The organism is Pseudoalteromonas sp. CO342X, assembly GCF_004208915.1.
In the GTDB taxonomy this organism is placed as follows: domain Bacteria; phylum Pseudomonadota; class Gammaproteobacteria; order Enterobacterales; family Alteromonadaceae; genus Pseudoalteromonas; species Pseudoalteromonas maricaloris.
Genome location: NZ_SGPH01000036.1, coordinates 1 through 115343 on the forward strand (window position 1 = coordinate 1; position 115343 = coordinate 115343).

The window sequence follows — 115343 nt, forward strand, 5'->3', positions numbered from 1 at the left end:
GCATTATAGGGCGATCCGATTTTAGTGCAACCCTTTTTTTAAAGAAAATTGCGAAAAAACGTTTGTTCGAGCAAAAATAAAGCGAAACGTCCATAAACCGCACTAAATGATGATAAAATGGACCTTCATAATGTCATTTTATGGCTGCTTTATACAGTTAACCCATTATCTGACGCTAGCACCTCTATATAGTTACCATATCGTAGCCCCGTTTCTCCTTAGATGTTTACGTGATTGGCTCATCTACACTCACCATCATCGTTAACTAAGCGACCCTTGTAACCAGAGGAGTTTATTCACCAAGTTTTAGTTAATCTGCACATTTAAATATACCTAATCAAAAGCTTGAACTTAGATAGTTCTTGATGGGAGGTTAATTTTGTAGAGTCTGAGTATTATGGTGTGGGTCTATTTGCTTATGTTCATCTGCATCTTTACGAAAATAAGCTGTGGTTTAAATCTAAGACTAGAGATTGTACTGTGCGGGTTATGAAAAAGAAAAAGCCGAGCTATGCTCGGCTTTTTTTGTGTCTTTAATAAGACTAATTACTCTGCAGACTGCGCGTCTTCTTGAACTTCTTCAGTCGCTGGGCGATCTAGTAGTTCAATGTAAGCCATTGGCGCATTGTCACCTGTACGGAAGCCACACTTAAGAATACGAGTGTAACCACCTGGACGATCCGCGAAACGAGGACCGATCTCAGTGAACAATTTACCAACTACTTCTTTATCACGCGTGCGAGCAAACGCTAAACGACGGTTTGCTACGCTGTCAGTCTTAGCCAGTGTGATTAAAGGTTCAATTACACGGCGCAGCTCTTTTGCTTTAGGCAAAGTAGTTTTGATGATTTCGTGCTTCACCAAAGAACCAGCCATGTTGCTAAACATCGCTTTGCGATGGCTGCTGTTACGGTTTAATTGACGACCACTCTTACGATGGCGCATGACCCTATCCTTCTAACTAAACTAATATAGTAACTTAGATTACTCAGCTAGACTTGCAGGTGGCCAATTTTCTAGGCGCATACCTAGAGATAGACCACGTGAAGCTAGCACGTCTTTAATTTCAGTTAGAGACTTCTTACCAAGGTTTGGTGTTTTCAGAAGCTCAACTTCAGTACGCTGTACTAAGTCACCGATATATTGAATTTGCTCGGCTTTCAGACAGTTTGCAGAACGTACAGTTAGTTCTAAGTCATCAACTGGACGAAGTAGAATCGGATCGAACTCCGGCTTCTCTTCTTTCTCTTCTGGCTCAGAAACATCACGTAGGTCTACGAATGCATCTAATTGCTCAGCAAGGATAGTTGACGCACGGCGGATCGCTTCTTCAGGATCTAAAGTGCCGTTCGTTTCCATATCGATGATTAGTTTATCTAAGTCTGTACGCTGCTCAACACGAGCTGACTCAACCGAGTACGCAATACGCTCAACCGGGCTGAATGATGCATCTAGCAACAAACGGCCGATTGGGCGCTCATCGTCATCAGAGGATAAACGACTAGACGCCGGTACATAACCGCGACCACGCTCAACACGAATGCGCATGCTGATTTCGCTATTGTCAGCCGTTAAGTGACAAATGACATGCTCAGGGTTGGCGATAGTCACATCTCCGTCGTGCTGGATATCAGCCGCAGTCACAGGGCCTACACCAGACTTAGTCAGGGTAAGGAAAACTTCATCTTTACCTTCTAGAGATACCGCTAGACCTTTAAGGTTTAACAGAATTTCAATGATGTCTTCTTGTACGCCTTCTTTCGCGCTGTACTCGTGCAATACGCCGTCAATTTCAACTTCTGTCACAGCACAACCAGGCATAGATGAAAGAAGTATACGACGTAGAGCATTACCTAGTGTGTGGCCAAAACCACGCTCTAGAGGCTCTAAAACTACTTTAGAACGCGTTGAGCTTACAGCGTCGATATCGACTAATCTTGGTTTTAGGAATTCGGTTACAGAACCCTGCATTTTATCCTCTCTTAACTCTTAACTTTACTTCGAGTAAAGTTCGACGATTAGTTGTTCGTTAATGTCCGCAGACAGATCAGAACGCTCTGGTAGACGCTTGAAAGTGCCTTCCATTTTCTTACCGTCAACTTCAATCCAAGTTGGCTTTTCACGTTGCTCAGCCAACTCTAGAGCAGCGATGATACGCGCTTGCTTTTTAGACTTCTCGCGAATTACTACTACATCTTCAGGAGTAACTACGAAAGAAGGGATATTAACAACACGACCATTAACCATAACCGCTTTGTGGCTTACTAGCTGACGCGCTTCAGCACGTGTGCTTGCAAAACCCATGCGATATACAACATTGTCTAGACGTTGCTCTAGAAGCTGTAACAAGTTTTCACCTGTGTTACCTTTAAGGCGAGCAGCTTCTTTGTAGTAGTTACGGAATTGCTTTTCTAGTACACCGTAGATACGACGAACTTTTTGCTTTTCACGTAGCTGTAAACCGTAATCAGATAGACGACCTTTACGTGCGCCGTGCTGACCAGGTGCTGTTTCTAGTTTACACTTAGAGTCAATTGCTCTTACGCCGCTTTTAAGGAACAGGTCAGTACCTTCACGACGACTCAGCTTGAGCTTAGGGCCCAAATATCTTGCCATGTTCTTTCTCCTAACCTATTGTTATACGCGACGTTTCTTCGGTGGACGACAACCATTGTGTGGAATTGGCGTCACGTCAGTGATGTTAGTGATACGGTAACCAGCAGCATTCAATGCACGAACAGCAGACTCACGGCCTGGACCTGGACCTTTGATGAATACTTCTAGGTTCTTAAGACCGTACTCTTGTGCAGCAACACCTGCACGCTCCGCAGCAACCTGTGCAGCGAATGGAGTAGACTTACGAGAACCACGGAAACCTGAACCACCCGCAGTCGCCCAAGAAAGAGCATTACCTTGACGGTCAGTGATGGTCACAATCGTGTTGTTGAAAGATGCATGAACGTGAGCCATGCCGTCAACAACCTGCTTTTTGACCTTTTTACGACGAATTGGTGCTTTTGCCATAACTTACCCCACCTTATTTCTTGATAGGCTTGCGAGGACCCTTACGAGTACGCGCGTTAGTCTTAGTACGCTGACCACGTAGTGGTAGCGAACGACGGTGACGTAAGCCACGGAAACAACCAAGGTCCATAAGACGCTTGATGTTTAGTGTAACTTCACGACGAAGATCACCTTCAACAGTGTACTTGCCAACTTCTTCACGAAGGATGTCAAGTGTTTCGTCATTTAACTCGCCGATTTTAGTAGTTTCAGCGATACCTGTCGCAGCTAAGATCGCCTTAGCGCGAGTTTTACCTACACCATAGATGCTTGTTAAACCGATAACAGCATGCTTATGATCAGGAACGTTAATGCCTGCGATACGGGCCACTAACATATCTCCTATAAATAAACTTGATTATCATCTTGCTGGAAAGCCCGTATAGGATACCCAACCGACATTCAAGTTTTACCAAAGAAACAGGCTAAGTAAAGTTACTCAGCCTGCACGACTTAATTTGCTTAGCCTTGCCTTTGCTTGTGCTTTGGCTCACTGCAGATCACACGTACAACACCTGCACGCTTGATTACTTTGCAGTTACGGCAAATTTTCTTAACGGAAGCACGTACTTTCATTACTCAACTCCGTAAACTGACCTTAACGGCCGTAGCCTTTAAGGTTCGCTTTTTTCAGCACAGAATCATATTGATGTGACATCATATGAGTCTGTACTTGTGCCATAAAGTCCATGATGACAACAACGATAATCAGAATCGATGTACCGCCGAAGTAGAATGGCGTTTGCCATGCCATAGTCATAAACTCGGGCACCAGACAGATAAAGGTTATATACAAAGCACCTGCCAATGTCAGGCGTGTCATCACTTTATCAATGTATTTAGATGTCTGCTCACCTGGACGAATGCCTGGAATAAAAGCGCCAGATTTTTTCAGGTTATCTGCTGTCTCACGCGGGTTAAACACCAACGCAGTGTAGAAGAAGCAGAAGAAGATAATAGCCGCAGCTAATACCATCGCATACAGTGGTTGACCTGGAGTCAATACTGCTGAGATAGCTTGTAGCACATCAGCGACCGGACCTTCACCTTGGCCAAACCAGCTTGCTATTGTACCAGGGAACAAAATGATACTGCTAGCAAAGATTGGTGGAATAACACCCGCCATGTTAACTTTTAGTGGTAAGTGCGTGCTTTGAGCAGCAAATACCTGACGACCTTGTTGACGCTTCGCATAGTTTACAACGATACGACGTTGACCACGTTCGAAGAACACAACTAGGTAAGTTACGGCGAATACGATTACCGCAATCAATAACAATGCTAAAATATGCAGATCACCTTGGCGCGCCATTTCTGCTGTCGAACCAATTGCAGACGGCAGGTTAGCTACAATACCAACAAATATTAGAACTGAGATACCGTTACCGATACCACGCTCAGTGATTTGTTCGCCCAACCACATAAGGAACATAGTTCCTGTGACTAAGCTCACTACAGCTGTGAAATAAAAGCCGAAGCCTGGATTCACAACTAGGCCTTCCATCATGTTAGGTAGACCAGTAGCGATACCTATCGATTGGAATGTAGCAAGCACAAGCGTACCATAACGCGTATACTGGCTGATTTTCTTACGCCCTTGCTCACCTTCTTTCTTAAGCTCTATCATCGCAGGATGTATGTGCGTTAATAGCTGCATAATAATCGAAGCCGAGATGTACGGCATAATACCTAGCGCCAATACCGATGCACGCTCAAGCGCACCACCGCTGAACATGTTGAACATCTCAACAATGGTGCCCTTTTGTTGCTCGAAGAATTCGGCAAGTACAGCGGCGTCAATCCCAGGGATTGGCACAAAAGAGCCCAGACGGTAAATAATGATAGCACCCAATACGAATAGTAATCGGCGCTTCAGTTCCGCAAGCCCACTTTGTGCACTTTGCATATCTTGACCTGGTTTAGCCATAGCGTACTTCCTTAGTCTTCTACCTTGCCTCCGGCAGCTTCGATAGCTTCGCGTGCACCTTTAGACACTTTCATGCCTTTAACAGTAACAGCGCGTGAAACTTCGCCAGATTTTACAACTTTTACGAACTGGATGTTCTTTTTAACGATACCAGCTGCCTGTAACGCGTTTAGATCTACCACATCGCCTTCAACTTTAGCGATTTCGAATAGATTCACTTCTTTAGACACAAGAGACTTGCGTGAAGTGAAACCAAACTTAGGTAGACGACGTTGCATAGGCATTTGACCGCCTTCGAAACCAACGCGTACTTTACCGCCAGAGCGTGACTTTTGACCTTTGTGACCACGGCCACCAGTCTTACCAAGACCAGAACCGATACCACGGCCAAGACGCTTACCAGCTGTTTTTGAACCTGCAGCAGGTGAAAGTGTATTCAAGTTCATCGAATTACCCCTCAACCTTAACCATGTAAGAAACTTGGTTGATCATACCGCGAACTGCTGGCGTATCTTCTAGCTCAACAGTGTGGTTGATACGACGTAAACCAAGGCCACGTAATGTAGCTTTATGCTTCGGTAAACGACCGATTGAGCTACGTACTTGAGTTACTTTTACTGTGTTTGCCATGGTGTCTTACCCCAAGATTTCGTCAACGCTAAGACCACGCTTCGCAGCAATACCTTCTGGAGAATTCATATTCTCTAGCGCTGCGATAGTTGCGCGAACGATGTTGATCGGGTTAGTTGAACCGTATGCTTTAGATAGTACGTTCTGTACGCCAGTTACTTCTAGTACTGCACGCATCGCACCACCTGCAATGATACCTGTACCTTCAGATGCAGGCTGCATGTAAACTTTAGAACCCGCGTGGCGACCCTTGATTGGGTGCTGTAGCGTGTTACCTTTAAGTTCAACAGTGATCATGTTACGACGTGCTTTTTCCATTGCTTTTTGAATAGCAGCAGGAACTTCACGTGCTTTACCATAACCAAAACCTACTTTACCAGCGCCATCACCAACTACTGTTAGTGCAGTGAAGCTAAAGATACGACCACCTTTAACCACTTTAGACACACGGTTTACCGCGATTAGCTTTTCAGCCAATTCAGGCTGTTGTGCTTTTGCTTCTACGTTAGCCATTGTCTACTCCTAGAATTGCAGACCGGCTTCGCGCGCAGCATCAGCTAGCGCCTTCACACGGCCGTGATATTTAAAGCCACTGCGATCAAAAGCGATTTTTTCAACGCCTTTGTCAGCTACGCGCTCAGCGATTGCTTTACCAACTGCTTGAGCCGCTTCGATGTTGCCTGTGCCTTTAACTGTTTCAACAATTGCTTTTTCAACAGTAGAAGCAGCAGCCAGTACATTACCCTCAGCATTGATTACTTGAGCGTAAATGTGACGTGGCGTGCGGTGGATAACAAGACGTGTTGTGCCTTGTTCGATAATATTTCTACGAGTGCGCTTAGCACGACGTAGACGAGCTGTTTTCTTATCCATCGTCTTACCTTACTTCTTCTTAGCCTCTTTACGACGCACGTGCTCATCAGCGTAACGTACACCTTTACCTTTATAAGGCTCTGGTTCACGGTATGAGCGGATGTTAGCAGCTGTTTGACCAACTAACTGCTTGTCTGCGCCTTTAACAACAATTTCAGTCTGGCTTGGAGCTTCGATAGTGATACCTGTTGGGATCTCGAAGTTCACTGGGTGAGAAAAGCCAAGGGTTAAATCTAATGAATTGCCCTTAACTGCCGCACGGTAACCAACACCTACTAGCTGTAGTTTCTTCTCATAACCATCGTTAACACCAACAATCATGTTGTTGATTAGCGCACGTGCAGTACCAGCTTGAGCCCAAGCATTAGCAACTTCACGAGGAGCTGTAGTGATAACGTTGTCGTTTAGTGAAACTTCAACCGCATCGTTGATTGTGCGAGTTAATTCACCGTTCTTGCCTTTAACTTTGATGTCCTGGCCGTTAATTGTAACTTCAACACCGGCAGGAACATTGATTGGAGCCTTCGCTATACGAGACATAGTTCCCCTCCGATTAAGCTACAAAGCCAATGATTTCACCACCAACGCCAGCGGTACGCGCAGCGCGGTCTGTCATCAGGCCTTTAGAAGTTGATACGATAGCGATACCTAGACCACCCATTACCTTAGGTAATTCATCACGTCTCTTATAGATACGTAGACCAGGGCGGCTAACACGCTGGATGTTTTCGATTACAGCTTTGCCTTCGAAGTACTTAAGTTCGATAGTCAATTCTGCTTTTACGTCACCAGATACTGCGAAGTCAGTGATATAACCTTCGTCTTTAAGTACCTTAGCTACAGCTACTTTCAGCTTTGAAGTTGGCATTGAAACAGATACCTTCTTCGCAGACTGACCGTTACGGATACGTGTGAACAAATCCGCAATTGGATCTTGCAAGCTCATGTCTTACTCCCGTGATTCTATTACCAGCTAGCCTTTTTAAGGCCAGGAATTTCACCGCGCATCGCTGCTTCGCGAACTTTAATACGGCTTAAGCCGAACTTGCGAAGGTAACCATGAGGGCGGCCCGTGATGTTACAACGATTACGTTGACGTGAAGGGCTAGAATCGCGTGGTAAAGACTGTAGCTTTAACACTGCATCCCAACGCTCATCATCAGATGCATTAACATCGCTGATGATAGCTTTTAACGCAGCACGCTTTTCAGCATACTGAGTAACTAATTTAGCACGTTTTACGTCACGTGCTTTCATTGAATTCTTTGCCATAACCCTACCCTTACTTTTTGAATGGGAAGTTGAACGCTTCTAACAACGCACGGCCTTCGTCATCTGTTTTCGCAGAAGTAGTGATTGTGATATCCATACCGCGAACGCGGTCTACTTTATCATAATCGATTTCTGGGAAGATGATTTGTTCACGTACGCCCATAGAGTAGTTACCGCGACCGTCAAAAGACTTTGCGCTAACACCGCGGAAGTCACGAATACGTGGCATCGCGATAGAGACTAAACGCTCTAGGAAATCCCACATACGCTCGCCGCGTAGGGTTACTTTACAGCCAATTGGGTAACCTTCACGGATCTTAAAGCCAGCAACTGATTTGCGTGCTTTAGTCACTAGAGGCTTCTGACCAGAGATTGATTCTAGGTCTGCTACTGCGTTTTCTAGAATTTTCTTGTCAGCTAGGGCTTCGCCCACACCCATGTTAAGTGTGATCTTTTCGATCTGAGGGACTTGCATGACAGAGCTGTAACCGAACTTCTCTTGAAGCTCTTTTACCACTTTGTCTTTGTACACTTCATGCAGTTTCGCCATCGTCTACTCCAACTATTAAATAGTTTTACCGGTAGACTTGAAGAAACGGACTTTTTTACCGTCTTCAAATCTAAAACCTACACGATCCGCTTTGCCAGTTTCGGCATTGAAAATCGCTACGTTTGATACGTCGACTGACGCTTCTTTCTCAACAACACCGCCAGCTTGCTGTAGTTGTGGTACAGGCTTCTGGTGTTTCTTGATGATGTTAACGCCTTCAACAAATACTCGGCCAGTTTCAGTAACAACTGAAAGCACTTTACCGCGCTTACCTTTGTCTTTACCGGCTAGTACGATTACTTCGTCATCACGACGGATTTTTGCTGCCATGATCGACTCCTTATAGTACTTCTGGTGCTAGTGAAACGATCTTCATGAACTTTTCAGTACGAAGTTCACGAGTCACAGGGCCGAAGATACGAGTACCAATAGGCTGTAAGTTATCATTTAAGATAACAGCCGCATTGCTATCGAAACGGATTAAAGAGCCGTCTGGACGACGTACGCCTTTTTTAGTACGCACTACTACTGCGTTTTTAACATCACCTTTCTTCACTTTGCCGCGAGGAATCGCTTCTTTAACAGAAACTTTAATGATGTCGCCAACCGCTGCGTAGCGACGGTGCGAACCACCAAGGACTTTTATACACTGCACTTTGCGAGCGCCGCTGTTATCAGCAACGTCCAGCTGAGTTTGCATTTGGATCATCTTAATGACCTCCGGTGTAGTTACAACTCGCCTAGATTTCGTTCAAAATCAAGGCATTTAGGTTAAATTCCACTCAAAAAACTGTGATTATGTCTTTCAAGGGCGGGCAATTGTATCAGCAATGTCGCATCAAAGATAGTTCAATTTTTAATTAATTTAACGCGTTAACATGACGTACCGATTACAGTTTGAGGATATGGCGGCAAGCAATCGAGAATTCAACCACTTGCGCAAATATTGAACAAAGTTTACAGCGGAAATTTTATTTCGATTATTGTTTAGGCATATCGCTTAGTAGGCTGCAAACAAGTATTTCTTATCCTTTTCTCACAAACAAGCTCAAGCTTTGAGCAAGCAACCATATAGAGCGACGAGAGAATTTTAGAAACCGTCAAGTCGAGATAAATCTCGACCTACGACTTTCTTTTACTTTTGATGTAATCACCCACACTGTTTACGGTGTCTAACCAATAACCGTTTTTAGGGTCCTGTGAGAAGTCGAGATAAATCTCGACCTACGGCTCTCTTTTACTTTTGATGTAATCACCCACATTGCTTACTGTGTCTAACCAATAACCATTTTTTGGGTCCTGTAAGTAAGGAATAAGCTGGTCTAACATTTTGGTGTCGACGGTGTACATGCCTTTTTCACCCACCTCATGTCCAGCAAGAATTATCCAACTGTTATTTGCCCTAAGGTGCTCCAGTAACCCTTTTAGCTCCCCAAAACTAACACCGTCCATTCTCACACCGGTGAGCTGCGCAAAGTCAGTATAAGTTGGGTGGTTAGCGGTTTCATCTAACCACGTGCGGCCACTGTCAAAATGCTTCGCAATCACCGGCACATAACTTTTTACTTCAGCGCCGCGACCAACAAAGGTATTACCGCAAGGGTATGCAAAGCTTCTAGGTGTTACGCCCAAATGCTTTTCAATATATTTTGTGGTGCTTACTACATCGCGTTCTATGTAGGCCAAATCAACTTGTTCCAGCCCTTTGTCCTTTTCCCTCAGCCAGGCAAAGTTACCCGTACATAAGTGTTCACTGGTGTGATTACCTATTTCATGCCCCTGCTTCACCGCGGCTTGCCACAATACGAGTCTATCCTTTACCTGCGGTGGCATAACATAAAATGTACCTTTCACCTTGTGGCGATTGAGTAGCGGCACTCCCACATCAACTTGGCTTGGCCTTGCATCATCAAACGTAAGGCTTATTGCGTTACGAGCATTATTGGGGTAATTAAAGGTTTGGTTGCTATCAGCCGCTATACTAGACGTATTCACGAGCAGAGCGCTTGCCATCATGGCAGCCAAACTGAAGTGAGAAACTAAATTAGAAGATAACTTTGCCATTTGTTTGTCCTTATTGTTATTTATCCTTATAACCTATATGAGGCTGTGAGTATGACAAAGTGTTAAATTTTCAACTTGTTATTTGCGACTAAGCCCAACGCAAATGGTACTAATTTAGTATTTTTAGCGATACACTAACCCCAATAATAAAAGAGAAAGACAGCGCTGTGTTGAAGTTAGAAGAATACTATCAGGACGTGATCTTGCTCGCCGAAGGCGGTATGAGCAAAGTGTACCTTGCTACCGACAAAAAATTAGGCCGCCGAGTAGCGGTAAAGGTGATATCACTAACTCAGCACACGCAATCAGATGCACTCAACGAAGCCCGCCTGTTAGCGCGTTTTAACCATCCAAACATAGTACAAATTTATGATGTATTTGAAAGCGCTGGGCAAATGGCTTTGGAAATGGAATATGTGCAAGGTGCAACTTTACAGCACTACACAAAAACACACGTATTAACTACCGAGCAAAAAGTCGAGCTGCTAAGTCATATAGCCGATGGTCTGGCCTCAGCTCATGGCCAGAACATTCTTCATTTAGACTTAAAACCTGGCAATATATTGGTTAATGAACAGAGCATAGCCAAAATTGCCGATTTTGGTATTTCACAATTAGAAGACAACCAAGCCTCTCGCCCACATACCAGTTACGGTAGTCTCACAGCAATGTCACCAGAGCAACTTCGTGATGAAACGCTAGACAGTCGCAGTGACTTATTCTCATTTGGACTAATAGCCTATCAACTGTTAGCTGGACATCATCCTTATTTCGAACAAGCTGACGATGGCAGTGACAAGTCTATTGCTGAACAGATCAAGTTCCAACCGTTAAAAGCAAGTGCTAAACGTATTTTAGATATTCCCCCTGCACTGGCACAGCTCATTGATCGCCTATTGCAATATGACAAAAGCGCTCGTCCAAGCAGCGCGAATGAAGTCAGTCAGCAGCTAAAGCAAATTTTACACACCTTTAGCTACGATAACAGCGAAGCGACACTGTCACTTGAACAAATAGAGCTACGAGATCGAGCCAGAGAGAAAGCCAAATCACGTAAAAAGCAACTAGGTATTACAGCGCTTTTCACCTTTTTAGTTTGCTTAGCCGTTGGTGGATACTGGTACTGGCAGGAAACCAAGCCAAAGATCTATATTGCAGCGCTACCGATAAAATTCACAAACTCTTTTCAACTACTTGAAGCACATCAACAAAACATCGAGTTAGCAATTAACGACGCACTTAAACAACATTTTTTAAGTAATGATGATTACGTCTTCATTTCAGACAGTGAAGTAGAGCAAACACAGAAATTTATTGGAGTTGAAGCACCATTAAAGGCATTGGGGCGAGCGCTAAATAGTAATGAACTCATTACGATAAAACTAGACTGTAATATTCAAAGCTGTGACATCGTTATCGACTTAGTTGATGCGTCTAATGGAGCCTTGATTAATAGTGCGCGAATAATGACCTCGAGTGAAAACTACAGCCATGTTTTTGCTATTACGGACTCGGCCCTCACTTCATTAACCGGAGGCTCAACTGATTTAGCCACTGGCAATAAAACATTACTGAATAACTACGCCACACTGCATGATGCTAGCTTAGTACAAGGGGCGGACCGCGCTGCGATATTAAAAGAGTTAACAACGCTGATTGATACTGCGCCGGACTTCCTGCCGCTGTATTCACTTTACTCTGAACTCGCGACTCAGTTGTATGAAGATAGCTCAAATGATCAAATACTTCTAAACTGGGAACAAGTATTACAGCAAGCCCCCAAGAGATTAAAAGCAAGTACAATTATTCAAGCTTCCTATCTCGAGTTTTATGCGTTTGCAAAAGACAAAATCCGTGCCAAAGGAACCTTTTTAGCAATTCAGAATTCAGCCAAGGACGAGTATCAAAAGCATGCTCTGATCAGCATCTACTATCATTTAATAAACGATTACACTTCGGCACTTCATCACACTGAGCTTGCCTATGAACTTAGGCCAACCTTAAAAGTCATCCGCAATGCAGCCTTGTTCAATATGAAGCTTGGCCAATATGAAGAAGCCTTGCCATACTTACGAGCAGCCAGCCACTACGGCCCAGATAATCTGAAAACACTGAAGGCCATTGCCGATATCTCTCTTCTACTTGGTAAGCTCCATGACGCAGAAAAATCTTATCAAGCTCTAGTTGAGCGCTCATATACAAGTACGGCTACCTTTAATAATTATGCCATTGTATTGATGCTATTAGGTGATTTAGAAGGGGCACTAGAGTTTGCTGAACGAGCCTCTCAGTTGGCGCCCAGCAATGTAGAAATCTTACTTAACTACGCAGACATTTATTCACTAATGGATGAGAAGGCGAAAGCCAGTGAAGTGTATCTGCAAATTTTAGCCAGTGATCCAGCAAGCCAAGTTGAAGTCGTGCGCATCCAAGCTTTAGCACATCTAGGTAAGCACCAAGAGGCATTAATAGCAATTGATGAATATTTGGCTGAGTATCCCGATTCAGCTGAAGCTTTTTACGTAAAATCGTTAATTCAAACGCTGATAGAAGAAAAGTATTCCGCGATGGCTTCACTGAAAAAAAGCATTGATTTAGGCTGGAGCCCGTCTTTTTATCGCCTGTCATGGTTCAAGACACTATGTCACTCGCCATCACTTGAATTAAGAATTGGCACAGAACATTTTACCTATCTGTGCCAAGTGCAAATTACGAATTAACCTGGAACATCTGGGTTGTCAATTATCACCCTTGGATCTTGAGAAAAATAACGCACGACACCATTTGCGGAATTGCATTGAGCAACAAGTCTGAACTCAATATTCGAGTTGTTATTCTCTACGAGTGTAACAACCCTCGCATCAGGATTAGCTGAAAGCGCTTTGATATCATCTTCACTTAGCGTATTCGCAACATTCAATGCTTCAATCTTCACCTCAACCGTAAACTCATCTTTTAATGTGCTTATAAGGTTATAATTGAAATTGTCTTGCGCTTCGGTAAAAAAAGTACCGTTTTCAGCAAAGCTCCAGCCAGCTTCATCAGTAACGAGCTTATAAGTTAGAACAGCGCTTTCACCCTGAGCTAATTTAAGTTCAACTGGTTTATCGTCATTTGAAAATATCCAGTTACCCTCAGCTTTTGGCGTCACCGTGTATTCGAGTAAAGTAGGTGTACTCATTCTTTTATCCTTCGTTTGTTTATAGAGCTATTCGCATCTATCTAAGCACATGAATAGCAGTAATTCTATTACAGTTGGTTACAACTTATAGGCATAAGTCATTATAAGCTCACTATAACTGCATATAGATAATTAACTCGCGATAAATATAGAACAAGGGCTACCATCGACAAGCCCTTGTTAAGCTGAAATTGATTTAAAACAAACAGATGAGCTGTTTATTGAAGCGTCATAAAGATCTATCCACCAAACAAACCTTTAAGTTTGTCTTTTACCTTATCCTTAACCTTGTCTTTGGCTTTGTCTTTGGCCGCTTCTTTTAGGTCTAGGCTAGTTTCAACTTTGTGGAATGGACCTTTGATCCGCACCGGAATTTTAAAACCGGTACTGTCATCGCTACTGGCTTGCCCTTCAATGGTATCAACAATTCCAGTCACCACACGGTAATCAACTAAAGTTTGTGGTAAATCAACGGTGCCCTTGCCTGTCACTCGTAGTAACGGGCTTGCCAACGAGAAGTCATCGTTTTGACCTACGCCTTTGGTAAAGACAAAGGTGCCAGTCATGGCTGAGAAGTCGGTTTTTTGATCTGGGTCGAAATTGGCATTGAGTCCTTGTGATACCGAAGAGAAATCGCCTTTGAGCATCTCTTTGCCCTTACGGATCATCTCAGCAAGGTTTGCGCCTTTTACGCCACCATCTTTGAACTCAAAACCTAATTTACCACCTAGAGCATGCACAAATTGCTTTTGACTGACACCTTGTGTGTTTAACGCCCAATTAAGACTACCTTTACCCAATACTTTGTCAAAGCCAATGGCATCGGTCAGTAGAGGCTCAGCATTAATTGCCGTTAACGCAAAGTCAGTACTGATGGCATAAGGTTTTGCTGCTGCATTTACAACAACCTTACCTTTACCCTGACCTTCATAGGCTTGGAATTTATCTAGGCTCAGTGTCGCCTTACCTGAGTTAAGTACTAGACTGATTTGGTTTTCGCCAAGCTTAATTTCTCTCGCACGTAGCCCTGTAGAGGTGATCTTCACATTCGCATTGAGGCTATTAAGTGCTGACAAATCAATTGCAGTGTCATCCCACACGATAGGCTGTGCTGGTGCGCCTTCTGATTCAGGTTGCGTTTGTGGTTTTTCCACAGGTTCTGGCAAATAAGGGTTAAGATCTAACATGCCAAGGTCAACACTCGCGGTAATATCAGGCTTACCTGAGAGGGTGACTTTACTTTGACCTTTTATTACCAATTCATCCAAGGTTGCCTCTAAGGCATTGAGAGTAAAGACTTGCCCTTGCATCGTCATTTTGGCGTTTAGGCCAAAGTCGTTGAACGCATTTTCTTTGGCTTTTAGGTCAACGCCCTGCCACTTAGCTAGCGCTTTTACCGAGTCGCTAGTCAAGGCTAATTGACCGCGAATGGTTTTACCTTGCTCTGCAATTTCACCTTTATAGTCAAGGTTGAACAGCGCTGATTTTACTTGTTGTTCAACATTAAAGGTTTCACCTTCGATCGCCTTTGCTGGATTATCGAGTGTAGTAACTAGGTTAAAAGTTTGACCTTGAAAAGTCAGCTTGCCGTCGACTTCTAATGGTTGGTACAGTGACGATAGCATCACGCTAATGTCTAAATCAGTTACCTGATATTCAGCGCCTGTCACACCATCAAGATAAGTCACCGAGCCACCATAAATCGCCACTTCGCCAAGGCTAACATCTAAGCCTTCCGGTAACTGCATATTACCTTGTGAACTGGTTTGCGCCGTTGGCGCGCTTTCTGCACTGGTGGGTAGCAACTGCCAATTAGCATTACCTTGTTTGTCGGTTTCTAGAATAATTTTAGGATTATTGATCACAAAGCGCTCAAGCTTAGCTTCACCAGACAGCGCACTTAACCACGGAATATGCACGGCAAGTTGCTCCATGGCAAACATATCTGGGCGACTGCCCGTTGCCATGTTGGCAAATCGCACTTGGTTTAGCTCAATGTGCAGCGTTGGGAAAATACCGATGTCAGAGTCGCCATCGATCGACAGTTTTCTACCTGTCACTGACTCAACCTGTGACGTGACTTGGTCAATAATTGCCTGTTTGGGGATTAAAAACGGAGCTGCGATAACAAGAATAATAATAAGCGCGACAATGGCGCCTACGATTTTAACTAGCCGGTTCATTGCTTTTCCTTCGTAAGGCTTGGTTCTCTTTATGATAACGGCTGTAGTCGAATATACCATGAATAAAGGCAAATAATTTGTACTGAGCGATTGCAACCTTTTGACTAATCGGTATGATCCTCGCCCTTGCCAGTTTTTAGCGTCATTAGCTATATTTTACTGGTTGGTTTATTAATCAAACTTGGAGTATCTAACCCGCATGAAGAAACTGCTCATATCACCGTCAAACATGGCCTTGGGCGAACAAGAAAGTCAGATTTATCAAAATATCCTCAAACAGGCCACGGAGATCAGCCTTAATCTGATGGCGGTTAAGGTGGAAAATCACCCTGAAGATTTTCTTGGTTGGTGTTATGAACTGCTTGATGTGGCGAAAAATCGTATCAATTTTGATTTACTGGATGACCATCAATTACCTACAGTGAAAAAGCTACAAGATCTGCTCATCGCAGCGATTAGCTTTTTACAACTCAAAACGTTACGCATTGCGCCTTGGCCTATGGTGGCTGCATTTATTGCCAGTCACAAAGAAGTGATTGCACTAGATGAGCAATTAAAACTAATTGAATATCTTAAACCAATGCGCAGCACTCCACTTAAAGACATGATCAAAGAAGATCGCCTCGCCTTTAGCGGTAAGCATGCTGCAAATTTAGATACCAGCGTGTATCAGTTTGACGTAGAGTGGTTTGCCTCCACCAAAAGTGCAAAAGGCTTTCACCAGTTATTAGACGACCTTCCGGGTGCTTTTGATGAAGCGCTAGCCGTAATCCCGGCAGAAGGTGACGTGACGCTCGAACATTACCAATCATTTATGGTCGGGTATTTAAGTGCCTTTGCTGGCAGCGAGGAAAAGCCAACGCTTGCACCAGCTACTCGCCTATTAGCAATGCGTCGCCCTGATGTGTTCACTCCAATAACCTCGAGCAAGCTTGACGCTTTGTGCCAAGCGCTTGGTGTTGCTAAACTTAACAATCGCGATTTTGAGCGTTACTGGACCGATGTCGTCAGTACCATTAAAGCAATGCCATGGTATACGATGGCCGCTCCTGTGGATGAGTTTGAAACGCAACTTGCTGAAATTAAAGCGCTACTACCATGCCTGTTTTATTACGCGGATAAAGACACCGCCACTAACTCCAATTACTTTAAACTACTGCATAAACCTCAGCGCAGCGGCACCAGTGGTGGCAAAAAAACAGTACGCCGCGGTAAAGAGTCAGCAGAAGTGTTAGTCGACCGCGCACTCGCGGATGAGTCTATTCCAGAGCATATTCGCACCAAACGTGACTCAATAGTCGCTGAAGTGGAAAAAGGCCGCAGTGTTGATGAAACCATCAGCCTAATGCGCACCATCTTTGGATAACTAACCTAAACTTCAATAACGGCTAGCGCAATCCATAGCTTGCATTAATACTGTGCAAGCTATGGTACTTTGCACCAGCCATGTGCAACATTTATGCAAATCACTCTGTCCTACTTTCGAAACTCAGAAATTAAATTCTAATATTTTTAATAACATAGAATAAATTCTCCGCCATTTCCTGACGTTGGCCTCCCCCTTGCACTCACTCTTTGCAGAAAATGCAATGACAACAACCGAATAATAACTCTGCGTTCAATGGGGAAAACAGAATGAAAAACAAACCTTTACTTATGCTACTCGGCGGCCTGACTGCGTGCTTTTGTGTCTCTGCTCAGGCGGAAGTGACCGCGAATATTGCGGCAAGCTCAAATTATTACTGGCGTGGTATCACCCAGACTGATGACGGCGCAGCGGTGTCTGGCGGCTTGGATTATAGCAATGAGTCTGGGTTTTATGCGGGCACTTGGGTCTCTAACATCGACTTTGGCGACTCAGCCAGTTACGAAATGGATCTGTACGCGGGTTACGCTGGCGAAATCAAGGGCATGAGTTTTGATTTCGGTTATATCCACTACGCCTATCCCGATGCCAGTGGAGATATTGATTTTGGCGAGATTTACGCCGCGCTTGGCTGGCAATACTTTACGTTTAAACTCAGCCACCTAGCCACAGCGCAAAGCGATTCAAGCACAGAAGAAGACATGCTATATGCCGAAGTGTCGGCCAGCTTCCCCATTTTTAAAGACAGTGAATTAACTCTACATATTGGTCGCTCCAGCGGAGACACAGTGCTTGAGTGGACAGGAGAAGACGACGCTTATATGGATTACGGGGTGAGTTTATCTACGCAAGGCTTTACCTTTGGATTAGTAAAAACCGACCTAGACAGTAGCGATGATATAAAAGCATACGTAAGTTATGGATTAGATTTTAATCTGTGATGACCAAAGGTGAACGGCCCTGTGACAGCCGCACACCTTATTTTTTACTTGCTGCAACACGTAGGGCCGAAAGGCCCTTTTTTTGTGGCTAAATCTGTAAGACTGTGCGTAAATTGGCTTCAATCCACGCATGTAACATTTTATGGTACGCTATGCCCAGTAGACGCCGTCCAAATGCGATACCACTGCTCGCGGTTTATGCTAAGTGACTGTGAAGCAAACGCGCTGGCAACTCGAGTGATATTTCCCGTTCCAAGCACAGTAGCAGGTTTCGATGGATGCATCGCAAGCCATGCGTAGATCACTTGATCAATTTCAGTGCAACCAATCTCTTCACCCACTTGCTGTAGCACCGCACGCAGGCGTTTGGCTTTTTCATCTTCGCTAGAGAATATTCTGCCCCCCGCCAGCGGCGACCACAGCATAGGGTTCATACCCAGTTGTTGGCACTGATCAAGCGTGCCATCGTCTAGCGCTTTCATCTCATAAGGTGAAAACTCAATTTGGTTGGTCACTAAACTGAAATCGAGTCTTGATTGCAATAAGGCAAGCTGGCTGGGTGTAAAGTTCGAGACCCCAAAATGCAGCACATCGCCGTTTTGTTTGAGGGTATGAAACGCATCGGCAACTTCATCAGCATCCATCAGATAATCCGGGCGATGGATCAATAGCACATCCAGCCTATCCGTGCCGAAATGCTTTAGTGATTGCTGCGCTTGGGCAATAATATGCGCCTTACTCGAATCATAGTGGTTCGCCTTTCCCGCTAATCCCAAGCTTGGAAATGCGGGCTTAATGCCACATTTAGTGATGATCCGAATGTGCTCTCGAATACTAGGCTCAAGCGCTAAGGCTTTGCCAAACTCCGCCTCACACTGATACTCACCGTAAATATCAGCATGATCTGTATCGCGTATTCCAAGCTCAATCGCTTGCTTTAAAAAGCGTAAATTTTCTTGCGGTGTAATTTGCCAATCTAATAGCCGCCAAAACCCCAATACGAATGGGTCAAGTACGCGGGTATTTGCGTTCATAACGTAATTCCTACTTTTGCAACCACTTGCTTGGCTTTCTCGACAGCACTTTCAGCCGAGTCTGCGCGCGCTAACGCCACACCCATTCTGCGCTTGCCACTCACCTCTAGTTTACCAAACAAACGAATATCCGTTAGTGGCTCTGCAAGCGCCTGTGCAAGATTGTTAAACTGTAATTGTGTTGACTCCCCTTCGACAAGGATCACGCTAGATGCTGATGGCCCATTGAAGTGAATGGTAGGAATAGGCAAACCTAAAATTGCCCGAGCATGCAGCGCAAACTCACTTAAATCTTGCGAGATAAGCGTAACCATGCCGGTATCATGTGGCCTTGGTGAGACTTCGCTAAAGTAAACTTCATCACCCTTAATAAAGAGTTCAACGCCAAACAGACCACGACCGCCCAGTGCTGCCGTGACTTTTTCAGCCATCGCTTTACTGCGCTCTAGCGCGAGTGCTGACATCTGCTGCGGCTGCCAGCTTTGCTGATAATCACCGTCTTGTTGCACATGTCCAATTGGCTCACAAAAACTCGTGCCATCGATATGGCGTACGGTTAGCAGCGTAATTTCATAGTCAAAATCAACAAAACCTTCCACAATCACTCTGCCCTGACCTGCACGCCCACCTTCTTGAGCATAGTGCCAAGCGGCTTCGATATCCGCGGCACTTTTAATCACACTTTGCCCTTTACCTGACGAGCTCATGATAGGCTTAACCACACATGGCATACCGATACGCGCGACAGCAGCATTAAAGTCTGCCAAGGTATCAACAAATTGATAGGGTGAAGTAGCAAGCCCAAGCGTTTCAGCGGCAAGACGGCGGATCCCTTCACGGTTCATGGTCAGTTGAGCCGCTTTGGCGGTTGGCACCACCGTGTAACCTTCAGCCTCTAATTCCACCAGCTTATCCGTCGCAATGGCTTCGATTTCCGGCACGATATAATCAGGTTGCTCTTGTTCAATAATCGCTTTGAGTTTTTCACCATCCAACATAGACAAGGTATAGCTGCGATCTGCCACTTGCATCGCTGGCGCATTGTCGTAGCGATCTAAGACAATCACTTCTGCACCTAAGCGCTTAAATTCGATAACGACTTCTTTTCCTAACTCGCCACCACCGCAGAGTAATACTTTGCAAGCAGTTGCCGAAAAGGGCGTGCCCAGAGGTTTGATTTTCATGATGATTCCTTGGTTGGTTTGATGCCCCATGGTAGCGACTTTTTGTCATATGCAAAAGCTGAGAAGACGGCAATTCAACTCGAAATCACAAAATACACATTTCAAACACATTCTTTACATATTGTACACAAGAGCATTTTTATATTTAAAGGATTACTTCAATGACCGCCCAGTCTCCTATTGATTACAGCACTCAGCCGCAGATCTTATTAACGCAGGCATTCAGCCAATACGCCAATAAAGTTGCACTGGTATTTAACGGTACGCAAGTCACCTATCAAGCACTTGAAGAGCAGGTAACACGAGTCGCCGCGAATATTCAACAACAAGCGAACCTGAGCCAATCTCAATCGCCTTATGTGGCACTATATCTCGAGCGCGGCATTGATATGGTCGTGGGGATCTTAGCGGCAATCAAATCAGGACTGGGTTATATCCCTATTTCCACTGAGGCACCCAAAGCTCGCTGCGAGTTTATTCTTGAAGATAGCCAACCGGCGCTTATCGTCACCCATGGGCATTATCAAGCGCTGCCACAATTTGGCCATACACCTCAAGTGTTGATCGAATCTCCTGCAACGCAAGCCTTTGTTACTCCTGATTATAAAATGAGTGATATTGCCTATGTGATCTACACCTCGGGCACCACTGGCACGCCAAAAGGCGTAGAAGTACCTTACCAAAATTTACTTTATTTAGCCGAGTCACAAATTGGCCGCTTTGAACTAGACCAACTTGACCGCGTTATGATGTTTGCCTCTTATATTTTCGATGCCAGTGTATTTGAGCTGCTCGTGCATATCATGTTGGGCCAAACTGTATTTGTAACGACAGAAACCGAGCGACGTGATGCCAAAGCGCTAAGCCAATTGATCTCAAAAAATGCGATTCAATTTGGCGCTATCCCTCCTGCATTGCTGGCTTTGATGGACCCCCGAGATTTGCGCTCTATGCGCAAATTAATCGTCGCTGGAGAAACCCCAAATCTAGAAATGCTTTCTCGACTTTCAGAAGTCACGCGAGTGTTTAACGGTTATGGTCCTACCGAATATACCGTGTGCACCTGCGCCAATGAATATACCAATGCCGACTCCGAATTTAATATTGGTCAACCTTTTGTGAATACCAGACTTTATGTGCTAGATGAGCAATTGCAACAAGTAGCCAATGGCGCTATCGGCGAGCTCTATATTAGTGGTGCAGGTTTGGCTAAAGGATACTTGAACCGTCCTGAACTCACAAAATCTCGATTTATCGCCAACCCCTATTATCAAGCAGAAGTCGACCCTGTGCACTTCGCTAGACTTTATAAAACTGGCGACTTAGTAAGTTTTGACGGTGATAATTATCATTTTGTTGGTCGTAATGACAACCAAATTAAGCTACGCGGATTTCGTATTGAGTTAGGTGAAATAGAAAAAGTTGTTGCCCTACATGAGGCAGTAAAACTTGCAAGCTGCCAAGTAGTACAACGAGGTAATGCTAAGTTCTTGGTAGCATTTATCGTTCCTCATAGTGAACCTACAGCAGACCTTGGACAACACATCAGCCAGTTAGCAGAAAAGCTACTGCCAGACTATATGCTGCCTGATCACTATCAATGTTTAGACGCATTACCCATGACCGAAAACGGGAAGGTAGATAGCCGCGCACTCGCTAATTACGAATTAAGTAGCCAACAAGACCAACCGCAAGATCAGCTTAGCCAAGAACAGCAAGCTTTTTTAGCACAGTTTCAAGGTTTCTGTTTGCCTGGCCTTGGCTGGCAACAAGATTTTTTCCAACAAGGTGGAGACTCCATCTCCGCAATCAACCTTAGCAACCAGTTATTTCAGCAGCTCGGCTTAAGCGTGCCAACACACCTAATCTATCGCTATCGTAGTGCTGGACAAGTATGGCAAGCAATGCAAACTCAACACTTTGAAACCATTGCGATTCCAAAGCGCGGTGCTGATTTTGAGGAAGTCGCCCCGCTATCACTGCAACAACGCGCGATTTGGTTTTTAGCCAAAGCCGATCCAAGCGATAAAGCCTATCATGCAAAGTGTACAATCACCTTCAGTGGCGATTTAAATGTACCTGCACTACAAGGTGCATTACAAGATATCGTTGATAACCATGCGATTTTCCGTACTAGCTACGACTTACATGAGCCGCTGCAGTATATTGCAAAGCACTACCAGCAAGACGTGCCTTACTTTGACTTTAGTGAGTATCAAGAAGCACAAGCATTAGCTGAGGTCGATAAACTCGTTAATGGTCATATGAATGATATTTTTGCGATTGACCAATTACCGCTGGCACGCTGGGCAATTGTAAAAATTAGCGAATCTAAACATGTACTTATTCATATTGAACATCACTTAGTACATGATGGTTGGTCTTCTAACATCTTCCTTGATCACCTATTTAGTTGTTATAAACAGCGCTTGAATGGCGCAAGCCAAGGTACTTTGCCAAAAATCACACAATACGCCGATTACGCAGCCTATCAGCATCAATGGTTGGGAACAGAGCAAGCCGAGCTGCAACGTCAATTTTGGAAAGCACAACTTCAAGACGCACCAAGCCGTATTAACTTACCTGTTTCTCGTCTCGGCGAAACCGCAACCGAACGTGGTCGCGCACACCGAGTTAAACTGCCTCGTTCGCTATGGAACAATTTAAAAGCCTACAGCCAAGCGCATCAGATCACGCCATTCGCCGTTGCCCTTGCGGCATTAAATATTGTCCTTTCGCGCTTTAGTGGCGATCAGGATATTTGTATTGGTTCTGGCGTTGCAAACCGAGGCTACACCAATGTGGATGATACCATTGGTATGCTCGTCAGCACCGTAGTGGCGCGAGTACAGCAAACACCAGAAATGTCTGTTGAACAACTGGTACAGCATTGTTTTGAAGTCAGTAACGATATGCTGGCCAATCAAACCCTACCATTTACTGAAGTCGTCGCGGACGTAAACCCTGAGCGCATCAAAGGCGTCAACCCGTTATTCCAGATCTGTTTTAGCTTCCATGATTCACCACTCCCAGAGCTCACGCTTCCAGGGTTAGATGATATTGAGTATTTCGAGGCGATCAGCAGTCAAGCGGCTAAGTTTGAGATTAATATCGTGGTGCTCACCCGAATGGGGCAAGATCAGGATGATTCGGTCACTATGTTATGGGAATTTGACTTAAACCGCTATGACCCTTGGTTTATCGATGCCTTAAGTGACAACTTTAGTCATATTCTCGCGCAACTTATCAGCGTTGATGGGCAATTACCACTTGAGCAGTTGAGTTTACAAAGCCATGTTGAGCGCGATGTTCAAATAGCGCAGCACCAAAGCCAAGATTTACTGTCACTATTTACGCATCACGCGCAGTCGCGCAACCAGCAAACTGCACTTATCACCAGTCAAACAGAGTTAAGCTATCAGGCGTTAAGTACTCGATCAGACAGCCTTGCAGCACATATTCTTAAGCAGTATGGCACACTTGAGTATATCGGCCTATACCTGCAGCCTGGCATTGACACAGTAGTTGCAATGCTCGCCATCATGAAAGCTGGCGCCGCTTATGTGCCGCTATCGCCAAGAGCGCCAGCTGCCCGCAATGCTTTTATTATTGACGATGCTCAGCTCAAGTTAGTATTAACTAACACCATAAGTCAGCAAAGCTTGAGCGAAAATGAGCAATCAAATTGGCCACTGTTAAACTTGGATAATACATTCGCGCCTTGCGATATTGCACTTTGCCAACCGTCGCCTGATTCTGCAGCCTACATAATTTACACCTCAGGTACGACGGGCCAACCTAAAGGCGTTATTCAAAGCCATAAAAATGTTGCGCGCTTGCTATCTGCCAGTCAACCGCTTTACCACTTTAATAGCGAAGATACTTGGGTGCTTTATCACGATACGATTTTTGACTTTAGTGTTTGGGAAATATGGGGAGCACTGTGTCATGGCGGTCGGTTGTTTATTCCAAGCTACGAAGAAGCAAGAGACAGTTTTGGTTTTGTAAAGCAGTGTGAGCAATTTGCTGTCACCGTGCTTAACCAAACTCCCAGTGCATTCTATAATTTTAGTGATGTTGCCATTTCTGCGGCGGCGTCGCTCGATAGCCTTAGCACTGTGATCTTTGGTGGTGAGCAGCTCAACTACGATAAACTGAGTCCTTGGTGGCAACGCTTTGGTCAGCGTATTCAATTGGTCAATATGTACGGTATTACTGAAACCACAGTACATGTCACCTATCAACCTTTACATCCTAACATGAATACCCAGATTGCTGACATTGGCGTGCCGCTCAATGATATGCAGGCTTGGGTGCTGGATAGTCAGTTACGTCCCGTACCTGTAGGTTGTCCTGGAGAGCTGTTTATCTCTGGTGCAGGTTTGGCGATTGGGTATTTGAACCAACCAGAGCTGAGCGCCACTCGCTTTTTCGAGCTAACGCTCAATGGCAAACTCACTCGCGTTTACAAAACCGGTGATAACGCCAGATTATTACCAAGCGGTCATTTAGAATACCTAGGTCGTTTGGATAACCAAGTGAAGATCAGGGGTCATCGTATCGAGCTTGGTGAAGTCGAATCCCAATTGCTCAGCTGTAGCGGTGTTAAAGAAGCAGCAGTGATCACCTATACACGCCAAAATCAAACGGCGCTAAGTGGCTATGCTGTGATGGAAAACCATGCTTATTTTGACGCCGAGCTGTTACTTAACCATCTACGAACGCAGCTGCCAGCATATATGGTACCGGATAGCATCACCCAACTCACGGCGATGCCACTCACCGTAAACGGAAAGCTAGATAGCAAAGCACTACCGCTACCGCAGATGTCATCATCAAACCAATACGCCGCGCCGCGCACAGCGCTTGAACAGACGCTGTGCCAAATTTGGCAAACCACATTAGAACTGGAACAAGTCGGTATCCATGATAATTTCTATCGTCTAGGTGGTAACTCCATCTTAGCAGTGCAGCTCGTGCGCAATGCCCATAAATGGCACCAGATTGCGATCCCGTTATCAGCGATCATTGCCAACCCATCGGTTGCGGCTCTGGCGCAATACCTAGACACCATAGAGCTGGGTGATATCACCCAATCTCAAGACGCACCTGCCACCACCTCTTCGCAGGTGATGGAGCTATAGTCATGGAGTTAACATCTTTACTGAACGACCTTCACGCGCAGCAGTTGCGCGTGTGGGTGTCTGAGCAAAATACCTTGGCACTGGGATATGAGGGTAACGTAGCGCCAACTTTGCTAACGGCACTCAAAGCGCATAAAGCTGAACTATTGGCGCTACTAAGCGCCCACCAGATCTGCTCCGAAGCAGCCTTTTTAAGTTGGCCATTATTAAAACCAGTGCCGCTTTCCAATGCCCAGGCAAGGTTGCTGTATGTAGACAAACGTGCACCAAAGTCCTGTGCTTATCATATTCCAATGCTGGTTGAGCTGAATGATCCAGCGCAGCAACAAGACATAATCTCGGCACTAGCACAGCTGCTTGTCCATCACCCTATCCTAACGAGTGTGATTGAAACCGATGCTGAGCATTTTAACTGCCGAGCAACCTTACAACCTCTTGCGGTCGAGTCTCACCGAGCAACCACTTTGGCTCATGTACAAACACTGGTAAGAGAGCACATTCACACGCCGTTTGATCTCCATACCCAAGCTCCCTTTAGAGTCTGTATTATTGAGCTTGAGCAAAGGCGTTTTATGCTTTTCCTTTGGCATCATATCGTCTTTGATGCTTGGTCAATGCGAGTCATGTTGCGCGATCTGGTTAGCTTGCTACGAGGAGAAAGCATTAAGCCATTAAGCTATTTTGACTTTGCCAAGTGGCAACAAAGGCAAGAACAAAGCGCTGCACACAGTTATTGGCAAACGCAACTTGCAGGCGCTCATGCCACACAAATTGCACCACTGTTCGCTACACAAACACACGAAACCGAATCGCTCACGCACTATTTTGCGCTTTCACCACAGCAAAGTCAGGCATTGCGTGCCCTAGCAAAATCATTAAATACCACAGTGTACAGCGTGTTGCTTGCCCATTACTGTTATATTTTGGCACTTCATAGCGGTGAAACAGACATCGTGATTGGTGCGCCATCGGATAATCGAGATCACCCGCAAACGCAAGAAATGATTGGCTTTTTTGTCAACACCTTAGTGCTTAGAGTGAAGCTAGATTATCGCCAAAGTTTTGCCAGCCTCGTGCAGCAAGTTCATGAGACCGTGCGCGCCGCAAAACAATACCAAAGTTATCCTTATGATCAACAAGTTGCCTGTTTGAGTGAGGGAAAACACTCACCTCAGCCAAGCCTGATGTTTAGTGTACAGAGATTTGCCAGCGAGCTTATGGACGAGTTTGCGTTACCATTTTCAGCGGTTGATGCTTTTACTAACGAGTCTTTATATAACCCGATTAAATGTGATTTCCGTCTGGCATTTGATGATAGCAATACAAATTTGCAAGGACAGATAAGTCTTGATCCCAATAAGTTTGATGATGCGTTTGCACAGCAATTTGCCCACACCTATCAGCAATTATTGGTACAGCAGGTAGAACACAGCGACGTCGCCCTTGAGCAATTATCAACGTCTCACCCAAGTACAAAGCCACCAGCGACCACCGTTAAGCAAACTTCAACCCTATCACTATATCAACAATTTTTGGCCTGCGCCTCAGCAACTCCAGATGCACCAGCATTACAAATCAACGATGGGGTCATTACTTACCAAACACTCGCTGCGCGTGTTCAGCACCTGGTTTTGCAACTCCAAGCACAGTTGATCCACGAGCAAAATCCTGTTGTCGCGCTGATGTTTGAGCGCAGTCCAGAGATGATAGTCGCCATATTAGCAACGCTTGGAGCGGGTGCTGGATATCTACCGCTCAACCCAGAGCAAGGCCAAGCACGTAGTGAGTTTATGTTGCAAGACAGTGGTGCTAACCTGCTACTTTGTCATCAAGCAACCTTGAATACGGCCATGTGTTTTAGCGCAATCACAAAGGTGCAAAACATTGACGAGTTAGCACAACAACCAGCTCCTGTTTTCAATTCAGATCAAGCACACTCACCGTGTCATTCATCACTTGCATATATTATTTATACTTCTGGAAGTACCGGCAAACCAAAAGGCGTTATGGTAGAGCAGCGGCAAGTTCAGGCTTTGGTTCAAAGCGCAACTGCGGCTTACAATTTTAACTCAAGTGAAAAAACACTGAGTCTGGCTCCGTACTTTTTCGACGCGTCCGTAGAGCCACTCTTTTTAACACTGCTCAATGGTGCTTGCTGGGTGATCATGAATGAGGCAAGTGCAAAGTCGCCAGCCGTGATACGTGACGCGCTCGTTAGCCAAAAGATCAGTCACTTAGTCTCAGTTCCGGCATTTTTAAGTGCCATCGGTACGCCGCCCGACCACCATGCCCTACGTCGTGTTATCACGGGTGGTGAGCCTTGTGACCGCAATCTCATGGAGGCATGGACGCCTCTTCTTCATATTGAATATGGTCCAACCGAAACCACAGTAACGGCAACAGCAAACCATCAGCCGCTACACTCACGCTATTTCAATAATATTGGCGCACCGCTGGCTCATGTTGATATTCAAATCGTTGATGCCAACCTCAAGGCGCTGCCACCCTTTTGTCAAGGAGAGATCCTGATTGGTGGCGCAAGTGTCGCACGAGGCTATGTTAACCTTGCAGAGCAGACGGCGTCGCGCTTTATTAACTGGCACGGAACACGTATGTATCGCACGGGCGATCAGGCGCGGTATCTGGCAAACGGCGAGATCCAATTTTTAGGACGTGCCGATGAGCAGGTAAAAATTCGTGGCTATCGCATCGAGCTACAAGAAATAGAACACTTACTTAACCTGCACCCGCAAATCAACCAAGCTTGCGTCAAAGTACAGCAAAACAACCATCTCATTGCTTATTTTACTGGCGACCAAACCCTCTCTCACACCGAGATTGTGAAGTGGCTACAACCACAATTGCCAGATTATATGCTGCCAAGTGCCACGTGTTGGCTCGAACAACTGCCTGTGCTCGCCTCTGGTAAAGTGGACAGCCGCAGCTTACCAAGCGTCGCACTAGTATCACAGACACCATATCGAGCACCACGCACGCCATTAGAGCAACAGCTTTGTGATCTATGGCAGACGCAACTTGAAGTTGAGCTAGTAGGCATTGATGATGACTTTTTTGCCTTGGGCGGCCACTCTTTAAGTGCAATGACATTGGTGGCTAAAATGCACTCTAGCTGTAACGTTGACATCAGTTTGAGTCAATTTTTGCAAAGCAAAACGATAGCGCAACTGGTATCACAACAAGCTAGCAACACCAATGAGCCTTTACCGGTCGCATCAACATCACAATCACTTGATGAAATCATCGTGCCCGCGCAGCAGCAAGCGATGCTTACCAGCGAGCAATTAGCTACACAATCTGGCGCTTTTCATATCCCCCTACAGCTAAAATGCCAAAATGGGCTACAACAGCAAGCGTTACAACACGCAATCTATCAGCTGGTTGAGCGTCATGCTATTTTGCGCACCCGCTATACTCAACAGCAACAAGGTCGCTGGGCATATAAAGATGAGCAAGGCATGCCAACATGCGAAACTCTAATAAACACGCCGCATAGTGAATTTATCGCTCAGACATTTGACCTTGAAAATGATGCGCCGCTGCGGCTCGGACTGTATCACCAAGATGATGAATTTGGGGTGTTACTGGTATTTCATCACATAGCCTTCGACGGCTGGTCTACACAAGTATTGTTGGATGAGCTGAACACGCTGCTATCGGGACACTCACTTGCCCCAACCTCACTGCAATTTCGCGACTATGCATATTGGCAATCAACACAACAATACGACGAAGCCGCAGCATTTTGGCAGCAACACTTGATTGATATTGATGTCACCCCATGGCCAACCGATGAGCCAAGACAGGCTTTGTTTGATCATCAAGGTGAAGCATTCCCCTTTACCCTCTCAGCAACACTAACAGCAGAGTTAAGGGCGCTGGCAAAATCACATCAGGTATCTATGTACAACTTACTACTGTGTGCTTTTCAGCTCGCATTGTGTGCATGGGATAGTCGTGAAAGTATCGTCGTTGGCTCCCCCACCGATAATCGCGATTCGGCATTTAAAGATACGCTAGGTTACTTTGTTAATACCTTACCGATGCCGCTGCATGTCGACTTAAATAAGAGTTTTTCTGACTATCTAAGACAAAGCCAAACGCTGTTACTTGCGGCAAAGTCTCACCAACAATTGCCACTAGAGTCAATTGCCGCGCAACTTGGGTTGATCCGAGGGGTGGGTGTATCGCCACTGTTCCAAGTGTTTTTTACCTTTGATCAGTTCTCACTACCAACAGCGCAATATCAACATTTTGAAGTCGCCAGCGACACCGCCCAGCAAAACCAATATCACCCGGCCAAGTTTGACTGGAATTTGGTGATTAAAGATATGCCAGACCAACTGATTGGTCAGCTTATTGTTGCTCGCAGTCGTTATCAGTCTTCCCGCTGCCAACAATTTGTGCATTTTTTCTGCCGTTATCTTGAAAATCTCTGTCAGTACAACGAGAAGCCTTTACTGCAATGTCCTTTAGTTAGTACTGAGTATCTACAGCAAGTCATCTCAGAAACTCGATTATCACAACCAAATGACGCTTTTTTAGTGCAATTTGCGAAGACAGTAGCAGCGTATCCAGAACGCACAGCATTAAGCTTCGCCGAGCAAACCGTGAGTTACCGCGAGCTAGACTTGTTTTCTGATCACTTAGCAGCACAGTTGATTGCATCCAATGACGAAGGCTCACCAGTTGCACTATATTTTGATAAAGGTATAGAAGCCCCCATTGCAATGCTAGCGGCGCTAAAAGCGGGTATGCCCTTTGTTTCACTCTCAGCCAATCATCCCGTTGCTCGTCGCCAGGAAATTATGGCAAAAGCGCAGGCAAAACTGCTCCTTAGCCGCACACCACTCAGCTGGAATGCATTACCAACACTGACCTTTGATGTACAGACACTACAGCAAAGTACTCAACTACGGCCATTCTCAGCCAACAATCATGCAACAGACAAGCTGGCTTACCTCATTTTTACTTCGGGGACGACGGGAGAACCAAAAGGGGCGATGCTGTCTTACCAAGGCCTTGCTAACCTCTGCAGCGAGAAGCGCAACACCCATAAATTAGAGGGAAATACGCAGGTAGTCACTAGTCAATATGCTGAATATGTTTTTGATGCCTGTATTTGCGAGATATTCCCAGCCCTAGCAGCCGGCGCCAAACTGGAAATCATTCCAGAGCCAATACGCAAAGATCCACAACAGCTGTGCCGCTATCTCAAAGCTAAACAGGTCAACGTCGCGTTTATTCCTACGGTATTTATCAATCAGTTTCCAAAGTGGATAGCGGATATTAACTTAACCGTATTGTATTCCGGTGGTTCTCGTTTAGACCCAGTCAGCCACAAGTTGGCAGAGCATCATTTCAATGAATATGGATTAAGTGAAACAAGTGTTACCGCAACACTTAGTGAAGTGTATCCCAATACACCTATCACTATTGGTAAGCCTATTCGTAACACTCGCTGCTATGTGTTGGACTCTTTTATGCGGATTTTACCGGACGGCGCTTTGGGTGAGCTATACATCGCCGGTGATTGCGTCGGTTTGGGCTATTGGCAGGCACCAAAGCAAACGGCAAAACACTATATTGACTATCGCCTTCGCGGTGACAACAACCACTTTTCTGACGAAAAGCTCTACCGCAGCGGAGACTTAGTGCGTAAAAATCAGCAAGGTGAATTCGAATTTGTTGCCAGAGCTGACAAACAATGGGATTTACATGGTCACCGCGTCGAGCCAGGCGAAATCGAGTATAAACTCAAAGCGCATCCAGATGTTGAGCATGCCGTTGCACACTTACATTTAAATGAAACAGGCAAAGTGCTGTTGGGTTATGTCGTACTTAACGCCAACACTAAGTGTGATGTAAACGACCTTCTCCAATGGTTGAATCAACAACTCCCAGGCTATATGCAGCTTGCTGCGATATCACAGATTGACGCACTTCCAATGACAGTAAATGGCAAACTTGATACCACACAGCTCATCATCCCAATGCTGCAAGATAGTATTACCTATATCGCGCCAGAGACGGAACTACAACAACAACTTGCCAATGCTTGGCAGCAAGTACTTAAAGTCTCAGAGATTGGCCTACAACACGACTTTTTTGCTTTGGGTGGCTCATCCATACAGGCAGCACAAGTTACCGCCCTGTGTAGTCAAGCGCTCGGCAACGAAATTGCCGTTGCGACCTTACTGACTTACCCACAACTTGACGCATTTGCCACGCAAGTAGAACAACAGCTAAACGCGCTCGCCAGTAGCGAAGACTGCGAATTTGAAATGGAGTTATAACGCATGATCGAATCATTTATTTATGAACTAAAACAAAGTGGGATAAGCGTTTGGCAGCAAGAGGATAAATTAAAAATTGCTAGCAACGTGAATTTACAAGGCCAAGCAATTGTTGAGCAGTTAAAACAGAATAAGCCACAGTTGTTACGCTACCTCACAAGGCAAGGCATAGATAGCAAAGCTCGTTTTGATGAACTGTCTATCTTGCCATTGGAAACGCGATGCGCTCCGCTTACGCTTGGGCAGCAACAACTACTGTTTACGCAAGAAGTGAGTAACGCGGCAAGTACTTATCATATTCCATGCCTACTCAAAATCGCCAAGCACTGCGATATTGAAAAACTCACAGCAGCAATAGAACAACTGGTGATCCGCCACAGTGCGCTAGATATGGTTGTGGCCTATGATCACCAAGGAAAGACGATACAGCAGCCTGCCAATGAGGCGTTTGTCGTGACGCATCATGAGCTTGGTAATCTAAACTTGCATGAGCAGTGCGAGCATTTCTTTAACGAGCCGTTTAGCTTACAGCATTCTCGACCATTTCGTGCCTATGTCATCACCTCAAAGGAGCAGCAACATGTGTTTTTTGTCTGGCATCATATCGCCTTTGACGGATGGTCTTTGGGACTGTTTTTACAAGAATTGACATCACTCTATGAGGGAGAGAATCGACCTCTGAGTCTACAATTTAGTGATTATGCTTATTACATGGCAACACCCGGCCAACGTGAACGACAAGCAACAAGTCAACGTTATTGGCAAACTCAATTGGCTGATTACGAACCATTAAAACTTGCGCAAACTCAGTCGCGCCCAGCCACCTTTGATCATCGCGGCGCGATACAGAGCATTGTGCTAGATGAAAGTACGACGCTAAAGTTACAACAAACAGCGAAAACGCACCGCATTAGTATTAATACACTTGGGCTTGCGGCTTGGTATCACACCCTTGCGCTACTCAGTCATCAACGTCAATTTGTTGTTGGTATTCCGAGCGAGAACCGTCCAACAGCACTGCAGCAAAACATACTTGGATATTTTGTTAACTCATTGCCGATTAAAGCGGATATCGACATGACGATGTTACTTGAGCGCTGGTTCACTCAAGTTAATCAAGTCGTTAATCAAGCCAAGCAACATCAGGCCTTACCGTTTGAGGCCATTAAGAATAGCTTAGACGTGCCGCTCGACACTAGCATGCACCCGATATTTCAAACGTTGTTTAGCAGTAGTCAATTTGCCCCTGAGCAGCATCATACCTTATGGCAAAGCGTTGACCTTGATCTTAGCCAGCAGTGCCAAGCGAAGTTTGATTTAACATTACACTTGAGTGCAGGGAAGACCACTGAGTTAGGGTTAACTTATGCCTCGGCACTTTTTTCCAGCTCATACGCGCAGCAGATCCTCGAGTTATATCAAACGGTTTTACAGGCATATCTAACAGCTGAAAACGCCCAACAGCCTCTCTATAGCCTACCTTTATTGAGTAACACGGCGCAGCAAAAACAATATCAATTAAGTGGAATGCAACACGCCTATCCGAGCGTGGCAAGTATCACCGACCAGTTTGCTGAAATAGTAGCGCGTTATCCAAATAAAGCCGCTATCAGTAATCGCCATCAAACCTTGAGCTACCAAGAGCTTGATAACCAAGCCAAGCAACTTGCCAATGCAATCTTGGCAGTCTGCCCTGAACCCAAAGTCGTCGCACTCTACATGCGAAACGACATTGAGTTTGTGATTGCCATGTTGGCGGTACTAAAAACCGGCGCGGCATACACAACACTATCGCTCAAAGACCCAGTGGCGCGTCATCAATATCAACTGAGTGATAGTAATGCCGATGTAATTGTTACCTTGCGTGAACATAGCCAAACATTGGCAACACTCAACCACAACAATATCGCTGAAGTTTTCTGTGATACCAGTCTGGCAGATACTGATATCACGGTGGATTTTGAGCCTATGTGCATCGCACCTAGCGAAGTCGCGACGATTATTTATACCTCAGGTACGACAGGAAACCCTAAAGGCACATTGCTCTCTCACGCCGCAATTAGCTCTTTGGCACTCGATAATCATAGCTACCAGCATCAGCCCCAAGATAGCTTTATTCAACTCGCAAACCCAGCTTTTGATGCCACTCTATTTGAGATATGGAGCGCATTACTCAACGGTGCCGAGGTGAACTTAGGCTATCAGGACAGCCTTAATTCTGCAGCGCAGCTCAGTGCAACATTGCAGACGCTGAATATCACTTCGATGTTTCTAACCCGTTCACTGTTCGACACTTTATTGCTGCAAGACGAGCATATTTTCGCTTCTCTGACTCATTTACTCGTTGGTGGTGAAGCATTAACAGAGTCGATGGTAAATAAATTGCTGGCGTCCACATCTTGTCCAAAACACTTTATCAATGGTTATGGTCCGACTGAGTGCACCACGTTTACCACAGTGCAAACGATGTCTAAACAGCAGTCTGAGATAGCAATCGGCAAGCCAATCCCAGGGCGAGCAGTGGCTGTAGTCGGTCGCAATAACGAATTACTGCCACTTGGTTGCCCTGGCGAGTTAGTGGTCTGTGGACATGGCGTGGCTGCACGTTACCTCAATAACCCAACACTCAACAGCGAAAAGTTTGTATCCCTAAATCTGTTTGGCTCAATGCAAAAGTACTATCGCACGGGCGACTTAGTGTATTGGAATGCACAACAGCAACTGTGTTATATCAACCGTGGCGATCAACAAGTCAAAGTGCGAGGCTTTAGAATTGAATTGGCAGAGATTGAGCATCATCTTAATCAGCTGGCGGATATAGATAGTTGTGCGGTTATTGCTAAAAAGCAGCAGGCTCAGACCTTGCTGCATGCTTATTTGGTCATCAAACCCGCAGCCGATCAAGCTGCGGCACTCAGCCACTGTAAAACTCAGCTTACCAAGTTACTTCCCAGTTATATGATGCCACATAGCTTCACTGTCCTTTCGGCGTTACCGTTAACGCTCAACGGCAAACTCGACAAAACTAAGTTGCCAGAACCTGAGCTAAAGCAGCACCAACTCGTTGTGCCACAAACCAACACAGAGAAGGAAGTGCAGGCCATTTGGCAGGATGTTTTAGGCCAGAGTCCACTTTGTTGTGCGACGGCAGTGACTGAGCAAGGTGCCGACTCCATTAGTTTATTAAGCTTTTGTGGTGCCGCAAGCAAGCGTAATTGGCAGCTAACTCCACAACTTATCCTAGAACACCTATCAGTGCAGCAACTGGCAAGATTTATTGATAATCAGACCCGACTTGATTTTGCCACCATGAGTGAAACTCAAGCAATTGACGCTGCGCTTGCCCATGAGCATTTCGCTCCTTCACGTTTTTTCAATGCACCACAGAGTGAGTTTCTGCTTCACCTTATGCCAGCAGCAGCAACCGCTGATAGCTTTGCACCTCTGTGTGAAAAACTCGCGCCCGACCTGCGCATTCACGCATTAGAAAATATCAAACTGTTCACAGGCAAACACATCAGCTTGCATACTATGGTGCGCTATTATGCTCAGCGTATTACAGAGGTATCGCCAACTGGCCCACTTTACTTGGGTGGCTTTTGTGAAGGTGCGGCATTGTCACTGGAAGTGGCACGTTACTTGGCCGAAATGGGTAGAGAAATTGTCCACTGCTTTTTGATTGACCCCGTCTTACCAAGACTTACTTCAGCAGCGCGTCAGGCCGCCGAAGAAGAGTATATCCGCTCGCAAGACGATGACGCTAAACCCATCGCCCGAGCATTTTTAGACTTTACTCAATACTTTCAAAGCGCGACGGCGTTTACCTTCCCTGTGAGCTTCTTTATCGCCGATCATGTCAGTGATGAGGCCATTCCACTTCCGGCACTGAGATTGATCCATCAAGTGGAAGACATACCTGCGCTGTATAAGCGGACGTTTGCAAGTGACAGAAATGGTTTTGAAAACTTACTTGCCAATGCAGACTATATTACGCTTGAAAGTGCACACGATGAAATCATGACCGACGCGAAAGACTTATCTATCATCGCGTCACACATTAATGCGTTAATGCAGCAAACGAATAGCGCCGCAACCACTGTGGAGCAACGCGCATGACTCGTTCACAATTTGCTACACGATACGGCATCCACCTTGGATTAACTATGTTTGCCAGTATGCTGGTGCTCCCTATTTTTACGCCCTACATGCTGAACTTAGGCCTAGCATTGCAAGATGTGGCCTTGGCTATGGTGGTCATGGCTATCACTATCGTGGTGTTTGAAGTACCAAGTGGTATTGCGGCAGATGCCATTGGTCGCCGCAAAGTATTTTTAGCTTCTTTGGTGTTTGCCGCTGTATGCAACTTACTTTTATTGTTGAGTGAAGACTTTTGGCACGTCTGCTTAGCCATGGCATGTTGGGGATTAAGTCAGGCGTCGTTAACTGGCACGCTCAACGCATGGTTTGTTGAAACTTATCAAAAGCTTGAAGGAGATGAGCCACTGAATAAAGGGTTCGGTAAAGTGTATGGTATTGGCTATCTTATCGGCGCCAGTGCCGCTTTATTTGCCGCTCTCTTTTTGGCGTTTGCTACTAGCCCAACACAACAGCTCAACCACTTGTATCAAGCCTTAATCTTGGTTTCGATAGTGGTATTGTGTGTGGTATTTGCATGTACTTTTGTCGTGGTGAAAGAGTCAACGAGACCTCAGCAAGAGGTGGTTGAGAAAGGCCTGATTAGCCAAGCTAAGACCATGCTGGCAACTTGTAAGCAAAGTGGTATGCAAAGGCTGCTGTTGGTGATTGTTTTTGCAATTCCTGTTGCCAGTAGCATAGAGAAGTTTTGGCCTGCTCTAGCAGAGCGCTATAGTAGTGCACCAGTTGACTCTATTGCGTGGATATTCCCAGCAATGATGGCAGCTGGATTTGTATTAAATGGCGTCGCTGCTGCGATCAGCGCTCCGATCTGTTCTCTATTTGGTCAACGCTTAGGATATGTCATGGCGTTCGCTCATTTCGCCAAATTAGCCTTTGTGCTGTTACTTGCTTGGGTTACGTCACTACCATTACTGATTGTAGCCCTGCTGTGCTTTTATCTTTGTATGGGACTAGCGCAACCGGCACAACTGCAACTACAACATCAACTGAGTAGCGATAACGTGCGAGCCAGTGTGGAGTCAATTATGTCACTGACCACTCGCTTTGGTGGCTTGCTCGGCTCTGCGTTAACCGCTTTACTGTTGGGCTACGTCAGCCTGACTATCAGCTGGATAATATTAGGCGCAATTTCACTCGTTGCTATCATGCTGTGCTGCTCGAGCACAATCAATCAACCGGAAGCTGAGCTCGTTGCTGCGCAGTCGTAACAGACTACGCAGCGATGTACATAAAAGCGAGAATCTAATCTATCGCAAGTTTGCCATGCCAAGGAGTATGGCTTTTCAGCTGTAGTGTAAGTTCATCGCCATGCGCTAGGCTCCCCACCCCTTTTGGTGTTCCTGTTAAGACAATATCTCCTGGCTGAAGCGTAAAGTAGCGAGCAATGTCCTTTAGCAACTCAGTGATTGGAAAAATCATTAAGCTAGAATCGCCATGCTGTTTAAGCTCTCCATTTTGCCAAAAACGATATTCAATACACTCAGCAAAGGTGTTTTCATCACATGGTACAAAAGGCGTCATTGGGCAACTATTATCATAGGCCTTGGCCCGCTCCCATGGGTGCCCTTGTGCTTTTAGCTCACTTTGCAAGTCTCGTAATGTCAAATCGAGTGCCAGCCCAATTCCAGCGATATGCTTGAGAGGCGCAGGGGTTTTTGCATCAATTTTGGTGCCTACTAATAGTGCAAGCTCGGCCTCATAATGATGTTCGCCAAGTGCGGCGTCCAACATCATTTCATTATTAAATGGTGCTAAGCTCGTTGCTGGTTTGATAAACAACAGCGGACTGCTTGGAATGGGATTACCTAGCTCTTTGGCATGCGCTACGTAGTTTCTACCAACACAAACGATTTTTCCCGCTGGTAGACTTATTTTATTGTTTTCATTATCAATATGTTGATACATTTCACCCTCTCTGTACTGCCATAAGCTCCGGTTATGGAGCGTACCATAACCAAAGCGTTGTGCTAGCAAGTTATCATATAAACGGTATTATTCCGGTTTACAGACCCAGCGCACCATATCCTTAATTGAGGGTTCCTTGCCATACATCACCATACCCGCTTTAAACAATCGTCCCGCAGCAACACGGATAAGGTAGCAGCCAAGTAATGCGCTGACCAACGCACATAACACTTGCCAAATGGGTACTTCAATTAACGCCATTTTTACTGGCATCACCACAAATGCGGTAAGCGGGAAAAGACTCAAAATATCCACTGCAAGGCTGCTTGGACTATCAACAATCATAAACGCGATAACAATTGGCAATATAGGGATCATCATAAATCCTGTCTTGCCACTATGGTTAGGATCGTCAATAGCTGCGGCTATTGCTGCCATAAAGGCTGTTGCCATATAAAGACCTACTATCGCAAACAGGGTAAACCAAGGCAACATTGCAAAGTCTATCATCGTAAAGTCCAAGGCTTCGTTTTTTACAACGACTTGTATAAAAGCCATCGCCAACAAAAATGAAAATAACGTACTTAACATAGCCTTTAGACAATGGAGCATTTGACCAAATATTTTGCCGTCAATCCAAGTTTGCGCACTCATACAAGAATATAATTGCTCGGTAACACGCTGCTGCTTTTCTCCGGTGATAGACACGAAGATCTGTCCAAATGACGTAAAAATACCGATGAGCATCAATAGCATCACGCCAAATGCGGTCATCGAAGACTGGTTGTGCGTCTCCTTAACCGCATCCTTTGTGTATTGATTGGAAACGCTCACAGGTTGCTGTAACAAGGCAAGCTGAGCCGCAGATAAATTAAAGCTCTGTGCGAGTTCGTTGCTGTAAAACTGCGTAAGCGCTACCTCAACTTCATTCTGCCAAGACATTTTACCTGTGGTAATCAGTTCAAACTGTAACGCCTCACCCGCTTGGGCTTGAAGTATCAAAATACCGTCAATTTCCTCTTGTTCTAACTGAGTCAGAAGTTCAGCTTTTGAAGCATCAACTCGCTTTAGAAGCAAAGGCTCAGGTAACTGAGTTAAGTTCATGGCGGACGGTGTTGCGATAACATATTGCTCAGGTTCAAAAAACGAAGTGCTTTGCCAAAAATAGATAAGCAAGCCTATCGCCAGCATAATTGCTTTACCGATCAGCTCCTGCTTGAGTTTAAAAAAGTACATAAACTCCCATTTGGTCACTTGCAGTATCTGTTGCAGCTTATGAGACATGAGTATTCTCCTGAGATTGCACTTTGCCTTGATGGGATTCGATTGCTTTTAGATAGAGTTGATGCAAGTCCATCGTTTTGGTTTCTATTCCTTGCAAAGTCGTTGATTTAGACAAATCGGCGAGCAACAAATTAAGTTCTGAGGAGTTACTCAACTCAAACTTAATCTTATTCTGACTTAATTGAGTACACGCGACCCTGTAGTTACCTAAATTGAGCTCTGCGTAGTTCGTTGCCTCACTGAAACTCACTGTGATGTCGATGCCAACACCAACGTCCTGTTTTATTTCGGCTAATGTGCCATAAAGCACGGCTTGCCCGTGATTCATTAACAGCATTCGATCGGCCAGCTTTTCCACCATAGCCATCTGATGTGCGCTTAAAATAACTGTCATGCCTTGTGCTTTTAACGCTTCTAAAAACACCACCACCTTTTCTTGGTTGATGGGGTCAAGACCAGAGAAAGGCTCATCAAGCAATACAACCTTGGGCTTGTGCAATACAGCCGATATTAACTGTACTTTTTGCTGATTGCCTTTTGACAACGATTTCAACCGCTCATGCGCTCTATCGCTTAAGTCAAACTGCGTTAGCCAAGACTCTATCTGTGCTAGCGCTGCGTTTTTCTCAACACCGCGTAGCTTGGCAAAATAGAGCAAATTCTGCTGCACGGTTTTTTCAGCATACAGCCCTCTATCTTCAGGGAGATAACCTAAACTTTGATGAGGGATTGATTGATATGCTTGCCCATCAATATTGACGGAGATTGTGCCGCTATCTGGATAGGTAAATCCAACCAGCATTCTCACGAGGGATGATTTACCCGCACCATTGGGGCCCAGTAGTGCAAAGATCTCACCTTGTTTAACGCTAAAACTTAGATTATCTACTGCTTTTACCGAAACATATTGCTTCGACACCCCTGTTACTTGCAATAAATCTGGCATAACTTTCCTTTAAAAACGATTGAGGGCTTTCGAAAAAGCCCTCTTCTACCAATGTATCGATTAGAGTGACTTGATGTTATCGGCGGTTTTCTTATCAATCAGTTTTACAAACGGATCAACTCCCGCAAATTTCGGTAACTCTGTTACTTTCAGCTCAATCTTATTTTCACCCGATGTGATCGTGTGTTTTTGTAGATATAGCAGTGTTTCGTCACTTTGAATGTTATTCGGATCGGCAGAGAATAAGGCTATATCAATCTCTTGATTAAGCGGAATTTCTTCTTCGTTACCTTCTCCATCTGCATGCTTTTTCGCAGCCTCAACCGTTAAGGTCACTGTATGAAGTTCTCCCGCTTGCGTCGCTTCTTGCACTTCAACACCTGCAAGCTTAAGCTCATACAACGTAATCGCATTGAACTGATCTTCGATAAATACTTGTTCTTGCTCTGAAGCCCCCGCTTTTAAGTAAGTCAAAAAGTCGAGTGTTGTTGGATAGATATCTGTTCTAAAACGATAGTTATTTAAGAAGCTTCTTAATGCGCTATTGAGTCGCGTTTCTCCAAGTAAATCGTGCAGCGCTAACATCACGACAGAGCCTTTATTGTAGTGAATGTACTGCTGACCGATTGTTCTGGATAACGCCCGCTCTTCATACGGATCAGAACCCCGTCCACTTAAATAGGTGTCTAGTTCATACTTCAAGAATTTACGGAGATTATGCTCGCCGTACTTTTCTTTCATCACCATAATGGCTGAATATTGCGACAACATTTCCGACAGGATATTTGACCCCTCCACATTAGCACCAATCACCTGATGCGCCCACCATTGGTGCGCCAGCTCATGTGACGTCACATAGTAAGGTACATTGATATTGTCTGGGTTACGGGTGTCCGTCAAAAAGCCAATATTTTCCGAGTAAGGCACTGTATTGGCAAAGCTTTGCGCAAAGTCTCGGTAACGAGGAAACTCAATAATACGCATTTGCTTATGTTGGTAAGGTCCAAACTCTCGCGTGAAATAATCAATAGAGTCTTTAGTCGACTGCAGCATAGTGTCGACATTCCAAGCATGATCTTTATGGTAGTAAACCTCGAGCGCAATGCCTTTATACTCTTCCTGTTTCACCTCAAGATCCATCGACAAGATGTTATAGAAGTGCAGCATTGGAGCATCCATTTCATAGACATAGGTCGTGCGGCCGTCTTTGCTGTGTTTCGATTGCAAATAGCCCGGCACCATCGCAACTTGCGATTCATCCGTCGTCACCGTTGCGGCGAATGTGACGAAATTTTCCGCAAATAATGGTTCATGATGATAGTGTGTTTCTTCAATCTTATTACCACGTTTTAGTGGTTCAAGGCCGCGCTGGCGACGCTCACTTTTGTCTTGAATTTGCTTATAGATGCTGTAACCAAATGTCGGGAACAAGGTCGTGTTATCGATGAAAGTACCATTGTTCACCAAGGTTTCATCATTGCCTCTATCTACAAAGCCAAGTGTTTGCCGTACAACTGACATCGTAATTTCACGCTGCTCACCCGCTGTCATTGGTTGTGAGAGCTCAAGCCAAGCATGCTTAAAGGTTTTATCCTCTTCACCAAGCGTAGCGCCAGCCATTTCAACTTGCCACTCTAATGTATGATCAGGTTTATTGACCAAAAAGCGAGTAATCTCTTTATCTGAGCGGTTTTCAACCAACAGCTTTACCTGCGCTTCAATACGACGTGTCTTTGGAAATACCTCAGCATTGAGCTGTACATCTAACGTGATTGGTACAGGGTCATCTCGATACTGGGCAAATTGTTGCTCATATTGCTCTGCGATATCTTCAGCTTCATCTTGCGTAATAAACTCATTGACCACTTGCGTGTTGTAGTAAATGTAGCCACCACTACCCACGAAGATTAAAGCACCACAAGCCAATAACGCTTTACCAGCGTTACCTAACTGATAGCCCATCAGTGCAATACGTGCTTTCAGCGTTTGCCCCGCACCACGAGGCCAAAGTGCATAGCTTAGTGTCGCTAACATCATGCTAAAACCAAACCAGTACACATTGTACCAATGTGCCGCACTGAGGAAATGACCATAACCATTAATATCTGAGTACGGCACTGGGGAAGTTTCGCCTAAGTGATACATGTTGTGCTCAAAGCCAAAGTTGGTCAGGACTATCGAAATAATGAAATAAACGACATATATTCCCATACCCATGTATTTGCTCGGACTCATCACCTGTATCAAAAATGCTAAGGTGGTTTGGAAAGCAAAACCTAACACATACAAATAACCCAAGCGCACAATATACTGGGCAAGATCTATCTGTGTCACACCTGACAATAATTGATAGCTAATGGTTATCAAGCTACCAAATACACATAGCAGCGTCATCACCGCAACTAGAGCGATATATTTAGAGCCCCAAAATACCCAGTTTGCAACAGGATAAGAGTCAACAATATCTCCCATTCGCGAATCACGATCATGCCATACCAGCTCAGCGCTGTAGTACACCAACACAATGACCAATAATTGCCAGAAGCTGCCGTGGATAAGCTCTATCATTCTAAAGGTCACTGGCCATACTTCTGTGCCATACCAATTAAATGAACCAACCAATGCAGGTATTAAGGTTGCTACCGCCAAAATTAATAACACTAAGAATGGATAGCTTTTAAGCACTTGCTTTACTTCAAAAGTGGTTCTGGTGCAAAAGTGCACCCAACTACTACCTACGCTCGCTTTAAAATCAAAACGATTCAGCAATGCCGACGCCTGGCTACCATCTTCTTTGGCTTTACTCTTGGTTTTTTGTTTTTGCGGTAAATAATGAGAAGTATTTAAGGCTAAAGCACCTAAACTGAGCAGTGCAACTGACATCCAAATTAAGCGGTTATAGAGCAGTTCATCAACCAGGCTTATGACTGACGTATTGCGATCTGCAATGGTCCAATATTCTGATTGCGCCGAAATAGCTGATAGGCCAAACATGTCTACATACGCAGCAATAGTACGGTATTCAATATCTGAAAAAATACTATTTGCCACAAGGTAAGTCACAAACAAACCCACGGCAACCAAGTACATTGCTATCATGGTTCTAAATTTTTGCGCCACCAGTGCAAATAAGCTCGCCATAAAGAACAGTGAAGGGGCCGCGATGACAAATAGTGGCGTTAGGTAATAGCTGAGTTTATTAGGCCCGATCAGTTCGGTATCCAACCAACCGATTAACCCGCCGATACCAGAACCTACCCAGATCCCCACTAAACACATTGAAAATACCAACAAGGTGACAAGATATGCACCGAAAAATCGACCCAATCGATACTGAGCTAAGTGCAAGGGCTTACTCAAAATAAGTTCACTGAACTTACTTTGATCGTCTCTTATTACAGCACTACCAACAAAGTTAACCACCAAAAAGATGGAAAAAATGGTCATGATGGCAACGGTTTGCAAGATGGCATAGGGCGAGTTTACATTGACGTTACTGCCACCACCAATCTGTACTGAGTCCGAAACTGAAGCAAAAAAGGTGAGTAAAAATAGAATCAGAGAAGTCACATAAAAGGAAGGCTGACGGACAAAATACCGTAGCTCAAAACGCATCATTTTAAATAGCATCTGCCTACTCCTTACGCTGCTTGATTATTTCGATGAGTATGCAGAGTAGAAAAATAAACGTCCTCTAAATCGGCGGGTACCGCTTCAAAACCTTCAGGTGCTTGATCAGCAAATACGTTAAGTAAAGTCTGACCCGCGAATAAGCGCTTAGAAATAACCGGTAGGTTTTGCTCTACTTCTTTCGCTTCCGCAAGAGTGACCGACTTACGCCAGATTTTCCCCTGTAGCTGCTCAGTGAGTGCAATAGGATTACCTTCAAGTAAAATTTGTCCGCTCGCCAGTACGGCCATATTCGGACATAGCTCAGATACATCCTCCACGATATGCGTCGATAAGATAACTACTTTACTCTCACCTAAGCCAACGAGTAGGTTGTGGAAACGATTACGTTCTTCTGGGTCTAATCCCGCTGTCGGTTCATCCACAATAAGTAAATCAGGATCGCCAAGTAGTGCCTGTGCAATACCAAAGCGTTGACGCATACCTCCGGAAAATCCGCTGACCGCATTTTTACGGTGATCATATAAGTTAGTTTGTGCGAGCAATCCGTCCACGGCTTCTTTACGCTCTTTTTTATTATTTAACCCTTTTAAAATTGCCATATGATCCAATAAATCGTACGCACTAACGCGTTGATAAACACCAAAATCTTGCGGCAGATAGCCTAGACGAGCGCGGAGTGCCTTGGGCTCTTTTAAGACATTCACACCGTCGAACTGTATGGTGCCAGCATCCGCCGACTGTAATGTAGCAATCGTGCGCATCAACGATGATTTTCCAGCGCCATTGGGTCCGAGTAACCCAAACATTCCCTTTGGAATAGTCAGGTTTACACCTCTCAAAGCATGAACACCATTATCATAGGTTTTTGAAAGTCCTGATATTTCGAGCATTTTTATTTCCTTTCCGGATTTTTATTATTGTCCTTTTTATAACATTTACCTAGGTTAGTGACAATTAACATAAACATATCAATTGCAAATAAAAGTAAACACTGAAACACTAAGAAACATTCTTAGTTTACAAAACCCAAGGAAAACTAACATGCAAGATCACGCCAACCACCCACTGACGGATTTTATTGAATACCCTCACGAAGAAATGCTAAGTCGTGCGGAAGCATTCTTGGAAAACAGTAAGAGACGTCATAGCATCCGTGCTTTTAGCAACCGCCCAGTACCGCAAGAAATCATCGAAACTTGTATCAAAGCAGCGGGCACAGCACCCAGTGGTGCAAATCATCAACCATGGCATTTCGTGGCGATTGGCAGCGCAGAAAAGAAAAAACAGATCCGAGCTGCAGCCGAGGACCTCGAGCGCTCGTTTTATCAAGGCCGTGCCGGAGATGAGTGGTTGGATGCGTTAAAACCTTTGGGCACAGATGCACAAAAACCCTACTTAGAACATGCACCTTGGCTTATCGCTATTTTTAGTCAGAAAAAAGGTGGGATCCACGCGGAAGACAAAAATACCAACTACTATGTCCATGAATCGGTTGGGATAGCTACTGGGTTTCTTATCCAAGCCCTGCATAATGCAGGACTTGCCACACTGACCCATACTCCTAAACCGATGAGCTTTTTAAGCGAGTTGTGCGGTAGAGATAAAGATAACGAACGTCCTTATATGTTATTGATTGCGGGCTATCCAAGTGAAGATGCAACTATTCCAGAGCACGCAACAGTGAAAAAATCACTCGCCGAAATCGCTTCGTTTATTTAATAGTTCAGATCAGCTAACTATCGCTGCACAGCTAGCTGATCGCCTTCGTTTAGGCCACTGATAACAATCGTTTTATTACCAGTCTCTTCGCCCAACCTGAGGTAGCGTTTGTGAAGCTGGCCACTTTCTATTACTTCAACCATCGCCAATTGACCATACTTGCTGATCATATTCGTTGGAATTTGGATAACCGCCTGCTCGCCAAGCACAAGCTCAACCAGCGCGTACATGCCAGGCACCACATTTTTCAGCAAAGGCATATCCAATTTAATCATCAAGCTGCGCGCTTGGCTGTCGGCAATTGGCACCATTTCCGACACACGCGCGGTTTGGCTTATATCTAGCGCAGGTATGCGCACCTTAATCTCGCTTCCTAACTGAATATGCTTAACTTGGCTCTCGCGAATTGGCGCTTCAATCTGCAATTGTAATGGGTTGAATAGCGAAATAACGGCACCTCCAGGGCTAACCATGCTGCCCGGCTCTTGTAAGCGCGCCACCACTTTACCCGAAATAGGGGCTGTGATTTGCGTGTAACCCAGCGCGACTTCAGCGCTGCGATACGCTTCTTGCAATGCCTTATCTTGCGCTTGTAACTCGCTCACTGTGGCTTGCCACTCATCCACTTGGTTAATCGCGATAAGCCCTTTTTCATTAAGAGATTTATTGCGTACTAATTGCTTAGTTGCTTGCTCTAGCTTGGCTGAATTCGCCGCTTGCTGCGCCGCCACTCTTTGCAGCTCTGCTTTAAGCTCGGCATCATCGAGTGTTGCTATCAGCTGTCCCGCAGTGACTTTATCACCGGCTCTGACGTTAAGCGTTTTAAGCTCCGCCAATAACCGACTGGACACTAACGTATTTTCTTTTGCGACCACACTCGCGGGCACTTGTTCAATCATCGCAATCAGCGACTTTTGCACGGTATAACGTGCGCCTTGATAGGCGGGAAGTTCGGACTTACTGCCCGGAGCTAGCTTATTTTGGAATCCACCTGCAAGCCATACGACCATCAATAATAGGCAAAAAATAGCAAGAACAGGAATAGCGATTTTATTACGAGACATGAGAAGACTCCTGAACTGATGAGGTATTAAGAGATTGATTAGGTGTCGATGAGTCTTTGAATACTAAGTAGTAAACGATAGGCACGACCAACAGTGAAAATAACGTTGAAGCAATGATCCCGAAGATAATAGCAAGGGCGAGGCCACTAAAAACGGGATCTAAGATAATCACCAAGTTGCCTAATAACGTCGTACCTGCTGTAAGTAATACTGGTCGCATTCTTACACTTCCCGCCGCAATCAATGCGTCGATAAGTGCCATACCAGCCGCGCGAGACTGATTAATAAATTCCACCAAAATCAGAGAATTTCTCACCACGATTCCGGCCAGCGCTATCATCCCTATCATCGCGGTCGCTGTAAATAACACAGGCTCTGGCGCACCTGCAATCACACGCTCACCAAATTGATTGAGCAACCAAAAGCCCGGCATAATCCCTATCATGGTGAGGGGAATAGCCGACATAATGATAAGTGATAAGCTACTAGATGCCGTTTGTATCCGCAGGATGATAAATATCGCCACCAGTGCAAATGCAAATGCGATCCCCATATCTCTAAACACATCTATGGTAATGCGCCACTCACCTTCGCCTTTAAAGGTATAGTGGGTTCCTTCTAACATTGACCAAGTGACTCCTCCGCCACTGTGTAAAAAGGTGCGAGATGCCCAATTGCTTGGTGTTATCTGTTGGTTTTCATCCGCAACCACATCGGCAATCACCTCAGCTGGGGTACGGCCATTTAGCTCCGCAAACACATAAATCACTTCTTGTAGGTCTTTTCGAAGGATCACGGGAGCCGTAGGGATAGCTGTTAATTCGCCAAGTTCACCAATCGCTACAAGGGGCCTCGCGGCCTGCTCTAAGCCATATTCTTGAGTGGTTTTAGCCAACTCCTGACGACCACGAACTTGCATCGCCAATACGTTTTGCCATTGATTACGCTGCGCGTAACTCACACCCAACTCGATGGGCACCGTTGCGACCTCACCTTGAGTATATAAAAAGCCTGCTGACATGCCGCTGCTTGCAACCACTAAAGATTGATTAATATCCTCTGTGGCCACACCTGATAACGCGGCCTTTTGTTTATCAACCACAAACCGCTTTAACCATGTTGGCGAAGCCATTGAGGTGTCAACCTCAACCACATGTGGCTCCTGCCTTAAACGATGCGCTAACCTTTGGGCTGCTTGCTCTTGCGTTTCACGAGCAACAAACGGATCTGCATAAACCTCAGCAACGAGTGTACTTAATACCGGAGGTCCCGGCGGCACTTCCACCACTTTTACTTGCGTCAAAGTTTGGTTAAAAGGCTGAAGCTTTTCACGCAGTCGCATGACGATGGCGTGAGATTGATGTTCGCGTTCACGCTTATCCACCAGTAAAACTCTAAGTTCGGCAAGATGCGTACCACTACGACGATAGTAGCCTCGCACCATACCATTAAAATCCATACTGGAAGGCTTACCGACAAAAGCGGCGATGTCGGTCACTTCAGCTTCTGACCAAACGATTTGCTGTACTTGCCTCGTCATTGCGGCCGTTTGCTCAAGGCTGGTTCCCTCGGGCATATCTATCAATACTTGGATTTCACTTTTATTATCAAACGGCAGCAATTTCATTGGTACGGCCCTAAAAATAGGGAGGCTCACACTTGCAACAAATAACCCTAACACACCCCATAATAACCACTTGGCTTTGCGTGGATTTTGTAAAATTGGCAGCATGATTTTGCTGTAGTACGAGTCTTGAGGCGCGACTTCAATTGTTTTTGCATCCGCTTTGAGTAACTTTTTAGACAGCCAAGGCGTCACTAAAAAAGCCACTAACGTCGAGGCAATGACACTAATGGGGACGTTAAATGCCATGGGTGCCATATATGGGCCCATCATGCCAGTAATAAACGCCAATGGAATAAACGCCATGATGATAGTTAACGTTGACATCAAAAGCGCAGATTTGATCTCGACCATAGCAGCGACAATGTTATGATCTGTGTCAGCTGCCACGCCGCGATGAATAAAGCGGCTAATATTATCAATCCCAGTGATTGGGTCATCGACCAACAATCCCAGCGACAAAATAAGCGCAAACAAGGTGACCCGATTAATGGTGTAACCAAACGCAAAGTCCAACCCAAGTGTAATGCCATAGCAAATTGGCACTGCAAGACCAACAACGATGGCAGGCCGCCAACCTAAAAATACACCGACAAATATCACAACGGTAAATACCGCAAAGGCCAAGCTAGAGGTAAGATTATTGACTTTTTCATTGGCCGTCTCACCATAGTTTCTTAGTACTTTTACCGATACCTCAGCGGGAAGGATCTCCTGTTGTAGCTGGGTTACAAGCGCTAAACTTTGCTCTGCAACCGTTACCGCATTACTTCCCTTTTGCTTCGCCACGCCAATCGTCACTAATGGTGCATCAGCCTGACTGTCGCTGCTTGCTAACCACTGATAGCTATCGGGTTCACTAGGACCATCAATAACCTGAGCAACTTCTTTTAAAACAATGGCACGGCCATTGATTACATTCACCGTGAGACCTTCAAGTGCCGACTTATTACGAAGGACATCACCAGATTCAAAGGCAATTGTGTTACTACCTGCCGTCACTTGCCCGACTCGTGTCACTAGATTACTACTTTGGATAGCACCTAAAACATCCATAGGTGTTGTTTGATGTGCAGCAAGCGCAGCTAAGTTCAACTCAACCCTAAGTGCTCTTGTGCGCCCGGTAATAACTGAAACCTCGCTGGTGTCTGCGATGCTCTGTAACTGGATAGCTAGCTCTTGTGCAAAGCGCGTTAGCGCGTAGTCATCATATAGTTGCGGCTTGGAACTTGTCAGTCCAAGCATAAGAATCGGAACGTCATCGACTTCTATTGGACGGATCTGCCACTGAGTGACAATTCCCGGCATAGTATGCTGGTTGGCATACAGTTTAGTGTAGGTGTTGAGAATGGCTTTCTCTCTGTCTTCACCCACATGAAATCTTAAAGTAACAACCGTACCGCCGGTTTGAGTCGTAGAATAGACGTGTTCAACGCCTGGAATTTGCAGCAGTAACTTTTCAAGTGGAGTGGTGACCAATCGTGCCACTTCTGGTGAGGCAGTATTTGGTACCGACACATGAATATCCAACATAGGCACCACTATTTGTGGTTCTTCCTCTCGTGGTGTCATTTGCAATGCAAATAATCCAAGTACCACAGCGCACAAGAAGATAATCGTTGGCAAACTGCCTTGTAGAGCATACCGAATGACACCATCTAACTTTTGCATCTCAGTCGTTCCTAGTTACTCTGCACTTGAGGCGCAGAACAGCTGATATAAACTCTCGAGTAGTACAGCGACTCGGCTATCTTTAACATGATAATAAATCGTCGCCCCCTCACGCCTAGTCGCCACGATTTGTGCCTTTCTCATGCTGGCTAAATGTTGTGATAAGGCAGACTGCGCTAACGGCACCATTTCATTAAGCTGGCTAACACTGAGCTCTTGCTTTTGCAATGCACACAAAATCATCAAGCGATTTTTATTCGCCATAAGCTTTAACAAGGCTTCTGCCTGTTCGGCATTTTGCGCCATTTGCTGCAGTTCCATGTTGACTCCCAAAAAATAAATGCGCTTAAAGTATAGACACAAACATTAGCAATGTCTAATATTAGCAACATCTAATATTAAAGGTGACACTCATTATGACCTTACATCCTCTACTTAGATTAATCGCTGGTGTTATGTTTGCCATTTCTTTACTGCTCACACATTTTGTCAACCCACATTGGGTTTGGTTTAGTGTGTTTATTTGTGTCAATTTAGTGCAGTCTGCTTTTACTAACTGGTGCCCTATGATCGTTATATTGAAGAAACTTGGCATTCAGGAAAGGTGAGTCATAATGAAACCGATAACCCAATAAGGAGCTATATATGCTGATATCTGCCCAAGATGTATTAAAGACAGTAAAGCCTAATCAACGCTGCATTGACGCGGTACAAGCAAAATCAGAGATTGCACAAAACAATGGTCTGGTTATCGACGTGAGAGAGCCGGCTGAACATAGTCAAAAGGCAGCCAACGGCGCGGTAAATATCCCAAGAGGATTGCTAGAGTTTAAGCTTCCAGAGCTGGAAAAAGACGCAGACAGGCCAATTTATTTACACTGTGCTGCTGGTGGCCGTGCTATTTTTGCCGCAGAGCAACTAACACGTATCGGTTACACCAATGTCAGCGTAATTACCTGCAAAGCTGAAGTGGTGTGTGACACTTTATAAAAAAGGAGTGCTGTGCAGCACTCCTTGCACTTTTCTTATGCGCGGTTTGGAATAATTTTTATTTCTACTCGGCGGTTTTGTGCCTTACCTTGCTCTGTATCGTTGCTCGCGATTGGCTGAGACTCACCCATGCCTTCTGCGTATAATCGCGCAGGAAGTACCTGCTGTGATAATAAATACTGCTTTACGCTATTCGCGCGCTGTTCAGACAAAGTCTGATTAAAGCTCGCTGAACCAGTAGAATCTGTATGTCCGACAATCGTTAAGAATGTCTTATCGTACTGCTGCATCACGCGTGCAATGCCTTGAAGTGTATTGTAAAAACCAGAGCTGATTGCTGACTTACCAGTCGCAAAGGTTATGTTTGATGGTAACACTAAGCGCATTTGATCGCCCTCACGAACAACCTCAACACCCGTGCCTGCGAGCTCTTGATTAAAAGCGGCTTCCTGCTTGTCCATATAGTTACCAATCGCGGCACCTGCAATTGCCCCAACCGCAGCACCAATGGCAAGACGCTTATCTTTGTGGTTACCTGTAGCTTTACCTAACACCGCACCGGTTGCAGCACCAATCGCCGCACCTTTACCTGTGTTATTCATTTCACATCCGGACAAAGCAACCACAACGGCTGCACCAATTAACATATTTCTTGCAATCATCTTCCCACCTGAGTTCGTTTCAACTTGATTGTCTATATTGTTGCAATAAACAATTAACTCTGGCTGAAGCCTTGTTGGTTTTTTTAAGGATGAGCAGGGACTAAGTCGCTTATATGCTCAGAAACTGGTGGCAGTTTATATTTTGCAACCACAGCATCAAGCTGCTTTCTCTCAGCCAATTGCTTCATCGTTAAACGAATGGTTTGCGCAAGCTCGGTGCCGCTGAAGCGTTTGCTCATTGCCATATGGCCATAAATCGGCTGAGCGTGGTGATAGGAGACTTTTTTCAACTTTTCAATGGGCTGACCAAGCACTTCCATCGCCACCTCAGCGGTGTCTTCAACTGCGATCACAAGGTCAACACGTCCTTTAAGCAATAAATCAAACGCCACTTGCTCACTAAACACAGGGACTTTATTGAGTTGACGGTCTTCATCAAAGCGAGGGTAAAAAACGCCGCCACGCATCACCGCAATCCGCTTGGTATAAAGATCCGTATATTGTTCCACCCGAATATCGCTGTCTTGCTTAGCATAGAACACAAACGAAGATGTCAGCGCCATGTAGGCGGGTTCGACAAAGTTGATTAACTTTTCTCGTTGAGGCGTACGGATCAAGCCACCCATGACGTCTACCTCACCTTGCGCTATCATCCGCATACAGCGAGAGAAAGGACAGGGAACGGCATTTATTTGATAATCAACACCAGCCTGAGCCTGCACCGTTGCCAATATATCTAAGATTAAACCTTGCACTTCACCATTATCTTCAATAATGCTATACGGTGGCGCGTGATCAACAGCGACATTAATTTGCTGAGCAAAACAAGAGAAGTTCGCCAACAAAAAAAGTAAACATGGCGATAAAAAAGTCATTCGCATAATACTTATCCAACTGAGGCGCACTCGCGCCAAAAGTCATAAATATGTCATATAAAATTGTGAAGATATAAGGTTAACAATATCACAAGGTACACTATGTTTCTGAAAATATTTTACCAGTTTTTGTTATTAGGATGTACGAGCTTTGGAGGACCTGCAGCCCACCTTGGGTTCTTTAAAAAACACTTTGTCGATAACTTAAAATGGCTGAGTAACGAGCGCTATGCCAGTATGATCAGCCTGTCACAAATACTGCCAGGGCCGGGGTCCAGTCAAGTCGGATTCGCGATTGGTTTAGAAAAAGCTGGAATACTAGGAGGGATCGCCGCCTTCTTAGGGTTTACGCTACCGTCTTTTTTGCTCATGATCATGTTGGCATTAACCGCTGAGCAGCTTTCGGGCACTGCGTTGAATGTCATCGATGGGTTGAAATTGTTTGCTGTTGTCATCGTTGCCGATGCGGTACTGAGTATGGCGAAAAGCTTTTGTAAAACCACAGCACTCAAATTCGTCGCATTTTTCGCCACATTCACGCTGTTGATGCTGCCGAACTTAAGCGCACAATTGGGTGTGCTTATGGTGCTTGTCGTTGCTGGTTACTTTTACTCATTTAGCAATGCGCCAACTAAACCGAGTCAATCAAAAAGCCAAATCAACTGGTCTGTATTTGCGCTCTTTATTGGCCTATTTGCGTTAACCTTTGCCGCGCTACCAAATCAACTATTTGCCGAGTTTTATCAGGCAGGTGCTTTAGTTTTTGGCGGCGGTCACGTCGTGCTGCCGCTACTACAAACCAGTGTTGAGGGAGTCGCGCAAGAAACCTTCTTAACAGCTTATGCTGCCGCACAAGCCATTCCAGGGCCGATGTTTACCATCGCAAGCTTTTTAGGCGCCGTTGTCGACAATACCCATCCCATTTTGGGCGCAGCGATTGCAACGCTCGCTATTTTCTTGCCGGGCCTACTGTTAATGTGGGCGTTTAACCAACAGTGGCAATCACTTATTGCATTGCCAAGGTTTGCAAGCATCAGCGCGGCCTTAAATGCCGGTGTTGTGGGAATTTTAGCCGCTGCGTTTTATCAACCAATTTGGCTTTCTGCGGTGCATAGTTTGCTCGATATCATCGCGGTGGTATTAGGCTTTGTAGCACTAAAATGGCTAAAGCCCGCGATATGGCAATTGCTTATTGCCTTTATGGTGTTTGGGGTTATCGCTGGAAGTGTGTAGGCCACCTTTCTGTGGCCTTGGTGATTATTCTACAGTTGCGTCAGGTTTACTACCGGCGCGCACTTTCACGCGGTGTGCGCCAAAGTAGTCACTCACACTTTGGTATGGACGTAACCCAAATGCTGGCATTACGCTTAGCATGTAGTCCAAAATATCGGCTTGTAGATGCTCATAAAACACCCAGCGTTTATCGCGACTAAAACAATAAAACTCCAGAGGCAAACCATGCTGCGTGGGGGCAAGCTCCCTGACCATACATAAACAATCTTGATTGATGGCATCATGCTGCTTCAAGTAGGCCTCTGCATAGCGTCTAAATAAGCCTAAATTGGTGATATCGCTTGGTACATCTTCAAGCTTTTCCAGCAGTGGATACTGCTCGGTTAGCAACGCTTGCTTTTGCTCAGGCAACGGCTCAATGCTAGTAAAATCAATATGAATGGCGCGTTTGATGCGACGTCCTGCTGACTCTTGCATGGCACGCCAGTTTTTAAATGAATCAGAGATCAACATATAAGTTGGTATGGTGGTGACGGTGTTATCCCAGTTACGTACCCTAACGGTATTTAAACCCAGATCTATCACCTCGCCGTCTGCACCAAATGCGTCAACTTGGATCCAGTCACCAGTGGTTACCAGTCGATTGGCTGCTATTTGAATACTCGCAACCAATCCCAAAATCGTATCTTTAAATACCAAAATAATGACTGCCGCGATAGCACCAAAACCGGAAAGAATATAAGTCGGTGATTTATCCACCAAGATACTGACCACCAATATAGAACAAACTATAAATATCAGTAGCTTAATTACTTGAATAATCCCTTGGATCGGCACTTCTTTGGCGAATGGAAAGAGGTTATAAACGCCATTACCTAAATTGACTAAACTGCTAAATAAAAACCCAGATGCCACCACCAACATAACGTACACCAGTGTTTCCATCACGATAAACACCCAAGCTGGCGCGACAAATAGGCGCTCGTGGTAGGCGGAAAAGACCAGTAAACACAATACAAAGGCAAAGCGGCCACTAAATTTACTTAACTGAGGGGAAAGGTGACCAATTTTACGCGGTGAAATATGGCGCGCGAGGTTTTCTACATTGGGTAGCACCAAACGGCGGATCACCCAATATAAAAACAATAACCCAACAACCGCGACACCATTGGTGAATAAAGCACTGATCACAGTGCCCTGAGGTAACTCTTTTAACCACGGTTGAACGACATCATGAAGGTGATCAAACTTCATAGCTGTTTTAGCTCCTCATTGAGCGTGTCATTTGGCTCAGTCGAATGCAGCCAATGCGCTTCGAGTTGGCAATCTTTGCGTTGCCAAACTTCATTCATAAAAGATTGAAACTGTACACGATAAGCTTTATCGGCTTGATAGTTACCAAGTGGCACTTTCTCCATCGCGATATAGTCTATTTTTACATCAATTACATCCAAGCGTCCAAGCGTAAATGCACGGCAAATATGCTCGCCCTCTAACTCATAAGCCAAAGTCGCGTTGAGCATGCCGTCAAGTTGCTCAGATAACACTTCTAGTGCAAACGCTACACCACCCGCCTTTGGTTTGAGCAGATGCTTAAACGGACTATTTTGATGCGCATGTTTGGCTTTAGTATGACGAGTACCTTCCACAAAATTAATTACCGTTGTGGGATGATCACGAAAATTGCGACAACTGGCTTTGGTACGCTCTACGTCCATCCCCTTAAGCTTAGGGTTTTTGGCGATCTGCGCTTTACTCGCACGTTTCATAAATGGCATGCCCATCGCCCACGCACCAGTACCAATGAAAGGCACGTATTTTAATTCATCTTTTAGGAAAAATTTAGGTGCAGGTAGTACCTCCATGGCACTAAGCACAACGATATCAAGCCAGCTAAGATGATTGGAAATTAACAAATACCACCCTTGAGCGTGTAATTCTTTTGGCAAGCTCACTTGTATTTTGTCGCACGCGATGCGCAAACCTAGATAGTTTCCTTTACACCACATACCGTAAAAAAAGTGCAGTGCTGTAGAGATAAACTTAACTGGCACAAGCAGTTTTATGATGCCAAACAATAGCACCAATAAACCACATACAAAGGTATTCACCAGCAGCCACACACTGGCCGATAGCCCGAGAAACCACTTAGGTAGTATTTGTTTTAACATCACAACATCCTTCTACTACTTTTTATCGGCAAGCTCCACAAGTTGTGCGTCTTTGGCTTGCCACAAGGCGTTTAGTTCGGATTGGAAACGCACTCTAAATTCGGGATCATTCGTGTAGTCGCCGACCAAGTTTGCACTGACCGGCATTACTTCCACCTGAACATCTACTGACTTCACTTTACCAGCGATAAAGTCTGCAAAAGTTGGTACACCACCGGGATAATGAATGGTGACATTCACCACTTTGCTGATTTGCTCACCCATGGCCTGCATCACAAATGCGATGCCTCCCGCTTTTGGTTTAAGCAGGTGTGTGAATGGGCTTTTCTGCTTACTATGCTTGGATTCGGTGTAACGCGTACCCTCAACGAAGTTTACAATACTCACTGGCATTGTTTTAAACTTTTCGCATGCTTTTCGCGTCGTTTCTATGTCTTTACCACGCAATTTAGGGTTTTTCTTTAATTGCGACTTGCTGGTTCGCGTCATAAAAGGAAAATCGAGTGCCCACCAAGCAAGACCAAGGACAGGTACGTAAAGCAGCTCTTTTTTCAAAAAGAAATTCAAAAACGGGATTTTGCCATGAAGCACTCGCTGCAACACTAAGATATCCACCCAACTTTGATGATTGGCGATAACCAAGTACCAGTCTTTGCGTTTTAGCTCATCCAACCCGCTAACATTGAGCGTATACGGCGCAATGAGGTTTTGGCTCACTGAATTACACGCGACCCAGTTACTCGCGCACGCTTTAGCAATATAGCTCATGGCTTTTTGCAATGGTGGGATGGGCAATAGCTTAATCAAGCCACAAATAAAGATCGGTATAAACCAAAATATAGTGTTAACGGCATACAGCAAGATGCTGATCACTTTACGAATAAACGACATTCATTCCCTCATCGTGTTTTACGGCAGAGCTGTATCATACCTTGAAAATCACACACAATTAAGCCGACCAGTTGGTCGGCTATAATTTATTCCATTTCACTATTTGAAAATCAATCTTCGAAGTAAGTATAACCTTCAAGTCCAGCGTTTAACTCTTGTAGATACTGAGCTTTAATTGACTCTGGCAACGACAAGGCTGCGACTTGCTGTGCGTAGTTCTCAGATAGCACCGCTTTGTCATAATGAACAAAGCGCAGTACATCTTCAACACTGTCGCCCTTGATTGCATTAGTGAGTTTATAACCCTCATCACAAAGCTCAACGTGTACTGAGTCGGTGTCACCAAATAAGTTATGTAAATCACCCAATATTTCTTGATAGGCTCCCACCAAGAACATCGCAACGTGATATTGCTCTCCCGGCACATACTCAGGAATGGGTAAACTTGACTCAATACCCGCACCCTCAACATAACTGTTGATTTGACCATCAGAATCACAGGTAATGTCCTGAATAATCGCCCTTTGCGTCAACGGTTGATTGAGCTTGTCGATAGGCATCACCGGAAATAGCTGGTCAATACCCCACACATCCGGCAGTGATTGGAACAACGAGAAGTTCACAAACAGTTTATCAGCCAGCTTTTCATTGAGGTCGTCTAATACTTCTCGGTGTGCTCTCGCATTCTCATTTAAGCACTCACGCACTTTATGAAGTGTCGTGAAGTAAAGCTGTTCAAGCTGCGCCCACTCTTGCATGCTGATCAAACCATGCACGTATTGGTCGTGTGCATCGCTGAACAAGTGCATAGCGTCATGATAAGTTTCTAAGGCCATGCGAGGGGTTAATTGTGACAACGAATGCCATAACTCTTGTAATACTAGTGGGCTGGTATCTTGTGGTTGCACCGGCTCGACTTGATTTGGCGCTTTTTCTACGTCGATCACATCCGTGATCAGCATCGCGTGATGGGCAGTTAATGCTCGGCCAGATTCAGTAATAATATCCGGATGCGGAATGCTATTGAGCTCCGCAATATCATGAAAAGCATGCACCACATTTTTAGCGTATTCCGCCACCGTATAATTCATGGAGCATGAACTACGAGAACCTGAGCCTTCATAGTCCACTCCTAGGCCACCGCCAACATCAACGATGCGCAGCGGAACACCTAGTTGGTATAGCTCAGCATAGTGACGCGCACACTCTTTAAGCGCACGTTGGATATCACGAATATTGGCAACTTGCGAGCCGATATGGAAGTGTACCAACTGCATTAAGTGCAACCGATTATGCGACTTAAGTAGCTCAACCGCTTGCAGCACTTGGCTAGCAGTAAGACCAAACTTGCCTTTTTCACCACCGGTATTTTGCCACTTGCCCTTACCAACTGAATTAAGACGAATACGAATACCAATCGACGGTTCAATGCCTAAATCGTCGATTTCCTGTAATAAGGTATCCAGTTCAGAGAGCTTTTCAACGACTATGTTTACTTGATGGCCCATCGCTTGACCAATACAAGCTAAACGCAAGAACTCACTGTCTTTGTAACCGTTACAGACAATGGTAATAGGTTGGTGTGCCACCCCCAAAATTGCCATCAACTCAGGCTTAGAACCGGCTTCAAGGCCAACAAGACCGCTTGGATGAGCCAATAACTTGCTGACAACCGAGCGCTGCTGATTCACTTTTATTGGGTAAACACAAGTGTACTGGCCTTGGTAATCACGTTGAGCTCGTGCAGCAGTAAATGCTTGAGTCAAGGTATCGACACGATGTTTTAAAATGTCGGTAAAACGCACCAAAACCGGCAAAGTTAGCCCCTGCGCTTTAAATTGCTCAGTTAACTCTGGAAGAAGAATTGGTGGCTTAGTGCGATCACCATCAGGAAACGCCACTAACTGGCCCTGTTCATTGATATCAAAATAGCCGTCACTCCAGTGAGTAACGTTATAGATAGAACGTGCTGTTTGCAGACCCCAAGTCATTGCTGCTCTCAATTAATTCTTTATAAAGCTTCATTCTAATACGCGAGGCTAGTCAATGCGACCTAAAGTTGCGCTTTCATTAGCTTACAAACCTGATAAATAGCCCATGCTTGATTAGGACTAATATGAGGCAAAGTACAAAATGTTGACTAAAATTGATTGAGCAAAGGCGCAAGCACTGGCAAAATTGCCTTAATTTTTATCAAGTGTGAACACAATCATGGCAAACTTAGAAGCAAACCGTTGGTTTACAGAAATTAGCGACCGCGATGGCAGCGCTTTTTCACTTAGAGTCAACAAAAAATTAGACGAAATCCAATCACCATTTCAAAAAGTAGAAATGTTTGAAACGACGGATTTTGGTAACCTGATGATCATTGACGGTTGCACTATGGTGAGCACGCGTGAAAACTTTTTCTATCACGAAATGATGAGTCACCCGGCGCTATTCTCGCACCCTGCACCTAAAAATGTTGTGATCATTGGCGGCGGCGACTGTGGCACATTGCGTGAAGTATTAAAGCACCCTGGCGTTGAAAAAGTAACTCAGATTGATATCGACGAAGTTGTGACGCAAATGTCTTTGAAATACTTCCCTGAGCTTTGTGAGTCTAATAACGATCCTCGCGCAACTGTGATGTTTGATGATGGCATCAAATATATGCGTGAAGCCGAAGCAGAGTCTATCGACGTTATCATCGTTGATGGCACCGATCCTGTTGGCCCTGGTGAAGGTTTATTCAACCACGCATTCTACAAGAGCTGCTTAGCAGCGCTTCGCACTGGTGGTATCATGATCCAGCAAAGTGAATCACCTCTGATGCACATGCCGTTGCTACTAGAAATGCGCGATGCAATGTTGGAAGTGGGCTTTGTTGATCTGCAAACCCTGCCTTTCCCACAGCCAATCTACCCAAGCGGTCTGTGGTCAGCAACAATGGCGCGTAAAGATCAAAAGTTTGCCGGATTCCGCGAGCAAGACGTTGATAACGCAACATTTGACACTGAGTACTACAACACAGGTATTCATAAAGGTGCATTAGCAACACCTAACTTTATGAAGCGTGCTTTCGAAAAGTAGGCCGAATCAAAATATAAACTTAATTGTTAAAGTGTGGTAGCTCATACCTGACTCTACAGCCTTGATGACTAGGTTAATATTTCACCTACCCTGAAGTTATGAGCGAACAACAGACGTTCGCTCTAGCTCGTTTTTGGACAAAAACCTTTTGTGTCCTTGGTTTAACGGCTTTGTTAGCTGTACTTTACTAGCACTTCTCTAGTAAACCGATAAAAACAAACTGCCGCTAATAGCGTAAAAATCGAGGGTATAAGAAATACAAACACCTCAATTAATCCAAGCTCTTCAGAACTATCTACAATTGAACTAGCTACAAATGAAGAAAAAATTGTAGCAACAATAGAGGTTTTAACTCCTTTGGCATGCTTACTTTTTGTAACTTTATCAAGCTTAACAAATGCGAAAAGTACTATGAAAAGAGATATTAGATAAGTAAGAGTATCTACTATCATCACAGCGAACTCAGCCAGTGACATCCCATACATATTCTTGATAATTTCTCCGAACATTTCCACTACTCAGGTTTTCCTTGTACTGCTATCGCCCGCGCAATAAGCGCGAGCTAGCGAGCGTCCTGATTGACGCGTTTGTTAGCTTGTGTTGCACGAATAAAATCAAGATCACTAGTGATAACTCCAATACCCGATGCGACAACGTCATCGTAGGATTGGGTGATCGATTCATGTCGAGACCATAGATAAACATCCGAACCATGGCTCTGTAATCTTGATGCTAGGCGTTCAGGATAGCCCCAAAAATACTTTGTCATCGAGGGAGGTATAAAAAGAATGGTGTTCCTACAGGAGTCAGGAACTAATCCCGCCCATCCAACTAAAAGATAATCTATTCCGCAACTCTTTACACTACCAACACTTGCTAACCGTAAAGATGAATCCTTGTTTCGAAACCACTCCATACCTTTTGAAGAGGTAATTACAATATGGTTAGATTTTTTTCCAGATAGATACTCATATAGAGTTTCGAATGAACGTATGTCGTTATCCTTTAGGTTTAACCAAAACTCATGCTTTGGATACCGTTTATAAAACGCCTCTAACTTAGAAATCCCAAAACCTTTTCCTCGAAATGGGAAGGTCGCACCATCATCAAACGTATATCCATATCCTGCATCAATACCTTTCAATTGCTCAAATGATGCTTTATGTACCGGCCCAGACCCGTTTGTAGCACAATCTAACGTCCAGTCATGAAAAACAACCAGTTGATCATCACGAGTTCTATGAACATTTAGATGAATTACGTTCGCTCCGGCTGCAACGGAAGAAGCCACAGCTTCTAGTGTGTTCTCAACAGAATTGATGTTTGATGCTTTTATTGAAAGGGCGGTACAGCCAGTTTTCTTTAGTTTTTCATAATTAACCGCGCTTCCGCCTCCTCGATAGGCCACGATCTCGCCATGTCGCTGTAGGTCAGGAACGAACACATAAGCGTTAACAACTCCTAGTGTGATTATGCAAGATAGTGCGATCAAAAACGTCTTAACTATTTTTATAAACATTTATTACCTGAATCCTTGATAGATGCTCGATAAAAGCTAACGCTTTGCTTACCGGAAAATTAGGAGCGCAGCGAGTAACTTTTCCGAGTGCAGCAACTTGTTATATTCCTATTCTACTGCGCTTAAAAAGTTGGGATATGCGGAATAATCATATTCGTCACCCAGTAGTTTATCAGAGGCGTCTTTTACTCTTTTATTGATATATTTATTGAAGCTTCGCCCATAAATCTGGCTATTACTATTGATTCTTCCAATTAGATCAACCATTTCGGTTTCTTTGTATTTTTTAAGAACGGGTGAAATAAATTTATTATAGCGAGCCTCTGCTGAGTCAAAGCTTCCACTTTCTCCGTAATAAGCATTTCTTAATATTCTTACTCTAGATTTCCATTCAGGAGAATCAGAAAGCGTAAATAAATGCACTAAATCTGATTTTAATATACTACCCCCATCATCAAGCAAATAAGTAAGAAGTTCATCATGAAAATCAGCTAAGCTATCGTATTGAAAGTTTGAATAATAAAAATCTCTCTCTTTTTTTCCAACAATATCATCAACAATTATCGTGGCACTTTTGTTTAGCTTCTTATATATCTCAGGATTTCGAGAAAGCAGCTTAATTAAGGCCGAAACAGTCTTTCTTTCCTTTGATATATCAGAGAAGTAATCAATTTCTTTGCCGATCATCTCAAGCGCTTGGGAAGAGTGTTTTTTATATAGGTAGCTTAAAGTTAGGAAGTTTATGTTTCTATTGCTTGAAGCTCGCTCATTCTCCATTTTAAAAACAAACCTCCATAAAGACCTAAACACCTCCATTTCAACTTTTGATGTCATTTTTGAAAAAAATCGACTTTCTAGGTAATGTTTAAGCTTACTTTTATCACCTTCCAAGTACTCTTTGGATGCTTCCAAATCCTCAACTAAATTACCGACAATATCTTTAGAGAAAAAAGGAGGTTTTGACAAAACACCATCTACAGAATTTACTATTAATGATCTCACTGTTTCTCTATTTGGTCTATGCAGCTCCAAGTTTGAGTCTAATACTGGGTGCGCAGATAGGTTTCTCTGCTGATATAAGTATTCCAAAAAACAAACGTTATCAGAGCTTAATAAGTTTGTTCGTTTTGCTACTTCTTCAACAAGCTTCAACTCCCACTTTGAACTTTTTCTGTCTTTTGATTGAATATCTATCATTTCTTTTAGGATGGCTTTTGCTGACTCATCTTCATGTAAGTCTACTAAGTCAGTAAGTTTGAAAACCAGATCAATAACAGTTACCGACCAAAGCATTACAGTAGCGGAGCGGAAGCTCTTATTATTATACGAACTAACTATCTCTTCAAAATAGTCCATTGTTTTATGGTTATAAATTTTTTCACTTAAAGCCTCTAATGAAAATTCGTTCAAGCTAAACTCCACTATTTAAATACAGTGGGTAAATTGCTGACACCCACCACTAATTTGGGTAAATTGATGGTAAATTGCTGACACCACCACTAATTTGCACCTTCCTAAGATACCGCCTAAGCTTTAATTCTGCACTCAAAGGATTGAGGAAACTAAACTATGGCAACTGCCCGTAAAAGACAAATCAGTTTAACCGACACCAAATACTACCACTGTATCTCCCGTTGCGTAAGGCGTGCATTTTTGTGCGGTGAAGATAAATTTACTGGCAAATCATACGAACACCGCCGGGATTGGGTTGAAGAAGAGCTATTGATGTTGGGGTCTGTGTTTTGTATTGAGGGTAAATTGCTGACACCCACCACTAATTTGCACCTTCCTAAGATACCGCCTACGCTTTAATTCTGCACTCAAAGGATTGAGGAAACTAAACTATGGCAACTGCCCGTAAAAGACAAATCAGTTTAACCGACACCAAATACTATCACTGTATCTCCCGTTGCGTAAGGCGCGCCTTTCTCTGCGGTGAAGATAAATTTACTGGAAAATCATATGAACACCGCCGTGATTGGGTTGAAGAAAAGCTCCTGATGTTGGCTTCCGTGTTTTGTATTGATGTCTGTGCTTATGCCGTGATGAGTAATCACACTCATATTGTTTTATATGTTGATGATAAAAAGGTTAAGCGCCTGTCGGATAACGCAGTTGTGATACGGTGGCACAAATTATTTAAAGGCAATTTGATAAGCTGTAAATTTGTTGAAGGTGAGGCTCTCAGTAAGTCGGAGCAATTGATGCTAGATGAGCTGGTTGATAAGTACAGGGGAAGACTCGCAGATATTAGTTGGTTTATGCGAGCGCTTAACGAAGACATCGCCCGCCGAGCAAATAAAGAAGATAATTGTACAGGCCGGTTTTGGGAAGGACGATTTAAATCCCAAGCATTACTGGATGAGGCGGCATTGGCTGCGTGTTTAGCATATGTAGACTTAAATCCCATTAGAGCTAAAATCGCCGCAACACCTGAGACCTCAGACTACACCAGTATCAAAAAACGCATAGACCATGCAAAGTTGGGCAAGCAACCAAAAAGTCTCCTACGCTTTGCTGGCTGCCCACGAAAACACATGCCTAAAGGCCTGCCTTTTGAACTCAAATCCTATCTCGAATTGGTTGATCTCACGGGCAAATGCATTCGCGCCGACAAACGAGGTCATATCTTTGAGTCACAACCCATACTCACTCGACTAAATATAGAGCCGGAGAACTGGATAAAACTCACTACGCAGTTTTCACGGGTATTCCACGGTGCAGTTGGACGAGAGCGGACAATAACCGCTTACTGCGAAACACTGCAAAAACGACGACGGACGAACCTAACAAACTGCGAGCGCTTGTTGGCTTAGTAAAGCGAACACTATCAACTCGAAAATCTATAACTGTTGTATTTACAGCGCTTTGTCGTGCGCGATAACCCCGTTTTTGTGTAGGAATACGCTTGGGCGCTAAAAATTGGCCTATCGAAAAACGTTTTTGTACCCAGTGATTTAAGTATTTTGATACTTTTTAACCTAAGTTTGTCTAGCGTTAATGCAAATAGTGGGTGTCATTGATTCGCTTTGCTTAGTGGGTGTCATCGATTCGCTTTGCTATCGATTCGCTTTGTAGCAAAACTCACATTCTCAATTCTAGAATTTCTTACTGTTGTATTTGCAGCGCGTTGTCGTGCGCGATAACCCAGTTTTAGTGTAGAGATACGCTTGAGCGCTAAAAAATAACCTATCGATAAACGTTTTTGACCAAAATTATTGGAGTGTTTACATGCTTTTTTACTTCACTTCCTCAGCTTTGATGTTAATAGTGATGGGTGTCGCTTATTTTCTTGCTTATTTTTTCTTATTTTCCTAGCTTATTTTCCTTATTTTCGCTTTCGGGGCAGCACACATTGCTTTGCTCAACAGGGTATGCTTAAACATAGTCAGGCAACATCAAGGTAAAAAAGACAGTTTAGCAGCGAAACGAAGAAGAGCAGCTTGGAACGGTGATTTTAGGAGGGAGTTACTTTTTGGTTAAGCTGTGAGCAAAGTGGAATCCCGCCCTGCTGCCGAGGAGCTTACTTTGCTCCTCAAACTATGATTCCCCGAACCTAATTTAACAATCATATGAATTTTACTCAACCATTAATAAGCAACTTTATTTCATAACCAACAACAGTTATAGGTGAAAGCACTATAATAAAAACAAAATTTAAGAATTTAGTTTTAAAAATAAAAACAACAAGAAAAAAACCATTATGATTTTATTTTAAAGTCAAAATAAAAACTGGAAAATGTTCTCTTTTTATTCTTATATTAAGTTTCCTATGTAAAAGGAGACTTAATATGAAAATAGGAAAGACAATGTTCCCACTTGCCTTGATGACACTAATGGTCAATGCTAGTGAACAAGTGGAAACTCTAAAGCCAAGTAGCGAAGAAGTCATTGAAAAAACGAGTATTATTACCTCCGTAAATCAAATGACCCCAAATCATGCTAAAGCTACATACAAGTTAGCAAAGCAACTTACTACCAATTCAAGCATACCTCAAACTGATGAGCTGATTAGATTCTCTGAAAAAGTCTCATCAACTGAGAAAAAGATAGCTGATGAATCCATCAAGATATGCAAAGAGATTATCAGTTATGATATATCAGATACTCGCGCTGCAGTTTATGAATTTTTTTCAAAGTTTGATGACTTAGAGAACTTTAAAAGTCGTATGTATATTGATGCTTTACGTGGAGAGAGTAAAGACATACTAAACATAGTAGAAAACTCTCACCATAAAGAGTTTGTTATATTGACCCCTGAATCAGTTTTAGCAGAAGAACCTGAATTGTGGCTCCTCGATCACAAAAGCCTTTGTATCTCTAAAGTAAAAGCCGAAAAAGAGGGTGATAAACATGATTAAATCGAAACTGTTAATTGCAGCATCACTTTTATTCACCGGAATTTCCTCTAACGCAAACGCAGTCAATGTTGATGGTGGGTCTGGTTATTACCGAGGCATTCCTGTCGGTTACCATTACACTGAATTACGAGCAGATGAACAGGGTACTAATAGCGCTGCAATTATTTTTTCTGCAGAAGCTCGTAGAGGTAGTTGTGACAATCGTTCAACGAGTGGATTAGCGCATGCCGAAGCTGTGTTATGGCTATATACTCTGTGCGGTGGTCGAAACACTAGCCAAGCTCTGCACGGTGCCTCAGTTAGAGGTAGACAACTAAATCTAGGTTATACTTTTGTAACTAAGAATTATTAGTTTTAGTGTTGTACTAATTTAAAGCCGCTCTTCATAAATATGAGCGGCTTTAATATTACTTAATTGCCCTTTATTTTTTCCAAAAACAACCGTTTTTGTTCTGGGGTTGCTTGTTGCCACCAATAGTCCAGCATGCCAACCACATCTGGATGTGCTGATTTAGGCGCCGCTGGCGTAACGGCTCGTGTGGTAGTACTTGGCGTTGAATAACGTGGTGCAGTGGGTGTTGAAGGCTCACTTGCTATCGCTTCCGTTATTCTTGGTCTTTCTTGTGTCACTACCAATGTTGTCGCTAACGATTCATTGGGTGCTTGCAACATAATCAATGGCTGATCTGCAAATGCCTTTGCCGCAACCACATTGTCAGGACGGTTAAATTCAACCTGATACTCGCCGTCTTGATCGATACTTACTTTCGCCCAGAATGGCTTCGACTCTATGGTTTCGTGGTCGTCATAGCCCACTTCATACAAGTCGGTGTAACGCATTTTGACCGCATACTCCCCTTTGGCTAAGTCCAACTCTCGCACTTTGGAGAAGAATGAGTGTTCAATGGTTTTATCATCAACTTGCAAGGGAATAATTTCTTCAGGAAAACTTAGCAACGCAGCCTGTGAAAGCGGTGACAACAGTAAAACAGCGGTCGCAAGCGTATATTTTAAGCGCATCTATTCACTCCTTCGTGAGTACCAAATCATTATACCTTGATGAGATTACTGCATACCTGCTTATATCTCTACCCTTTTAATTGATGCGCAGCGGGATAACGCCTCAAATCTATTGAGTCTCCTTGAGAGTTAGCTATGCTAGAGCAATTCAATATGCCAGATAAGGAAGGACCATGAGTTCAGAAACTATTTTTACCAAAATTATTAATCGAGAAATCCCTGCAGACATCGTTTACGAAGATGAACAAGCACTCGCGTTTAGAGACATTAATCCACAAGCGCCATTTCACGTCTTAGTTATTCCTAAAACAGCAATTGCAACTATCAATGACGTGACGGAAGAAAATGCTCATCTTGTTGGTCATTTATATGTTGTTGCAGCCAAATTAGCGAAAGAGCACGGCTTTGCAGAAGATGGTTATCGCGTAGTGATGAACTGTAATGATCACGGTGGTCAAACCGTATATCATCTTCATCTACATGTATTAGCTGGAAAAGAAATGGGCTGGCCGCCTTATCAAAATACGAAAAAAGTACCAGTTTAGATTATTCTCTGTTAAGCAATGTAAATGAGTAAGTTATTAACGAAAATCGTTAAAAGCTTACTTATTTCAACAAATTACATTTAAATACATATTCTGTACATAATTTCGAGTTATTATTTCACTTTGTTATATAGCGGATTTCTCTATCTTGTACTAAAAATTCTAATACAAAAGGTCTGAATCCCATGTTAGCATTGAGAAATCGGAAAAATTAGAGTGTGTCCTAAAATGAGCAGTAGTGCTTTTTTGTTATTAGATAAAGAACCGGTTAACACCATTGGTATCAATGTGTTACAACCTTTGTTAAAAACCCAAGGGTTGGATGTTACGACTGGAACTGATATCTCAGATGTGCCTGAAGGCACTCGATTACTTTTCATCGAAACCGCTGTGAACGATTCTTGGGGTAAATTAAAAGAACAACTAGTCAACCTCAAAGTCAAATGCGATATCGTACTATTCAACTTAGATGAAAATCCGGAGCTGGCCAATCGTGCGCTGCTAAGTGGTATTCGTGGTGTATTCTACACGACTGATAATGCCGACGTGCTAATGAAAGGGATCCGTTTGTTGCTTGAAGATCAACTGTGGTATCGCCGTGACGTGATGTGTAATGTGTTAAATCGCATGCTGCAATTTAATAAAGATGCATTACATAAACTAACCGAAGGTGATATCGAACCTGTGAAACTCACTAAGCGAGAAAAAGCAATTATCGCGCTGATGAGTAAAGGTGCGAAAAACAAAGAGATCGCTGAAGAGCTAAATATCAGTCCACATACGGTGAAAACGCATTTGTACAGTGCATTTCGTAAAACCAAATGTCGTAACCGTATCGAACTCCTTTCGTGGGCTCAGCAGAATATTCCTGACGAGATCCGCTAAGCTTCATCTGTCTTTAACCTGCTGACGCAAGTTGGCGGGTGAAAGACAGCGCTGACATCGCGATATCGAGGCTTCAGCTTCATACAGGCTTTACTGCCTTGGCGAATACCTCTATGCTAAGTTTTTTCGCAACTGAAAGCAGCCTTAGGTACATGCTCGACCCAAAAACCCTCTACCTAACTAGTCTCGTCATGACGGCAATGATGGCGCTCCTTACCTTTTTAACGTGGCGAGCAAATAAAAGCACACCAGGAACACTGCTCTATATTTTTTACCCTCTGGTTTTGCTCTGTGCGATTTCTTCCTTTGCATTGCACGGCTATTTTGACAACTGGGAAACTATTCCCATTGCTAATACCTTGCTGTTTGCGGCTTCCATTATCCACTGCATGGCGATAAGGCAATTTTTAGGGGTTAAAGGCCCATCCTTTAAAGTGTTTCTCGGCGTTACTGCAGGGCTCTTCATTTTGTTGATGTACAGCAGTATTTTCTCTCCAAACTTGAGAGATAGGATCCTTATCTCGGACTTACAACACTTAGCTGAAGCGACACTCCTGCTCTATTTCTTTAGCCGTTTTGCACGAAATAAATACCCTAACGGCAGCATAGTCTATATCACCATTTTACTTATTATATTGGTGATATTTACCGGCAGAACCCTATTAATGGGAGAAGTAACGCATTTCACGCTTTTCAAAGAGAACTGGTTTACCATCACTATTTTCTTCAATGGCGTTCTTGCACCTATCTTTTATGCAACGGGCATGGCGCTGTTATGTAACGAGCAAAGAGAGCAAAACCTCAATAAATTAGCATTGAAGGCGCAACAGGACCTAGAGCTGCGTGGCATGTTTTTATCAACGATCAGTCATGAGATACGAACTCCGCTTAACGGTATCTTGGGCAGCGCCCAACTCGTATTGGGACGCACCAGAGATAGTCGCAACAAGGCCTACTGTGAGGCTATAGTAAACTCTGCTGAATCGCTAAACTTACTGATTGATAAAGTACTAGACTACGCCAGTTTGGAGCAAAGTGATGAAGCCTTGTACGAAGAGGACGTTGAGCTTAGAAGTTGGCTACAAAACCTTTGCTTATTGTTAAGCCCACTTGCAGAGCAAAAGAAGCTGCACTTTGAATTGGTGTACGAACTACCCGATCAGGTGTGTTATTACTTTGACCAACAAAAGCTGAGACAAATTCTTATCAACCTTGTTGGTAATGCCATTAAGTTCACCGATAAAGGAGAAGTAAAACTCAAAGTTGAGATTTTAAAAGACCAACAAATTGAACATAAAGTGCGTTTTAGTATCACGGACTCAGGGCCAGGTATTGATAGTGAAGATATTAATAAGCTGACCGAACCGTACGTACAAAGTAGTGCAGGTAAAGTTAAGGGTGGTACGGGCTTGGGGCTTGCCATCACCAGTCGCCTACTCAACCGTCTGAATTCACAGCTAGATATTCAAAGCGAGCTTAACAAAGGTAGTACATTTAGTTTTGATTTACTGCTAAACATTGGTGAACTGAGCTTAGTGGAGCAGCGCCCGCAGCACGATAACTGTATCACCGGTCTGAAAGTACTGTTGGTAGAAGACCTAGATCTCAACCAAAAAATCGCTATTGAGTTTATGGCTGAAGATGAGCATAAGGTTAAATTGGCAACCAATGGTAAAAGCGCCATAGAGATGCTAATACAGCACCATTTCGATGTGGTGTTGCTAGACATGAACCTACCCGATCTTTCTGGGCAAGAAGTATTAAAGCAGCTACAAAATTGTGAGCATAAAAACAAACGAACCCCTTTCCTAGCCTTTACTGCCAGCCTCAGTCCAGACGAGGTAAAAGAATACTTGGCACTCGGCATTCGCGATATTGTTGGCAAACCGATAAAACAAGAAAAATTACGCCAAGCGCTTAGCGAGTCGCAGTCTCCTAAAAAAGCCAATGTCAGCGTGGAATTACCCGATATCCTGTACGATGAAACGGCTGTAAACGCCCTAAAATCTGGATTTAGTGAAGATGAAGTCTCTTCGATTTACAACGAGTTTGTGTTGTCGGCTCGTAATAAACTCATTCATATTCAGCAGCTACTAGAGCAAGATGAAGATCAATGTATCAGACAGCTTCATCGTCAAGCCAGCACCGCCTTACAACTCGGATTTAATCGCTATGGCTCAAACTTGAAAAAAGCAGAGCGCCGCTTATTGGATGGTAAATCCTGCCATGATGAGCTCACAGAAGCCATGACGCTATGGCAAGACAGTCTCGCAGCATATCTCCACTTCGTTCGTAAAGAGGCAATGGGTTAAGCGTCATTAAACGCATGTTGTTCGACATCATAATAAAACTTGTTCATGCTTAGTGAGCATTTACATTAACGCTAATTTAACCGAGGCAAACCGCTCGCCTCGGGCAATAACTATAAAATTAAGGGAACATCTATGTCATTTTTTAAATCACCATTAGCCATTGCTATTGGTGCTGCTGTGATTGGTTTGGCTCAGCCAGCCAGCGCTGATGATGCCGTGACAGCCACGCAAACAGAAGAGAAATCAACCAAAGGCTGGGATGTGCTCAACCCACCAGGTGAAAAGCAAACCATCACCATCGATACCAACGAAACCACATGGAGTAACTTAGATGTAAGCCCTGATGGTAAAAGCATCGTCTTTGATATGCTTGGCGACCTTTACATCATGCCAATTGGCGGTGGTAAAGCAACAGCCTTAACATCCGACATGGGCTGGAACATTCAACCTAAGTTTTCGCCTGATGGTAAACACATCGCATTTATCTCTGACCGCGCAGGTGGCGATAACCTGTGGGTGATGGACGTAGATGGCCAAAACCTGCGTCAGGTGTCAAAAGAAGTGAATAATATTGTTCACAACCCTGCATGGTCGCCTGATGGTCAATACATTGCAGTTAAGCAAGGTCAAGTAACGGGGCGTACCATCCCAGGTGGCTCTATTCGTATGTATCACATCAGCGGTGGTAAAGGCGTGCTGATCCGTGAGCGTCTACATGGTGCAAAATCGCAAAAGAACGTTGCAGAACCCGCTTTTTCTCACGATGGCAAGAAAATCTATTACTCCGTTGATGCGACCTCTGGCGTGCGCTGGGAATATAACAAAAACTCGCTCGATGCTGTTTTCGAAATTCGTAGTTGGGATTTAGCAACCGGTGAAGAAGAGACCGTGATCCGTGGTGCTGGCGGTGCTATTCGTCCAACTGTCAGTCCTGATGGTAAATCTATTGCGTTTGTTAAACGCGAAGATAACGGCAATGAAATGATCGGTGCTTTATATATTAAAGATCTACACTCAGGCATCGAAACTCGTGTTTATACTGGCCTTGATCGCGACTTACAAGAAGCCAATGGCGCACATGGTAACACACCTTCTTTTGCTTACACGCCGGATGGTAAATCTCTCGTTTTTTGGGCGAAAGGGGTATTCAACCGCGTTAATATTGCATCGCACGAGGTCAACGTCATCCCTACTCGCGTTGTTGCTGAAAAACAAATCACACCGGCACTACGCTTTGCGGTAGATGTCGCGCCCGACACCTTTAAAGTCAAACTCGCACGCTGGTCTCAAATTTCTCCTGATGGTGAAACTGCACTATTCCAAGCGCTTGGCTACCTTTACGTAAAAGACATTGCGTCAGGCAAAGTAAAACGCCTCACTAAGCAAACCGACCACTTTGAGTTCTACCCAAGCTACTCTCGCGATGGCAAGTCTATTGTTTACACAACATGGAGTGATAAAGACTTAGGCGCAATACGTGTTGTATCTGCAAACGGTGGTAAAGGTAAAGTGATCACCCAAGAACCTGGTCACTATATCTCACCAAGCTTTTCACCAAATGGTAAAAACGTGCTATTTAAAAAGGTAACCGGTGGCTACTTGCTAAGCGGTGACTGGTCAATGCATCCAGGTATTTATCTAGTTAATGCTAACGGCGGTGAGGCAAAACGCATTATTAAAAGCGGTGACAATCCGCACTTTGGAGCAGACTCTGAGCGCATTTACTTCTCCACCATGAGTGATGAAACACATCGCGAACTAAAAAGTGTTAACCTCAATGGTCAAGAAGAACGTAGCCACTTCAAAGGTGATTATGTCTTTGACTTTAAAGTCTCTCCAAATGGTCAATACGTTGCGTTTATCGAGCATTTCAATACGTTTGTTGCACCTTTTACCAGTACAGGTAAAACCTTATCCATTAACAAGGGTGAGAAAGCTTTCCCAGTTAAGCAAGTATCAAAGTACTCTGGTGATTTCCTAAATTGGAAAGCGGACAGCAGCGCGCTAACTTGGGCATTTGGTCCCACACTTTATCAGCGCAAACTGACTGACACTTTCGCTTTCGTCGATGGTGCATCTGACAACACCGATGAGCTAACCGCTGAAGGCATCGACTTGAGTTTTGAGCAAAAAGCAGATAAGCCTGAAGGTATGATTGCGCTAGTTGGCGGTAAAGTAGTGACCATGCGTAACGCTGAGAACGAACAAGAAATCATCGACAATGGTGTGATCCTAATTAAAGAGAATCGCATCGTTGCAGTCGGTAAGCAAGGTCAACTAGACGTTCCTAGCACAGCAAAAGTAATGGATATTAGCGGTAAAACCGTGATCCCAGGCCTTATTGATGCCCACGCTCATGGCAGTTACGGTAGCTATAACCTACAGCCACAGCAAAACTGGAATCAGTATTCTAATCTTAGCTTTGGTGTAACGACTATCCATGATCCATCAAATAACTCTGCCGAGGTATTTTCTATGGCAGAACTACAAAGAACGGGTTTAACGGTCGCGCCACGTACCTATTCTGTTGGACGTATTTTATATGCTGGCCACGCGCCGGGTTATAAAACACCAATCAGTAACCTTGAAGACGCAGAGTTCCACGTTAAACGCCTAAAAGACGCTGGCGCTATTTCAGTGAAGAGTTACAACCACCCTCGCCGTGAGACACGTCAGCAAGTATTGGAAGCGGCGAAGAACATGGAAATCATGGTTGTGCCTGAAGGTGGTTCAAAATTCCAACACAACATGAACATGATAGTCGATGGTCATACCGGTGTTGAACATGCCCTGCCGATCCCGAATATTTACTCTGATATCGAACAAATGTGGGGACAAACAAACGTTGGCTTTACGCCAACTTTTGTTGTTGCCTATGGCGGTATCTCTGGCGAAGAATACTGGTATCAACACACTAATGTGTGGGAAAACGAGCGCTTAATGAGCTTCGTTCCTGAGTATGTGGTAAAGCCAAGATCAATTCGTCCAAGCAAAGCACCTGAACGTCACTATAACCATATCAATGTCGCCAAAACCGCAAAACAGCTTCGCGATAAGGGGGTGACTGTGCACATTGGTGCTCACGGCCAGCGTGAAGGTCTAGCCGCACATTGGGAATTATGGTCTATGGCACAAGGCGGCTTTACACCTTGGCAGGCGCTTCGCAGCGGTACAATCGACGGCGCAAGATATCTAGGTATGGACCGTGACCTTGGTACGATCGAACAAGGAAAACTCGCCGATCTTGCCATCATCGATGGTGATGTGCTGTCTAACATCCGTGATTCAGAGAAAGTTGCCTACACCGTGATCAATGGCCGTGTCTACGATGCGGCAACCATGAATGAAATCGGCAACTATGACAATAAACGTCAGCCTTTCTTCTTCGAAAATGGCGCGCAAACCCAAATGCACCCAGCAACTGCTGAGTATATGGAAGAAAAGGCCCATACCTATCATTGGAAACACTAATACATAGAACGATTGAAGCGTGAAACGTTAAGTTTACAAGCCCGGCTATCTAGATAGCCGGGTTTTTTATTTTTTTGTCTAGATCTTAATCAATACTGTTCTATGCTGTTATAGGTACTTCCATAGCAACAGGGAATTAGGTTATGTCTGGGTTTTCGCAATTTTTTAACTCTCTTAATTTAACTAAAAAGCTGATTTTTGCATTTCTAATCGTCGCGCTCGTGCCGTTGATAGTAATTATTTCCATCGCACTTAATACCGCATCGAATGCCATGACAGCGCAAGTATATTCACAACTTGGTGCCGTTAGTGAGATCAAAAAAAGCGCGGTTAATCGTTACTTTAAGACCGTTGAGGATAAACTCGATGCCTTTACAGCAAACCCATTACTTCCTGTGATTGCACAAGAGTTTATTAGCAGCTTTCCTAGCGCTCAGGCCGATATTAACTATGCCAAATTATCGCGATTTTATGATGAAGTGTTCGTACCTAAATTCAATCAAGAAAACCCCGAAGATACGAGCACAGCAAGGCTAATTGGTAACATTTCAGAGTCTGGGCTTGCGCTGCAAACACGTTACTTAGCAAGCAACCCCTACCCTGTTGGTGAAAAGTACAAATTTATTGAAACCGGTCACTTAGATAGTTATGACCTTGCTCACCGCAGTTACCATCCATATATGCTCAATATCGCCGACATTTATGAGTTTTACGATATCTTTATCATCGATCCAAGTAATGGAAATATTGTCTATTCTGTATTTAAAGAAGTTGATTTTGCTACATCACTGGAATCGGGTCCCTATGCCAATAGTAATCTAGCTTCTCTTTATCGAGAACTGAAGGACTCAACGGATCCGACAATCAGCGCTTTCGCAGACTACAAACAATATCTCCCCTCCTATAATGCACCCGCTAGTTTTATCGCCAAACCTATCGTGGTGAATGGCCAAACCGTTGCAATTGTAGCTGCACAGCTATCTATTGATGCCATCAATGCCATTATGACCGAGCGTGAAGGCTTAGGAGAAAGTGGTGAAACCTACCTCGTCGGCCCCGAGGGTTTGATGCGTTCAGACTCATTCTTAGATCCACAACATCATTCCGTGGTGAATTCATTTCGATACCCTGAACGCGGCAAGGTAGCCACGCTTGCAGTCTCTCAAGCATTAAATAATCAATCTGGACAACAGGTTATAGAAGACTACAACGGCGAAGCCGTGTTATCTGCCTATACACCAGTGGAAGTTTTTAATACCCGTTGGGCACTGCTTGCCGAAATTGACGAAGCGGAAGCATTTGCTTCTATCACCTCGCTCTCTCAATACCTGATGATTATTTTAGCGGTCACTATAGTGTTAGTACTGATAGTCGCCTATTGGTTCTCAAAAACGCTTACCAAACCTGTTCACGAGTTGGTAGAAACCATGAAATCAGTTGAACAGGAAGGCAACTTTTCATTGCGAGCGCCCATTCGTAGTCATGATGAAATAGGCAACAGTGCACAGGCATTTAATTCACTACTGGATGCCTTACAGCTTTCTATTACAGAGGCTAATCGCGTCATGAATCAAATGGCCTCGGGCAAGTTTGACGACCGCATCAAAGTACCGTGCCGGGGCGAGCTAGAAACCCTAAAAGAAGCCACTAACCACTGTGCCAATACGTTAAGTCGAGCGATTTCTGAGCTGAATGAAATTTCCATTGATATGGCAAATGGTCGCTTCGATACCAAACTTAATGCCCCCATGTCAGGTGACTTAGAAAAGCTCAAAAATAATATTAACGATTCTTTGGCATCGATTAATTCGACTATGAACGGTATTGTTCATGTGATGACCAATATTGAACAAGGTAACTTTAAGGAACAAGTCACCGTGCCCGCTAAAGGAAAATTAGCGCAACTTAAAGATTCGGTAAATAATTCCGTACGCAGCCTTAGCAGTGCGATTGACGGTATCAGCACGATTATGTCTGCACTACGCCAAGGCGACTTTTCTGCGCAACTCGATGCTCCACTCGCAGGCCAATTAGATACCTTAAAACAAGATATCAACTCCAGCATGGCAAACCTAGACAGAGTAATGAAAGAAATAGGCACTGTGATGGCTGGCGTCAGCAACGGCGACTTTAAACAACAAGTGGACGTAGCTGCAACGGGTCAGCTCGCGCAACTTAAAGATAATATCAATGCTTCTGTGACCGCCGTTGATGTTGCTATCTCGGAAATCTCTATGGTGATGATGGCTATTAGCCATGGTCGATTTGACCGCACCATTCAATCTGCGATGTCTGGACAGCTCGATAATCTCAAAGGTGATATCAACCGTTCAGTCGAGAACCTCAATCAAGTCGTTGAAGAGCTCGGCAGCGTAATGGGCGCAATGTCCGAAGGAGACTTTAGTCAAAAAATAGAGTTGCCACTACAAGGTCAACTGCAACAACTTAAAGAGAGTGTAAATGACTCGACTCTACAGGTCTCTGGGGCTATCTCCGAAGTCAGCAGCGTGTTGGCTAACGTTGCTCAGGGTGACTTAAGTAACCAAGTAAAGGGGGAATATTTTGGCGTGTTTAAGTCTCTTCAGAATGACACCAATACCACAATTAAAAAACTCACCAGTGTAATCGAAGGGATCCAAGCCGCAGCAAATTATGTTGCTCAAAGTGCCGGTGAAATAGCTGCGAGTAACACCGAAATCAGCCAACGCACAGAAGAGCAAGCAGCAAACTTAGAAGAAGCCAGTGCCAGCACCGGCAATATGTTAGATGAACTCACTAAAGTTTCAAACCAATCTGGTGATGCCGTAGGACTAGCAACAAACGCAGAAAACATAGCCAAAGAAGGAGGCAGTTTATCTGCCCAAACCGTAGCTGCAATAATTGAAGTGAACAAAGCCAGTAAAGACATTAATGAGATTGTATCGGTGATTGATGGACTTGCGTTTCAAACCAACCTGCTGGCACTAAATGCTGCCGTTGAAGCGGCACGAGCGGGAGAAAATGGCCGTGGCTTTGCAGTTGTTGCAAACGAAGTACGAGAGCTGGCAGGGCGTAGCGCCGCTTCTGCAAAGCAAATCAAAGAAATTATCTCAAACAGTAATCAAAAGGTAGAGCAAGGTACTGAACTTGCCAATAGTTCCGGTGAAAAGCTGCAACAAATCGTTGGAGCCGTGAGCGATGTAAATAACAACATTATTAAAATCAATGAGTCGACTTCAATGCAACAACAAGCCATTAAAGAAGTGGATTTGGTGGTGCAAAGGCTAACGGATCTTATTCAAGAAAACTCTGCAATTACCGAAGAAACGATGGCAGCGGCGAGGCAAATGGCTGAGCAAGCCCATGAAATGCGCACCCAGTTGAGCTATTTCCGTTTATCAAAGAATGATTACAGCGCCACTGGCAGAGAAGGTGAATTGCTTGTGCATCAATATAATGCATCTTAGGGCCTGTTGAGTTTCGAGTTAGAGCATGCCCAACTAAGCTTTTTAGTTGGGCATGCTATGCATGTACCAATGTGTATTATGCCAGCGTAAATTTATCCGCATCGAGATGGGCTGGAAATTTAGCTTTATATTGCTGCAAGTCGCTCAGCTCTAACTTTACGGTAATAACTTCTGCTTGGTCATCTGCTGCCGAAACAAGACTCTTACCATTGAAGTCAATCGCTTTAGTACCGCCATTATGCGCAGTGCCATACCCATCTTCACCTACGCGATTTACCGCAAGCACAAAGCACTGATTCTCGATTGCACGAGCAGCCAGTAGAGTATCCCAATGATTTCGGCGTGCCGCTGGCCAGTTTGCAATATTAATCATAACCTCATAATCGTTCTGATTACGCTGAAATACTGGGAAACGTAAGTCATAGCAGATCTGCGGTAAGAATTTAATGCCTTTTAATTCGAACACTTCACGGTGCTCACCAGCAACGACAAAATCACCTTCATTACCCAAACAAAATAAGTGTCTTTTGTCATAATGAAGTATCTTTCCATCCGGCTGGCACCACACCATACGGTTGGCCTTTTTATCTCCTTGCGGAATCAGTACGCTGCCCGCTACAACAGCCTGAAAGCGCTGAGCACATTGCTGTAAAAACTCGATGGCTGCATCAGCATAGCGCTCAGCATCCGGCTCTTTTACGGCGAAGCCGGTAGCAAATGTTTCGGGTAGCAAAATTAAATCGCTTGGCTCGACATTTTCTAGCAAACGTTCAATATGGGTAAAGTTGGCCTCAGGTGAAAGCCACTGGATATCTGTTTGAACAAGGGTAACGGTTAAAGTTGACATAAGCGTTTTGCAGCCTCTTCTAATGTCTGGTTTTCCTTAGCAAAGCACAATCGTATGACCTTGTCTTTAGGTGCTTGTTGGTAAAAAACGCTGAGTGGCACTGCCGCAACCCCAACCTCTTCCACCAGATAGCGACAAAAGGCAACATCATCAAGCTCAGAAATTTCACTGTAATCCAAAAGCAAAAAATAAGTCCCTTCACTTGGTAATAGCGTAAATCGGCTTGACGCTAACGCCTTAACCAGAACATCGCGTTTTTGTTGATAAAATCCACTCAGCTCATCAACGTGCTCAGGGTGTTCAGCAAGCATATCAGCCAATGCAAGTTGTGCCGGAGTGAAGCTTGAGAACGTTACATACTGATGGATCTTTCTAAATTCAACAGTCATTTGCTTTGGCGCCACACAGTAACCCATTTTCCAGCCTGTACTATGAAAGGTTTTACCAAAGCTAGAGATCACAAACGCACGCTCAAACAATGCTGGATCAGTTAATGCGCTCAGATGGGGCAAACCATCAAAGGTAATATGTTCGTATACTTCATCACTGATCAATAACAAGTCATGCTGATTGAGCAGCTGTTTTAGTTGCTCTAAATCTGACGGCTTCAGCGTTTTAGCCGACGGGTTATGCGGTGTATTGATGATAATAGCACGGGTATTTGGGTTGATACTCGCTGCGACTTGTTGCCAATCAATTTGGTAATGCGGCGCAGTCAACGCAATATGCACGGCTTTCCCGCCAGCAAGTTCAATTGCAGGCTCATAAGAGTCGTAAGCCGGATCGAATACAATAACTTCGTCCCCTTCAGATACTATTGCCTGAATTGCCACGAAGAGTGCTTCCGTTGCGCCCGAGGTCACCGTGATCTGTTCTTGTCCTGAAACACTCACCTGATAACGACGTTCAATTAATGCCGCAACTTGTGCTTGCAAGCTCGGTACGCCGGCAGAAGGCGAATACTGATTTTGACCTTCGCCAACATAGTGGCTCAGTTGTGATTTGAGGTAATCAGGCGCATCAAACTCCGGAAAGCCTTGCGATAAGTTGATCGCACCATGCTCGTTCGCTAATGCCGTCATTTGGCTAAATATACTAATTCCAACCTGAGGTAACTTACTTTTCACTGCAACACTCTCTTTCTTATGGTGCTAATCGTGAGTGGATGCTATCATTGCTCAAAATAGATGTATAGCCGTCCAAACGCATTTAATTTATAGGTGTTAACTATGCACACACAAGCCGCAAAACTCGCGCTTATCGACGCAGGAGCTTGGGTTGCTCAGCAAGGCTGGGTTCCCGCGACTGGTGGTAATTTCTCTATCAAAACAGACTCTGGCTTTGTTGTCACGGCCAGCGGCTTTGATAAAGGTAAATTAACACCAGAACAATTTCTGGAATTAGACGCCACAGGCACCATCATTGCCGGTAGTGGCAAGCCTTCAGCCGAAACTGCATTGCACCTAAAACTATATGAATTATGCGTGGGTGCACAGTGTATATTACACACTCATTCCGTAGCTGCGACAGTGTTATCGCGATTTATTCAAGGCAATCAATTTCAGATCAGTGGTTATGAAATGCAAAAGTCACTGTCTGGCATTCAATCGCATGAAGAAACCTTATCCATTGCCATTTTTGATAACGATCAGGATATAGAGCGACTAGCACAGCGCGTGGCGCAATCTCATCAAACTACACCGGTTATACACGGTGTACTGATCCGGGGCCACGGGTTATACGCAGTGGGCCGTACAGTGCAAGAAACTCGTCGTCATATTGAGGGCTTAGAGTTTTTATTTGCCTGTGAATTAGAACGCATTAAATTGGAGGGGCGCCAATGATCAAAGCCATTTTAACAGATATTGAAGGGACAATTACCCGTATCTCATTTGTTAAAGAGATACTATTCCCGTATGCCGCTGCGCATTTACCGCAATTTATTCGCGACCATCAGCATGACACCGCCGTTGCCGAGCAAATTAGTGCCGTCAGAGCAGAATTGGATAATGCCAACGCTGATATTGATACCGTGATTGCCGCACTACTTGAGTGGATCGCCGCAGATAAAAAAATCACGCCATTAAAACAGCTACAGGGTCTCGTTTGGCAGTTTGGCTATACAAACGGCGATTTTACCGGACATTTGTACGAAGATGCCTACCAGTTTTTAACACAACAAAAAGCGGATGGTCGCAATCTCTACGTGTATTCCTCGGGTTCAGTGAAAGCGCAGCAGCTGCTTTTTGCCTACTCAGACCATGGTGATATTCGCCCGCTATTTAGCGACTACTTTGACACTAAAGTGGGTGCTAAGCAGGAAGTTTCTGCGTATCAGAATATTATTGCAGCCCTACCGTACGAAGCAGAGCAAATCCTCTTTTTAAGCGATATTGTTGCCGAGCTAGACGCAGCAAAGGCCGCTGGTATGCACACATTACAGCTGTTTAGAGATGCACAAGCAACATCACCTGAACATCCAGTTATATCAAGCTTTGAGCATTTTGATGAAGGGGCATTTTCATGAGTCAACTGACTATCTACCAAGTACAGAATCCAAGCCAAGCTTTGCAACAAGAGCAAGACGCAAACATCATCGCATCTTTGCTCTCAGAGCAAGGCGTACGCTTTGAACAATGGCAGGCTAACACCGATATCACAGCTGAAATGTCACAAGACGACATTATTAATGCCTACCAAAGCGATATTGAAAGATTAAAGGCGCAAGGCGGTTATCAAACTGTCGACGTGATTTCACTTGCAAAGGGCAACCCAAGTGCCTCAGAGTTGCGACAAAAATTTCTTTTTGAACATACTCATAGCGAAGATGAAGTGCGTTTTTTTGTTAAAGGACAAGGGCTATTCTGCTTACACTTAAACGATAAGGTTTACCAAGTTCTATGTCAGCAAGGTGACCTAATCTCAGTACCAGAAAATACGCCTCATTGGTTCGATATGGGTAGCGATCCAGAATTTACCGCCATTCGCCTATTCAATAATCAAGAGGGCTGGGTTGCGAAAAGCACGGACTCTGAAATTGCAAAGCAGTTTCCATTACTTGATTAATCCAAGTCTGAATACTCACAGTGTTAACGAAGCACTGTGAGTACTTGCTTACTCATGCTAGGCTCACAACCTTCAACAAAATACACACCAATATGGTTATCACGATAAGCGTGATTATATTTACCGAAAAAATCTGCTTGAAACTTAAACCCAGCGTCGTCCAACTGAATCAAAAGCTTGTCCACCACATCCCACGACATTGTCAGTGGTGAAAAAAGCAGAGTATTTGTGTGCATGCCGATTGGAATTTCGGCCTCAGAGGGCGATACAACTAAGCTACCTGTAGCATCGATAAACAATTGTTCAAACACCTGAGGGGGACAACTTGCAACTATATGGATGTAGGTTTTTTGCGGGTGAATAGAGTGGCAACTGCATAAGGCCAGTACAACCACACCAATAATGAACCATCCCTTCATTAGCGACTTTCCTTACTTCAAAATCCCCATCGTAGAACAGCATGTCCCCAAAAATAAAATGAAGATTTTGTGACCATGTAATAACAGAAAACTGTTAATTTCTAAGGATATAAGTAATAACAGCTGAATATTATTTTGAAATCTTTGATAATATCGAAATTTGTATATCCGCCTTTCTAATTACTAATTTGGTATTTTCATGGTTCTTGAAGCAACACACTCAAAGTATATTGATATAGGATGTTGGCAACTTAATACGGCAACACAAACCATCAACAACAAACACGAGCGCAAAGAACTTGAGCCTCTACTGTTTAAAACGCTGATGTACCTTATTAACAACCAAGAGCGGATCATAACGCGGCAGGAACTTGCTGAGCATGTTTGGCAACTTGATTTTGTCGACGACAATACAATTAACCGAGTCATTTTCGAGCTAAGGAAACAGTTAGCGTGTGACCTGCAACCTCAGCCAATGATAAAAACCCATTATCGCAAAGGCTACAGCTTTGCGATACCAACTCCTGAACCGACTGAGTTACCTGGTAAAATATCTGACACCACTGCAACCAGTGAAGCGAGCAAGTCTTACCGAGTGCGAATATTCTATGGCACCTTAATTGTACTCACCGCTTTGATCAGCGCACTATATTTTGCAACAAAACAAACTTTTCAGATGGAAAATACGACTCAATCACAGCCATCCGCTGAGGTTTTTCATAACCAAATACTCTCTTGGTATCGAGGCCATCATGGCAAACTGTTTAACTCACCGGATCAACGCTACCTAGCTTATAATTTTAAAGCCGACACCAATGAAGTTGGGGCTTTAGGAGAAGTAAGACTAATGGATCTTACCACCCAACATGAAAGAGCACTCAGCTTACCGAGCGGTAGTAGCATTTTAGGTTGGTCGGCTGACAGTACATGGATTTATTACTTACATCGCTCCGAAACTGAGGGGGAAAGCCCTATCTGCGAATACCGCCGCCATCAGCTATCTCTAAAAACAGGCGCTCATGATCAGTTACTCTTTGACTGTTCTGGCGGTCTAATTAGCGCACTGTTTGATTTTGGAAAAGACCGCCTAATATATAGCCGTAGGGGCTATTTAGATGTACCAAATCTAGGCGCTATTTATAGTTATGATCTGGAAAAGCAAAAAGAAATTAGGGTCACAACACCAAGTAATCATGGGTTTGGTGATCATCTACTAGCAATTATCCCTGAGTCGCACCAGCTGATTTTTACTCGTAATATCGGTGATAAAGTCGAGCTACTAGTAACCACTTCAACAGGGCAAAAGACCCTAAAATTGGCAGAGTTTCCGCATTTGCTATGGGCTGCGAACTGGAATGCCAAGCAAAAAAGTGTGCTGTGGTTTGATCACAACACCAGTGAGATCAAACGCTATTCCATGCAAAGTTTAACAGAGCTGCCCGCCGTAAAAGTTGCGGTCGAACCCACCTCGTATATTTTGCCAATGTCAGAAAACCAATTGCTCATGACGACCTACGGCTACGACCATGACAGTTATGTCATCGATCTTAATACGGGTAAATCAACTCTCTTTGCCAAACCAAATATTTACGAAGTGATCATGGCTTACCTTGGAGATAATGAATTCGCCTACAATGATTCTATTTTCAAAAATGTGGAATCTTACGGGGTCATGCATATCGACTCAAGCCATCGATATTCGCCCATAGCAGCATTAAGCTCGGGCTACTCCATCATCGACTCAGATCCAAGCAATCGCCAGATTCTTGTCAAACATATCGCCAACAAACAAGCTGAAGTGAGAAAGTTAGAGTCTCTTGAAGTGCTATTCACTCTGCCCGATAATGAACAGAATGGTGGTACTCGGCTTGGCGGCAATAAGATTGCTCAACTACGTGCCCACGAGATAACAGATGACAAAATCATTGAACTCATTTTTCTACATGACAAAATTAGCAAGACCATTACGGTTGACGATATAGTGAGTATTGATTGGTACGACGACCGTCATCTAGTTACCTTATCCAGTAACAGGGATATTTCGTTATTGAATACAGAAACTAATCAGGTAACCCCTTTGATTACTGGAGCCGAACTTGCAAAACGCATCGATAATGTAAAAGTAAGACCGATGATCACCGCCGCGAATGGTGCAATCTACCTCTATAATCGGCAATACGTATATGAGCTTGACGCAAACCAACAAATAACAAACATCTTAGATATCAAAGCCAGCGTGAATGCCGAATCTAGCATTTACTACCTCGATGCTCATGGTGACAAGTTACTGATTTCTTACCTCACGAGATATCACAATGAGATAAAGCTATATCACCGCTAAACAGGTAAAGCTTACCGAAGGACACACGCTCTTTTTTACTTAAGTCACTATAGTTGCTCGATAATTGAGTTTCTTACTGACAGGTAGGTTTGCAACGGAAAGTGGCGAACTCTATAAGCTCGCCACGGTTGGGATCCTTTCTATTGCACTAATCTACTGAATAGTTAATTGCTTTACAGTGAAGCCTTTACCCTCAAGCTGCTTGCTTAGCGTGTTGGCGTCACCAACTACCACATAAGTCATCTCGGCTGGAGTAAAGTACTTGTTCGCCAGCTGATTAAGCTCCTTTTTGCCAACTGTTTCAATTATTTTAGCTCGGACATCAACAATATCGGCATCAACATTATGGGCATGCATCATCGCAAAGAAGTTTAATTTTGCCGCTGGTGTTTCGTATTTCAGCGCATCTCTTTGCGCGATTGAATTTCTTGTGAATTGAATTTCTTCATCAGTTAATCCGTACTCATTGATCTTGCTAAACTCTTGTTGGATTTCTGTCAGCGCATCAGCAACGTTCGCTGCATTAATGCCTGAAGCGAGAACAAACTGACCGGCATCACCATATCCAGAGAAGCGTCCTCCGATACCATATGTATATCCTTTGCTTTCACGCAGGTTTTGATTCACGCGACTGTTAAAGCTGCCGGAGAAGGCAAAGTTCATGATTTGACTTTTAAAGTGCTCCGCAGCTAAATCTTCCGCAGCGGCATGGCGTGCAACACGGATCTGGACCTGAGGTGCATTCTCTTTATGCACCAAATACACGGTATTACTATCGAGGGCAGCAAGTTTAGGAAGCGCCATGTCCAGCTCACCTTTTCCTTGCCACTGTGATAACGCACCAGTCAAGGCCGACATCAGTTTCGACTGTGCAACATCGGATACGATTGATAATTTACTTCCTTGTGGACGAATCTGTTGCGCATAAAACGATTTAACATCTGCAAGCTCAGTAGTCGCAAGCTCAGCTTGAGACGGCAACCAAGGTTTACTGTAGTTTCCTTCTTGATACATCACCTGAGATAATGCGCTATCTGCCAGAAATTTTGCGCTATCGCGTTCAGATTTACTATATTCTGAAACCATGCTTTTAACTCGCGCGAAGTCCGACTCCGAAAACTTTGGTTGTAACAACTTTTCTGACAAGATATCTAGTGTCGCGGTTAAGTTCTTACTTAATGTGGATAGCTTAATCTCAATATATTCAGACTTCGCTTCGAATGCGATCTCAGCACCTAATTTTGCCAATTGCTGTGCCAGCTCTGACGGCGTACTCTGTGTTGTAGCTTGACCCAACATTTCCACCGTTAACAGTGCGACCCCTGCTTTATTTTCAGGGTCATATAAACGACCAGCAGGGATCTGAAGTAGCAATGTTGTGGTTGGCGTTTCGGTATCAAACGCTCCTAATACGTCTATGCCATTATCAGTTTTAACTTGCCATAAGTCTGGCAATGTAATTGCTTTTGCAATACCTGCCTGTGGTTTAATGCTGCGATCAAAACTATCAGTAATTGAGGGAAGTTGTACTTCGCCTCGTACTTCCTCGGTTGTTTTAGGCTCATAGAACTTCGGCGTATAATTGTCTTGTTGCGCGATAAGTTCTGGCTTTCCTTTTGGTATAATACTCAATACAACATTCGCTTTATTAGCGACATATTGCTCAAATACCCGTTTTATATCTCCAACTTTCAATGCTTTAACATTTGCAAGCTGTTGGGTTAGGAAACCCGGATTCTCATGGAAAGTCTCAAATTTAGCCAGCATAGAAACTTTACCCTCCACGCTTTGCAGCGCTCTCACAATCTCTGCTTCTCTTTTAGTGATAAAAAGATCAACATCTTCTTGGGTAATTTTATTTTGAATATAGTCTGCAACTAACTCATCAATGCGCTTATCTAAGCTAGTCAGTGTCTCACCACTCACCGGATGAGGAAGTGCACCAAAAGCCATTTGACAAGATAGTTCAAAGCATTGATGCCATGCAAATGCCGCTACCGCTTTTTGTGTATCAACCAATTCGCGATATAACACTGAGCTTTCACCTTGCCCTGCAAAATAGCCAATCGCATCTAATGCAGCTTCGTCTTTATGCCCCATATAAACCGTTGGGTAGACTTTTCTAAGCATCGGTAGTGATACATTATCTTCATAAGAAACGTAACGAGACTCAGCTAATGTACCGGGTTGCTTTGCCGCATCAGAAACAACTTCCCCCTTTGGAATAGAGCCAAAGTATTTCTGCACTAGTGGTAAAACTTCATCTGGAGTTACTGCCCCACCAATTGTCAACGTCGCATTATTAGGCCCATACCAACGTTTGAAAAAGGCTTTCAAGTCATTGGAATTCGCACGATTTAAGTCAGACATATAGCCAATCGGCATCCATGAATAAGGATGGCCATAGTCATACAATGACTGATGCAGCTTTTCAAAAGCCTGCCCATAAGGGACGTTGTCATATCGCATCATGCGCTCATTTTTTACCGCAGCGCGTTGTATCTCAAACTTTTCTTGAGTAATACCTTGAGCAAAGAATCCCATACGGTCTGCTTCTAACCAAAGCATCTTCTCCAATTGATTCACTGGCACTGTTTGGAAGTAATTTGTTCTGTCTGTACTGGTTGTTGCATTTAACTTACCACCGGCTTCCGTCACTATTTTAAAGTGCTCTTCGTCGGCTACATGCTTTGATCCTTGGAACATCATATGCTCAAATAAATGTGCAAATCCTGATTTGCCCATTTCTTCACGTGCAGATCCAACATGGTAAGTTACATCTACATGAACTAAAGGGTCTGAATGATCTTCATGAAGAATAACTGTCAAACCGTTATCGAGTTCAAACTTTTGATAAGCGATCCCAATATCACCGCCCTCGATGTTTTTTTGTTCCACTAATGTTGCACCAGCGTACTTTGATGCATCAGAAGATTGAAATTGACTACAACCGTTCAATGTTGCGGCCATTATGACTGCGATTGCAACTTTGTTTAAAAGCATAAAAAATCCTTACATTTATTTTATAATTTGGCGTTTATCTCGTATGGAACAAAGCTAGAAGCGTTCAGCGTTCCCCGTTGTTGGCAACAAGATTACAAGCCAAAAAAATTTAAGTCGCTTATCGAGTCATCATGAATTTATTTATTTTTATTAGCATTAAAATCAATAAATTAGAAATATAATGGAATTATTTTTTAGTCTTTCGAGCTACAAAGAGTGAAATGCTAGGCAGCGATAAGAGCGTTGGCGTAGCGTTTTATACGCTTAGTCACGACAATACGAGTCAATTGCCTGAGCTTTTGATAAAAATTTAACGGCGGCAGAACTCGATAGTCGACTTGCTCCGTTTGAGTCAGGAAGTATTGAAGGTATTTGTAATGAAGTAAAATAGCCAGCATCAATTACTGGCTATTGCTGTATTTAAAAACTATAACTGCAGAGGTTCTTCTAGGAATGCGAGCACTTTCTTAAAGTATTTCAGACGATGTTCCGGTTTATAGAAACCATGCCCTTCATCTTCAAGTAAGTAATACTGATAAGACTTATCAGCCTTTTTCAGTGCATCAATTAAAGATTCCGCTTGTTCAATTGGCGCTCTTTGGTCCTCACCACCATGTACGATAAGGACAGGAACCTTAAGCTTATCGACATTATAGCTTGGAGAAAATGCCTTTAACTGTTTCTCATCGGTACCAAGTACACGTTCTAAATATGCGACCCCTGAGCTACGCTGAGCAACATCACCTTCTTCAAACATCAGTGGTAAATCGTATACACCAACAACACCGACTGCGCATTGGAATAAGTCGGGTTCTAATATTGCGCTTTGCAATGCAGAATAACCGCCAAAACTTGCCCCCATAATACAAATCCGCTTTTTATCGACGATACCTTTGGAGATTAAGTCACGGGTTCCATCGATGATGTCATATTGAATTTCCTTGCCCCACTTTTGGTAGCCAAGTACTTCAAATGCATCTCCATAACCACCAGAGCCTCTAAAGTTAACTTGTAACACAGCCATTCCTCTGCTCGCAAGCATTTGTACTTCAGGGTCAAACTGCCAATAATCTCTTGGTCCATGAGGTCCACCATGAGGCATAACAATCAAAGGAAGGTTTTTCTTTTCTGCGTTTATTGGTGTTGTTAGATATCCATGAATAGTGAGTCCATCACGGCTTGCGAATTTAACAGGCTCGACTGTAGACATTTGATTTGGTTTAATCCAGCCTCTTGCAGACGCAAGATATTTCATCTTGTTGGCTTTACTATCATAAAGGTAATAATCCCCAGGATTGGTATCGCTGCTTGCGAATACAACCACTTGTCCACCATCTCTCGTACTACTTACAATACGTATTTGATTTCCAGGGATCGAGGCTATCAGAGACTTTAGGCGTTGACTCCAATCAGCACTTTCATCAATAAATGCATAGGTAGGATATCCGGGGTCTAGTTCAATAGCGAAAGGGGATTTATCAATCGGATCTATCCATACTTTTGTTGGATCAACCACTTTATCTTGAAAAACATGAGTGAGTTTTTTGCTTGCTAAGCCTAATTTATAGAAAGCCATGGGCTCACCAGCCGTTGATGCTGAAAGATAAACTGACGTTCCAGTTTTATCGAATCCATGCATCCAGAAATCATCTAAGTTGTTTTCTAATGTGAGCTCTGCCCATTTTGAGTCTGCTTCTTCACGGATGAAAACTAATGAATTGCCATCATCATCCTCAGACACAACGGCGCGAACCTCTCCTTGGTGATCGGTCAAAAAGCGCCCCATTTTTCTTGGAGAATTTGTTACTTTGCGCCTGACACCAGTATGAACGTTAACCTCGTAAACTCGTGTAGTAGGCTCTTTCGAGCCTGTCCAAGGATAGGTCACAATCAACATCTTGTTTTCGTCATTGACCAAAGGGTCAAGAATATAAGATGTACCATACAGCGGGGTAGCTTTACGCAAACGAGACCCCGTTTGTCCCTCACCTTGGTAACCCACCAAATACTTACCACGGCTTCCATCTACATTTACGCCGAATAACTCGCCATGAAACTCAGGGTGATCTTTCCAACCTCTTATATATTCCTTTTCTAATACCACGCGATCATCATTCACCCATTCATAGCGGCCGATTTGAGCATTGTCATTGAATCGCACGGCATGAATCAGTTTGAATTTATCAAGTTGTAAAAAACCTAATGTGTTTTTACCTTCTCTTTTAGTGATAAAACTAAGATATTCTCCGTTAGGTGATATCTTCACATCAGAAAACTCACTACCTTTACTAAAAGACTCTAGCGGTATTTCCTGTTTAGCGAATGCATTAGCAGCTACAGCCAACAACATCAGAGCAATAAACTTCTTCATCCTGTTTTACTTTCTCCATTTATATCGAAGCACAAAATGGGTACAGTTTAACAAGATTTTGGATTTACGAGTAGTTAAAACAATTACAAATGTTTAACTTTGTGAAAATACACCTAGGGCAACCTCATCACCCGTAAACAACCCCGTATCCAGCACCCATCCGGTGATCAAACTCGCTGGCGTAACATCAAATGCCGGGTTATATACCTCGGCATTGTTGGGTGCCCATTGGCAATCACCAAAACTACCACTGACACCTGTTACTTCGCTTTTGGCGCGTTGTTCAATTGGAATGGCTGCGCCATTTGGACAGCTGCTATCTAAAGTTGTGATTGGGGCGACCACATAAAAAGGAATATTATGGAAATGAGCTAACACCGCGAGATTATAAGTGCCGACTTTATTGGCAAAATCACCGTTTGCCGCAATCCTATCTGCCCCTACAAAGATTTTATCGACTTTACCCGCCGCCATTAAACTCGCAGCCATATTGTCACAAATTAGCGTGTATGGGATTTGCCATGCATCTAGTTCAAACGCGGTAAGCCTACCACCTTGCAACAGTGGTCTAGTCTCATCAACCCAAACATGAATGTCGCCATGTTGTTTTGCAGCATGGTGAATTACGCCAAGTGCGGTGCCTACACCTGCCGTTGCCAGCGCACCAGTATTGCAGTGAGTAAGAATGTTGTCTCCCGCATTCACAAGCTCCGCGCCTATGCTTGCCATACGGTCGCATAACGCAGTGTCTTCTTCAAATAACTGTTCAGCGGTTGTGATCACTTGTTGTTGCCAATCATTCGCTTGTAACGCTTCACGCAATCTCGCCATGCAGTGCATTAAATTCACCGCTGTAGGGCGCGTTGCTTCAAGTTCATCTATCGAGCGGGCAATGGTGTCTTTACCTTCTCCCTGTTCGGCAAGATAACCAATTAATAAACTTGCCGCTAAACCAATAAGCGGAGCGCCACGAACCTTAAGTGTCAGAATTAGCTCGCTCATCGTCGCAACGTCGCGGCATTCATGCCACACCTGTTGATGTGGCAGTAAGTATTGATCCAATACCTGTACCACGCCCGATTCGAATTTAAGACTACGTGCAATTAAGGTTTTCATGACATCCCGCTCTTTCAAAGTGTACTAATGATATTTTACATCAAGATCTAAAGAAGTATAGACATCTAAACATTTAAAAATATAGAATGCTAATAGCAAATATCCACAAGGTGCAGAAACATGTCGAGCTACATTGAATTTGATGCAGAAAAAGTTATTGATTACATTACTAATTTAGGAAGCTTCTTTGATAAAGGTGCAACCTTATCTTGTTATGAGTTTGGTGATGGCAATCTGAATTTGGTTTTCCGCGTGCAAGATACGCAAGAAAATAGCATCATCGTCAAGCAAGCTTTGCCTTACGCTCGATGTGTGGGTGAGAGCTGGCCGCTTACATTAGACAGAGCCAGAATTGAGGCCAGTGTATTACAGCGCCATGGTGAGATCTGCCCAGATACCACAGCAAAAGTGTTGCACCATAATACGGAGTTAGCACTAACCGTGCTGGAAGATCTTGGTCATCTACGCATTTTACGCGGTGAATTAAACCAAGCGAACACCTTTGCAAGACTCAGCAAAGACGTCGCAAATTATCTAGCAAAAACCAGCTTTTACCACTCAAGCTTTTACTTAACACCGAGTGAAAAGAAAGCCCTAGTCACCGAGTTTACCAATCCCGAACTGTGCGCAATCACAGAAGATTTATTCTTTGACGACCCATACCGCGATGCTGAAAGAAACAACTTCCCTGCTGCATTACAACCGTCTGTGGAAATGCTGAGAAAAAATAAGACGTTATTAGTTGAAGTGGCAAAACTCAAAGCCCAATTTCTCAATGCACCAGAAACCTTACTTCACGGTGATGTCCATACAGGCAGTATTTTCGTCGATGCCGAGCACACTAAGCTAATCGATCCAGAGTTTGGCTTTTTTGGCCCAATAGGCTTTGATTTAGGCTCATTTATCGGCAATTTATTGCTCAACTACTGTGCCCAACATGCTCGCATTAACGCTCTGCCAAAGCGTCGAAATATGCAGGTGTATTTACTCGATAGTATCGCCACCACTCTATCGAGCTTCTATGTAACTTGGCTTGAACTGGCGAAAACACAAACACGCGACCTATCGTTGCAAACAGAAGGCTACGCGGAATACTTTCTCACTAAAGTATTGCAAGACGCGGTTGGTTATTGTGGGTGTGAATTGATCCGCCGCACTATTGGTCTCGCCCATGTTGCAGACATAGATGCGATTGAAGATGAAGACGCGCGCTTAGCGGTACAACAGCGAGCGCTGCACTTAGGTGAACAGCTCATCATTAATGCCAATAAATGCCGAACGACCGATGATGTATATCAGCTAATTATTAGTTTTGTAAACTAAACAAAGTTTAGAATCACTGAATGAAAAAGCCCAAAGTCTCTGCTTTGGGCTTTTCTGTTAGATGGATAAACGCAATTACTTACGCGCTTGATTCATCGTGGTTTCAATATATTTGTCGATTTGCTCTTCAAGCACAAATAATGGCACAGAGCCATGACGTAAGATTTGATGGTGGAACTCACGGATATCAAACTGATCGCCCAGTGCTTTTTCTGCTTTGCGACGTAGCCGCTTAATGGTTAGTTCACCAATTTTGTATGACAGTGCTTGAGCTGGCCACGAAATATAACGATCAGTCTCCGTTTTAACATTATGTAAGGACAAGGCCGTGTTGTCTTTCATAAAGTTCATCGCTCGTTCGCGGCTCCAGCCAAACATATGCATGCCGGTGTCTACAACCAAACGAGCCGCTCGCCACATCTCGTAGGTTAAACGACCAAAGTCACTGTAAGGGTCTTGATAGAACCCCGCTTCGATACCCAAAAATTCAGAATATAACCCCCACCCTTCACCAAAAGCTGAAATGTATTCGTTGCGACGATATTCCGGTAGGTAATCAAGCTCGGCATTCAAGGAGATCTGCAAATGGTGACCAGGCACGGCCTCATGTAGAGTCAATGCTTCCAATACATATAACGGGCGCTTATCCAGCGCGTAGGTATTTACCCAATAATAACCTGCATCAGTATCACTGCGTGCCCCCGAATAACGCCCTGTCGTGTATTTAGGCGCAATGCTCGCAGGCACTGGGGCGACACCGTATGGCTTTCTTGGTAATGTATGGAATAGCTTAGGTAGCTGAGCATCCATCTTCTTTGCTATATATGCAGCTTCTTTAAGTAACGCTTCGGGGGTTTTAGCATAAAACTGTGGATCGGTTCTTAAGAACTGCACAAAGTCGGCAAAAGATCCCTTAAAGCCTACTTTTTTAATAATTTTTTCCATCTCCGCACGGATCCGAGCCACCTCTTTAAGACCAAGCTCGTGGATCTCCTTAGGCGTCATATCCGTGGTGGTATAGTATTTCGCTCGGTTCGCATAAAACGCTTCACCATTTGGTGTAGAAGAAATTCCAATTTCGGTCCTAGCCGCTGGTCGATACTCATTGACAAAGAAATTAAGGTAATCTTGATATGCTGCGATCACATCCCCTTTAATAATCTTTTTGGCACGTTGTTGCAGAGCTTTAAATTCGGCATCAGGCAAACCCGCTTGGTTTTGTGTAAACGGGCCATAGAACTCGGATTTTGTCACATCATCAACGATATAAGCTTCGATAGAACTTTCATAACCTTCAAGCACCGCTTTCGGCTGAGTCAGACCAACCGCTATACCTTCTTTCATCCAGTCGATATTTTGCTTAAAATAGCGTGGAACCTGCTGCAAACGTGCCAAATATAGCTCGTAACCAGCACGTTTCTTAAAGTCATGACTCGAGATCATAAAAGACAGACCGGAATGAAAGCCGTATTCCGAGGTGAGCGGCATATAGTGGCTATGAAAACGATATTCATCGACGCTATTCTGCACTTGTGCACGCAAAATAGTGAGATTGATTTGATTTTCCTCACTCAGCGCTGAAGTGTCGATATTGTCGAGCTGAGCCAAGAACTGTAGACGCTGCTGATTTGTGGTCGCCAACTTTTCGGCGCTGAGGTTTGGTAGTAGAAACTCTGCTTTTGTATCACTGCGACCATAGGCATTATTATCACTTCTAAATTTCATAACGCTGCCAGCTATTTGAGTAAACTCAGCGTTATTGTCACTTCCAGTAATAGCACAACCAGATAAAGCGACAGTTAAATAAACGGCGACGCTTGAACGTTTAGTCCACAGCTTTAATTTTGGTGATAACACGCTGATTTCCTCAATACTTTGTTGTTACTCAGTTCGCGGTAAAATAGCCAAAAAATAATGATTATCCATCGTTCTGAGCTTTTGTTATGGTGAAATGAATTTTCTGCTAGTCAAAGTAGGAGAGTCCCGTAACAGATGCAACTTAATTCGATAGAATCACGAATATCTCAGATCGAATACAATTTACCCAACCTAGTAAAAATTGATGAGAAAATCAGCAATTCAACAAAGAAATGTAAATTTTCTATTTCAAAGACAAATTTTTTACTTTTAAATTCGGACGATACAGATTAATGTAGGTCTAGTGCAATTAGGACAAGAGTTACACCGAAGGAGCTGGTGGTAGTTCATTAACGTTTGATAATTAATTGTTGTGGTAAATGAAATGATGTTCCATGATCCCATGGCTGTTGCCCAAGAAAAAATGACACAGGTGTGCCTGTTTTTAGAGCAACATCATTTGCCGCCCACGCCTTTAAATTATCAGGTTGCTTATACCCATATTAGCGCCACGAACAAAGATCTTGACAGTGCCATCAACAAGGCCATCAAAGCGCACACAAAAATAGACTGCGTATTCATTGAACAACTCTACTACCAATTTTTAGATCAAGGTCAAAAAACACAATCTGAATTACTTGAAGGCGTTGATTCTTTGGTGACTGAATTACACGAAAATGCAGAAACCTCACAAAAGCAGGTTATTCGCTTTGCCCAACAAGTCAGTCAATGTGTGCATAATTTAGATGAACACAACATTCAAAAGAGTAAGCGCGCACTATCAACACTCACCAAACAAACTGAGCTATTGCTAAAACAGCACAAACAATTTAAACAAGCGTTAATAAAATCGCGTTTAGATTATGAACGTAATCAAAAGTTACTACTCGACTTGCGTAAACAACACTTATTAGACCCACAAACGGGTCTTTATAAGCGTCACTATCTTCATCAAAAAGTGTCCCTATGGCAATCGCAGCAAAAATCCGTCTGTGCGCTTTCTATCCAAGTTGATAACCTTGACGAGTTTTCAACGCGGTTTGGTGATGTTGTGGGTGAAGTTGTGCTTAATCGTATCGCCAATAATATCAAACGTTATGTCGTTGAAAGTGGCTTACCTGGTCGCACAGGTAAAAAAGAATTCACGGTTATCCTTGCCGATGTAGACTTAGATACCGCGAATGTTATCGCGGAAAAAGTGCGTAAAGGTGTTGAGCGATTAAAGTTTGTCAGCGCGAAAGGGAAAATTCCATTACCTAATGTGTCTCTGGCTCTTGGGATAGCCCAACTTGCACCAGAGCAAGACTTTAACGTGTTGGCTAAACGTGCAGGTTATGCTGCGCAGAAGGCACATTCTCTCGGCCAACACTGTTATATTAGTCACTGATCTGCAATATCCTCTTTTGTTTGCATTTTCAACAATACAACACGGATAAGAAATTGCACCTACGGCTACCAATCAAGTACACTAGCAAGCATAGTTGCAGAGTAATGATGGAACCCACATGAAAGAGTCACAAGACAATACTACCCACTTTGGATACAAAACAGTCGAGACCGACAAAAAAGCCTCTATGGTTGCAGACGTATTTCATTCTGTAGCTGCAAAATACGACATCATGAATGATCTGATGTCATTCGGTATCCATCGTTTGTGGAAGCGTCAAACTATTGCCTGCTCAGGTGTACGCGCTGGTCACAAAGTACTTGATCTTGCTGGCGGTACGGGTGATTTAACCGCAAGATTTAGCGAATTAGTTGGTGATAAAGGACAAGTTGTTTTAGGTGATATTAACGACTCAATGCTTAAAGTAGGCCGCGAAAAATTACGCGACTCGGGACTTGTTGGCAATATTGAATACGTTCAAATGAACGCAGAAATGCTGCCATTTGACGATAATACTTTTGATGTCATCACTATTGCCTTTGGTTTACGTAACGTAACTGATAAAGATAAAGCATTGCGCTCAATGTACAGAGTGCTAAAACCAGGTGGACGCTTACTGGTACTTGAATTTTCAAAGACCGATAACGAAGCGCTGGCAAAGTTGTATGATATGTATTCATTTACACTATTACCTGCAATGGGCAAATTAGTTGCAAATGACAGTGAGTCTTATCGCTACCTTGCAGAATCTATTCGCATGCACCCAGATCAAGAAACGCTAAAATCCATGATGGATGAAGCCGGTTTTGAACAAACTGACTACCAAAATATGACCGGAGGCATCGTCGCCCTTCATCGCGGCTTTAAATTCTAGGAGTTGCTGTGTTAGCTTCATTACTTGGCGCCGTACTTGAGACGGCTTTAAACAAAGGCCTTAAACTCTCACCTGAGCTAAAGCATGTGCTAAGTAAAGGCCAACACAAAGTGCTCAGTGTTGATATTCGAGATCAAAATACTTGTTTAGCTGTGACTTACACAGGTATTAACATTTACGTTTTATGTCCTTTTGATGGCGAAGCCGATTGTTCAATTAGTGCCGATTTACCAACCTTGCTTGAGCTCAAAGATCCAAACCAACTCACTGCGCTTATCCGTCAAGATAAGCTCGATCTTGAAGGGGATTTAGCGCTAGCACAACTATATAGTAATGCATTAGCAACACTTGATATTGATTGGGCGGAACACCTCGCCAAATATGTCGGTGATGGTCCCGCACAAGTTGCCGTAGATACCTTTCATAAGTTAGCGCATCGCGCAAAGCAAGATGGACAGGTAGCCAAGGCAACCCTAACAGGGTTATTTCAAGATGAGTTGAAGGTTGCGCCTCACCCGCTCGAGTTTCAACAGTTTAAGCAGCAAGTGAGAACATTAAACAATCAGGTCGAAAGCTTAAATCAACGCCTCAGCGTATTACTTCAGCAGAACAAAGGAAATTAGGTTGTCTTTACTTCGCTTGCATCAGATCACCAAAACATTTTTAACGTATGGTTTAGACGAAATCGTCCCTGCGCATAAGCAGCCTTGGTACGGTAAACTCGCTCGAGCGAGTTTATTTTGGCTGCGCAACAAACATAAAGACAAACCAGTAGGCACACGCCTACGTCTGGCACTACAAACTTTGGGGCCGGTGTGGATCAAGTTCGGCCAGATGCTTTCGACCCGTCGAGATTTACTACCACCAGATATTGCTGAAGAACTTGCATTTTTGCAGGATCAAGTTCAACCATTTGACCCCGCGATGGCACAAAAGCTCATTGAGCAAGCGCTAGAAATCGACAATATTCATGAATACTTTGCTGAATTTGAATCAAAACCGCTGGCTTCAGCTTCGATAGCGCAAGTACATGCAGCCAAGCTACAACACAAAGATGAGTTAAAAGATGTCGTGATCAAAGTTATTCGTCCCGATATCGAGAAACAAATCCATGCAGATCTCTCTTTAATGGAGCGTTTCGCTAAAATCGTTGTCAATTTACTCAGCGAAGGAAAACGCCTGCGCCCAGTGGAAGTTGTTAGGGAATACAAAAAAACCTTACTCGACGAGCTAGACTTGATGCGAGAAGGCGCGAACGCAATTCAACTCAGACGCAACTTTGAAGACTCAGATTCTCTGTACATCCCTGAAGTATATAGTGATTATTCACGTAAAAACGTGCTGGTGATGGAACGCATCTACGGTATTCCGGTTTCAGACACCGAAGCCTTGTTAGCGCAAGGCACCAATATGAAATTGCTGGCCGAGCGCGGCGTGGAAGTCTTTTTCACACAGGTATTCCGTGACAGTTTTTTCCATGCAGATATGCACCCTGGCAATATTTTTGTCTCTCGTGAAAATCCTCATAACCCTAAGTATATTGGTATAGATTGCGGCATAGTCGGCACCTTAAACCGTGAAGATAAACGCTATTTGGCCGAAAACTTTATCGCCTTTTTTAATCGTGATTATCGTCAGGTGGCACAGCTTCATGTGGATTCTGGGTGGGTTCCGGCAGATACCTGCGTAGAAGAGTTTGAGTTTGCCATTCGCACTGTATGCGAACCCATTTTTAACAAACCGCTCGCTGAAATTTCGTTCGGTCATGTGCTAGTAAATTTGTTTAATACAGCAAGACGGTTCAATATGGAAGTGCAACCACAGCTCGTATTATTGCAAAAAACTCTGCTGTATGTAGAAGGCCTAGGGCGCCAGCTTTATCCACAGTTAGATCTGTGGAAAACGGCCAAACCTTTTTTAGAGCATTGGGTGCAAGAGCAAGTTGGCCCTCTCGCGGTGGCGAAAAAGCTATATGCGAACTTACCATTTTGGGCTGAAAAAATGCCTGAACTGCCAGATTTGATTTACCAAAATCTCAAGCGCCGCCCCCCTCCAACTGTCACACAAAAAGCAGATACTGCGACTAAGCCGCTATTATTAGGCTTAGCAGCGAGCAGTTTTGCAATTATATCGGGATTGAGCTTTATTTTTGACAAGCCTGTCGCAAGTAGCCTACTTGCGATTATTGCCGTGCTAGTATTTATTGGCGCATGGCGTAAAACAGGGTGATTTTTTGCTCGCTAGGCGTATAATCATTATTCATAAGCAGTAAGTATCAATGGAGTTATTATGGGATTCGGTGGGATCAGTATTTGGCAATTACTTATTATTTTAGCCATCATTGTTTTGTTATTTGGAACTAAAAAACTACGCGGTATTGGTAGTGATTTGGGTGGTGCAGTTAAAGGCTTTAAAAAGGCGGTATCGGATGAGCAAACTGCGACCGACTCTGAGCCAGAAAAGTTAAAAAATACAACAACTGAGCAAGCACAACCGGTATCAGAGAAAGAAAAAGATAAGGTGTAATTCAACATGGGTATGTGGGAGTTAGTGGTCGTTCTTATCGTTGGCCTAATTGTACTTGGCCCTGAACGTCTTCCCGTTGCAATCCGCACCGTAGCGAGATGGATAAAAACGGTAAAATCTGTCGCCAATTCAGTCAAGGCTGAAGTGAGTGAAGAATTACGTGTTCACGAGCTACATAATAATTTGAAGAAAGCGGAACAACAGGGAATGCAAGATTTGGCCCCCGAACTCAAGCAATCCGTTCAAGAATTACAAGATGCGGCTGAATCAGTCAGACATTCTTATAAATCAACCGAAAATAATAAAAACAAAGACTAATCAATCTAGCAGTTAGATAGTTCAGTCAAAGGCTAGCTTTGGGTAATTAGACGCCCAAACCGCTCCTTTTTCTTATATCTAACTGGAATTATATTCGTACGAGTCAAGTTACATGACAGAATCAGCCCAAAGTGGATTTATAGCTCACCTTGTTGAGTTAAGAAACCGCTTAATGAGAGCGTTATTGAGCGTTTTCGTTATCTTTGTTGCTTTGGTGTACTTCGCCAATGACATCTATGCCTTCGTTGCAGCACCGCTTGTAAATAGCTTGCCTAGCAACACAACCATGATCGCCACAGACGTTACAGCGCCGTTTTTTGCTCCCTTTAAATTAACGCTTTTTGTGTCACTATTTGCCGCTGTGCCTTTTATTTTGCATCAGGTGTGGGGCTTTATCGCACCCGGTTTATATAAACACGAAAAACGTATGCTTATCCCCATATTACTCTCAAGTGTATTGTTATTTTATGGCGGAATAGCATTTTGTTACTTTGTTGTCATGCCTATCATACTTGGCTTTTTTACCAGTGTGGGGCCTGAGATGATGACACTGTCACCGGATATTAGCAGTTACCTTGGCTTTATCCTTAAGCTATTTTTTGCTTTTGGCATCGCCTTTGAAATTCCCGTCGCTATCATGCTTATATGTTGGAGTGGCATGACAACCCCTGCGAGCTTAAAAGAGAAACGACCTTATGTTGTCGTTGGTGCTTTTGTCATCGCAATGTTTTTAACTCCACCAGATGTTCTATCTCAAACTCTATTGGCATTCCCTATGCTACTCTTGTTTGAACTAGGACTCATTCTAGCCAAATTTTACAGCGCCAAACCAAAACAACAGGAGTCAGAACAATGAAAAAAACCATGATACTGTTCGCACTAGGATTTTCCTCTTTATGCGCCGCAGAGCCGATAAATACACAGGCACTACAAGCTTGTACTCTGATTGAAAATGATTTTAAACGACTCATGTGCTACGACAATGTGATTGCTAATAAACCAATCACGGAAATACATTCAAGCAAAGCGCCTGTAAGCAAAGCGCCCGTAAGCAAAGATAAAATAAACACAGCGCGCAATGAAAAAAAAGCAGAATTGAAAGAAGATGGCTTTGGTTTAGAGCATAAAGTTAAAGCGGCAAGCGAAGAAATCGAAGAAATTACAGCTAAACTCGTAAAAACAACCACTCAAGGCCGCGATAAAATGGTATTCACCTTGGACAATGGTCAAGTATGGCGGCAAGTTTCTTCAGAAACTTTTTTCGCCAATGAAGGAGACACATTAATTATTGAACGCGCGTCTTTTGGCTCGTTTTTAATGAAGAAAGCGGGCTCAAACCGCACAACGCGAGTTAAACGAGTTAACTGATGAACACGATGTTCGATGCTGGTGTAAACCTCACCAGCTCGCAATTTTCATCCGATTTGGCCGAGGTAATTGCTAGAGCCAAAAACGCTGGCATAGAATCTATGCTCGCCATTGGCTGCGACTTAACAAGCAGCGAACAAAGTATTTCTCTCGCAGAGCAATACCAGCTTTATTGTACAGCAGGTGTCCACCCTCACGACGCAAAAGATGCACCTGATACGCTCTACGATGATCTCCTCACTCTTTTAAAAAGTAGTGACAGAGCTATTGCCGTTGGTGAATGTGGCTTGGACTTTAATCGCGATTTTTCACCAAGGCCGATACAACAAAGCGTGTGCTTGACGCAACTGCAGTTAGCAGAAGCTATTGATTATCCAGTGTATCTACATGAAAGAGACGCGCACGATGCGCTATTTTCGTTACTGCAAGAAGTTAACGTTCAAGGAGTACTACACTGTTTTACTGGTGATCATAACGCACTACGACGTTACTTGGACTATGGGTTAATGATCGGCATCACAGGTTGGGTTTGCGATGAACGTAGAGGTCAAGCACTACAAGATCTAATCCAATACATCCCCCTAGACCGTTTGCTTTTGGAAACGGATGCGCCCTACCTACTACCTAGAACAATTAGCCCAAAACCCAAGTCTCGCCGCAATGAACCAATGTATTTATCTTATGTGGCTGAGCAAATTGCACACCTAAAACAATGTCCTGTCACGGAAGTGATGAGCACGACTTCGGCTAATTTTAAACAGCTGTTTGTGAGGTAAAGCCAGTAATGCGCATTGTGCTGTCTTTACTTATATTGATATACAGCTCTGCTGTAATTTCTGCCGTCACTATTTCAGAGTCATTTAAGGTAGAACACCAAGTAAAGCTAAGTTACACACTGAGTAAATATGAATCGTTAAACGAACTGCTTGCGGCTCCTGTCGAATGGCATAACAGCACCCAAGTCCCCACAGGCCTTCGACCTGTAGCGAAGTACTTATGGTTAAAAATAGCGCTGCACAATACCAACAACTCGCTCACACCAGTATTGGTAAGTATAAACAATAATCTCATCGATGCAGTAACTGCCTATCATGTTAGACCGAACCATCCAATATTCAGCTTAGATATGGGCGATGCCTTGCCACTGATTAAGCGGCCACTAAAGTATGAATCTCTAGTTGTTCCGCTTGAGCTGCAGCCACAAACGCAAAGCCATTTATACTTACAGATCAGTGATGAGGGGGTTATCACGGCTCCTCTTGCAATTTGGGAGCCGAATGAATACCTCCAATTTAAGAGTAAATTTAATCTTATTTTTGGAATTTTAGCAGGCTTTGTACTAGCACTCGCCCTAACCAATGCCACGCTCTATTGTGTTACAAAAAAAGGTTACTTTTTATGTGCCACTTTGTTTATCGCTACAGTATGGCTTTTCAACGCACATATCTATGGCTTTGGTTATCGCTATTTTTACTCTTCATGGCAGTGGTTTCAACAGTATGGTCAAGGCATGATGATGTTATTGCTCAGCGCACTGCTGTTGCCCGCTTTGAGTTATTGCTCTGGAAAGTCACTGCTTGCGCACCCACAGCTGACTAAAAGAAAGGCCATTCTAGCGACATTGTGCTTGTTTCTGCTCATTGCTTTTTTACCTGTTTCTCAGTCTCTCCTGCTAGCGCTTAGCATCAGCTTTATTGTCTCTGTATTGATTATCTATACGCTCGCTCGTGTTAACCACAAGAGTCGAAATATCTTAATTGCAATCGCACTCTGCCACTTTATCGTAATTAGCTACCCGTTTACGGTTGAGCTGGGGGTTCAGTCCGGCAGCTTTTTGAACCATTTGGGTTACTTTGGTATTTTTGTCGTTGAAGCCACGTTGCTGAGTTACCTGCTCATACGTCTATATATATTTCAAAGAGATGAAAAGCTGGCCAAGCAACAGCAACGGCTAGCTCATACTCAAGCTGAAGATGCCCTATTAAAAGAAAAGCTTAAACTACAAGAACAGGCCCAGTACGACTTAGAGTCCAACATTGAGGAACGCACTTTTGAGCTTCAAGTCACATTAAGGGAACTTGAGGATAAAAACCGAGAGCTCGAGCGCATGAACATGGAAGATCCACTCACAAAAGTGAAGAACCGGCGCTATTTCGACAAGCGTTTACAGATGGAAGTACGTCGTTCAAGACGAGAGCAGACAGTATTGAGCCTTGTTATTTTTGATATCGATCACTTCAAAAAAATTAACGACAAATATGGTCACTTGGCTGGTGATCAAGCAATTTGCGAATTTGCCAACTTAATAAAATCACACTTGCGGCGACCACATGATGAAGTGTTCCGCTATGGTGGTGAAGAGTTTATTTTGCTACTACCAAACACCCCAGAAGAAGGTGCTGTCGGAGTAGCTGAACGCCTGAGAGTGGCTACAGCAGATCTCAATATCAAATTTGGTGAGGATACGCTTAAGTTGACCACCAGTGCAGGCGTTTATAGTGCAGTGGTTAGCGACCCACATAATCCACAGCTTTACACTGACAATGCGGACAAAGCCTTGTATCAAGCAAAACAGCAAGGTCGTAATCGTGTTGTTACTTTCAAACCCAATCAGGAGAACTAACGTGGCTCAATCAGGACTCGATCTTTTCCCCCTAACTCGCATGCGCAGAATGCGTCGCGATGACTTTTCAAGACGTCTAATGAGCGAAAGCACGCTAACGGTTAATGACTTAATCTATCCAGTATTTGTATTGGATGGTGAATCTAAGCGTGAAGCTATCCCATCAATGCCAGGTATTGAGCGTTTATCTATTGATCTATTAGTTGAGGAAGCCAAGCAACTAGTAGAGCTAGGGGTTCCTGCCATCGCCTTATTCCCAGTAACACCGGCGGAACAAAAATCGTTACTAGCTGAGGAAGCATACAACCCTGAAGGGATTGCACAAAGAGCGGTACGTGCTATTAAAGCAGCATGTCCTGAGCTTGGTGTGATCACCGATGTTGCATTAGACCCATTCACAGTCCACGGTCAAGACGGTATCTTAGATGAAGATGGTTATGTCATGAATGAAGAAACCGTGGAAGTATTAGTCAAACAAGCGCTTTCGCATGCAGAGGCAGGTGCCGATATCGTCGCCCCTTCCGATATGATGGATGGCCGAATTGGCGCTGTTCGTGAAGCACTTGAAGAGTGCGGTTTTATCCATACTCGTATCATGGCGTACTCTGCCAAGTATGCATCGAGTTATTATGGCCCTTTCCGCGACGCGATTGGCTCTGCAGGCAACCTAAAAGGTGCAGACAAGAAAACCTATCAAATGGATCCTGCTAATTCTGACGAAGCATTACGTGAAGTGGCTTTAGACTTACAAGAAGGTGCTGATATGGTGATGGTAAAGCCAGGCATGCCATACCTAGATGTTGTCAGACGCGTTAAAGATGAGTTTGGGGTACCAACATTCGCTTACCAAGTAAGTGGTGAATATGCGATGCATAAGGCGGCGATTGATAACGGCTGGTTGGCTGAGAAGCCTGTTGTACTGGAGTCTCTACTAGCATTTAAGCGTGCTGGTGCGGATGGCATTTTGACTTACTTTGCAAAACAAGCCGCAATTTGGCTGAATGAAAAGTAATACCAATTGCATTAATGCAATTGGTGTGAAACCTTTAAATTTGAGCAGGTGAAACCCTCACCTGCACTTCCTTTACACCTTATCTGACCAAACTTTCTGCTTTTAAAAGCTCATCGCGATTCATTTTCCAGCTAAAGAAGCGAATAATACGACCATCATCAAGATATACCTCGGGAAGACTTACAATACCCAAAGAGCGTAACCTAATCGCCTGAATATGTTCCGTATGGATATAGTGGGTTTTACCTAAAAAGTTATAGCTAACTCCCGCCTTATCTATATGCAGAAAACGCTTTCCGGTTAGTGACAGTATCAATATTGTTAGGGTAAAAAATAGTAAGGTAAGTGTAACTATTTGCAATAATGATGAGGGAGTATCTAAAATGAAAAACAGTTCATTACCCAGCCAGATAAGGGACAGTGCCAGTACATAGAAAAGCCAGTTTATTTCCAGTTCTAAAGTTCTCATTGAGTATCTCCTTTATTTACCCAACCACAATCAAATTTGAGCCCACGACGCAATAATGTGACTCTATTTATTGAAGAAAAGCTAATGATAAAGTGCTAATGTTCCTAAAGCAAGAACTTTAAAATTAATAAAACATGAAATAATCGTGACGACTTTTAGACAGGGTATTGAACTTATAACCAATTGAATTTAAAAATAAAAAAGGCCGCCAAAGGCGACCTTCTCATGCAAAATAAGTAATTAATTACTTAGCCGCTTTTTTCTCTTTCTCAGCTGCGATTACCGCGTCAGCAACGTTTGCTGGACATGGTGCATAGTGTGAGAATTCCATTGAGAACTGACCACGACCAGACGTGATAGTACGTAGGTGACCGATGTATCCGAACATTTCAGATAGTGGTACTTCACCCTTGATACGAACGCCCATTGCGCCAGCTTCTTGGTCTTTGATCATACCGCGACGACGGTTAAGGTCACCAATTACGTCACCTACGTTGTCTTCTGGCGTGAACACGTCAACTTTCATGATTGGCTCAAGAAGTTGTGCACCCGCTTTAGGGATAGACTGACGGAATGCGCCTTTAGCAGCGATTTCGAACGCGATTGCTGATGAGTCAACTGCGTGGAAACCACCGTCGAATAGCTCAACTTCAACGTCTAGTACTGGGAAGCCCGCTAGTACACCTTCATCCATCATTGACTTGAAGCCTTTCTCAACTGCTGGCCAGAATTCCTTAGGAACGTTACCACCAACAACTGAAGACTTGAACGTAAAGCCAGAACCAACTTCGCCAGGCTTGATACGGTAGTCAATCTTACCGAACTGACCAGAACCACCAGACTGTTTCTTGTGCGTGTAGCTATCTTCAACTTCTTTAGTGATAGTTTCACGGTAAGCAACCTGAGGCTGACCAACGATTAGGTCTACACCGTATGTACGCTTAAGGATGTCTACCTTAATGTCTAGGTGAAGCTCCCCCATACCTTTAAGGATAGTTTCACCTGAATCTTCATCAGTCTCAACTTGGAATGAAGGATCTTCTGCAACCATCTTACCGATCGCGATACCCATCTTCTCGTTACCACCTTTATCTTTAGGTGCAACAGCGATTGAGATTACTGGATCAGGGAAGATCATCGCTTCAAGTGTACACTCGTGCTTAGGATCACATAGCGTGTGACCTGTTTGAACGTTCTTCATACCAACAACAGCGATGATATCACCCGCTTGTGCTTCAGTAAGTTCAGTACGCTCGTCCGCTTGCATCTCAACCATACGGCCGATACGCTCTGTTTTACCAGTTGCAGAGTTAAGGATAGTGTCACCTTTCTTCATGCGACCTGCGTAGATACGGATGAACGTAAGTGCACCGAAACGGTCGTCCATGATTTTGAACGCAAGCGCTTTAAGTGGTGCATCAGCGTCAACAGTTGCTACTTCACCAGTAGGCTCACCTGTTTCTGGATCTGTTAGCGGCTGAGGATCAACTTCTGTAGGAGACGGTAGGTAGTCAACAACTGCGTCTAGTACTAGCTGCATACCTTTGTTCTTGAATGCAGAACCACAGAAAGTTGGGAAGAACGCAAGGTCACGAGTACCTTTACGGATACACGCTTTGATTTGCTCTAGTGAAGGAACTTCACCTTCCATGTACGCTTCCATTAGGTCGTCGTCTTGCTCAACAGCAGACTCAACTAGCATCTCATGGTATTCTTCAACTTTGTCTACCATGTCAGCTGGAACGTCAGTAATTTCGTAGTTTTCAGGAAGACCTGTGTCATCCCAAACGTATGCTTTCTTCTCAAGTACGTCTACAACACCACAGAACTGGTCTTCGATACCGATTGGAAGCGTCATCACTAGTGGGTTAGCACCAAGTACTTTCTCAACCTGACCAACTACGCGGTAGAAGTCTGCACCCATACGGTCTAGTTTGTTTACGAAGATTACACGTGCAACTTCTGATTCGTTCGCATAACGCCAGTTAGTTTCTGATTGTGGCTCAACACCACCAGAACCACAGAATACACCGATACCACCGTCAAGTACTTTAAGTGAACGGTATACTTCTACTGTGAAGTCAACGTGTCCAGGAGTATCGATAACGTTTAAACGGTGGCCTTTCCACTCACAAGTTACCGCCGCTGATTGGATTGTAATACCACGCTCAGCTTCCTGCTCCATGAAGTCAGTAGTAGACTCACCGTCGTGTACTTCACCAGTTTTGTGGATTTTACCAGTAAGCTTTAGAATACGCTCAGTGGTGGTAGTTTTACCCGCATCAACGTGCGCGAAAATACCAATGTTTCTGTATTTCGATAAATCTGCCATTGTTTTACTCTATTTAAAGTAGAAAAATTATTCGGCGGGAGTATATCACCTCTTGTAGCGAACATCATCCTTGAAGTCGTCTAAAATGCAATCAATTCGCGAAAAAGTTTCTAATGCGAAACTTTGTGACCCATTTTTACCGTATCGCTTACTGCTAGGCCGCTGTATTTAAGAAAATTCCGTTGTATTTTGTCAATTTCAGGGCGGTGAGCTTGGGTTTTTGTTTAAAATATCTGCTTTCCAAACAAGTTGGCATGCTGGACTTGGAAGACATCATCTAGCAAAGAAAAATGCGCTATTTTACCCACTTCAATGCTACCAAGTTCATTGTCCATATTTAAATAAGTTGCGGGTACTAAACTTGCCATATTAATGGCCTCTAGAAGCGGAATGTTGGCCAATTCTGCTAAATTCTTCACTGCTTTTTCAAGTGTTAGTGTACTGCCGGCCAAACTGCCGCTATGAGTTTTCGCCACGCCACCCTTAACCACAATTGGCATTTCACCCAATTGATATTCACCATCTTTAAGGCCACCAGCATTAATACAATCACTGATCAAGGCCACCTTATGCTGACCTTTTAGGCGGTAGATCAACTGTAAAATCGCAGGGTGCAAATGAATGCCATCGGCAATCACTTCCACCAAGGCTTGGCTATCAAGTAACAACGCACCAGCACAGCCCGGCTCACGGTGATGAATACCGCGCATGCCGTTAAACACGTGCACCCCGCCGCAGGCACCATGTGCTAGGGCAGCATTGGTTTGCGCAAAATCCGCATCACAATGACCTAACATCACTCGCACCCCATGTTTACTTAGGTACTGTGTCATCTTAACGCCATTAGCCTTTTCGGGCGCGAGTGCTACCGCTTTAAGCGCACCATCAGCCGCGCTAATCATTTCATCAATTAAGGCTTCGTCTAACGGCTTAAAGAAAGCTTCGTTATGGGCACCTTTGTGTTTTTCACTAAAAAATAAGCCCTCACTGTATCCGCCCAGCACCTGAGCGCCCGGCATCTTTTGCTTATAGGCGGCTCCAATAACCTTCATCGCGGCAATAGTTTGTGGCCATGTAGTCGTCACCGTGGTTGCCAAAAAACCAGTGACGCCATGTTTGAGCAACGACGTGCTAATGGTCTCTAAACTGGAGAGTTTGCCATCAATAACATCACAGCCCTCGCGGCCATGAATATGCAAATCAATTAACCCAGGCCACATATCTAAATTAGCATAACATTCGGTATTAGCAGGCGCTTCCGTCGCAGGAATAATCGCGTGAAAACGCTCCCCTTTTATTACCGCAACGTGCGCTTCAAGGACGCTGGTAGGGGTATAGATACGACGGGGCTGAATATAACGAAGCTGCTCAAGCATGCACTTTGCTCCCAAGTAATGCCGCACCCAATGCGCCACTCGCATCACCATGCTTGGCTCTAACAATATCTGGCACTGATACCGCAGAAAATACATGGGGCTCGATGGCTTTTGGGAGCGCCTCTACAAGTTCATCAATCAGCGACATACCACCGCCAAGCACGATAACTTCTGGGTCATATGCTTTGATTAAATTTGCGAACGCCGAGCCCAACAGATCCATATAACAATTAAAAGCATGGCGAGCTTCACTTTCTCCAGCCCGCATCGCTGTGATAACTTGTTCTGAGGTAAGTGTTCGCGTAGTGAAATGTTGATACAAACCGGCAAGCCCTGGCCCTGCAACATAGCGCTCTAAACACCCTTGCAGTCCACAGCCACACGCTAAAATAGGTAGGTGATATTTTTGTTGTAACACCGCAGAAAGCGGATGGTGGCCATATTCTCCGGCGATCCCTTGGGCACTTTTATACAACGCGCCATCAATACAAAATCCGCCTCCAGCACCGGTGCCTATTATTGCCCCAAAGACCTTTTGATATTGCTTACCGGCTCCAAGACTGGCCTCTGATAACGCAAAACAACGGCAGTCATTTTCCACCGCGATGGGCCGTTCAAGTTGTGCAACAAGATCAGCCTTAACTTCTTTGCCATTGGCGCAAGGAACATTTGCTGATAGCACACGCTGCTGCGCATTTACTATCCCCGGCATACCAATACCAACCTGTCCTTTACAACCATATTTGTCATCTGCTTGCTGCACCAAAGTGACGATTTGCGCCAAAAACGCCTCATAACTGTGCTTTGGTGTCGCCACACGCCAAGACTCTATACGTTGCAGTTTTTCATCGAACACCGCAATTTCAATTTTGCTCCCGCCAACATCCACTCCATAAATCATACTTCACTCCCAAATGGATGAATGACTACACCTTGCACGACTCTATTCACTTCCCCCGACGGGCAAGGGTTGTCTGGTGAAATACCGAGGTTCAGCGCTTTATAGAAACTTAACTGCTGTGCAAACAACATATACAGTAACCCTTGCCACACATCTTCTAGTGGTGGCACTTTAGGGCAAAGTGAATGCACCGTCATGGCTGTACCGTCACGCTGCAATTCAGCAACTAAATCCTGATCGTACAAGCTGGTATAACCATCACTTGAGATAAAACATACCACGACAGTTTTGCTATTGATAAGTGATTTTGGACCATGACGGAAGCCAAGCGGTGACTCGCTCACGCTCATTACTTGGCCTGCCGATAACTCAAGCATTTTTAGCGCAGCTTCCTTTGCAAATCCCAGTAAGCAACCTGAGCCTAGATACACCAAACGCTCAAATGGTTGTTGTGCAAATGCACGGATATTTTGCTGCTCTGTTGCAGCTAACATGCTTTGCGCTGCATTGATCAACTTATCCACGGAGCCGTCATCCGCTGCAAAAAATTGAAGTGCTGCAACCATCATTGACGAATAGCTACTCGTCATTGCAAAACTTTGGTCAAGCGTAGGCTCCGGTAGCAATATACTTGTTGCATTGCTTGCCTGCTGCGCTGCTTGGTGCAATTTTCCATCACGGTTGCAGGTGATAAAAAGGTGCTGACTGTTGCTAACCAACTGTGTTACCAACTCTACGGCCGCCACACTTTCTGGACTATTACCAGAGCGAGCAAAGGATACCAATAAACACGGTTTATCCGTCGCTAGGTATTGCCTTGGTGCAGCAACTAGGTCAGTTGTGCTCACTGCCCGCACACTTTGGCGCATGTGTGTATTAAGATGAGTGGCGATAGCGTCACCGATATAAGCGGATGTACCCGCCCCCGTCAAAATAACCTGAGTATCAGGGTCATCTAGAAAAGGAGCTAACTCCACCAAAAGCCTAGACTTTATGCTCGCGACTAATTGGGCGGTCTCTTGCCACATCTGTGGCTGCTGGGTGATCTCTTTTGCTGTCCAATAGGCATTTCGTGTTTTTAATTGCGCAATTTCGTGTCCTAGCAAAGTGTTCATGACGCTTTCTCCATGGCAAAACACGCATTTGAATAGCGAGCCACAACACGTTGAATTTTGGCAATCACCAACGCTTTGGCGTCCCTTTCTATTTCACCACGGCGTACTTGTTGATATAGCTCTGGAAAATATTGGCTGATAAGCGGCAGTGATAAAGTCTGCTGCGCTAGGTTGTCGAGCATAGTTACTAACGCCTTTTGCACCGCGTCTTGATGCCAGTAATAGCGAATACGGTCGCTAAAGCTAAATTGGCGCAAGAACCGGAGTTGCTGTGACTCGCCGTGATAAAAACGCTGCCAACTCGTAGGCTCTGCCAGCATGACCTCATCCACCACCTCTATAAACTGGCTATGAACATAGGGTAGTAATTGCTTTTCAATATGGTGAAGCGCGAATAACCCTTCGCGTAGCGCAAAGGTCAATTCAGGCCCGACTTTCAAAATGGCAAAATGGTCAGCAACCAACGACTGATAAGCACCTGCGGTTTGATAATCTGTCGAATGCGCTTCGAAAGCGATACGGTCAACGGTACGAATAAAGTCTTTTAGTGCACTTGCTTCGTTCGGTTTGTAGTCAAACACTTGGGTGTTATCAAACTCAACACCCGGCTGCACCACCATTGCAACCACGCGTTGCCAAGCATCCGCTAACCCTTTATTTGCAAAGAGTTCACGATGGCAAGCTAAGGTTTCTTGCGCAGCAACTTGGCTAGTCGGTTGCAGGCTGTCAATCTGTTCATCAGCGCCACCTGGAGGGGGAACTTCAGTACCAATCACATAAACAATATCACTACTGCCAAACGTCGCAATCGCGGCGGCTTCCGCTGTTTGACACAACAAGGCGGCGCGCTCAGCGACAATATCATCGCTTAACGCGTCAGGATCGTCAGCACAGGGCATGCTGGCATCTAAGTGAACTTTCTTAAAACCGGCCTTCACGTATTCAGCGACTAAGTCGCACGCTTTGGCCATCGCGGCTTGGCTATTTTCACTCGTCCAACAGACTGGTCCCAAGTGATCACCACCAAAAATCAGTAACTGCTTATCAAAACCAAGCTCGTCGGCCATCTCTTCAACTTTGGCAATAAAGTCCGCGGGACGCATCCCGGTGTAACCACCAAATTGGTTAACCTGATTGGCCGTGGCCTCAATTAATAGCAGCGTATTTTCCTGCTTGGCATATCTTATCGACGCTTCCAGCACCCAAGGGTGAGCTGAGCAAATGGCATAAATGCCTGAGTTTTTCCCTGATTTATTGGCTTCGATTAGGGCTTGAAAACGCCGCATATGATCACCTCTTAAGACGTTATTAAATGTACCTCAATTCCGGCGGCAACCAATTGCTGATGAATATCAGCTGGAATACCACTGTCCGTTACCAAAACGTCAATTTCTTCGCAGGCGATAATACGATGTACACCTTTACGATCGAACTTGCTGGAGTCCGTCACCACTATGACTTGCTTTGCAGCTTTACACATCTCGCGGTTAAGCGCGGCTTCTGGTTCAAAGTGTGTTGTTACACCAACATCAACAGAAAACCCGTCGACACCAAGCACCAAGCGGTCAAAGTGATATTGCTTGAGCTGATCTTCTGCGTGGCTGCCATAAAACGACAGCGACTTTTTACGCAGTGAGCCTCCGGTCATCAACACTTCAACGCCATCGGCTGCAACGAGCGCTTGCGCCACGTTAAGACCATTGGTCATCACCACTAGCTGTTGATGTTCAGTAAGCTGCTTCGCAACCTCTTCAGTGGTGGTTCCAGAGTCCAGAATAATAGACTCATTATTGCCTATAAGGCTCGCCACCAACTTTGCAAGCTCGACTTTCACTTGGTGATGATGATCGTGCTTTTCCGTTATGGTGAGCTCTTTGGTTAACCTAGAACTCGCAACGGCACCACCATGAGAGCGAACCAACAACCCTTTATCATGTAAGGCATTGAGATCATTTCTGATCGTCACGGTTGATACACCAAATTGTTCTGCCAGTTCTGATACTTCTACTCGTTCCGTTTGACCAACGAGTTGAACGATTTCGTGGCGTCTTTCGATGGTGTTCAGCATGACACCTCCTTTCGTTTTGGTTAAATTTAGTCTACACAGCTTTCATTTGCTTTCAATTTATTTTTTTAACTTTAAACAAAAACAACTGCAACCATATGTTTTATAATGATTTAAAGTTAAATCGCAAACAAATTAAAATGCAAACGAAAGAACATGAAAGATATTTCTCTTGCGTTCAAAATAAAACTGCCGTAATAATAACCAAAAAATAACATTTCGTTTTTAACAACAAGAGTGAACAACTAAGAGGTTATTATGGGTGATCTAAACCGCCGGCGATTTCTTCAATCAATGGCTGCTATCGCAGCAACAAGCGCAGTGGTTGGCTGCGCAAGTAACAATAATAAGACGCCGCTTACACCAAAGCCACAAGGAAATTCAGTTCAAGGTCTAGTCGTACCGAAACTGGATGTCGTGCGAGTGGGCTTTATTGGTGTGGGTCAACGTGGTGTTGGCGCGGTAAAACACTTTTGCCATCTTGACGGTGTCGAGATCAAGGCCATCTGCGATACGCACCAAGAAGTCGTCGATAGAGCCGTTAAAATTGTTGTCGACAAGGGCTTACCCAAGCCAGCGACTTACGGCAAGAGTGATATGGACTATCGCCGCATGTTGGCGCGCGATGACATTGATATTGTGATCATCTCTACGCCTTGGAAATGGCATACGCCTATGGCGGTAGACACAATGGAAAGTGGCAAACACGCTTTGGTTGAAGTGCCAGCTGCAGTGACCATAGAAGAAGCGTGGCAATTGGTAAATACCGCAGAGCGCACGCAAAAGAACTGCATGATGTTGGAAAACGTTTGCTATGGCCGCGACGAGCTGATGGTATTAAACATGGTTCGCCAAGGGCTATTCGGTGAGTTACTGCACGGTGAAGCAGCTTATATCCATGAACTTCGTTGGCAAATGAAAGAAATTGAGCATAAAACTGGCTCATGGCGCACACATTGGCATACCAAACGCAACGGTAACCTCTATCCTACTCATGGTTTAGGCCCAGTTTCTCAATATATGAATATCAACCGTGGCGATCGCTTCGACTATATCTCGTCCATGAGCTCACCAGCACTTGGTCGTGCAGCCTATGCCAAACGTGAATTTCCAGCAAATCATGAACGAAACCAACTGAACTATATTGCTGGAGATATGAACACCAGCATCATTAAAACCATCAAAGGTCGTTCGATTATGGTACAGCACGATACCACTACCCCACGCCCTTACTCCCGCCATAATTTAATTCAAGGTACTAACGGCGTATTTGCAGGATTCCCCAACCGCATCGCGCTTGAAAACGGCGGGAGTAAGAGCTTTCACGAGTGGGATTACGACATGAATGATTGGTACGGCAAATACGATCATCCACTTTGGCAAAAAATGGGGGCTGAAGCTGAGCGCAACGGCGGCCATGGTGGCATGGATTTCTTAATGTTCTGGCGCATTATTTACTGCCTTCGTAATGGCGAGCCGCTAGATCAGGATGTTTACGACGCAGCTGCTTGGTCAGCGGTCTTCCCTCTTTCAATGGACTCAGTTGCAGACAGAAGTAATAGCAAGGACTTCCCGGATTTCACTAGGGGCACATGGCGCACTGCAGCACCACTAGGCATTGTCACATAACTAACCAAAGGTTAAATACGTTATCTATAGCAAGTACTAACAATGCCTGAATAAGCGCTCGTATAGCGGGCGCAATAATAACAACACTCAACAGGACAACAAGATGAAACACACTCTAAAACTGTGTGCTGTGGGATTGGCCGTGAGCTGTGCCCTGTCCCAATACGCGCACGCACAGGAAACAGAACAGAACAGCGGATCCGACGAGCAAGATAAAGCCAAGCAACAAGTCGAGAAAATTGAAGTACGTGGCGTACGTTCGAGTATCAAAGAGTCACTCTTTCTCAAGAAAAACGCCGTCGGCGTAATGGATGCCATCGTTGCCGAAGACATTGGTAAGTTCCCAGATCAAAACCTTGCTGAAGCGCTACAACGAATGACGGGTATCGCTATTACCCGTAACGCCGGTGAAGGACAAAACGTCACGGTACGGGGTCTTGGCGGGGACTTTAACGTTACCACCATCAATGGTCGTAGAATGGCATCTGAACACACTAGCCGTGACTTTAACTTCGATTTAATTGCGCCTGAGATGGTTCAAGCATTAGAAGTGTACAAGTCACCGCAAGCACAAACGCAAGAGGGGGGGATTGGTTCAGTCATCAATATAAAAACCCGCCGACCGTTAGATATGGATGGCTTTACCCTAGCCGGAAGTGCCAAAGCCATTTACGAAGAACGTACCGGCGATACCAACCCTCAAGCCTCCTTCCTCATTAGTGATACCTTTTTTGACAATACCTTTGGCGCACTATTCACCGCCGTTTATTCAGAGCGAACACAACGCGAAGACTCCTACGAGGGACAAGGGTTTTACGATCCTGAAGAAAATACCGACGTGCGAGTCCCGGTTGATAGTAACCGAAATGGTGAGCTAGATGAGGGCGAGAAAGTACACCCATCAATGATCCCAGGATATGTACGCTACTCGAATTGGCAAGACGAACGTGAGCGCATTGGTGCAAGCCTCGCCTTACAATGGCGTCCAACGAATGATATTGATGTCACCTTTGATAGCTTATACTCAAGCTACAAAACCGACGGTGAAAAATATCAAATCTCTTTCGTCACCTATGATGAACCTTGGACGCCAGGGATCCCAGCAGTAGGTGAGTTAAAATTCAATGAAGATGGCAACGTCAACTACATTGAGTTAGTCGATGGTGCGATGGCTGAGCTACTAAACGTCTCTGAGCCTCGCAATACCGACACTTGGCAGGCCGGTCTTAACTTCAAGTGGTATGCTACCAGCGATCTAACGCTTGAATTTGACGTGTCTAAGTCCCGTGCTGAGCGGATCAATGATGGCGACAACCGCTACATCGTGGCGCGTGGCTTTGTTGATACTATCACCATAGATCAAACAGGCGACAATCTCCTGCCAGATGTGACCATGTCACCAGCACTTAATGCCGATCAACCCTTTGGTGCTCACTACAGCTACAACTATGGCACGGAAGTGATCAGTGATGTTGAAGAGTTAAGGCTCGAAGGGACATTTATTCCGGAATGGGAATTTGTCAAAGACATCAAGTTTGGCTTTCATTACGGTAAGCAAACTAAAGCCAGAGACGTGAGCAAATCAAATAACCCATCGATGTTCAGCAATGGTGGGGCTTATTTTAAAAACTCAGATTACGACAGCTTTGATAACTCAAGCGTAGAAAAGCTCGGTGGCCTTAACTTATTTAGACTACCCGCAGATGTACTTGTACCCGCCAACTTTGATAACTTCCTAGATGGTGAGCCGGGCATGCACCCTGCACCGTGGGCCAGCTTCGACTACGACAAACTCTATGCTTTTTATCAATCCATTAATGCC

The 115343-nt window shown here is 44.2% G+C and carries 92 protein-coding genes and 2 pseudogenes (1 of these 94 running past the window's edge); 40 read left to right on the forward strand and 54 right to left on the reverse strand.

All coding sequences use genetic code 11. The features are described from left to right. Positions 1–546: 546 nt before the first annotated feature. From rplQ to EXT47_RS16875, 18 genes are all read right to left on the reverse strand, one after another. On the reverse strand, positions 547–945 hold the full coding sequence (gene rplQ / locus EXT47_RS16785; RefSeq protein WP_039493510.1) for a 50S ribosomal protein L17: 399 nt from the start codon (positions 943–945) through the stop codon (positions 547–549). A 39-nt stretch (positions 946–984) separates the two neighbouring features. After that, positions 985–1971 (reverse strand): DNA-directed RNA polymerase subunit alpha, encoded by a 987-nt coding sequence (rpoA, locus tag EXT47_RS16790; protein WP_010378288.1) that lies wholly within the window; start codon positions 1969–1971, stop codon positions 985–987. A gap of 24 nt (positions 1972–1995) precedes the next feature. Further along, positions 1996–2616 (reverse strand): 30S ribosomal protein S4, encoded by a 621-nt coding sequence (gene rpsD, locus EXT47_RS16795; protein WP_010378286.1) that lies wholly within the window; start codon positions 2614–2616, stop codon positions 1996–1998. A gap of 21 nt (positions 2617–2637) precedes the next feature. Next, complete coding sequence (rpsK, locus tag EXT47_RS16800; protein WP_010378285.1) at positions 2638–3024, reverse strand: 30S ribosomal protein S11; 387 nt, start codon at positions 3022–3024, stop codon at positions 2638–2640. 13 nt (positions 3025–3037) lie between these two features. After that, positions 3038–3394: a 30S ribosomal protein S13 gene (rpsM, locus tag EXT47_RS16805; protein WP_010378282.1), complete on the reverse strand. Its 357-nt coding sequence runs from the start codon at positions 3392–3394 to the stop codon at positions 3038–3040. Positions 3395–3525: 131 nt separating this feature from the next. Next, positions 3526–3639: a 50S ribosomal protein L36 gene (gene rpmJ / locus EXT47_RS16810; RefSeq protein WP_002959476.1), complete on the reverse strand. Its 114-nt coding sequence runs from the start codon at positions 3637–3639 to the stop codon at positions 3526–3528. A 22-nt stretch (positions 3640–3661) separates the two neighbouring features. Next, positions 3662–4990, reverse strand: coding sequence for a preprotein translocase subunit SecY (gene secY / locus EXT47_RS16815; RefSeq protein ID WP_010606805.1), 1329 nt, complete (start codon positions 4988–4990; stop codon positions 3662–3664). An 11-nt stretch (positions 4991–5001) separates the two neighbouring features. Next, positions 5002–5436: a 50S ribosomal protein L15 gene (gene rplO, locus EXT47_RS16820; RefSeq protein WP_010378278.1), complete on the reverse strand. Its 435-nt coding sequence runs from the start codon at positions 5434–5436 to the stop codon at positions 5002–5004. Between the two features lie 4 nt (positions 5437–5440). Next, complete coding sequence (gene rpmD, locus EXT47_RS16825; protein ID WP_010378276.1) at positions 5441–5620, reverse strand: 50S ribosomal protein L30; 180 nt, start codon at positions 5618–5620, stop codon at positions 5441–5443. Between the two features lie 6 nt (positions 5621–5626). Beyond that, entirely contained in the window at positions 5627–6133 is a 507-nt protein-coding gene (gene rpsE / locus EXT47_RS16830) for a 30S ribosomal protein S5 (protein ID WP_010606806.1), read from the reverse strand. A gap of 9 nt (positions 6134–6142) precedes the next feature. After that, the gene (rplR, locus tag EXT47_RS16835; protein ID WP_010378271.1) at positions 6143–6493 is read right to left on the reverse strand and encodes a 50S ribosomal protein L18; all 351 of its coding nucleotides are present in this window, start codon (positions 6491–6493) and stop codon (positions 6143–6145) included. 9 nt (positions 6494–6502) lie between these two features. After that, on the reverse strand, positions 6503–7033 hold the full coding sequence (rplF, locus tag EXT47_RS16840; protein WP_010378268.1) for a 50S ribosomal protein L6: 531 nt from the start codon (positions 7031–7033) through the stop codon (positions 6503–6505). Between the two features lie 13 nt (positions 7034–7046). Continuing rightward, positions 7047–7439: a 30S ribosomal protein S8 gene (gene rpsH, locus EXT47_RS16845; RefSeq protein ID WP_010378266.1), complete on the reverse strand. Its 393-nt coding sequence runs from the start codon at positions 7437–7439 to the stop codon at positions 7047–7049. 20 nt (positions 7440–7459) lie between these two features. Beyond that, entirely contained in the window at positions 7460–7765 is a 306-nt protein-coding gene (rpsN, locus tag EXT47_RS16850) for a 30S ribosomal protein S14 (RefSeq protein WP_010378264.1), read from the reverse strand. Between the two features lie 10 nt (positions 7766–7775). Next, positions 7776–8315: a 50S ribosomal protein L5 gene (gene rplE, locus EXT47_RS16855; protein ID WP_010378262.1), complete on the reverse strand. Its 540-nt coding sequence runs from the start codon at positions 8313–8315 to the stop codon at positions 7776–7778. Positions 8316–8330: 15 nt separating this feature from the next. Beyond that, positions 8331–8645, reverse strand: a complete 315-nt coding sequence (gene rplX, locus EXT47_RS16860; protein ID WP_010378260.1) for a 50S ribosomal protein L24 — start codon at positions 8643–8645, stop codon at positions 8331–8333. Positions 8646–8655: 10 nt separating this feature from the next. Further along, positions 8656–9024, reverse strand: a complete 369-nt coding sequence (rplN, locus tag EXT47_RS16865; RefSeq protein ID WP_010378257.1) for a 50S ribosomal protein L14 — start codon at positions 9022–9024, stop codon at positions 8656–8658. 515 nt (positions 9025–9539) lie between these two features. After that, positions 9540–10379 (reverse strand): polysaccharide deacetylase family protein, encoded by an 840-nt coding sequence (locus EXT47_RS16875; protein WP_039493502.1) that lies wholly within the window; start codon positions 10377–10379, stop codon positions 9540–9542. Between the two features lie 167 nt (positions 10380–10546). Here EXT47_RS16875 and EXT47_RS16880 point away from each other — a divergent pair, with 167 nt between their 5' ends. After that, positions 10547–13099, forward strand: coding sequence for a serine/threonine-protein kinase (locus EXT47_RS16880; RefSeq protein WP_130127112.1), 2553 nt, complete (start codon positions 10547–10549; stop codon positions 13097–13099). Here EXT47_RS16880 and EXT47_RS16885 read toward each other — a convergent pair. Both EXT47_RS16885 and EXT47_RS16890 read right to left on the reverse strand, forming a co-directional pair. Next, positions 13096–13560 carry a hypothetical protein gene (locus EXT47_RS16885; RefSeq protein WP_039493498.1) on the reverse strand — a complete coding sequence of 155 codons (465 nt, stop codon included), beginning with the start codon at positions 13558–13560 and terminating at the stop codon, positions 13096–13098. The two genes, EXT47_RS16880 and EXT47_RS16885, sit on opposite strands and share 4 nt — an antisense overlap. Positions 13561–13799: 239 nt before the next feature. Then, complete coding sequence (locus tag EXT47_RS16890) at positions 13800–15743, reverse strand: AsmA family protein (protein WP_130127113.1); 1944 nt, start codon at positions 15741–15743, stop codon at positions 13800–13802. A 199-nt stretch (positions 15744–15942) separates the two neighbouring features. Between EXT47_RS16890 and EXT47_RS16895 the strand changes: the two genes are divergently transcribed. Then, positions 15943–17109 (forward strand): hypothetical protein, encoded by a 1167-nt coding sequence (locus tag EXT47_RS16895; protein ID WP_039493494.1) that lies wholly within the window; start codon positions 15943–15945, stop codon positions 17107–17109. Between the two features lie 269 nt (positions 17110–17378). Continuing rightward, positions 17379–18050, forward strand: coding sequence for a TorF family putative porin (locus EXT47_RS16900; RefSeq protein WP_045987792.1), 672 nt, complete (start codon positions 17379–17381; stop codon positions 18048–18050). A 140-nt stretch (positions 18051–18190) separates the two neighbouring features. Here EXT47_RS16900 and EXT47_RS16905 read toward each other — a convergent pair whose 3' ends face one another. Continuing rightward, positions 18191–19084, reverse strand: coding sequence for an aldo/keto reductase family oxidoreductase (locus EXT47_RS16905; RefSeq protein WP_039493490.1), 894 nt, complete (start codon positions 19082–19084; stop codon positions 18191–18193). Then, positions 19081–20268 (reverse strand): formate-dependent phosphoribosylglycinamide formyltransferase, encoded by a 1188-nt coding sequence (gene purT / locus EXT47_RS16910; RefSeq protein ID WP_130127114.1) that lies wholly within the window; start codon positions 20266–20268, stop codon positions 19081–19083. The genes EXT47_RS16905 and purT overlap by 4 nt, the downstream gene beginning before the upstream one ends. Before the next feature lie 161 nt (positions 20269–20429). On the opposite strand from purT, the gene EXT47_RS16915 reads away from it, so the two are divergent. From EXT47_RS16915 to EXT47_RS16930, 4 genes are read left to right on the forward strand one after another with little or no spacing between them, the layout of a single operon-like run. After that, positions 20430–25412: a non-ribosomal peptide synthetase gene (locus tag EXT47_RS16915; RefSeq protein ID WP_130127115.1), complete on the forward strand. Its 4983-nt coding sequence runs from the start codon at positions 20430–20432 to the stop codon at positions 25410–25412. A 2-nt stretch (positions 25413–25414) separates the two neighbouring features. Then, positions 25415–31726: a non-ribosomal peptide synthetase gene (locus EXT47_RS16920; RefSeq protein ID WP_130127116.1), complete on the forward strand. Its 6312-nt coding sequence runs from the start codon at positions 25415–25417 to the stop codon at positions 31724–31726. A gap of 3 nt (positions 31727–31729) precedes the next feature. After that, positions 31730–35842 carry a non-ribosomal peptide synthetase gene (locus EXT47_RS16925; protein ID WP_130127117.1) on the forward strand — a complete coding sequence of 1371 codons (4113 nt, stop codon included), beginning with the start codon at positions 31730–31732 and terminating at the stop codon, positions 35840–35842. After that, on the forward strand, positions 35839–37092 hold the full coding sequence (locus EXT47_RS16930; RefSeq protein ID WP_039493479.1) for an MFS transporter: 1254 nt from the start codon (positions 35839–35841) through the stop codon (positions 37090–37092). Before EXT47_RS16925 ends, EXT47_RS16930 begins: the two co-directional genes overlap by 4 nt. A gap of 34 nt (positions 37093–37126) precedes the next feature. Here EXT47_RS16930 and EXT47_RS16935 read toward each other — a convergent pair whose 3' ends face one another. The 5 genes from EXT47_RS16935 to EXT47_RS16955 all read right to left on the reverse strand — a co-directional run bounded on the left by EXT47_RS16935 (position 37127) and on the right by EXT47_RS16955 (position 44542). Beyond that, positions 37127–37789, reverse strand: coding sequence for a fumarylacetoacetate hydrolase family protein (locus EXT47_RS16935; RefSeq protein WP_130127118.1), 663 nt, complete (start codon positions 37787–37789; stop codon positions 37127–37129). Between the two features lie 87 nt (positions 37790–37876). After that, positions 37877–39073 carry an ABC transporter permease gene (locus tag EXT47_RS16940; protein WP_039493475.1) on the reverse strand — a complete coding sequence of 399 codons (1197 nt, stop codon included), beginning with the start codon at positions 39071–39073 and terminating at the stop codon, positions 37877–37879. After that, on the reverse strand, positions 39063–40019 hold the full coding sequence (locus EXT47_RS16945; protein WP_045964788.1) for an ABC transporter ATP-binding protein: 957 nt from the start codon (positions 40017–40019) through the stop codon (positions 39063–39065). The genes EXT47_RS16940 and EXT47_RS16945 overlap by 11 nt, the downstream gene beginning before the upstream one ends. A 60-nt stretch (positions 40020–40079) precedes the next feature. After that, positions 40080–43649: a M1 family aminopeptidase gene (locus tag EXT47_RS16950; RefSeq protein ID WP_130127119.1), complete on the reverse strand. Its 3570-nt coding sequence runs from the start codon at positions 43647–43649 to the stop codon at positions 40080–40082. Between the two features lie 11 nt (positions 43650–43660). Next, positions 43661–44542 (reverse strand): ABC transporter ATP-binding protein, encoded by an 882-nt coding sequence (locus EXT47_RS16955; protein WP_010378221.1) that lies wholly within the window; start codon positions 44540–44542, stop codon positions 43661–43663. Positions 44543–44693: 151 nt separating this feature from the next. Here EXT47_RS16955 and EXT47_RS16960 point away from each other — a divergent pair, with 151 nt between their 5' ends. After that, positions 44694–45371 (forward strand): nitroreductase family protein, encoded by a 678-nt coding sequence (locus EXT47_RS16960; RefSeq protein WP_130127120.1) that lies wholly within the window; start codon positions 44694–44696, stop codon positions 45369–45371. Between the two features lie 17 nt (positions 45372–45388). On the opposite strand, the gene EXT47_RS16965 is transcribed toward EXT47_RS16960, so the two are convergent. From EXT47_RS16965 to EXT47_RS16975, 3 genes are read right to left on the reverse strand one after another with little or no spacing between them, the layout of a single operon-like run. Next, positions 45389–46435 carry an efflux RND transporter periplasmic adaptor subunit gene (locus EXT47_RS16965; protein WP_130127121.1) on the reverse strand — a complete coding sequence of 349 codons (1047 nt, stop codon included), beginning with the start codon at positions 46433–46435 and terminating at the stop codon, positions 45389–45391. Continuing rightward, complete coding sequence (locus EXT47_RS16970; RefSeq protein ID WP_130127122.1) at positions 46425–49730, reverse strand: efflux RND transporter permease subunit; 3306 nt, start codon at positions 49728–49730, stop codon at positions 46425–46427. The genes EXT47_RS16965 and EXT47_RS16970 overlap by 11 nt, the downstream gene beginning before the upstream one ends. Before the next feature lie 15 nt (positions 49731–49745). Beyond that, positions 49746–50051, reverse strand: coding sequence for a helix-turn-helix transcriptional regulator (locus EXT47_RS16975; RefSeq protein ID WP_039493463.1), 306 nt, complete (start codon positions 50049–50051; stop codon positions 49746–49748). Positions 50052–50146: 95 nt separating this feature from the next. On the opposite strand from EXT47_RS16975, the gene EXT47_RS16980 reads away from it, so the two are divergent. Both EXT47_RS16980 and EXT47_RS16985 read left to right on the forward strand, forming a co-directional pair. Further along, the gene (locus EXT47_RS16980) at positions 50147–50338 is read left to right on the forward strand and encodes a DUF2892 domain-containing protein (protein WP_045987806.1); all 192 of its coding nucleotides are present in this window, start codon (positions 50147–50149) and stop codon (positions 50336–50338) included. Positions 50339–50375: 37 nt separating this feature from the next. Next, complete coding sequence (locus tag EXT47_RS16985) at positions 50376–50720, forward strand: rhodanese-like domain-containing protein (RefSeq protein WP_010378206.1); 345 nt, start codon at positions 50376–50378, stop codon at positions 50718–50720. 35 nt (positions 50721–50755) lie between these two features. Here the strand turns inward: EXT47_RS16985 and EXT47_RS16990 are convergent, their stop codons facing one another. Continuing rightward, the gene (locus EXT47_RS16990) at positions 50756–51382 is read right to left on the reverse strand and encodes an OmpA family protein (protein ID WP_130127123.1); all 627 of its coding nucleotides are present in this window, start codon (positions 51380–51382) and stop codon (positions 50756–50758) included. An 83-nt stretch (positions 51383–51465) separates the two neighbouring features. Further along, on the reverse strand, positions 51466–52257 hold the full coding sequence (locus EXT47_RS16995; RefSeq protein WP_240701625.1) for an ABC transporter substrate-binding protein: 792 nt from the start codon (positions 52255–52257) through the stop codon (positions 51466–51468). A gap of 102 nt (positions 52258–52359) precedes the next feature. Between EXT47_RS16995 and chrA the strand changes: the two genes are divergently transcribed. Then, complete coding sequence (chrA, locus tag EXT47_RS17000) at positions 52360–53490, forward strand: chromate efflux transporter (protein ID WP_130127124.1); 1131 nt, start codon at positions 52360–52362, stop codon at positions 53488–53490. A 24-nt stretch (positions 53491–53514) separates the two neighbouring features. Here chrA and EXT47_RS17005 read toward each other — a convergent pair whose 3' ends face one another. From EXT47_RS17005 to speA, 4 genes are all read right to left on the reverse strand, one after another. Then, positions 53515–54744 (reverse strand): mechanosensitive ion channel family protein, encoded by a 1230-nt coding sequence (locus EXT47_RS17005; protein WP_130127125.1) that lies wholly within the window; start codon positions 54742–54744, stop codon positions 53515–53517. Then, positions 54741–55661 (reverse strand): acetyltransferase, encoded by a 921-nt coding sequence (locus EXT47_RS17010; RefSeq protein WP_130127126.1) that lies wholly within the window; start codon positions 55659–55661, stop codon positions 54741–54743. Before EXT47_RS17010 ends, EXT47_RS17005 begins: the two co-directional genes overlap by 4 nt. 15 nt (positions 55662–55676) lie before the next feature. Continuing rightward, positions 55677–56552, reverse strand: a complete 876-nt coding sequence (locus tag EXT47_RS17015; protein WP_010378193.1) for an acyltransferase — start codon at positions 56550–56552, stop codon at positions 55677–55679. A gap of 110 nt (positions 56553–56662) precedes the next feature. Further along, entirely contained in the window at positions 56663–58543 is a 1881-nt protein-coding gene (gene speA, locus EXT47_RS17020; RefSeq protein WP_130127127.1) for a biosynthetic arginine decarboxylase, read from the reverse strand. Positions 58544–58763: 220 nt separating this feature from the next. On the opposite strand from speA, the gene speE reads away from it, so the two are divergent. After that, positions 58764–59624: a polyamine aminopropyltransferase gene (gene speE / locus EXT47_RS17025; protein WP_010378188.1), complete on the forward strand. Its 861-nt coding sequence runs from the start codon at positions 58764–58766 to the stop codon at positions 59622–59624. 173 nt (positions 59625–59797) lie between these two features. Here speE and EXT47_RS17030 read toward each other — a convergent pair whose 3' ends face one another. The 3 genes from EXT47_RS17030 to EXT47_RS17040 all read right to left on the reverse strand — a co-directional run bounded on the left by EXT47_RS17030 (position 59798) and on the right by EXT47_RS17040 (position 62553). Further along, positions 59798–60133 carry a hypothetical protein gene (locus EXT47_RS17030; protein WP_130127195.1) on the reverse strand — a complete coding sequence of 112 codons (336 nt, stop codon included), beginning with the start codon at positions 60131–60133 and terminating at the stop codon, positions 59798–59800. Positions 60134–60186: 53 nt separating this feature from the next. After that, entirely contained in the window at positions 60187–61143 is a 957-nt protein-coding gene (locus tag EXT47_RS17035; protein WP_130127128.1) for a glycerophosphodiester phosphodiesterase family protein, read from the reverse strand. Positions 61144–61251: 108 nt separating this feature from the next. Then, the gene (locus tag EXT47_RS17040; RefSeq protein ID WP_130127129.1) at positions 61252–62553 is read right to left on the reverse strand and encodes a hypothetical protein; all 1302 of its coding nucleotides are present in this window, start codon (positions 62551–62553) and stop codon (positions 61252–61254) included. A 159-nt stretch (positions 62554–62712) separates the two neighbouring features. Here EXT47_RS17040 and EXT47_RS17045 point away from each other — a divergent pair. The 5 genes and pseudogenes from EXT47_RS17045 to EXT47_RS17060 form a co-directional block, all read left to right on the forward strand. Next, positions 62713–62895, forward strand: a pseudogene (locus EXT47_RS17045) (transposase); the annotation flags it as partial. Between the two features lie 92 nt (positions 62896–62987). Beyond that, a complete protein-coding gene (locus EXT47_RS17050) occupies positions 62988–63959 on the forward strand; it encodes a transposase (RefSeq protein ID WP_130127131.1) in 972 nt (323 codons plus the stop codon). Positions 63960–64485: 526 nt separating this feature from the next. Continuing rightward, a pseudogene (locus EXT47_RS24075) lies at positions 64486–64626 on the forward strand (ISAs1 family transposase); the annotation flags it as partial. A 308-nt stretch (positions 64627–64934) separates the two neighbouring features. Beyond that, positions 64935–65504, forward strand: coding sequence for a hypothetical protein (locus tag EXT47_RS17055; RefSeq protein WP_130127132.1), 570 nt, complete (start codon positions 64935–64937; stop codon positions 65502–65504). Next, positions 65497–65856: a hypothetical protein gene (locus EXT47_RS17060; RefSeq protein WP_130127133.1), complete on the forward strand. Its 360-nt coding sequence runs from the start codon at positions 65497–65499 to the stop codon at positions 65854–65856. The genes EXT47_RS17055 and EXT47_RS17060 overlap by 8 nt, the downstream gene beginning before the upstream one ends. Positions 65857–65915: 59 nt before the next feature. Here EXT47_RS17060 and EXT47_RS17065 read toward each other — a convergent pair whose 3' ends face one another. Continuing rightward, positions 65916–66524 carry a DUF2057 domain-containing protein gene (locus EXT47_RS17065; RefSeq protein ID WP_130127134.1) on the reverse strand — a complete coding sequence of 203 codons (609 nt, stop codon included), beginning with the start codon at positions 66522–66524 and terminating at the stop codon, positions 65916–65918. A 173-nt stretch (positions 66525–66697) separates the two neighbouring features. Here EXT47_RS17065 and EXT47_RS17070 point away from each other — a divergent pair, with 173 nt between their 5' ends. From EXT47_RS17070 to EXT47_RS17090, 5 genes are all read left to right on the forward strand, one after another. Beyond that, on the forward strand, positions 66698–67069 hold the full coding sequence (locus tag EXT47_RS17070) for a histidine triad nucleotide-binding protein (RefSeq protein ID WP_010376435.1): 372 nt from the start codon (positions 66698–66700) through the stop codon (positions 67067–67069). Positions 67070–67297: 228 nt separating this feature from the next. After that, entirely contained in the window at positions 67298–67954 is a 657-nt protein-coding gene (locus EXT47_RS17075; RefSeq protein ID WP_010376437.1) for a helix-turn-helix transcriptional regulator, read from the forward strand. A 152-nt stretch (positions 67955–68106) separates the two neighbouring features. Continuing rightward, positions 68107–70266 carry an ATP-binding protein gene (locus EXT47_RS17080; RefSeq protein WP_039493436.1) on the forward strand — a complete coding sequence of 720 codons (2160 nt, stop codon included), beginning with the start codon at positions 68107–68109 and terminating at the stop codon, positions 70264–70266. 132 nt (positions 70267–70398) lie between these two features. Continuing rightward, entirely contained in the window at positions 70399–73737 is a 3339-nt protein-coding gene (locus tag EXT47_RS17085) for an amidohydrolase family protein (protein WP_130127135.1), read from the forward strand. 143 nt (positions 73738–73880) lie between these two features. Next, positions 73881–77183 (forward strand): methyl-accepting chemotaxis protein, encoded by a 3303-nt coding sequence (locus EXT47_RS17090; protein WP_130127136.1) that lies wholly within the window; start codon positions 73881–73883, stop codon positions 77181–77183. Positions 77184–77259: 76 nt separating this feature from the next. Here the strand turns inward: EXT47_RS17090 and EXT47_RS17095 are convergent, their stop codons facing one another. Beyond that, complete coding sequence (locus EXT47_RS17095; protein ID WP_130127137.1) at positions 77260–78030, reverse strand: amidohydrolase; 771 nt, start codon at positions 78028–78030, stop codon at positions 77260–77262. Continuing rightward, positions 78018–79157: a methionine aminotransferase gene (locus tag EXT47_RS17100; RefSeq protein WP_130127138.1), complete on the reverse strand. Its 1140-nt coding sequence runs from the start codon at positions 79155–79157 to the stop codon at positions 78018–78020. The genes EXT47_RS17095 and EXT47_RS17100 overlap by 13 nt, the downstream gene beginning before the upstream one ends. A 102-nt stretch (positions 79158–79259) precedes the next feature. Between EXT47_RS17100 and EXT47_RS17105 the strand changes: the two genes are divergently transcribed. From EXT47_RS17105 to EXT47_RS17115, 3 genes are read left to right on the forward strand one after another with little or no spacing between them, the layout of a single operon-like run. Continuing rightward, positions 79260–79874, forward strand: coding sequence for a methylthioribulose 1-phosphate dehydratase (locus tag EXT47_RS17105; protein ID WP_130127139.1), 615 nt, complete (start codon positions 79260–79262; stop codon positions 79872–79874). Then, positions 79871–80557: an acireductone synthase gene (gene mtnC / locus EXT47_RS17110; protein ID WP_130127140.1), complete on the forward strand. Its 687-nt coding sequence runs from the start codon at positions 79871–79873 to the stop codon at positions 80555–80557. Before EXT47_RS17105 ends, mtnC begins: the two co-directional genes overlap by 4 nt. Next, positions 80554–81096 carry an acireductone dioxygenase gene (locus tag EXT47_RS17115; RefSeq protein WP_130127141.1) on the forward strand — a complete coding sequence of 181 codons (543 nt, stop codon included), beginning with the start codon at positions 80554–80556 and terminating at the stop codon, positions 81094–81096. The genes mtnC and EXT47_RS17115 overlap by 4 nt, the downstream gene beginning before the upstream one ends. A 23-nt stretch (positions 81097–81119) precedes the next feature. Here the strand turns inward: EXT47_RS17115 and EXT47_RS17120 are convergent, their stop codons facing one another. After that, positions 81120–81515 carry a hypothetical protein gene (locus EXT47_RS17120; protein ID WP_130127142.1) on the reverse strand — a complete coding sequence of 132 codons (396 nt, stop codon included), beginning with the start codon at positions 81513–81515 and terminating at the stop codon, positions 81120–81122. A gap of 199 nt (positions 81516–81714) precedes the next feature. Here EXT47_RS17120 and EXT47_RS17125 point away from each other — a divergent pair, with 199 nt between their 5' ends. Then, complete coding sequence (locus EXT47_RS17125) at positions 81715–83856, forward strand: winged helix-turn-helix domain-containing protein (protein WP_130127143.1); 2142 nt, start codon at positions 81715–81717, stop codon at positions 83854–83856. A 153-nt stretch (positions 83857–84009) separates the two neighbouring features. Here EXT47_RS17125 and EXT47_RS17130 read toward each other — a convergent pair whose 3' ends face one another. The 3 genes from EXT47_RS17130 to mtnA all read right to left on the reverse strand — a co-directional run bounded on the left by EXT47_RS17130 (position 84010) and on the right by mtnA (position 90346). Further along, positions 84010–86859: a pitrilysin family protein gene (locus EXT47_RS17130; RefSeq protein ID WP_130127144.1), complete on the reverse strand. Its 2850-nt coding sequence runs from the start codon at positions 86857–86859 to the stop codon at positions 84010–84012. Positions 86860–87286: 427 nt separating this feature from the next. After that, on the reverse strand, positions 87287–89230 hold the full coding sequence (locus EXT47_RS17135; RefSeq protein WP_130127145.1) for a S9 family peptidase: 1944 nt from the start codon (positions 89228–89230) through the stop codon (positions 87287–87289). A gap of 93 nt (positions 89231–89323) precedes the next feature. Beyond that, complete coding sequence (gene mtnA / locus EXT47_RS17140; protein WP_130127146.1) at positions 89324–90346, reverse strand: S-methyl-5-thioribose-1-phosphate isomerase; 1023 nt, start codon at positions 90344–90346, stop codon at positions 89324–89326. A 120-nt stretch (positions 90347–90466) separates the two neighbouring features. Between mtnA and mtnK the strand changes: the two genes are divergently transcribed. Beyond that, positions 90467–91669 (forward strand): S-methyl-5-thioribose kinase, encoded by a 1203-nt coding sequence (mtnK, locus tag EXT47_RS17145; protein ID WP_130127147.1) that lies wholly within the window; start codon positions 90467–90469, stop codon positions 91667–91669. 75 nt (positions 91670–91744) lie between these two features. Here mtnK and EXT47_RS17150 read toward each other — a convergent pair whose 3' ends face one another. Further along, the gene (locus EXT47_RS17150) at positions 91745–93526 is read right to left on the reverse strand and encodes a DUF885 family protein (RefSeq protein ID WP_130127148.1); all 1782 of its coding nucleotides are present in this window, start codon (positions 93524–93526) and stop codon (positions 91745–91747) included. A gap of 385 nt (positions 93527–93911) precedes the next feature. Here EXT47_RS17150 and EXT47_RS17155 point away from each other — a divergent pair, with 385 nt between their 5' ends. The 11 genes from EXT47_RS17155 (at position 93912) to hemB (ending at position 103634) form a co-directional block, all read left to right on the forward strand. Continuing rightward, on the forward strand, positions 93912–94913 hold the full coding sequence (locus tag EXT47_RS17155) for a GGDEF domain-containing protein (protein WP_130127149.1): 1002 nt from the start codon (positions 93912–93914) through the stop codon (positions 94911–94913). A gap of 118 nt (positions 94914–95031) precedes the next feature. Then, entirely contained in the window at positions 95032–95787 is a 756-nt protein-coding gene (ubiE, locus tag EXT47_RS17160; RefSeq protein WP_010376465.1) for a bifunctional demethylmenaquinone methyltransferase/2-methoxy-6-polyprenyl-1,4-benzoquinol methylase UbiE, read from the forward strand. Between the two features lie 8 nt (positions 95788–95795). Next, complete coding sequence (locus EXT47_RS17165) at positions 95796–96410, forward strand: SCP2 domain-containing protein (RefSeq protein ID WP_130127150.1); 615 nt, start codon at positions 95796–95798, stop codon at positions 96408–96410. A gap of 1 nt (position 96411) precedes the next feature. Continuing rightward, positions 96412–98016 (forward strand): ubiquinone biosynthesis regulatory protein kinase UbiB, encoded by a 1605-nt coding sequence (gene ubiB, locus EXT47_RS17170; protein WP_010376468.1) that lies wholly within the window; start codon positions 96412–96414, stop codon positions 98014–98016. A gap of 60 nt (positions 98017–98076) precedes the next feature. After that, complete coding sequence (tatA, locus tag EXT47_RS17175; RefSeq protein ID WP_010376470.1) at positions 98077–98313, forward strand: Sec-independent protein translocase subunit TatA; 237 nt, start codon at positions 98077–98079, stop codon at positions 98311–98313. A gap of 6 nt (positions 98314–98319) precedes the next feature. Then, positions 98320–98631, forward strand: coding sequence for a Sec-independent protein translocase protein TatB (gene tatB, locus EXT47_RS17180; RefSeq protein ID WP_010376473.1), 312 nt, complete (start codon positions 98320–98322; stop codon positions 98629–98631). Positions 98632–98743: 112 nt separating this feature from the next. Next, on the forward strand, positions 98744–99487 hold the full coding sequence (tatC, locus tag EXT47_RS17185) for a twin-arginine translocase subunit TatC (RefSeq protein ID WP_045964743.1): 744 nt from the start codon (positions 98744–98746) through the stop codon (positions 99485–99487). Then, a complete protein-coding gene (locus EXT47_RS17190) occupies positions 99484–99999 on the forward strand; it encodes a hypothetical protein (protein ID WP_045964741.1) in 516 nt (171 codons plus the stop codon). Before tatC ends, EXT47_RS17190 begins: the two co-directional genes overlap by 4 nt. After that, a complete protein-coding gene (locus EXT47_RS17195) occupies positions 99999–100775 on the forward strand; it encodes a TatD family hydrolase (RefSeq protein ID WP_010376478.1) in 777 nt (258 codons plus the stop codon). Before EXT47_RS17190 ends, EXT47_RS17195 begins: the two co-directional genes overlap by 1 nt. An 8-nt stretch (positions 100776–100783) precedes the next feature. Then, entirely contained in the window at positions 100784–102622 is a 1839-nt protein-coding gene (locus tag EXT47_RS17200; RefSeq protein ID WP_130127151.1) for a diguanylate cyclase, read from the forward strand. A 1-nt stretch (position 102623) separates the two neighbouring features. Next, on the forward strand, positions 102624–103634 hold the full coding sequence (gene hemB / locus EXT47_RS17205; protein WP_026001016.1) for a porphobilinogen synthase: 1011 nt from the start codon (positions 102624–102626) through the stop codon (positions 103632–103634). Positions 103635–103713: 79 nt separating this feature from the next. Here hemB and EXT47_RS17210 read toward each other — a convergent pair whose 3' ends face one another. From EXT47_RS17210 to agaR, 7 genes are all read right to left on the reverse strand, one after another. Beyond that, complete coding sequence (locus EXT47_RS17210; RefSeq protein WP_017218328.1) at positions 103714–104103, reverse strand: hypothetical protein; 390 nt, start codon at positions 104101–104103, stop codon at positions 103714–103716. 244 nt (positions 104104–104347) lie between these two features. Further along, the gene (fusA, locus tag EXT47_RS17215) at positions 104348–106435 is read right to left on the reverse strand and encodes an elongation factor G (RefSeq protein ID WP_039493397.1); all 2088 of its coding nucleotides are present in this window, start codon (positions 106433–106435) and stop codon (positions 104348–104350) included. A 224-nt stretch (positions 106436–106659) separates the two neighbouring features. Next, a complete protein-coding gene (gene nagA, locus EXT47_RS17220) occupies positions 106660–107811 on the reverse strand; it encodes an N-acetylglucosamine-6-phosphate deacetylase (protein ID WP_039493395.1) in 1152 nt (383 codons plus the stop codon). Then, positions 107804–108712, reverse strand: a complete 909-nt coding sequence (locus EXT47_RS17225; RefSeq protein WP_039493393.1) for an ROK family protein — start codon at positions 108710–108712, stop codon at positions 107804–107806. The genes nagA and EXT47_RS17225 overlap by 8 nt, the downstream gene beginning before the upstream one ends. Beyond that, positions 108709–109827: an SIS domain-containing protein gene (locus EXT47_RS17230; RefSeq protein WP_039493391.1), complete on the reverse strand. Its 1119-nt coding sequence runs from the start codon at positions 109825–109827 to the stop codon at positions 108709–108711. Before EXT47_RS17230 ends, EXT47_RS17225 begins: the two co-directional genes overlap by 4 nt. Continuing rightward, positions 109824–111113 carry a D-tagatose-bisphosphate aldolase, class II, non-catalytic subunit gene (locus EXT47_RS17235; protein ID WP_130127152.1) on the reverse strand — a complete coding sequence of 430 codons (1290 nt, stop codon included), beginning with the start codon at positions 111111–111113 and terminating at the stop codon, positions 109824–109826. Before EXT47_RS17235 ends, EXT47_RS17230 begins: the two co-directional genes overlap by 4 nt. An 11-nt stretch (positions 111114–111124) precedes the next feature. Next, positions 111125–111895 carry a transcriptional repressor AgaR gene (agaR, locus tag EXT47_RS17240; RefSeq protein WP_039493387.1) on the reverse strand — a complete coding sequence of 257 codons (771 nt, stop codon included), beginning with the start codon at positions 111893–111895 and terminating at the stop codon, positions 111125–111127. A gap of 255 nt (positions 111896–112150) precedes the next feature. Here agaR and EXT47_RS17245 point away from each other — a divergent pair, with 255 nt between their 5' ends. Then, positions 112151–113521, forward strand: a complete 1371-nt coding sequence (locus EXT47_RS17245) for a Gfo/Idh/MocA family oxidoreductase (RefSeq protein ID WP_045964720.1) — start codon at positions 112151–112153, stop codon at positions 113519–113521. Positions 113522–113624: 103 nt separating this feature from the next. Then, positions 113625–115343 carry the 5' portion of a TonB-dependent receptor gene (locus EXT47_RS17250; RefSeq protein WP_130127153.1) on the forward strand. The gene runs 1131 nt beyond the window's last position, so the window shows 1719 of its 2850 coding nt (coding positions 1–1719); the start codon lies at positions 113625–113627; its stop codon lies beyond the right edge, outside the window.

What these genes read in the sequence shown, in the direction of transcription:
- EXT47_RS17200 (WP_130127151.1), top strand. Translation starts at nt 100,784, where the DNA reads ATGCGCATTGTGCTGTCTTTACTTATATTGATATACAGCTCTGCTGTA.
- EXT47_RS16985 (WP_010378206.1), top strand. Translation starts at nt 50,376, where the DNA reads ATGCTGATATCTGCCCAAGATGTATTAAAGACAGTAAAGCCTAATCAA.
- EXT47_RS17005 (WP_130127125.1), bottom strand. Translation starts at nt 54,744, where the DNA reads ATGAAGTTTGATCACCTTCATGATGTCGTTCAACCGTGGTTAAAAGAG.
- chrA (WP_130127124.1), top strand. Translation starts at nt 52,360, where the DNA reads ATGTTTCTGAAAATATTTTACCAGTTTTTGTTATTAGGATGTACGAGC.
- EXT47_RS16965 (WP_130127121.1), bottom strand. Translation starts at nt 46,435, where the DNA reads ATGTCTCGTAATAAAATCGCTATTCCTGTTCTTGCTATTTTTTGCCTA.
- EXT47_RS17055 (WP_130127132.1), top strand. Translation starts at nt 64,935, where the DNA reads ATGAAAATAGGAAAGACAATGTTCCCACTTGCCTTGATGACACTAATG.
- rpoA (WP_010378288.1), bottom strand. Translation starts at nt 1,971, where the DNA reads ATGCAGGGTTCTGTAACCGAATTCCTAAAACCAAGATTAGTCGATATC.
- EXT47_RS17210 (WP_017218328.1), bottom strand. Translation starts at nt 104,103, where the DNA reads ATGAGAACTTTAGAACTGGAAATAAACTGGCTTTTCTATGTACTGGCA.
- EXT47_RS17225 (WP_039493393.1), bottom strand. Translation starts at nt 108,712, where the DNA reads ATGATTTATGGAGTGGATGTTGGCGGGAGCAAAATTGAAATTGCGGTG.
- EXT47_RS17085 (WP_130127135.1), top strand. Translation starts at nt 70,399, where the DNA reads ATGTCATTTTTTAAATCACCATTAGCCATTGCTATTGGTGCTGCTGTG.
- EXT47_RS17235 (WP_130127152.1), bottom strand. Translation starts at nt 111,113, where the DNA reads ATGCGGCGTTTTCAAGCCCTAATCGAAGCCAATAAATCAGGGAAAAAC.
- EXT47_RS17155 (WP_130127149.1), top strand. Translation starts at nt 93,912, where the DNA reads ATGATGTTCCATGATCCCATGGCTGTTGCCCAAGAAAAAATGACACAG.
- EXT47_RS17075 (WP_010376437.1), top strand. Translation starts at nt 67,298, where the DNA reads ATGAGCAGTAGTGCTTTTTTGTTATTAGATAAAGAACCGGTTAACACC.
- EXT47_RS16935 (WP_130127118.1), bottom strand. Translation starts at nt 37,789, where the DNA reads ATGTATCAACATATTGATAATGAAAACAATAAAATAAGTCTACCAGCG.
- EXT47_RS17070 (WP_010376435.1), top strand. Translation starts at nt 66,698, where the DNA reads ATGAGTTCAGAAACTATTTTTACCAAAATTATTAATCGAGAAATCCCT.
- EXT47_RS17190 (WP_045964741.1), top strand. Translation starts at nt 99,484, where the DNA reads ATGAAAAAAACCATGATACTGTTCGCACTAGGATTTTCCTCTTTATGC.
- EXT47_RS17065 (WP_130127134.1), bottom strand. Translation starts at nt 66,524, where the DNA reads ATGCGCTTAAAATATACGCTTGCGACCGCTGTTTTACTGTTGTCACCG.
- rplR (WP_010378271.1), bottom strand. Translation starts at nt 6,493, where the DNA reads ATGGATAAGAAAACAGCTCGTCTACGTCGTGCTAAGCGCACTCGTAGA.
- EXT47_RS17035 (WP_130127128.1), bottom strand. Translation starts at nt 61,143, where the DNA reads ATGTTTATAAAAATAGTTAAGACGTTTTTGATCGCACTATCTTGCATA.
- EXT47_RS16950 (WP_130127119.1), bottom strand. Translation starts at nt 43,649, where the DNA reads ATGCTATTTAAAATGATGCGTTTTGAGCTACGGTATTTTGTCCGTCAG.
- EXT47_RS17195 (WP_010376478.1), top strand. Translation starts at nt 99,999, where the DNA reads ATGAACACGATGTTCGATGCTGGTGTAAACCTCACCAGCTCGCAATTT.
- rplE (WP_010378262.1), bottom strand. Translation starts at nt 8,315, where the DNA reads ATGGCGAAACTGCATGAAGTGTACAAAGACAAAGTGGTAAAAGAGCTT.
- fusA (WP_039493397.1), bottom strand. Translation starts at nt 106,435, where the DNA reads ATGGCAGATTTATCGAAATACAGAAACATTGGTATTTTCGCGCACGTT.
- EXT47_RS17120 (WP_130127142.1), bottom strand. Translation starts at nt 81,515, where the DNA reads ATGAAGGGATGGTTCATTATTGGTGTGGTTGTACTGGCCTTATGCAGT.
- tatA (WP_010376470.1), top strand. Translation starts at nt 98,077, where the DNA reads ATGGGATTCGGTGGGATCAGTATTTGGCAATTACTTATTATTTTAGCC.
- mtnA (WP_130127146.1), bottom strand. Translation starts at nt 90,346, where the DNA reads ATGAAAACCTTAATTGCACGTAGTCTTAAATTCGAATCGGGCGTGGTA.
- EXT47_RS16875 (WP_039493502.1), bottom strand. Translation starts at nt 10,379, where the DNA reads ATGGCAAAGTTATCTTCTAATTTAGTTTCTCACTTCAGTTTGGCTGCC.
- secY (WP_010606805.1), bottom strand. Translation starts at nt 4,990, where the DNA reads ATGGCTAAACCAGGTCAAGATATGCAAAGTGCACAAAGTGGGCTTGCG.
- EXT47_RS17015 (WP_010378193.1), bottom strand. Translation starts at nt 56,552, where the DNA reads ATGTCGTTTATTCGTAAAGTGATCAGCATCTTGCTGTATGCCGTTAAC.
- EXT47_RS16980 (WP_045987806.1), top strand. Translation starts at nt 50,147, where the DNA reads ATGACCTTACATCCTCTACTTAGATTAATCGCTGGTGTTATGTTTGCC.
- rpsE (WP_010606806.1), bottom strand. Translation starts at nt 6,133, where the DNA reads ATGGCTAACGTAGAAGCAAAAGCACAACAGCCTGAATTGGCTGAAAAG.
- rplO (WP_010378278.1), bottom strand. Translation starts at nt 5,436, where the DNA reads ATGAACTTGAATACACTTTCACCTGCTGCAGGTTCAAAAACAGCTGGT.
- EXT47_RS16990 (WP_130127123.1), bottom strand. Translation starts at nt 51,382, where the DNA reads ATGATTGCAAGAAATATGTTAATTGGTGCAGCCGTTGTGGTTGCTTTG.
- EXT47_RS16885 (WP_039493498.1), bottom strand. Translation starts at nt 13,560, where the DNA reads ATGAGTACACCTACTTTACTCGAATACACGGTGACGCCAAAAGCTGAG.
- mtnC (WP_130127140.1), top strand. Translation starts at nt 79,871, where the DNA reads ATGATCAAAGCCATTTTAACAGATATTGAAGGGACAATTACCCGTATC.
- rpsH (WP_010378266.1), bottom strand. Translation starts at nt 7,439, where the DNA reads ATGAGCTTGCAAGATCCAATTGCGGATTTGTTCACACGTATCCGTAAC.
- rpmD (WP_010378276.1), bottom strand. Translation starts at nt 5,620, where the DNA reads ATGGCAAACACAGTAAAAGTAACTCAAGTACGTAGCTCAATCGGTCGT.
- EXT47_RS17230 (WP_039493391.1), bottom strand. Translation starts at nt 109,827, where the DNA reads ATGAACACTTTGCTAGGACACGAAATTGCGCAATTAAAAACACGAAAT.
- rplX (WP_010378260.1), bottom strand. Translation starts at nt 8,645, where the DNA reads ATGGCAGCAAAAATCCGTCGTGATGACGAAGTAATCGTACTAGCCGGT.
- EXT47_RS16895 (WP_039493494.1), top strand. Translation starts at nt 15,943, where the DNA reads ATGAAGAAACTGCTCATATCACCGTCAAACATGGCCTTGGGCGAACAA.
- EXT47_RS17115 (WP_130127141.1), top strand. Translation starts at nt 80,554, where the DNA reads ATGAGTCAACTGACTATCTACCAAGTACAGAATCCAAGCCAAGCTTTG.
- EXT47_RS16960 (WP_130127120.1), top strand. Translation starts at nt 44,694, where the DNA reads ATGCAAGATCACGCCAACCACCCACTGACGGATTTTATTGAATACCCT.
- EXT47_RS17125 (WP_130127143.1), top strand. Translation starts at nt 81,715, where the DNA reads ATGGTTCTTGAAGCAACACACTCAAAGTATATTGATATAGGATGTTGG.
- EXT47_RS17010 (WP_130127126.1), bottom strand. Translation starts at nt 55,661, where the DNA reads ATGTTAAAACAAATACTACCTAAGTGGTTTCTCGGGCTATCGGCCAGT.
- speE (WP_010378188.1), top strand. Translation starts at nt 58,764, where the DNA reads ATGGCAAACTTAGAAGCAAACCGTTGGTTTACAGAAATTAGCGACCGC.
- EXT47_RS16955 (WP_010378221.1), bottom strand. Translation starts at nt 44,542, where the DNA reads ATGCTCGAAATATCAGGACTTTCAAAAACCTATGATAATGGTGTTCAT.
- purT (WP_130127114.1), bottom strand. Translation starts at nt 20,268, where the DNA reads ATGAAAATCAAACCTCTGGGCACGCCCTTTTCGGCAACTGCTTGCAAA.
- EXT47_RS17030 (WP_130127195.1), bottom strand. Translation starts at nt 60,133, where the DNA reads ATGTTCGGAGAAATTATCAAGAATATGTATGGGATGTCACTGGCTGAG.
- rplQ (WP_039493510.1), bottom strand. Translation starts at nt 945, where the DNA reads ATGCGCCATCGTAAGAGTGGTCGTCAATTAAACCGTAACAGCAGCCAT.
- EXT47_RS16945 (WP_045964788.1), bottom strand. Translation starts at nt 40,019, where the DNA reads ATGCCAGATTTATTGCAAGTAACAGGGGTGTCGAAGCAATATGTTTCG.
- EXT47_RS17090 (WP_130127136.1), top strand. Translation starts at nt 73,881, where the DNA reads ATGTCTGGGTTTTCGCAATTTTTTAACTCTCTTAATTTAACTAAAAAG.
- rpsN (WP_010378264.1), bottom strand. Translation starts at nt 7,765, where the DNA reads ATGGCAAAGAATTCAATGAAAGCACGTGACGTAAAACGTGCTAAATTA.
- EXT47_RS17105 (WP_130127139.1), top strand. Translation starts at nt 79,260, where the DNA reads ATGCACACACAAGCCGCAAAACTCGCGCTTATCGACGCAGGAGCTTGG.
- tatB (WP_010376473.1), top strand. Translation starts at nt 98,320, where the DNA reads ATGGGTATGTGGGAGTTAGTGGTCGTTCTTATCGTTGGCCTAATTGTA.
- EXT47_RS16975 (WP_039493463.1), bottom strand. Translation starts at nt 50,051, where the DNA reads ATGGAACTGCAGCAAATGGCGCAAAATGCCGAACAGGCAGAAGCCTTG.
- EXT47_RS16905 (WP_039493490.1), bottom strand. Translation starts at nt 19,084, where the DNA reads ATGAACGCAAATACCCGCGTACTTGACCCATTCGTATTGGGGTTTTGG.
- EXT47_RS17060 (WP_130127133.1), top strand. Translation starts at nt 65,497, where the DNA reads ATGATTAAATCGAAACTGTTAATTGCAGCATCACTTTTATTCACCGGA.
- EXT47_RS16890 (WP_130127113.1), bottom strand. Translation starts at nt 15,743, where the DNA reads ATGAACCGGCTAGTTAAAATCGTAGGCGCCATTGTCGCGCTTATTATT.
- tatC (WP_045964743.1), top strand. Translation starts at nt 98,744, where the DNA reads ATGACAGAATCAGCCCAAAGTGGATTTATAGCTCACCTTGTTGAGTTA.
- rplF (WP_010378268.1), bottom strand. Translation starts at nt 7,033, where the DNA reads ATGTCTCGTATAGCGAAGGCTCCAATCAATGTTCCTGCCGGTGTTGAA.
- EXT47_RS16930 (WP_039493479.1), top strand. Translation starts at nt 35,839, where the DNA reads ATGACTCGTTCACAATTTGCTACACGATACGGCATCCACCTTGGATTA.
- EXT47_RS16995 (WP_240701625.1), bottom strand. Translation starts at nt 52,257, where the DNA reads ATGACTTTTTTATCGCCATGTTTACTTTTTTTGTTGGCGAACTTCTCT.
- EXT47_RS17245 (WP_045964720.1), top strand. Translation starts at nt 112,151, where the DNA reads ATGGGTGATCTAAACCGCCGGCGATTTCTTCAATCAATGGCTGCTATC.
- EXT47_RS16925 (WP_130127117.1), top strand. Translation starts at nt 31,730, where the DNA reads ATGATCGAATCATTTATTTATGAACTAAAACAAAGTGGGATAAGCGTT.
- EXT47_RS16920 (WP_130127116.1), top strand. Translation starts at nt 25,415, where the DNA reads ATGGAGTTAACATCTTTACTGAACGACCTTCACGCGCAGCAGTTGCGC.
- EXT47_RS16970 (WP_130127122.1), bottom strand. Translation starts at nt 49,730, where the DNA reads ATGCAAAAGTTAGATGGTGTCATTCGGTATGCTCTACAAGGCAGTTTG.
- EXT47_RS16940 (WP_039493475.1), bottom strand. Translation starts at nt 39,073, where the DNA reads ATGTCTCATAAGCTGCAACAGATACTGCAAGTGACCAAATGGGAGTTT.
- EXT47_RS17130 (WP_130127144.1), bottom strand. Translation starts at nt 86,859, where the DNA reads ATGCTTTTAAACAAAGTTGCAATCGCAGTCATAATGGCCGCAACATTG.
- agaR (WP_039493387.1), bottom strand. Translation starts at nt 111,895, where the DNA reads ATGCTGAACACCATCGAAAGACGCCACGAAATCGTTCAACTCGTTGGT.
- EXT47_RS17080 (WP_039493436.1), top strand. Translation starts at nt 68,107, where the DNA reads ATGCTCGACCCAAAAACCCTCTACCTAACTAGTCTCGTCATGACGGCA.
- rpsD (WP_010378286.1), bottom strand. Translation starts at nt 2,616, where the DNA reads ATGGCAAGATATTTGGGCCCTAAGCTCAAGCTGAGTCGTCGTGAAGGT.
- ubiE (WP_010376465.1), top strand. Translation starts at nt 95,032, where the DNA reads ATGAAAGAGTCACAAGACAATACTACCCACTTTGGATACAAAACAGTC.
- nagA (WP_039493395.1), bottom strand. Translation starts at nt 107,811, where the DNA reads ATGCTTGAGCAGCTTCGTTATATTCAGCCCCGTCGTATCTATACCCCT.
- EXT47_RS16915 (WP_130127115.1), top strand. Translation starts at nt 20,430, where the DNA reads ATGACCGCCCAGTCTCCTATTGATTACAGCACTCAGCCGCAGATCTTA.
- rpmJ (WP_002959476.1), bottom strand. Translation starts at nt 3,639, where the DNA reads ATGAAAGTACGTGCTTCCGTTAAGAAAATTTGCCGTAACTGCAAAGTA.
- rplN (WP_010378257.1), bottom strand. Translation starts at nt 9,024, where the DNA reads ATGATCCAAATGCAAACTCAGCTGGACGTTGCTGATAACAGCGGCGCT.
- EXT47_RS16900 (WP_045987792.1), top strand. Translation starts at nt 17,379, where the DNA reads ATGAAAAACAAACCTTTACTTATGCTACTCGGCGGCCTGACTGCGTGC.
- speA (WP_130127127.1), bottom strand. Translation starts at nt 58,543, where the DNA reads ATGACTTGGGGTCTGCAAACAGCACGTTCTATCTATAACGTTACTCAC.
- EXT47_RS17095 (WP_130127137.1), bottom strand. Translation starts at nt 78,030, where the DNA reads ATGTCAACTTTAACCGTTACCCTTGTTCAAACAGATATCCAGTGGCTT.
- EXT47_RS17050 (WP_130127131.1), top strand. Translation starts at nt 62,988, where the DNA reads ATGGCAACTGCCCGTAAAAGACAAATCAGTTTAACCGACACCAAATAC.
- mtnK (WP_130127147.1), top strand. Translation starts at nt 90,467, where the DNA reads ATGTCGAGCTACATTGAATTTGATGCAGAAAAAGTTATTGATTACATT.
- EXT47_RS17135 (WP_130127145.1), bottom strand. Translation starts at nt 89,230, where the DNA reads ATGAAGAAGTTTATTGCTCTGATGTTGTTGGCTGTAGCTGCTAATGCA.
- rpsK (WP_010378285.1), bottom strand. Translation starts at nt 3,024, where the DNA reads ATGGCAAAAGCACCAATTCGTCGTAAAAAGGTCAAAAAGCAGGTTGTT.